Origin of the sequence: Streptomyces sp. NBC_01237, from assembly GCF_035917275.1 — a bacterium.
Taxonomy (GTDB): Bacteria; Actinomycetota; Actinomycetes; order Streptomycetales; family Streptomycetaceae; genus Streptomyces.
The window spans coordinates 5,496,577-5,611,070 of record NZ_CP108508.1 but is presented as its reverse complement, the minus strand read 5'-3'; the positions used below and the strand labels follow the sequence as shown (position 1 = coordinate 5,611,070).

The window sequence follows — 114,494 nt, the reverse complement described above, 5'->3', positions numbered from 1 at the left end:
CCCGTGCCGATGCCGGGACCCGTGACGGCGTTCGGCGGCTGGGTACGGAACGAGATCGACGGGAGCGAACCGCCGCCGCCCTCTCCGTCACCCTTCCCCGGGCCCTCACCGTCACCGTCGTCGTCGCCGTGGCCGTTCCCGTCCGCCTCGTCCAGCAGCCGGTCGCAGAACCGTTTCAGGTTCTTCTCGCCCTTGGCCAGCTGGATGAGCCGACGCCTGCTGTTGTCGTCGAGCTTCCCGTCGCGGTAGGCCCGGCACGCCTTCACGGACTTCTCGTACCACTTCCCGGAGGTGGCGCCGCCGGGGCCGTCGGGCAGGTCCTCGGCGTCGGCGTCCTCCTGCGTGCCGTCCGTGGGCCGGGTCTCGTCCTTGCGGTGCTGGTCCCCGCCGCCCGCGGCGGTGCTGTCCCCGGTGCCCGCACCGTCATCCGTGCGCCGCCGGTCCGTGTCGTCCTCTCCGGCGTCCTTGCCTTCGGGCGGGTCGGAGGGGGCCGGGGCGGTGCCCGGGGCGGACGGGGAGGAGGTGCTGGCGGACGGTCCGTCGCCGTCCGGCAGCCCGGAACCCAGTTCCCGCGGCGACGCGGCCGAGGAGACGGAGGCCGCCGGTGCCGGGGAGCCCAGGCCGCCGAAGGTCCCGGAAATCACTCCGGTCCCGGCAGCGACGGCCACCCCGCCGAGGGCGCAGCCCGCGAGCGAGACGACCAGGCCGAAGCGCACGGGCCGGCTCCAGCGCGGGCGGCGGGCCGTCGCGGTGGACACGGCGCCGATCCGTACCGGCTCCAGCAGTCCGGGCTGTCCGTGGGCCGCCGCCGCACCGGGTCTCTTCGCGGCGCGGCCGTTCGCCGCGGTGCCGTGGGCGGCCCGCCGGAAGGCGGCCAGCACCGTGTCCTCGCCGGGCAGTTCACCACCGCGCGCACGAGCGGCGGTCCGGGCGTCGCCCAACGCCCGGCTGAGCCGCAGGGCTTCGGTACGGTCGTGATCGTCGACGGGTACGACCGGTTCGCCGCGGAGCAGTCTCTCCGCCGCGTCCTGGTCAAGCCACTCGTAGTACTCGTCGGCCATCACATGTCCTTCTGCGTCCACGGACGCGAATGCGTCACACCGGGAGTAACACCGGCGGGCGCCACCGAACCATTACGGCCGGGGCGCTGTGCGGGCAGGGCGCCGAGCTCCACTGCCCCGGCTCCGCCCTGACCTGCACCGTCGTCCGGGGCCTGGCCCGGGTCGGCCACCGCTCCCGGATGGTCGGCGCCGAGCAGCTCCGACAACCGCTTCAGGCCACGGTGCGCGGCGGTGCGTACGGCGCCGGGACGCTTGCCCAGGGTCTGCGCCGCGCTCTTCGCGTCCAGGCCGACGACCACCCGCAGCACGACGGCCTCGGCCTGGTCCTGCGGCAGCTGGGCGATGAGCGACATGGTGCGGTCGGTGGCCAGCGCCTCGATGGCGTCGCCCGCGGTGTCCGAATCGGCGGGCCTGGCGGTCAGTTCGGACTCGTCGCCGCCTATGGCGGGGCGCCTGCTGCGCATCCGCAGATGGTCCAGGGAGCGGTTGCGCGCGATCCGCGCCGCCCACCCGCGGAACCGGTCGGCGTCGCCGCTGAACCGGTCGAGGTCACGGGCTATCTGCAGCCACGCCTCGGACGCCACGTCCTCGGCGTCCGGCTCCCCGACCAGTGTCCGTATGTAGCCCAACAACCGTGGCTGCACCGCGCGGTACACAGCACGGAAGGCGTCCTCGTCCCCGTCCTGCGCCGCGAGCACCGCGGCGGTCAGCTCCGCGTCGTCCCCCAGCACTCCCTCAACCCGCCCTGCTGTCCTGAATCGCAGCTGGTCACCACTGCTGCGCCACTCTGCGCGACTCAGCACGCTACGTGCTCGGCGGGTGTCGCGTCCATGGCTTGTACAACCCGCAACAGTTCACTGACACAGCGCGGTGTGACAGAAATCGCGGTGGCGGCGCTGAGATGAGTACGGGGTCGTGCTGCGACCCCGTGGAAGACGACCGGGGCCTCTCCTGTGGGGGGTGGCGGCCCCGGTCGTCGTCCCTCGGCCGCCGCCCAGGCCCGGCGACGGGCCGTCAGTCCTGGCCCCTGGCCCTGCGGCGTGACCAACGGGCCGACGAATTCGTCTGCGTGAGTTCAGGACAAGCTCCCGGCACCTTGCCCTCGGCTCCGGGAGGCTACCGAGGCGAAGTGCGCGCGCCCCCTGGCGCAACCGAGCCGCCTCCGGCGCCGAGATCATCGCAAACGATCGCCGAACAGCAGCCACTAGAGTGCCCGGCGTGAACACCGCGCCTCAGCAGACGACCGTCTTCCGCCTGATCGTGACGGGTGGTGGCACCGGCGGTCACACGTACCCCGCTCTCACCGCGATCCGCACCTTGCAGGCACGCCTGGCGGCTTCCGGCCGCACCCTCGACGTCCTGTGGATCGGAACGGCCGAGGGCTTGGAGGCCCGGGTCACCAGCGCGGAGGGCATCCCGTTCACCACCGTGGCCACAGGGAAGATCCGGCGCTCCTCGAACCCGCTGAAGATGGTGTCGCCCGCCAACGTCCGGGACATGGCGCGCGTGCCGCTCGGGGTCGTTCAGGCGCGCAGCGCCATCTCGGCCTTCCGGCCGGACGTCGTCCTCGCCACGGGCGGTTACGTCGCCGTGCCGGCCGGGCTCGCCGCCAAGATGTGCCGGGTCCCGCTGGTCCTGCACGAGCAGACCGTCCGCCTCGGCCTCGCCAATCGGAAGCTGGCTGGCTCCGCCGCGCGGATCGCCGTGTCCTCGGAGTCAACCGTGCCGCTCCTGCCGGAGAGCGTGCGGTCGGCGGCGGTGGTCACCGGCAACCCCGTACGACCCGAGATCCTGACCGGCCACCCGGACAAGGCCGTGACCGCGCTGGGCCTCCACGGCTTCGACCGGCGGCTTCCGACCGTGTACGTCACCGGAGGCGCACAGGGCTCACAGCAGATCAACGACGTGGTCGGCGGCGAACTGCCGTGGCTGCTGGAACACGCCAACGTGGTGCACCAGTGCGGCCCCGCCCACCAGGAGGCGCTGTCCGCGCGCGCCGCGGGGCTGCCTGCCCCCCTCGCCGCCCGGTACCACCTCACCTCGTTCGTCGGGCCGGAGCTGCCGGACGTCCTGGCCCTGGCCGATCTGCTGATCTCGCGCAGCGGTGCGGGCACCCTGGCGGAGCTGACCGCCCTGGGCAAGCCCGCGGTGTTCATCCCGCTCGCCACGGCGGCCGGGAACGAGCAGGCGCACAACGCCCGTCACCTGGAGAAGTCGGGAGCAGCGGTCGCGCTCCTCGGTGACGTCACCGGCGGGCATCTGCGTGAGGCGGTCGGCCCGCTCCTCGACGACCCGGCTCGCCGGGCGGCGATGGCTGCTGCGGCCAGGGCGCACGGCCGCCCGGATGCTGCGGAAAGGCTCGTGGACGTCATCCTGTCCGCAGCGTCCCAGTAACAGCTTCGCCCGTAGTGGGCTAAGCGATCCGTCCACCGGTATGAAGTACGGTGCCGACTTCAATGAGCACAGCGCACTCATGGAACGCAGCGCCGTCCTGGCCCATCGGGTCGGGCACGTCCCGGCCAGCAAGGTAGAGGCGCAGTTTGTTCTCGTTCTCCGGACCGCAGACGACCTGGAGGGCGGCAAGAACGGAGACGTCCATGGCGAGTACTGTGTCCGCCCACTCCAGCATGTCGAGGCTGATCTGCTGGGCGCGGTGGGCAGTGAGGTCGTAGCCCAGCCGCCGCGCAGCGTTGATCATGGCGGAATGGGCTGGTTGGTCCTGCCATTTGCCGATCAGTCCGGCCGAGCGGACGGCCATATGTGGTCCGCCCCGTCGAGCGAGAGCAAGCTGAGCGAAGGGGCTACGGCAGTAGTTCCCCAGACACACGACGAGCAGATTCGACATCATGAGCCGCCTGTGGCCTTGAGTGCGTGTCCGAGGGTGGTCACCACTCGGTGGACCTCTGCCTCGGTGAGGTGCTGGTGGAAGGGCAGGCTCAGGATTTCCCGGCTGACCCGTTCGGTGGCGGGCAGGTCACGCGTCCAGCGTGCGAAGGCGGGCTGAAGGTGGTTGGGCGGGTAGTGAACGCCGACGCCGATACTCCTCGCCCGGAGGTGGGCGAATACGTAGTCCCTGTGCGGCACGCGTACCTGACACAGGTGCGGCACCGTGTGGCCGAGGTCGACGTCGACGAGCGTCACCCCCTCCAGCGCGTCCAAGGCATCGCTGTAGGTGCGCCACAGATGCCGCCGGGAGCGCACAGTGGCGTCGAAATGGTCTAACTGCGCCAGCCCGATGGCGGCGTTGATGGACGAGAGCTGATACCGCAAGCCGAAACCTTCCACCTGGTAGCTGGTGGTCTCAGCGCGCTCGCTCTGGGACTGCGTGACGCCCAGCATGCGGAGTCGGCGGACAGCGGCGGCCTCCTCGGGCGTACGGGGGATGACTGCCCCGCCTTGGCCACAAGTCAGATTCTTGACCGGTCCGAAGGAAAAGCACGTCAAGGCCGTGTCGTCGGCACCGACGTGTTTGGATCCGCGGTGAGAGCCGAAGGCATGGGCGGCGTCCTCGATGATCACGATGCCCCGCTCCGCCAGCTCCTCGCGAATGGAACTGAGGTCGACGGCCCGGCCACCGAAGAGCACCGGCAGCACGGCGGCCGTGTCGTCGGTGACTGCGTCCATGACGAGTTGCGGGGTGACGCACGACGTCGCCGGGTCTACGTCGATGAACCGCGGGGCGGCGCCTACAGCCCGGATGGCCTGCACAGTGGCACAGAACGTCATGGACGGCACGATTACCTCGTCGCCGAGGCCGATGCCTGTGGCCAGCAGGGCGCTGTGCAGGGCAGCGGTACCGGAACTGACGGCCACCACGTCGGGTACGCCGAGGTACGCGGCGATCCGCCTCTCGAATTCGGCGGTGAGGTCAGTGTGTCCGTACTGGCCGGCCTCCAGGACTCGGACGACAGACGCTGCCTCACGTCCGTAGAGGTATGGGGAGGCGTTGCGCCGGGCGTCGGGGGTGGTCAGGCTCATGTAGTTACCCCGTTCATAGCGATGCGCTTCAGGTCGGTCGTCTCACCGACGGCCAACGTCTCGACATAGTTGGTCAGGAAGACCCCTGTCCGGTAGGTCAGACGGTCATGGTCGACCGGGAGGCCGAACAGCCCGTTGACCATTTGGCCGACCAGGTCAGCTCCGGCCGCCTCGGTCAGCGGGAAACCACCGGCGATCCGGACGTTCAGTTCGGTGATGGTGACCTGCCCGTCTGCCTGGATGAAGCCTTGTACGCAGCACAGGCCCTCGGCACGTACAGCACGTAGGGCGGCCAGCACGGGATCGAGCACGGCGGAGTCGCGGAAGGTGGTGGAGACTGCTGCGAGCCCGGCCTTCACCAGGTCCCGGCGGCGCAGGATCGCCGACGCTCGGCCCGTGCGGTCCACCAGGCAGTCTGCCGTGAACTCGGTTCCGTACACCCTCTCCTGCACCAAGGCATCAGGAACCACCTCGCTCAGGAGCAGGGCGTGCTCCTTCTTCTCGACGAAGTGGACGTGCTGGGCGCCGTGGCCGCGCCGGGGCTTGACCACCAACTGCGTGTTCTCGGGGACCCGGTCGAGGGTGTCGCCCCACCAAGACCGAGGGGTAGGCACTCCGCTCTCGGTGAGCACGCGATGAAAGGCTGCCTTGTCGATGCATGTGTGTACCGATGCAGGTTCGGGCAGCCACATACGCACGCCGATCTCCTCCAGCCGAGAACTCATGCGCAACAGCGGCGGAAGATCGTTCTCGATGGCGGGTACCACCGCTTGTACCGCCAGCGCCCGGCACAGCCCGGTCATGCGGGCCCGGTAGTCGCGGTCGTCAGCCGTCGGAATGAGCTGCGGCACGACTTGCGGGAGCAGGAAGCCTGGGGCAAGAGGGTTGGCGTCGGCAGCGATGACTCGGTGGCCGAGACGGATAAGACTCCGGGCGAGCCCGAAGCCGGGGTTGGCTCCAGTCCCGGTGACCAGGATTCGGCGCGGCGCGATCGGGTCAGCAGGCACGGTCGCCCTCCAGAAGTGCGAGCGCGGGGCAGAAGGCCGACGGAGCGGAGCGCCGCAGACCACCGCTCGCGAGCGGGGCCCACCAGTCAGGGTTGCGGCGGTACCACTCGGCGGTTTCAGCCAGCCCATCCTCCAGGCCGTGAGTAGGCCGGTATCCGAGGTGGTTGCGAGCCTTGGACCAGTCGATCGAGTAGCGGACATCGTTTGACGGTCGGTCGGGGATGTACGTGACCGCATCCCACGTCGCGCCGCAGATGTTCAGCAAGTGGCCGGTCAGTTCCTTGCTGGACAGGTCAGTGCCTCCACCGAGGTTGTAGATCTCCCCCGGCTCCCCACCACGCAGCACCGCTTCGATCCCGGCACAGTTGTCTTCTACGTGCAGCCAGTTACGTACGTGCTGCCCCCGGTCGTGGAGAGTGACGGGCGCTCCTCGCAAGAGCCGGGTCACGAAGAGCGGGATGATCTTTTCCGGGTACTGGTAGGGCCCGTAGTTGTTGCTACTGCGAGTTACACACAATGGGAGCCCAAGGGTCTGGTGAGCGCCCAGGGCTACCAGGTCGGCGGCCGCCTTCGACACCGCGTATGGGACCGAGGGGCGCATGGGTGAAGCCTCGGTCGCTGCTCCCTTCGGCAGCGGGCCGTAGACCTCGTCGGTCGACACGTGGACAAATTTGGCGATGCCGTGGCGGTGAGCCGCGTCCACTAGCACCCGGGTACCGAGAACATTCGTGGAGAGAAACCCGTCGGCCGCGTCATAGGAGCGATCGACGTGGGACTCGGCCGCGAAATGCACCACTGCTGTGGGACCGGACGCCATCAAGTTGTCAACAGCAGTTGCGTCTCGGATGTCACCATGGACGAACCGGAGCTTGTCCGACAAGAACGCCATGCCCAGGTTCTCGATGTGACCGGCATAGGTGAGGGCGTCGAGCACGGTCACGCGGGCGACGTCCTTGGCCTGGATGATTCGCTTGACGAAGTGCGAGCCGATGAAGCCCGCACCTCCAGTGACGAGTACGTGTTTCATGCACGCCTCCCGGAAGAGTGGCGGCCCGGCACATCACGCAGAGAGGCGATGTCCGTAGACCGTCGAGAGATGCTCGGAGTCTCACCGAGCTGCCTCCACAGTGGGCCGCACACCTCGTTGGAGTCTGTATCCCCGATGTGGGCCCGCTCTGTGAATCGGGCCGCTACGGTGCCGTACAGACACCAGAGTTAGGGGGTGTGTATGACGACGGAAGCGGTACGACATCCCCTGACCTACGTTCGCCAACAGCGCGGGTGGAGCATGGAAAAGCTCGCCCATCACCTGAACCTGGCCGCGCAACGCCGCGGTCTTCGCATCGCTGCCGACCGCAGTCGCATCTACCGGTGGGAACACAGGCGGGTAGGCACTCCCAGCGACCTCTATCAAGAGCTGCTGGCCGACGTTCTGGGCATCGATTCCGCCCGATTGCGGACCGTGGCATGGCCATGGTGGCTCCCCGCCTACGCTCGCCCATTACCCTTCAGCTCAGTCGGCGTCCGCGCCGCCCACACGGAGTTATTGGTGGATCTCGACCAGTCTGACCGCCGCACCTTCCTCGTCCTCGCCGCCGGATCCTTAGTCGGAATGGCAACCGAATGGGCCCGCGTCGAACCCGAACGTCTGGCCGGGGCTCTGGCTGGGCGCCGCGTCGACGAAAGCCTGCTCACCTGGCTGGAGAGCAGCGTCGAACATCTCCCCGGCCTGGCGAACACATCCCCTCAGGAGTGCGCCGACCTTCTCGGCGCGGCCATGCGCGTCGCCATCGGTCTGCTCGGCTCAGCCCGCTACGACGAGCCCACCGGCCGTCGCCTGCATACGGTCCTGGCTCAGGCAGCCCAGAGCGCCGCCTGGCTCCACTTCGACCAAGGCCGCCACGCCTCGGCACAACACCACTGGCGCACTGCCTTGCACTCCGCGCACAGCGCCGACAACCGCGACCTGGGAGCCGGAGTCCTCTCCGACCTCGCCTACTCGGCCACCTGGCTCGGCCATCCCGGTGAGGCGGTCGAGATCCTCTCCCTTGCCCGCACGCGAACCCGCCACGCGACCGCCCGCGCCCTGCTGGACGTACGCCGGGCTCGCGCCCTCGCGGTCCTCCAGGACGATGCAGGCACCGCCCGAGCCCTCAATGACGCCGCACACCAGCTGGAGCGTGGCAGAGCACAATCCGCACCCCCGTGGGTGTCCTGGATGTCATCCGCTGACCTCGCCGTCGACGCCGGGCGCTGCTGGCTGGATCTGGAAGATCCACGGCGAGCCACAGCCGCGTTGGAGGAGGGCCTGGGCTTGCTGGTTCCCGAACGGGAGAGAACCCGCGCCATCATGCTCACCTATCGTGCCCAGGCTGCGCTCGCCGGCCATGACGTCGACGCCGCCGTGGCGGACACACGGACAGCTCTGGACACCGCTCTGGGCACAGGTGCTTCACGTTGCCTCGACCTGGTGCGCGGCACCCTGTGGGAGTCGCTTGAACCACACAAGGGCGAAACCGCCGTTCGAGACCTGCGCTCGTACGCACACCAGCAGTTGACGTCTGTGCGTGCATGAACAGCCTGCCCGGGCACGGACACGCTGGGCGGATCGCGTGACCAACGTGTGACCGACGCATCTGGGCCTTCACCCGATCGCCCCGGGCCAACGCGTCGCACCGTCCCGGATGCGCGTATACGGACACCGCTCTTCGACGCTGCCCGTACCGGGCCATCACACGCTGCGGAACCATGTATGCCGGAACGCGGGGTAGCCAGATAGTGACCAAGCGCAGGAAGAGGCTGCCTACGCATTGGCGGTATGGCGGCCCCTCCTCGCCAGTAGGCTTGTTGGAACCGCTCGACGAACTTCCGGAGGCCGCATGCTGACACGCATCGAAGTCCACGGGTTCAAGAACCTACTGGACCTGTCTATCGACTTCGGCCCCTTCACCTGCATCGCAGGGGAGAACGGCACCGGCAAGTCGAACGTTTTCGACGCCATCCAGTTCCTCTCCCTCCTCGCCGACCAGTCGATGATGGAGGCGGCCCAGGAGGTTCGAGGCGTACATGGCGAGCGTCAAGGTGACCCGCGTGACCTATTCTGGAAGGGCTTCGAGCCCGGCAACCACCGGATGCGGTTCGCTGCCGAGATGATCGTTCCGTTGCACGTGCAGGACGACTTCGGCCGGGCCGCGAAGGCCAGCAGCACCTTCTTGCGGTACGAACTGGAAGTCGGCTATCAGGAGCCGTCCGGACTCGACCGCTTTGGGCGCCTCACGCTCCTCCACGAGACGCTGGCCCACATCACCAAGGGCAAGGCTCCGCAGCACCTTCGCTTCCCTCACAGTGCGAAGCAGTTCCGCGACACCGTCATCCAGGGGCACCGTAGCGGCGCGCCGTTTATCTCGACGACCACCGAAGCCGAAGAGTCGATCGTCAAGATTCACCAGGACGGTGGCAGCCGAGGCCAGCCCAAGCCGGCTGCGGCATCCCGGGCGCCAGCGACAGTCGTCTCCACCATCACCAGCAGCGATGACCCGACCATCCTCTCGGCTCGCCGTGAAATGCAGTCCTGGCGACGGCTTGCCCTGGAACCATCCGCTCTGCGCCGGTCCGACCGATACGTGGACCCGCACGTGATGGGCGCCGACGGCTCTCATCTGCCAGCGACCCTCTTTCGCGTGGCCCACGACACTCCCGGAGCGGATCCCAGCCAGGTATACGCCCGGGTTGCGGGACGCCTTTCGGACCTGACCGGTATCCATGTCCGTGATCTTGATGTCGATCAGGACGAGGTTCGGCAACTCCTCACGGTCAACGTGCACGAGGTGGCTGGCATGACGCTGCCTGCGCGCAGCCTCTCCGAAGGCACCCTGCGCTTTCTGGCACTTTGCGTTCTGCTCGAAGACTCGTCCGTACGTGGACTGGTCTGCATGGAAGAACCCGAGAACGGCATCCACCCAGCGAACCTCAACGCCATGGTCGACTTGGTACAGGACCTTGCCGTGGATCCGTCAGAAGAACCCGGCGCAGACAACCCGTTCCGGCAGGTGCTGATCAATACGCATTCACCCGGTGTCGTACAACTCGTCGGCAACGAGGATCTCCTGTTCGCCGACACTGCAATGCACAGAGGCGAGAATGGCACTCTGAACCGCGCCTTGCGCCTGCGTCCACTCGCCGGTACCTGGCGGGCCAATAGAGTGACGAGCAGCAGCTTCGTGACGAAAGCCGACATCCTTCCCTATCTCACCACGCCCGTCGGAGCGCAACTCACGCTGAGCGGGGACGCCGCGTGACCGCTCGTGTCCTGTTCATCGGCGAAGGCAGCAGCGACAACGGCCTCGTCCCACATATCGAGTCGATTGCCGTTCGTAAGGGACTCGACGTCTCGGTCACAGTCCCCGACTTCGGTCTGCTCCGACTGCCGACCGGGCACTCCGTACCAGACAAGCTCCGGGCCGCCCGCGCACTCGGAGGGAGCTACGACTTGGCAGTGGTACAACGGGATGCTGACCGAGGTCCTGCCCAGGACCGCGAAGACGAGATCGAGAAAGCGGTGGACGTCGAGTGGCCAGGCCTTCAGCACGTCGCCGTTGTGCCCGTCCGCATGCTGGAAGCCTGGCTCCTCCTCGACGAAGCGTGCCTGCGTCAAGTCGCCGAGAACCCTCGTGGGCGCGTCGGCCTTGATCTCCCCAAGGGTATGGCGGCGGAGAATATCGCCGACCCGAAACAGCTCCTCAAAGATTCGCTCGCGCGGGCGAGCGAGTACAAGGGGCGCCGCCTCGCTCAGTTCCAGAAGCGCTTCTCGCAGCACCGGCTGCGCATGTTGGAGCTCCTGGACCCCGAGGGATCCGTCACCTGCCTTCCATCGTGGCGTGCTTTCGTTGAGGACCTCGACGCTGCATTCGAGGTCCTCAACGAATGACCCACACGAGCACGCTCCGCTATTCGGTTGCTTCACGGTGCCTCGACCTGGTGCGCAGCACCCTGCGGGAGTCACTCGAACCCACAAGGGCGAAACCGTCGTTCGAGACCTGCGCTCGTACGCACGTCAGCGGCTGATGCCCGTGCGTGCGTGAACAGTCTGCCCGGGCGCCGGACGAGCTGGGCGCATCGCATGACCAACGCGTGACCAACAGCACCCAGGAACAGACAGAAACACCTGAAAACAGGCCGAGACAGCCGGAAGCCAGAAACCGGAACCTAGACGGCAAACTCGCAGGTCAGAGGGCGGCTGCGCATGAGTGCGGCCAGGGGTGGCGGCCCCGGTCGTCGTCCCTCGGCCGCCGCCCAGGCCCGGCGACGGGCCGTCAGTCCTGGCCCCTGGCCCTGCGCGACATCACCGCACGCAGCACCCGTCGGCCCTCGGTCGACAGGACCAGCGCCCGGTGCAGTCCTGCGCCGCTGCCCGGCGTGCCGGCGGTCTCCGCGAGGATCTCCAGGATCTGTATCTGGCGGCGCAGCTCCCCCGCGACGAGCGGGCCCGCGCCGCTCTCCTCCCCGGCACGGCAGCGCTTCAGCAACTGCTCGTCCCCGTACGCGTCGTACCGCGCGGGCTCCCCCGCCGGGGAGTCGCACCGCAGATGGATCTCCAGGGCGACGAGCGAGCAGGCGTCGGCCCACTGCCGCAGCGGTACGGCGGTGAAGTCCGAGGGGGCCGCGTCGAGCAGGGCGCGTACCGGTGCGCTGGTGGCGTCCGCGTTGCCGTCGGCCGCTGTCGCGGTGCGGGCGGCCGTGAGCCGGGTGGCCCATTCCCGCCCGTCCTGGCAGCTCGCCCAGAGCGGGCGCAGCGGTTCCGGTCCCGCCGCCCCGTCGAGCGGTGGCAGGCAACGGTCCAGGCAGGCGAGCCCTGCGGCGGCGAGCGCCCGCTCGTCGGCATGCGCGATCAGTTCCAGCAGACTCATTCGACGTCTCCCTCGGTCGTACCGCGTACTGCGCCGGGTGGCTGAAAATCGTCAGTTGCGGCGACAGAGTACGGGTGACGTACGGGTGACTTCAGGCCAGGTGCCTGCCACCCCGCGCCATCTGCGCGGATATCGGCGTCGAGCCGAGCGCGGCCCGCTCGCCCTGCATCCAGGTCAGCCGGCGGACGAAGAGGAGGGCGAGCACGGCGGCCACGACGCCCAGGACGTCGGACGCCACGACCAGCGTGGCCGCGTCCGCGATCTCCCGCGGCAGCACGGCCGACGAGTAGCGCCCGGAGGCGAAGCGGCCGAAGAGCGTCCAGCAGACCCAGGACGCCCACCACAGGTTGAGCGGGGCGCGGGAGACGGTGCGCCCGCCGGGGTCGCCGAGGGTCTGGGCGCCTGTGGTCCAGACGCCGGCGGCGACCCGGTACGGCAGCCAGAGGTTGCCGAACGGCACGAACCAGCCGCCCACGGCCCAGCCCGGCCGCATCGTGTGTGCGCTCGCGTCGAAGATCTCGGCGTTCTGCCGCACCCGGCAGAACCAGATGATGAACACGACGGCGGTGGCCAGCAGGGTCAGCACCTGCGCGCTGCCGGCGAAGTAGTACAGCCGGTCCGCCCGGTCGGCCTCGTCCAGGCGGACGGCCAGGAAGCCGTCGTCGAGGCCCCCGGCGAGCAGGGAGCGCATGTTCAGTCCGGCGGCCACGGCGAACAGGTCGGCCGCGATGACGGCGCAGAGCAGCACCACGACGGCTTTCGAGAGACCGACGGGTGATTCCAGCCGCCCGGCGGACTCCCCCGGCGGCACGGCGCCCGCCGCCATCAGCCCGTCCGGCGGCGCCGGACGGGTACCGGAGCAGAAGGTGCAGCGGCCGTCGGCGGTGACGGCCGTTCTGGTGCGGCAACTGGTGCAGAGCATGATGCGGAACCCCCCAGGGCACGGATAAAGGATGCGTGGACCTCGCGTCCCTCCCCAGGGCGCGCGGCAGGCGGAACCTATCTCCGGTGCTCCGGGCTGTCCACGGCGTTCCCGTCGGCACCGCTGCCCGGAATCCTCAGCCCGGCGCGTCGATCTCTTCTGCCAGCTTCTGGAACTGCTCCCAGCTCAGCGCGGGCTTCCGCGGGTCCCAGAGCTTCTGGGACGTCGCCCGCAGCGGCATCCGGATGCCCTGGGCCACCTGCTGCGCGGTCTGCGCCCGCGGCAGATCGCCCCAGACCGCGAACCTGCCGCCGAGGATCTGCTTCGAGTAGCGGGTGGGCACGGGCCGGGTACCGCGCAGGACGAGGGGGGTCCACTGCTCGTAGATCCGCTTGCCGGTCGGATAGACGAAGGTGTTGGGCTGGCCGAGTACGTAGTAGAGGAATTCGTCGTTGAGGTTCACCACCGGCCGTCCCTCGCCCAGGTACTCCTCCGGCGGCCGGGCGCCGATCTCCTTGCCCGTCCAGTACTCGACCTCGATGTCCTTGTCCGCGTGGACGCTGCCGCCGCGGAAGAAGCCGTCGTTCCACGCCTTGGCCGTGCGGCCCTTGGCCCGGACCACCGCCGCGCGGTCGTTGAGCCAGCCGGTGGCCAGGTCCTTGATCGTGGCCTGCGCGCCGTACTTCTGCCGGGCGGCGGTGAGCAGCTGCGGGTACGAGGCGGCGGGGTCCCGCACCGTCAGCGCGCGGTACTCGTCCGCGCCCAGCTGCCAGTACGCGCCGCCGAACAGTTCGGTGTACTCGTCGAGGAGTTCGTCGATGAGTTCCGCCGAAGCCGGCTTCGAGATGTCGATGGACCCGGTGGACACCACCCCCTGCGCGTTGCGCAGCTGGAGGTCGGGGTAGGCGCGCAGCACGGCGCCGAGGTGGCCCGGCGAGTCGATCTCCGGGACGACGTCGATGTGCAGGCTCGTGGCGAGGCCGACGATGCGGCGGACCTCGGCCAGGGTCAGGTGCTCGGGCGAGACGATCTCGGGGTGGGACTCGGACTCGATCCGGAACGCCTGGTCGTCGGAGAAGTGCAGGCCGAGCTGGTTGAGCTTGAGGTCGGCCATGTCACGCAACCGGGCCTCGATCCAGGCCGCGCTGTAGTACTTGCGCGCGATGTCGAGGTTGAGGCCGCGCTGCGGCCGGTCGGGAGCGTCGCTCACGACGCCCTCCGGCACGGTGCCGTCGGCGCGCAGCGACTGCTTGAGGGTGCGCGTGCCGTAGAAGACGCCCGCCTGGTCGGGCCCGCTGATCCTCACCCGCCGGTCGCGGGTGGTGAGGGTGTACGACTCCGGGGTGCCCTTGCCCGGCGTACCGAGGGCCAGTTCGACGTCACCGGCGCGGGCGGCGACGGCGCCCCGGTAGCGGATCTTCAGCTCCCCGGCGAGCAGCCGCGCCTCGTCCGCCAGCACTTCGCTGCCGTCGGCGACGACGACCGTGCTGTCGGGTCCCGGCTTCCAGCCGGGGCCCCGGGCGGCGGTGTGCTCGCGCACGGCGGGGATGGTGCGGGGCGCCTCGGACAGCGGGTAGCTGCGGCTGGGGGACGGTGAGAGCGAGGAGGAGGTCCGCGACGACGCCGCGTCGCCGGTGGACGCCCCGGGGCCGGAGTCGGAGCTGTCCGGCCAGACGACGACAACGGCGAGGGTGACGGCGGCTGCGGCCGTGACGGCCGCACCGGCCACGAGGGCACCGCGTGGGGGCGACATCGGTCAGAATCCTCCGGATCGGGGGCGGTGGGGGACGAGCGGGAGAAGGACGAAGAGGGGGACAGAAGGACTTATTGGGGCATTTACTCTCATCATTCACCTTTCGCCCGCCGCGTGTCGGCCGGGCGACGGACGGTCCCGGACTCCTGTCGTCGCACGCAGCCCCCTCACGGGCGGGCGCTCACCGCACGACACCGGGCGTCGGCGTCCGCGCCGTCAGGTGTCCATCAAACGTTCCGAAACTCTCCCATCCGGGTGATTTTCCCCGCGTCCTGCGGACGGCCGCCGCCCGGTCTCGCTAGCGTTGGAACACAATCGTCCCTCCCTTCACTCTGACCCCACGTGCAACCTCGTTGCTCTCAAGCCCCTCTCCAGGGTCACAGATGTCGTTGATTCGAGGAGTCCACGCTGTCCAGGTCCAGCGAGCCCCACGCCGGCCTGCCGAAGCGATCACCGCAGCCGGCCGGGCGGACGGCCATACCCGTCCAGTGCCGCGGCCAGGCCCCCTCGCCCGCACCCGTCCCGGCGCCGCCCGGCGATCACGCGACCGGTCTCGGCCGTCTCAACGCCGCGCCGCGCGCCGCCGCCGAAGCCGCCCTGCTGGAGTGCTGCGGCAGCCGCCGCTGGGCCCAGCGGATGGCCGCGCATCGCCCGTTCCCGGATCTCGGCGCCCTGCTCGCCGCCTCCGACGAGGCGGGCTACGACCTGTGCCCCACGGACATCGCCGAGGCGCTCGCCTGCGAGCCCGCCCCCTGTCTGCGCCATGACGCGCCGCGCGCCGCCCATCTGGCGCTGCGGGCCGCGCACGCGGCGTACGAGAGCCGCTTCGGCCATGTCTTCGTGATCAGCCTGGACGCGTCCCGCCCCTCGCGGCAGGTGGACCAGGTGCTGGCCGGCATCCGGACCCGGCTGGCCCACGACCCGGACGAGGAGCGGGCCGTGGCGGCGGACGAGATGCGACGACTCGCCCGGGGCCGCATCATCGAGCTGGTGACGGCCGCGGGCCGGGACGACGGCCCGTTCTAGCCACCGGGCCGGGCCGCGGTGCGGCGGCGGCCCGAGCCGCCGCAACGGCCCGAGCCGGGTACGTTCCTTTTCGTCCGCTCTAGCCCGTCCGTGCCTGTTTGATTGCCACTTTGATCACACCAGAGGCCCCGGCGCGAACGAACCGACAAAGCGTCGCTACGATGGCCGGGGCCGGTGGACCGTACCCGGCCGGGTCAGACCGACAGTCAAGCCGGCCGACCCCAATCCCCGCTCCCGGAGGGTTCTTCCGTGCCGGCTGGAACGCTGTACCGCGGCCGGGAAGGCATGTGGTCCTGGGTGGCTCATCGAGTCACCGGTGTCCTCATTTTCTTCTTCCTGTTCGTACACGTCCTGGACACCGCTCTTGTCCGTGTCTCCCCCGAGGCCTACGACGAAGTCGTGGCCACGTACAAGACATGGCCTGTCGCGCTCCTCGAATACGGCCTCGTGGCCGCGATTCTCTTTCATGCGCTGAACGGTCTCCGCATCGTCGCCGTGGACTTCTGGGCCAAGGGCCCGCGCTTCCAGAAGCAGATGCTCTGGACCGTGCTGGGCATCTGGATCGTGCTGATGGTCGGGGCCCTGTACCCCGTTCTCGGCCACGCCGTACGCGAACTCTTCGGGAGCTGAGGCCCATGTCCACCGAGACCTCTTCCGCGATCGGTGACGTCGAAGGCGTGAGCCTGTACGACGTCGACCACCCGGCCCCGGTGATCGAGCCCCCGCGCAAGCGGACGGGCAAGACCCCCAAGGGTTCGCGCACCAATTTCGAGATGTACGCCTGGCTCTTCATGCGCCTGTCGGGCATCGTCCTGGTCGTCCTGGTCATCGGCCACCTGCTGATCCAGCTGGTGCTCGACGGCGGTGTCTCCAAGATCGGCTTCGCCTTCGTGGCGGGCCGCTGGGCCTCGCCGTTCTGGCAGGTCTGGGACCTCACGATGCTGTGGCTCGCCATGCTTCACGGCGCCAACGGCCTCCGTACGGTCATCAACGACTACGCCGAACGGGACAACACCCGCTTCTGGCTGAAGATGCTGCTGTACACCGCCACGGTGTTCACCGTCCTGCTGGGCACGCTGGTGATCTTCACCTTCGACCCGAACATCCGCTAGGCGCCGGGACAGAGGGACCAGAGGAAAACCATGCAGATCCACAAGTACGACACCGTCATCGTCGGCGCCGGCGGCGCCGGCATGCGCGCGGCCATCGAGTCGACCAAGCGCAGCCGTACCGCCGTGCTGACGAAGCTGTACCCGACCCGCTCCCACACGGGCGCCGCGCAGGGCGGCATGGCCGCCGCGCTCGCCAACGTGGAAGAGGACAACTGGGAGTGGCACACCTTCGACACGATCAAGGGCGGCGACTACCTGGTCGACCAGGACGCCGCCGAGATCCTGGCGAAGGAGGCCATCGACTCGGTCCTCGACCTGGAGAAGATGGGCCTGCCGTTCAACCGCACGCCCGAGGGCAGGATCGACCAGCGCCGCTTCGGCGGCCACAGCCGTAACCACGGCGAGGCCCCGGTCCGCCGGTCCTGCTACGCCTCGGACCGCACCGGCCACATGATCCTCCAGACGCTGTACCAGAACTGCGTCAAGGAGGGCGTGGAGTTCTTCAACGAGTTCTACGTCCTGGACCTCCTGCTCCAGGAGGTCGACGGGGTCAAGAAGTCCGCGGGTGTCGTCGCCTACGAGCTGGCCACCGGCGAGATCCACGTCTTCCAGGCGAAGTCGGTCATCTTCGCCTCCGGCGGCACCGGCAAGTTCTTCAAGGTGACGTCGAACGCCCACACCCTGACCGGTGACGGCCAGGCCGCCGCGTACCGCCGCGGTCTGCCGCTGGAGGACATGGAGTTCTTCCAGTTCCACCCGACGGGCATCTGGCGCATGGGCATCCTGCTGACGGAGGGCGCCCGCGGTGAGGGCGGCATCCTCCGCAACAAGGACGGCGAGCGCTTCATGGAGAAGTACGCGCCCGTCATGAAGGACCTCGCGTCCCGTGACGTCGTGTCCCGCTCCATCTACACGGAGATCCGTGAAGGCCGCGGCTGCGGTCCGGCGGGCGACCACGTCTACCTGGACCTCACCCACCTGCCGCCGGAGCAGCTGGACGCGAAGCTCCCGGACATCACCGAGTTCGCGCGTACGTACCTCGGCATCGAGCCCTACACGGACCCGATCCCGATCCAGCCGACCGCGCACTACGCCATGGGCGGCATCCCGACCAACGTCGAGGGCGAGGTGCTGGCCGACAACACCACCGTCGTCCCGGGCCTGTACGCCGCCGGCGAGGTCGCCTGTGTCTCCGTGCACGGCGCCAACCGTCTGGGCACCAACTCGCTGCTCGACATCAACGTCTTCGGGCGCCGGTCGGGCATCGCCGCCGCCGAGTACTCCGCGAAGAACGACTTCGTCGAGCTTCCCGAGAACCCGGCCCAGCAGGTCATCGACCAGGTCGAGCGGCTGCGCGACTCCAACGGCACCGAGCGGGTGGCCGTGCTCCGTCTGGAGCTGCAGGAGTGCATGGACGCCAACGTGATGGTCTTCCGCACCGAGCAGACGATCAAGACGGCGGTCGACAAGATCGCCGAGCTGCGCGAGCGCTACCTGAACGTGTCCATCCAGGACAAGGGCAAGCGGTTCAACACCGACCTGCTGGAGGCCATCGAGCTGGGCAACCTGCTCGACCTGGCCGAGGTCATGGCGACCTCCGCGCTGGCCCGCAAGGAGTCCCGCGGCGGCCACTACCGCGAGGACTACCCGAACCGCGACGACGTCAACTTCATGCGCCACACCATGGCGTACCGCGAGGTCGCGGACGACGGCACCGAGTCGATCCGACTCGACTACAAGCCCGTCGTGACGACCCGCTACCAGCCGATGGAGCGTAAGTACTGATGGCTACCCCGACACTGGACAAGGCCGGCGCCGCCGACAAGCCCGAGGCGGGCTTCGCCGACTCCCCGTACATCACGGCCACGTTCCGGATCCGCCGCTTCAACCCCGAGGTGTCGGACGAGGCGCAGTGGCAGGACTTCCAGATCGAGATCGACCCGAAGGAGCGTGTTCTCGACGCCCTTCACAAGATCAAGTGGGATGTCGACGGCACGCTGACCTTCCGGCGCTCCTGCGCGCACGGCATCTGCGGCTCCGACGCGATGCGGATCAACGGCAAGAACAGGCTCGCCTGCAAGACGCTGATCAAGGACATCAACCCGGAGAAGCCGATCACGGTCGAGGCCATCAAGGGCCTCACGGTCCTCAAGGACCTCGTGGTCGACATGGAGCCGTTCTTCCAGGCGTTCCGCGACGTCATGCCCTTCCTCATCACCAAGGGGAACGAGCCGACCCGCGAGCGTCTGCAGTCCGCCGAGGACCGCGAGCGCTTCGACGACACCACCAAGTGCATCCTGTGCGCCGCGTGCACGTCGTCCTGCCCCGTGTTCTGGAACGACGGGCAGTACTTCGGCCCGGCCGCGATCGTCAACGCGCACCGTTTCATCTTCGACTCGCGCGACGAGGGCGGCGAGCAGCGCCTGGAGATCCTCAACGACCGTGACGGTGTGTGGCGTTGCCGCACGACGTTCAACTGCACGGACGCCTGCCCGCGTGGCATCGAGGTCACCAAGGCGATCCAGGAAGTGAAGCGCGCGCTGATCACGCGTCGCTTCTGACCTTCCCGGTCCGTCCACCGGCCGTACCCCAAGAGGCCCCGTTTCCCGCAGTGTTGCCGCGGGAAGCGGGGCCTCTTGCTGCGCCGTCCGGGTGTGGACGGTACGGTCGTGCGGAGCTGAAGACCGAAGAGAACGGGGATCTCGTGACCGAGCCCAATCCGTACGCGGACGACTCATACAAGTGGGGCCCGCCCCAGCAGCCGGGCCACCCGCCCACCGTGGCGGACGGGCAGGGTTACGGGTATCCGGCACCGGGCGCGGCTCCCGCGTACGGCTATCCGCAGCCCCTGCCGGACTCCGCGACCCAGCCGGGTCCGGGGTACGGCTATCCGGGCCCCGGTCAGCCGGCCCCCGGCCACCACCTCCCGGTGCAGCAGGGCATGCCCGGCGGCGGGGTGCCGATGCTGTCCTTCGGCGACATCACCGTCATGAACGACTCGATCGTGACGCCGTCCGGGACGATGCCCCTCAAGGGCGCCGTGTGGACGGCGACCGACATGTCGCGCACGGAGGAGAAGATCCCGCCGGTCGCGATCGTGCTGGCGATCGTCTTCGCCCTGCTGTGCCTGATCGGCCTGCTCTTCCTCCTGATGAAGGAGAAGAAGACCACCGGCTTCATCCAGGTCACGGTCACCAGCGGGGGCCGGCACCACTCGACGATGATCCCGGCGATGGGGCCCGAGACGTTCCCCATGGTCATGGCACAGCTCAACACCGCCCGTTCGATGAGCGCCTGAGTCCGCCGGGACGCCGGTAGCACCGGCGTCCGGCGCGCTCCCGGCCCACTCCTGTCTCACTCCCGGCCGACGCCGTCCCGGCCCTCCGCGGCGACCATGATGCGCCGCAGCATGTCGTTGAGCCGGGTGCGCTCGCCGGGGTCGAGGACACCGAGCAGCCGGTGCTCCTCGTCGCCGAGGAAGTCCATCGCGCCCCGCCAGGTCGAGCGGCCCGCCTCGGTGAGCTCGACGACGACCCGCCGCCGGTCCGTGGTGGACTGCGTGCGGCGGACGAACCCGCGCTTCTCCAGCGCGTCGAGGCGGCCGGTGACGGAGGCCGGGGCGAGGTCGAGGTCGGCGGAGAGTTCGGAGGGCGCCGCCACGCCGCCGCGTCCGGCGAGCTTGTGGAGCGTGTCGAACTCCTGACGGTCCAGGTCGAGATCGACGAGCGACTGCTCGCGCGCCCGGCGCAGGTGCACGGAGATCTTCTTCATCCGGGTGACCGCGCCCTCGACCTCGGGATCGAGACCGGGCAGGACCGGCCTCCACCGCTCCACATGCCCGTCGGTCCAGTCGCGTTGCTCCATAGCGAAATCGTACGCCCGCCCCCTTGTCCGGTCCCCGGCATCGGCACCCGTCCGCCCCTAGGTATTTCGTTGACGAATTATTCGATTCCGAAATACATTGACGGTCATGCCCCACCCCCTGCGCACGCGCGCCTTCCGCCTCCTGTTCGTCGGACGCACCCTCTCCCTCCTCGGCGACGCAGCGATCCCCGCCGCCCTCACGCTCGCCGTCTACGAGGCCACCGGATCGACCGGGGCACTCGCCCTCGTCCTGGCCTGCGCGATGATCCCCAAGCTGCTCCTGCTGCCGCTCGGCGGCGTCATCGGCGACCGCTTCAACGCCCGTACGGTCGCCCTGCTCACCGACCTCGTCCGGTGCGCGACCCAGATCTTCGTCGGCGCAGAACTGCTCGGCGGATCGCCGGAGCTGTGGCAGATCGCGGTGGCCGAGGTGTTCGGCGGCGCGGCGGGGGCCTTCGCCATGCCGACCGTGTCGCCGCTGATCCGCTCCACCGTCGCCCCCTCGGGACTGCTGCGCGCCAACTCCCTGATGGCGGTGGCCGTCAGCGCGACCCGGTTCGGCGGCCCGGCACTGGCCGGGACGCTGGTCCTCACCGTGGGGCCCGGCTGGGCGTTCCTGCTGGACGGTGCGACCTTCGCCGTCAGCGCCGCGCTGCTCGGCGCCATCGACGTCGAGAAGGCGCCGATTCCCCGGAGGTCCTTCACGGCGGACCTCAAGGAGGGCTGGGGCGAGGTCCGCTCCCGCGACTGGTACTGGACCAGCCTCGTCGCCCACGCCGCCTGGAACGGCGCGGCGGCCGTCCTGGCGACGCTCGGACCGGCCCTCGTCGTCGGCGGGCAGGGCGGCAGGGGCACCTGGATCGCCCTGCTCCAGGCCGGGTCGGCCGGCCTGTTGCTCGGCTCCCTGCTCGCGGGCCGGGTCCGGCCGCGCCGACCGGTCCTGGTCGCCAACCTGGCCCTCGCCACGTACGCCTTCCCGCTCGTCCTGCTCGCCGCCGACGCCCCCCACTGGCTGACCATCGCGTCGTACGGCGTCGCGCTGGCGGGCCTGGGCTTCCTCGGCCCCGTGTGGGACACCGCGGTGCAGTCCGCGATACCCGCCCACGCGCTGGCCCGGGTGACCTCGTACGACTGGCTGCTCTCGCTGGGCGCGATGCCGCTGGGCTACGTACTGGCACCGCTCGCCGCGTCCGCCTGGGGCCCGGAGGCCCCGCTGCTCGTCGCCGCGGTCGCGGTCGGGGCCGCGTGCCTGGCGACTGCCGCGGTGCCGGGCGTACGGAAGTTCGGGCCGCCGGCCCCGGAGCCGAAGGCGGCGGAAGGGCCGGAGGGTTCGGAGGGGGTCAAGGGGCCGGAGGGTTCGGAGGGTTCGCAGCAGTCCAAGGGGTCGGAGCCTTCGGGGAGTTCGGTGGCGGAGCGCACAGGGACCCCGTCTTGAACATGTTCAAAGTCAGGTCTACAGTCCATGACAACAGCTTTTGAACACGTTCAAGGGAGCCGGGGCATGGACCTCACCGTTGTCGCGTACGTCATCTATCTGCTGATCAGCGTCGCTCTCACCATCTGGGTCGCCCGCACCCTCAGCCGCAACGGCAAGGTGTTCCTCGCGGACGTGCTGCACGGGAACGAGAAACTCGCCGACGCCGTCAACCACCTGCTGGTGGTCGGCTTCTACCTCGTCAACCTGGGCTTCGTGACCCTCTACCTGAAGAACGCCGACAGCGTGGCCGACGCCCGCAGTCTCTTCGACGCCCTCTCCACGAAGGTCGGCGTCGTGCTGCTCGTGCTCGGCGGAATGCACCTCGCCAACGTCTACGTACTGAACAAGATCCGCCGCCGCGGCATGATGGAGCGCGAGCAGACCCCGCCGGTGCCGCCGCAGGGCTGGACCGGGCCCACCCCGCAGGGCCCGTGGGCCGCCCCCGCCACCGGACGGTGAGCCGGATGACCGCAGCCGGAGCCCGCACCCCGGTCACACGCCTCACCGTGCTCTACGACGCGCAGTGCGCCCTCTGCGTCCATGTACGCCACTGGCTGCTGAAGCAGCGCCGGCTCATACCGCTGGACCTCGTGCCGGCCGCCTCCGAGGAGGCGCGCCGGCGCTTCCCCGGCCTCGACCACGCGGGGACGCTCGACGAGATCACGGTCATCGGCGACCGGGGACAGATCTACCGCGGGACCGCCGCCTGGATCGTCTGTCTCTGGGCGCTCGCCGAGCACCGGCCCAAGGCCCACTGGCTGACCACCCCGGCGGGCCGGCCGTTCGCCCGTGCGACCGTGCTCGCCGCGGCGAAGTACCGCTCGGTGACCGCCCCCTCGTGCGGCGACGGCGGCGGGGCCTGCGAAGTCCCGGTCATGGGTGCCGAAACGGGCGGATAGCCTGGGGACCGTGGCGAGCGAGAAGAAGGACGAGCAAGGTGTGAAGAGCGATCCGGGCGCGAAGGACGGCAAGCCCGCCAAGGTCCTCAAGAGCGAGCAGACCCGCACGCTCATCCTCGAAACCGCGCTCCGGCTCTTCCAGGAGCGCGGTTTCGACAAGACGACCATGCGGGCCATCGCCCAGGAGGCCGGGGTCTCCGTCGGCAACGCCTATTACTACTTCGCCAGCAAGGAGCACCTCGTCCAGGGCTTCTACGACCGGATCGGCGCCGAACACGCGGCGGCGGTCCGGGAGGTGCTGGACAACGAGACGGATCTGGAGACCCGGCTCGCCGGAGTGCTGACGTGCTGGGTGGACGTCGCGGCGCCGTACCACGAGTTCGCGGCCCAGTTCTTCAAGAACGCCGCCGACCCCGAGAGCCCGCTCAGCCCCTTCTCCGTCGAGTCCGAGCCGGCCCGCGAGGTGTCCATCGCCATCCACCGCGAGGTACTGGCGGGCTCCAAGGCCAAGATCCCCGCCGAACTCGCGGACGTCCTCCCCGAGCTGATGTGGCTCTCCCAGATGGGACTCGTCCTGTACTGGGTGTTCGACCGCTCACCGGAGCGCGAGCGCAGCCGCCGGCTCGCGGGGCGCGGTGCGCGGCTCACCACCCGGGGTGTCGCGCTCGCCCGGTTCCGGGTGCTGCGGCCGCTCGTCCACGAAGTGCACGAGCTGTTCACGGACTTCCTGCCGGGGATGGCCGAGACGGCCACCGCCCGCAAGCGCTCCTGAGGGCTGTCCCCCGTCGCCGTCAGGACCCGGGAGGCCCTGACGGCGGCTGCCGTCAGATCCAGCCCAGTTCCCACAGCCGCCAGATGCCGGTGCCGTCGGAGAGGTACTGCGACCCGGAGACGTCCGTCTTGGCGACGACGTAGTCCTTCTTCTGCCACAGCGGGACCAGCGGGACGTCCTCGCCGACCAGCTGCTGGAGCTCCTTGAAGTCGGCCGAGGTCCTGCCGCGGTCGCTGTACTGGAGCGTGGCCGTGATCAGCTCGTCCATCTGCTTGCTGGCGTAGCCGTTGTGGAGGCTGTTGTCACGGCCGACGAGCGGCTGGCTGAAGGTGTCGGGGTCCGGGTAGTCGGGAAGCCAGCCGATGGTGTACGCGTCGTAGGCGCCGTCCGCGTAACCCTTCTGGAAGTCCGTCCACTTCACGGCCTTCACCGAGACCTTGAACAGCCCGTCCTTCTCCAGCTGGCGCCGCAGCTCGGCGGTCTCCTGCGTGTACGCCTCGTCGGCCTTGTAGGCGAAGTTGATGTGCAGCGGAGTCTGCACACCGGCCTCCGCCATCAGCTTCTTGGCACGCGCGGGGTCGGGCGACGGGTACTTGTCGAAGAACGGGGTGCTGTGGCCGATGTACCCCTGCGGGATCAGCGAGTAGAGCGGTTCGACGGTGCTCTTGTAGACATCGCCCACCAGCGGACCGCGGTCGATGATCGACGCGATGGCCTGACGGACCTTCTTGTTGGCGAGCGGGGAGCCCTCACGGACGTTGAAGACGAGGTTGCGGATCTCCGCGCTGTCCGCCTCGGTGACGCGCAGGTCCGGGTCGCCGGGGTTCAGCTCGGCGAGCCGGGCGGGCGGCAGCTGGCGGTGCGTGACGTCGAGGTCGCCGCTCTTCCAGCCGGCCATCAGCTCGTCGGAGGTCTTGTAGTAGCGGATTTCGACCGGGTCGCCGGTCTTCTTGAGAGCGCCCTTGTACTTGATGTTGGGCACCAGTTCGGCCCGTACGCCCGGCTCGTAGGACTTGAGGACGTACGGCCCCGACCCGTCGACCTGCTTTCCGCTGCGGAGCTTGTTGTCCGGGTACTGGGTGGGATCGACGATCGACCCGGCTCCGGTGGCGAGCTTCTGCGGGAAGGTCGCGTCGCGCGAGGAGAGGTTGAAGGTGATGGTGCGGCCTTCGGTCACGACGTTCTTGAGGCTGGGGAACAGCGCCGAGGGCCCGACATCGGTCTTGATCCTGAGCATCCGCTCGAAGGAGTACTCGACGTCGGCGGCCGTGATCTTCCGGCCGTTGGAGAAGGTCAGATCGTTCCGCAGCTTGCACTGGTACGTCTGGAGCTTCTGCCCGACGAAGCCGCAGCTCTCGGCGGCGTCCGGTTCCGGCACGATCGCGCCGGACTTGAACGTCATCAGCGACTGGTAGAGATTGCTGTAGATCGCCCACGAGCCCGCGTCGTACGCACCGGCCGGGTCCAGCGAGGTCACCGCGTCCGTCGTGCCCACCGTGACGGGATCGTTCTTCTCCTCGCCCGAGGGAAGAAGTTGCCAGGCGCCGACGCCTGCGATGACCAGTACCGCGAAAATCGCGAGAATCCGTATCCGGATCGACCGCATTGCCGTGCTCTCCCTTACCAGCCCCACCTCGGCATTGCGCTCAGACACGCACATTGCCGCATGCTCGCGCTTACCCAATCACACGATTTTCACAACTGGAAGAGTAAATGGGGCACTCACAGGGATTTGTTCGCCACCTGGAACATAGGGTGTCCGAAAAGACAGCTTACGGCCTCCCACCTGCAGTTTTTCGTAGCAGACCGTGACGCTTCGGTGCGGATTCCCGGAGAACGCCGAACGCCCTCATCGATCGTGCTAGAGGCTGTCCCGATCATGGAGCGGCCTCTAGGCCTGCCGGGAGGCGAGTTCCACGACGGTGATGTCGGAGGCCGCCCCGACCCGCACGGGCGGCCCCCAGGCCCCGGCGCCGCGGGAGACGTAGAGCTGGGTGTCGCCGTAGCGTTCGAGCCCGGCGACGGTGGGGTTGGCCAGCCCGGCGATGAGACTGCCGGGCCAGAGCTGACCACCGTGGGTGTGACCGGAGAGCTGGAGGTCGACTCCGTGCTCCACGGCGTCATGGATGACGACCGGCTGGTGCGCGAGGAGGACGGCGGCGCGGGCCCGGTCCCGGTCACCGAGCGCCCGTACGAAGTCGGGGCCCTGGCCCTCGCTCTCGCCCGCGATGTCGTTGACCCCGGCGAGGTCGAAGCCGTCGAACTCGACCCGGGCGTTCTCCAGCGGGTGCAGACCCAGCTCGCGCACATGGTCGACCCACTGGGCGGCACCGGAGAAGTACTCGTGGTTGCCGGTGACGAAGTAGCTGCCGTGCCGCGCTTCGAGCCGGGCCAGCGGCTCCGCGGCGGTGCCCAGGTCCGCGACGGACCCGTCGACCAGGTCACCGACGACGGCGATCAGATCGGGCCGGGTCGCGTTGACCGCGTCGACGATGCGCGTCGTGTGGGCGCGGCCGAGGATCGGGCCGAGGTGGACATCGCTGACGACGGCGATCCGGTAGCCGTGCGCCGAGCGGGGCAGCTTGGCGAGCGGCACGGTGATCCGCTTGGTGCGGGGGCCGCGCAGCACCCCGTACGTGCCGTATCCGACGGTGCCAAGCCCGGCGACGGCGGCCGCGCCGCCGACGGCCCTGGCGACGAACAGCCGCCGCGAGGGGCCGGTGGCGGGCGGGGCCGCGGCTGGGGCTGCGGCTGGGGCTGCGGCTGCGGCGGACTCGGCGCCTTCCGGGGGCGCGGTGGCCTGCGGGGGCGCGGTGGCTTGCGCGGGCGCGATGGCTTGCGCGGGCGCGATGGCTTGCGCGGGCTCGTGCCCGGCCCTCCCGTCGGCCGGGGGCGCGGGCGAGTCGGCCGGGGCGCCTGCCAGGGCAGGGGCCCCGGTACGCGGGCGGGCGCTCCTCTTCTCCCCGCTCTCCTCCGCTGCCTCCTCCGCGCTCCTCTCCTCGGCCGCCCCGCGGTCCCGGCGGGCGAGCACCCGGCTCAGGACCGGGCGTACGGCCTCGCCGACGAGCAGAGCCAGCGTCAGATACAGCAGGGCGGCCAGCCACAGATAGCCCGGCCAGGCCAGTACCTGCTGGAGCCAGAAGGGGGCGCCCGCACGGCCGGAGACCAGTGCGCCGACGCTCAGCAGCGGCAGGACGAACGCGGCGACCGTGCCCGCCCCGCGCATCGCGCTGCCCCGAGCCGTCGTGTCACCGACGAAGCGACGCCACACGTAGCGGTGCACGGCGACGAGCAGCGCCAGCACCGCGAGCGCCACCAGGACGAAGACCACTGCCACGTGTGTTCCCCCACATACATCTCCTCGGACCGGCCCGTGCGCCGGTCCGCGTACGGATGATCAGGCGCGCTCCCGGCGCAAAGCCCTGACACCACGGAACCCGATCACCCCAACCGCCGTCCCCAGAAGAAAGGACGTGATGGCGAGCAGCAGGTGCACCCAGAAGTACGTGGTCGGGTCGCCCGCGTCGTCGAACGCGAGCCCGCTGCCGTCCTTCCACAGGTTCTTGACGAAAGTGATCCAGATGAACCAGCTCCACACCCCGAACGCGAGCAGGAACCAGGAGACGGGGCGGCTGAGCTTCATGGATTCAGTATCGCCGCCGCCCTCCGGCCGGGTCGCCCGGGGTGGGGACCGAGGTGGGCTGTACCGGCGGAACCTGCGGCGGGTCCGGCGGTCCGGGTCCCCATCCACATCTTCGCCCTGTACGTTTCCGACCGTGCCTGCTCTGAAAAAGACCGTGTTGACGGTCATCTCTGCCGCATTGCTGTCCGGTTTTGTCCTTAGTCCCGCGTCGGCGGCGGACAAGGACAAGACCGACGACAAACAGCCGAAGCCGACGCACCCGATGTCGAGCGTCGGCGGGGAGCAGCTCGCCAAGGTCGGTACGCAGGTCAATCTCGGGACGGGCGCCCCGGTGCTGCCCAAGGACCTCACGGGCCGGTCGTGGATCGTCGCGGACGCGGAGAACGGCCAGGTGCTGGCGGCGCACAACTCGCACTGGCGGCTGCCGCCCGCCTCCACCCTGAAGATGCTCTTCGCGGACACGGTCCTCCCCGCGCTCCAGCCGAAGTCCCTCAGCCACACGGTGACGGAGGAGGAGCTGGCCGGTGTCGGCGCGGGCAGCAGCCTGGTGGGCGTCAAGGAGGACCAGACGTACACGGTCCATGACCTGTGGCTGGGGGTGTTCCTGCGCTCGGGCAACGACGCGGTGCATGTGCTGGCCTCGATGTTCGGCGGTGTCCCCAAGACCGTCGCGGCGATGCAGAGCCACGCCGAGGAATTGCAGGCGCTCGACACCACGGTGGTCTCGCCGGACGGGTACGACGCGCCGAACCAGGTCTCCAGCGCGTACGACCTCACCCTGTTCGCCCGCAGCGGGCTGCAGAAGAAGGACTTCCGCGAGTACTGCGCGACGGCCACCGCCGACTTCCCCGGCGAGGAGAAGGGCAAGAAGCGCGAGAGCTTCGAGATCCAGAACACCAACCGGCTGATCACCGGGGACATCGGCGTGGACCCGTACAAGGGCATCGCGGGCGTCAAGAACGGCTACACGACCCACGCGGGCAACACCTTCACCGGGGTCGCCGAGCGTGATGGCAGGGTGCTGCTGGTCACCGTCATGAACCCGTCGTCGGACGAGAGCCACGCCGTGTACAAGGAGGCCGCGAGCCTGCTCGACTGGGGCTTCGCCGCGAGCGGCAAGGTGACGCCGGTCGGCGAGCTGGTACCGCCGAAGTCCGCGGAGACCGGGAGCGGGAAGGGCGCACAGCCGGCCGCCGGGGCGCACAAGTCGGGGCAGGACGGGGCGAAGGACGCGAAGAACGCGAAGGCCGCCGCCGCCACCGAGGGGTCCAGCGGGGTCGGGATCGCCCTGGCGATCGTCGGCGGGCTGCTGGTAGTGCTGGCAGCCGGGGTGTTCCTGGTCAACCGGCGCTGGCCGCTGCCCGACCTGGTCCGTCGCTTCCCCCGTCGCTGACGGCTTCTGCGGCTTCTGTGGTCCCTCCGGCTTCTCCTGCCTGCTCGCTCCTGCTCCGCGTCGCCGTCCAGGCGGCGCAGAACAGCAGCAGTTTCGCGGTGAAGTTGATCCACAGGAGCAGGGCGACGGGCACGCCGAACGCCCCGTACATGCTCTTCGAGGCCACGCCCTTCATATAGCTGCCGAGCAGCAGCTTGAGCAGTTCGAAGCCGATCGCGCCGAGCAGTCCGGCGACCATCAGCCGGCGCCTCGGCGGCTCCACACCGGGGAGCAGCGTCAGCAGATAGAGCAGCAGCAGGAAGTCGGCGACCACCGCCACCACCAGGGCGGCCACCTGCAGCAGCACACCGCCCGCGCCGTGGTCGGGGATGCCCAGCTGATCGGCGGTCCAGCCGACGGCCGTCGAACCGACCGCGGAGGCCGCCAGCGTCGCGAGTGCCGCGCCGCCGAGCCCCAGCAGCAGCCCCGCGTCCTTGAGCTTGCGGACGACCGGGTTGCCCTCCTCCGCGTCGTCCACCTCCCAGACCGCGCGCAGACAGTCCCGCAGGGAGCCGACCCAGCCGATGCCGGTGAAGAGCAGCAGCGCACCGGCCACCACGCCGACCGTGCCCGCGTGGGCCACCAGATTGTCGATACCCAGCTGGTCGGAGATGCCCGGCACCTGCTCGGTGATCTTGTCCTCGATCTTGTCCAGCTGCTTGTCGGAGAGCAGCGCGGCACCGATCGCCGCACCGACCGCGATCAGCGGGAAGAGCGCGAGGAAGCTGATGAAGGTGATGGCGGCGGCGAGCCTGGCCCAGTGGACCCGCTCCAGCGTCTCGTAGGAGCGCCAGGCGTGTGTCTCCATCAGCCGCGAGACGAGCGGCCCGATGACGGGGAGTTTTTTCAGCCAGTCCATGACGTACGCGTACCCTCCAGGCCCCGAAGAACCGGTGTCGGCTGCCCCCTGACACCCAATCAATCACCCATTCCGGTGAGTACCGTAACAAATACCCAAAAGGGGTTTTCTCTGGCGATACGGTCACGATCATGTCCGTCGACACGGTGTCCTTGACCGGCTGGGGCCGCACCGCCCCGACGACCGCGCTGCGGTTCCGCCCTCGCAGCCACGAGGAGGCTGCCGCCGTGGTACGCGGCCGCGGGCCCCGTGGCGCCCTCGCCCGCGGGCTCGGCCGCTCCCACGGCGACGCGGCCCAGAACGCGGGCGGCTCCGTCCTCGACATGACCGCGCTGGACCGGATCCACAGCATCGACACCCGCACCGGCACCGTGGTCTGCGACGCGGGGGTGAGCCTGCGCCGGCTGATGGAGGTGCTGCTGCCGCTCGGCCGGTTCGTACCCGTCACCCCCTCGACCGGCCGGATCACCGTCGGCGGCGCGATCGGCGCCGATGTCCACGGCCGCGACCACCGCCTCTCCGGTTCCTTCTCCCGGCATGTGAGCGCGCTGGAACTGCTCACCGCGGACGGCGAGGTGCGTACGGTGCTGCCCGGCACCGACCTCTTCGACGCGACCACCGGCGGCCTGGGGCTGACCGGTGTCGTCCTCACCGCCACGCTCCGGTTCGAGCCGGTCACCACATCACTGATGTCGGTCGACACGCAACGGGCGGGGGATCTGGACGATCTGCTGGCACGGTTCACGGCGGCCGGTGACCGGCACCGCTACGCGTCCGCCCGGATCGATCTGCTGGCGCGGGGCAGGGCGACGGGACGCGGCGTGCTCACCCAGGGGTCGCACGCGCCCCTCCAGGCGCTCCCGGCGCACGCCCGGCGCACACCGCTCGCGTTCCGTCCGGGGCTGCTGCCCGCCGTCCCCGCGTTCGTCCCGGAAAGGCTGCTCGGCCGGACCTCCGCCGCCCTGTTCAACGAGCTGCGCCACCGCGGCGCCCCCAGGTCCCGCACCGGTGAGCTCCAGCGGATCACCACCTTCTTCCACGCCCTGGACGGCGTACCGCACGGGAACCGGCTGCACGGGCGCTGCGGCTTCGTGCGCTACGAGTTCGTCGTCGGGTACGGGCAGGAGGAGGCACTGCGCCGGGTGGTGGAGCGGATCTCACGGCACCGCCACCCCTCGTTCCTCGCCGTGCTCAAACGGTTCGGCGACGCCGATCCGGGCTGGCTGTCCTTCCCGGTGCCCGGCTGGTCCCTCGCGTTCGACCTGCCGGCCGGTCCGCCCGGTCAGGGGCGGTTCCTGGACGGGCTCGACGAGGAGGTGGCGGCGGCCGGCGGCCGGGTCTGTCTGGCGAAGGACTCCCGGCTGCGGCCCGGGGCGCTGGCCGCGATGTATCCGCGGCTGGCCGGGTTCCGGGCGCTGCGGGCGGAGCTGGACCCGGGCGGAGCGTTCCGGTCCGACCTGTCCCGCCGGCTCTCGCTCTGAAGCCCGCCCGTCCGGCACTCCCGCGGCCTCCACCGGGTCCACCTCGCCTCGTCAGGCCCCCTGACCCTCGCCCGGCATCCCTGTCCCTCGCCCGGCATCCCTGCCCCTCGCCCGGCATCCCTGTCCCCGCCCGTTCCCCGCCCGTTCCCCGCCCGTTCCCCGCTAGGAGTGTTTTCGTGAAGGACGCCTTCGGTGCCCCGCAGTCCCTGCTCGTCCTCGGCGGCACCTCGGAGATCGCCCTGGCCACCGCCCGCAGGCTGATCGCGCTGCGCACCCGCACGGTGTGGCTGGCCGGCCGCCCCTCCCCCGCCCTGGAGGCGGCCGCCGCCGGGCTGCGCGCACGGGGCGCCGAGGTCCGTACCGTCACCTTCGACGCCCTCGACTCCGCGTCCCACGAGGCGGTGCTCGGCAAGGTCTTCGCGGAGGGCGACATCGATGTGGTGCTGATGGCGTTCGGCATCCCCGGTGACCAGGCGCGCGACGAGGAGGAGCCGCTCTCCGCGGTCCGGGTCGCCCAGACCAACTACACGGGGGCGGTCTCCGCCGGGCTGGTGTGCGCGGGCGCACTCCAGGCGCAGGGGCATGGATCGCTGGTCGTGCTCTCCTCCGTGTCCGGTGAGCGCGCCCGGCGCGCGGACTTCATCTACGGGTCGAGCAAGGCGGGCCTGGACGCGTTCGCCCAGGGGCTGGGCGACGCGCTGCACGGCACCGGGGTGCAGGTGATGGTCGTACGCCCCGGAGTGGTGCGCCCCGCAGCCGTCCGCCCCTCGGCCGGCCGCGCCGGAGCCGCCGGTGACAGCCGGACGGCGCAGACGGCGGAACAGGCGTTCACGACGACGCCGGAAGCGGTCGCGGACGCGATCGTGACGGGGCTGCGGCGGCGTACGGAGACGGTGTGGGTACCGGGGGCGCTACGGGTGGTGATGTCGGCGCTGCGCCATGTGCCGCGCCCGCTGTTCCGACGCCTGCCGGTGTAGCGCGGGGCCGGGGCAGCGGGGCCGGGGCAGCGGGCCGGGAGAGCGCGGGGTCCCGGGTCAGGAGCGCAGCGACGGCTCGTCGACGGAGGAGCCGCCCTGTGCGGGGACGGCGGGCGCGCCGCCCCCGCCCCCGAACGGGAACTCGTTGATCTTGCGCCAGACCGCGTCCGCGCCCTGTTCGTAGAGCGCGAAGGAACCGCAGGTCCAGGCCGCCTCGTACGAGGAGAGCTCCGCGTACGCCCGGTCCATCGCCTCCTCGGAGATGCCGTGCGCCACGGTGACATGCGGGTGGTACGGGAACTGGAGCTCGCGCACCAGCGGCCCCGAGGCGTCCCGGACCCGCTTCTGCAGCCAGGAGCAGGCCGAGGCGCCCTCGACCACCTGGACGAAGACGACCGGCGAGAGCGGCCGGAAGGTCCCGGTGCCGTACAGCCTCATCGGGAAGGGGCGGCCGGCCGTGGCGATCCGGGCGAGATGCGCCTCGACCGCGGGGAGGTCGGCCGCCCGCGCCTCGGTCGGCGGGAGCAGGGTGACGTGGGTGGGAATGCCGTACGCGGCAGGGTCCCCGAAGCTCGCGCGCCGCTCCTGGAGCAGGCTGCCGTAGGGCTCCGGGACCGCGATCGAAACGCCAAGCGTTACGGTCCCCACGTCGTTCTCCTCAATCGTCGGTGGTCGTTTTCCTGATCTGCCGCCGCAAGTGTGCCGTCTGCGGCCCCGATCTCGCCAGGGCCGTTGGCCTCAGTGCTTGGCGGGCAGAAGGCCCATGCGGTCGTAGCTCTGCGCCAGGGTCTCCGCGGCGACGGTCCTGGCCTTCTCCGCGCCCTTGGCCAGGACGGAGTCCAGCGTCTCCGGGTCGTCCAGGTATTCCTGCGTACGGCTCCGGAACGGGGTGACGAACTCCACCATGACCTCGGCGAGGTCGGTCTTGAGCGCACCGTAGCCCTTGCCCTCGTACTTCTGCTCCAGATCCGCGATTCCGGTTCCGGTGAGGGTGGAGTAGACGCTCAGGAGGTTGCTGACGCCCGGCTTGTTCTCCGCGTCGAAACGGATGACCGTGTCGGTGTCGGTGACGGCGCTCTTGACCTTCTTCATCGTGATCTTCGGATCGTCCAGGAGGTTGATGAGGCCCTTCGGCGTGGATGCCGACTTGCTCATCTTGACCGACGGGTCCTGGAAGTCGTAGATCTTGCCCGTCTCCTTGAGGATGTACGGGGCCGGGACGGTGAACGTCTGCCCGAACCGGCCGTTGAACCGCTCGGCGAGGTCCCGGGTGAGCTCGATGTGCTGGCGCTGGTCCTCACCGACCGGAACCTGGTCGGCCTGGTAGAGCAGGATGTCCGCGACCTGGAGAACCGGGTAGGTGAAAAGGCCCACGGTCGCCCGGTCGGCACCCTGCCTGGCGGACTTGTCCTTGAACTGCGTCATCCGCGACGCCTCGCCGAAGCCGGTGAGGCAGTTCATGATCCAGGCGAGCTGGGCGTGCTCGGGGACGTGGCTCTGCACGAAGAGCGTGCACCGCTCGGGGTCCAGACCGGCCGCCAGCAGCTGGGCGGCCGCGAGCCGGGTGTTCGCGCGCAGCTCCGCGGGGTCCTGCGGAACGGTGATCGCATGCAGGTCGACGATCATGTAAAAGGCGTCGTGGGACTCCTGCAGCGCCACCCACTGGCGAACGGCACCGAGGTAGTTGCCGAGGTGGAACGAGCCTGCGGTGGGCTGGATTCCGGAGAGCACGCGAGGAAGATCAGAGGCCATGGAATCCATTGTCTCAGGTACACAACCGTTCTCCGGCAGCCGGTGTACGGCGCAATTCGGCGTGCCCCGCGCACGCTGCACCTGGGTCACGGCACGGTCTGCGCCGGGGCGCGCCGCGCGGTGAAGGTTTCCTCGCGCCGGATCGAACCGACGATACAAAGTGGGCACCACCCCCGCCCACGCCATACGACGAACGGAGATCCCGTGTCGATCACGGAAACTGCCATCGCCTCCGCCGAGGCGCACAGCGCGCACAACTACCACCCGTTGCCGGTCGTCGTCGCCTCGGCGGACGGTGCCTGGATGACCGATGTCGAGGGGCGCCGCTATCTCGACATGCTCGCCGGGTACTCGGCGCTGAACTTCGGCCACGGCAACCGCCGCCTGATCGAGGCGGCCAAGACGCAGCTGGAGCGGGTGACCCTGACCTCCAGGGCGTTCCACCACGACCGGTTCGCCGACTTCTGTACGGAGCTCGCCGAGTTGTGCGGCATGGAGATGGTCCTGCCGATGAACACGGGCGCCGAGGCGGTGGAGACCGCGGTGAAGACGGCCCGCAAGTGGGGCTACCGGGTCAAGGGCGTCCCGGACGGCATGGCGAAGATCATCGTCGCCGCGGAGAACTTCCACGGCAGGACGACCACGATCGTCAGCTTCTCCACGGACCACGAGGCACGGGACGACTACGGCCCGTACACCCCGGGGTTCGAGATCGTGCCGTACGGGGACCTGACCGCGCTCCGTGCCGCGATGACGGAGAACACGGTGGCGGTGCTGCTGGAGCCCATCCAGGGCGAGGCCGGGGTGCTGGTGCCGCCGCCCGGCTACCTCCCCGGGGTGCGGGAGCTGACGCGCGAGCGGAATGTGCTGTTCATCGCGGATGAGATCCAGTCGGGCCTGGGCCGGACCGGGAGGACGTTCGCCTGTGAGCACGAGGGCGTGGTGCCCGACATGTATCTGCTCGGCAAGGCCCTGGGCGGCGGGGTCGTGCCGGTGTCGGCGGTGGTCTCGTCGGAGGCGGTGCTGGGTGTGTTCCGGCCCGGTGAGCACGGCTCGACGTTCGGCGGGAATCCGCTGGCGTGCGCGGTCGCGCTGGAGGTGATCGCGATGCTGCGGACGGGCGAGTTCCAGCAGCGGGCGGCGGAGCTGGGCGACCACCTCCACCGGGAGCTGGGGCTGCTGGTGGGCGGTGGCGCGGTGGAGGCCGTCCGGGGGCGCGGCCTGTGGGCCGGCGTCGACATCGCCCCTGCCCTGGGCACCGGCCGGGAGATCTCCGAGCGGCTGATGGAGCGCGGGGTGCTGGTCAAGGACACCCATGGCTCGACGATCCGGATCGCACCGCCGCTGGTGATCAGCAAGGAGGACCTGGACTGGGGCCTGGAACAGCTCCGGGCGGTCCTGAGCGCGTGAGCGACTCGGTGTGAGCGCCGGCGCGTGAGCGGCTCGGCGCGAGCCCCCGGGCGTGAGGATCCCGGGCGTGAGGATCCCGGGCGTGAGGGTCCCGGGCCGCGATCCTTCGGCGGCGGGTGCGCGGCGCGGTCGTCGCGCGCCCGCCGGGGATCACGGGACAGTCCTCAGAGGATGACGTGGGGCAGGAAGCGGGCGTACTCGTCCGTGACCGGTCCCGCCGATTCCCGGATGCCGAGCCCGGCGGCCTCGTCCTCGACGACCCAGGCACCCAGCACGACCCGGTTGCCGTCGAAGTCGGGCAGCGGGGCGAGCTCCTGGTAGCAGCAGGGCTCGTCCCGTACCGCCGCCGCGCTTCCCGGCCCGTGGAGGGCGACCCCGGCACCCTCGCGGCCGAGCAGGGGCTTGGAGACGTATCCCGCCCCGCCGGGCCCGGCCAGCTCGCGGGGACCGTCGAGGTAGGACGGCAGGAGGTTGGGGTGCCCCGGGTACAGCTCCCACAGGACGGCCAGCAGCGCCTTGTTGGAGAGGAGCATCTTCCAGGCGGGCTCGATCCAGCAGGTGGTTCCGGTGCCGCCGCCGTTGTCGAGGGTGTCCAGCACATGCGGTCCGAAGCGGTCCGTCGCCAGCCACTCCCAGGGGTAGAGCTTGAAGCAGCTCCGGATGAAGCGGAGCCGCTCGTCGACGAAACGCCCGGCCAGCCGGTCCCAGCCGATCTGTTCGACGGAGAGTGCCTCGGTGTCGATCCCGGCCTGCTGGGCGGTCTCGCGCAGATACGCGACCGTCATCAGGTCCTCGCCGAGCTCGTCGCCGTCCGAGTGCGCGAAGTACAGCGGTCCCGGGGGCAGCAGGGGAGCCTGCCGCTTCCAGGCGTCGACAAGGCGTTCATGGAGGGAGTTCCACTGGTCCGCGCCGGGGAAGCGGTCCTCCATCCAGAACCACTGCGGACTGGCCGCCTCCACCAGCGAGGTCGGGGTGTCGGCGTTGTACTCCAGCATCTTCGCCGGGCCCGTACCGTCGTAGCACAGGTCGAACCGGCCGTACAGGGAGGGCAGTTCGGCGCGGCGCTGCCAGGACTCGGCGATCAGCGCGGTCAGCCCGCGGTCGGTGATGCCGAGATCGGCGAACCGGTCCCGCTCCACGATGTGCGCGGCGGCGGCCAGGCACATGGTGTGCAGTTCCTCGACGACCTCTTCGAGCGCCTCGACCTCGGGGAGCGAGAAGGTGTAGTAGGCGCTCTCGTCCCAGTAGGGGCGCAGCGATCCGTCCGGGTAACGGGTGAGCGGGTAGACCAGGCCCTGTCGCTCGACGGTCTCCTGCCAGCCGGGGCGCGGCTCGATGGTGCGGCGCTGCACGGCGTTCAGCCGCCGCCCGTCCCGGAGCAGCCGAAGCCGCCCCGGTCGACCGCCGACTTGTCGAAGCTGCCGCCGGTCACCTTGCCGTTCGCGGTGCGGCCGCCGTAGTAGTACGAGCCGCTGCCGCCGCCACCGCTCCCCCCGCCACTTCCACTGCCCCTGCACTCGTAGCTGGGCAGTGTGTCCTGGGTCAGCGGGTCGACGCACCGCCGGTCCGGATCCGAACCGCAGGAGGTGATCGTCGCCGCGAGCACTCCCATGCCGCCGAGCACCACGGTGCTCGACCTCAGCCTGCGCTTGGCCATATTTCGCTCCCCCGTTGCCCTGCCATGTCCTGTTCGGCCCACTGTCAGACCGCTCGTCAGATTAGATGGCCGATCCACCTGACCGGAACCCGGTGCGTCAACCACGCGCCAGTAGAGTCCCTATGTGCTCTTTGGAATGATCTGCGCGCTCGCTTCCGCGGTCTGCTTCGGTACGGCTTCCGTCCTCCAGGCCGTCGCGGCCCGCGCCGCGGCACGGCCCGGCTCCGACGCGGGGGTCGATCCGGCGCTGCTGCTGCGGGCGCTGCGGCAGTGGCGTTACGTCGCCGGACTCGGCCTGGACGGTCTCGGTTTCGTCTTCCAGGTCATCGCGTTGCGCTCGCTGCCGATCTACGCCGTGGGTGCGGCACTCGCCGCGAGCCTCGCCGTCACCGCCGTGGTCGCCGCCCGTCTCCTCGACGTCCGGCTGACCGGCACCGAATGGGGCGCGGTCGGTGTGGTGGTCGCCGGGCTGGGCATGCTGGGTCTCGCCTCCGGCTCGGAGGGGCATCTGACGGGTTCGGACGCGCTGCGCTGGTCGATGCTGGGAATCGCGTGCGGCGTGCTGCTCGTCGGCGCTGCGGCCGGAAGGCTCCCCGAGCGGCCCCGGGCGCTCGTGCTGGGGCTCGGGGCGGGGTGCGGTTTCGGGGTGGTCGAGGTCGCGGTCCGGCTGATCGACGACGTGGCTCCGGCCGCGTTGCTCGCCAACCCCGCGACGTACGCCCTGCTGCTGGGCGGCGGCTCGGCGTTCCTGCTGCTCACGTCGGCCCTGCAACGCGGTTCGGTGACCACCGCGACGGCCGGGATGGTGCTCGGCGAGACGATCGGGCCGGCGCTCGTGGGCGTCGTCTGGCTCGGCGACGAGACCCGGGACGGCCTGGGCTGGCTGGCTGTCACCGGCTTCGCGGTGGCCGTCGCGGGGGCGCTCGCCCTGGCCCGGTTCGGCGAGGCGCCGGTGGACCGGGCGGCGGACCCGGCGTAACCGGCGCGCGTACAGGGCGCGTTCGGTGCGCGGGCCGGTGTGACCGGCTCGCGGCAGGGGGGCGGTGCGCGACGCCGATGTGTCACCCCGCGAGCGCGGGCGCGCACAGGAGCGGGCGCGGCAGGCGGGCCACAGACTGGACGGGGTGGCGCTCCGTCGGCGCCCCGAGCACGGGCGCGGCAGGCGGTTCTACGGCAGCACCCGGCACAGGGCGTCCAGCGTGCCCGCCCAGGCGCTGTCGGGCGGGGAGCCGTAACCGATCACCAGCGCGTCGCGGCCCGCCGGGGCGTCGCGGTGCCGGAAGCGGGCGAGGCCCTCCAGGGCCAGCCCCTGCCGGGCCGCCGCCTGGATCACCGCGCGCTCGCTGCCCTCGGGGAGTTCGAGGACCGCGTGCAGCCCCGCCGCGATGCCGCCGACCCGGATGTCCGGCGCGCGTTCGGCGAGCGCCGCGACGAGCTGGTCGCGGCGGCGCCGGTAGCGCAGCCGCATGGACCGCACATGCCGGTCGTACGCCCCCGAGACGATGAACTCCGCGAGCGTCAGCTGGTCCGGCGCACTCGTCATCCAGTCGGACTCCCCCTTGGCGTGGGCCACCTCCGTCACCATCCCCCGGGGCAGCACCATCCAGCCCAGCCTGAGGCCGGGCGCGAGGGACTTGCTCGCCGTCCCGAGGTAGACGACCCGCTCCGGATCCAGCCCCTGGAGCGCCCCCACCGCCTGCCGGTCGTAGCGGAACTCCCCGTCGTAGTCGTCCTCCAGGATCAGCCCCGCGGTGGACCGGGCCCAGTCCACCGCGGCGGCCCGCCGGTCCGGGTGCAGCGGGACGCCCGTCGGGAACTGGTGCGCGGGCGTGAGCAGGACCGCCCCGGCACCGTGCGTCCCGGCCAGCTCCCCGGTACGGGAGCCGAGCGCGTCCATCGGCAGGCACGGGGTGCGCAGCCCGGCCTGCGTCAGAAGGTTCCAGTGGACATCGAGCCCGTACGCCTCGACGGCGACCTCCCGCACCCGGCGCTGCCCGAGCACCCGGCCCAGCAGCGCCAGCCCGTGGACGAACCCGGAACAGATCACGATCCGCTCCGGAGCCGCGTACACGCCCCGGGCCCGCGCCAGATAGTCGGCCAGCACGGTGCGCAGCTCGACACGTCCGCGCGGATCGCCGTACCCGAACGCCTCGTTGGGGGCGTCGGTCAGCGCGCGGCGGGCCGCCTTGAGCCACTCGGCGCGCGGGAAGGCGGAGAGGTCCGGCGACCCGGGTTTCAGGCTGTGGGCGGGCCCGGACCGCGGCGGACGGGACAGGGGCGCGGCCCGGTCCGCCTCGCGCGGCGCGGACCGCCGGGCGACCCGGGTCCCCGAGCCCTGACGGGCGGTGAGCCAGCCCTCGGCGACCAGTTCGGCGTACGCGTCGGCGACGGTGTTGCGGGCGATGCCCAGGTCCGCGGCGAGCGAGCGGGAGGACGGCAGGCGGGTACCGGGCGCCAGCCGTCCGGTGCGTACGGCCTTCCGCAACGCCTCCATCAGCCCACTGCGCAGGCCGCCCCCGACCCGGTCGAGGTGCAGGTCGGCGCCGAAAGTGGCCCAGGAATCCGTCATGGAAATGGACCATACAGCTGCGCCACCGTGCCCGTAATGTCGCAGGCATGACGACACACGCGCACGACCGCACCGCCCCCGGCCACACCCACTCCGCGTACGCCCCGGAACACCCGGCCCGCCTGCCCTGGGCCGAGCTCGCCCCGGATGTCTACAAGGCGATGGTCCGGCTGGACATCGCCTCCCGGAAGGGACTGGACCCGCTCCTGGTCGAGCTGGTGAAGGTCCGGGCCTCACAGCTCAACCGCTGCGCCCTCTGCCTGGACATGCACTCCAAGGACGCGCTCGCCGCGGGCGAGTCGGTCGAGCGGATCATCCAGCTCAGCGCCTGGGAGGAGTCGAAGCACTTCTACACGGAGAAGGAGCTGGCGGCGATCGAGCTGACCGAGGCCGTCACGGTCCTGACCGACGGCTTCGTCCCGGACGAGGTGTACGCGAAGGCCGCCGAGCACTTCGAGCAGGCGGAGCTGGCGCAGCTGCTCGCCGCGATCACGGTGATCAACGCCTGGAACCGCTTCGGGGTGGCCACCCGCCAGGTCCCCGGCCACTACACCCCCGGCGACATCAAGCACTGAGCGGGGCGCGGGTGCGCCCCGCTCGGTCAGAAGGGGTTGCCGTACGGATCGAAGTGCCTCACGGCCACGTCCAGGATCTCCTCCTGACGTGGCCACGCCGTGTCGGGTGCGGCGACCAGCACCGCGTACAGCCGTCCGTCCGAGGCGGTGAACACGCGCTCGACGACCTGGCGCCGGCCACCGGTCTCCTCGCTGTCGTAGGCGTAGACCAGCTCGGCCGCCTCACCGCCGCCGGTGTTCTCCACCGCGCCGATCCGGACCTCCTCGAAACCCGGGTTGACGCTGCGCTCGTCGGAGGCCGCGCGTACCGCTTTCAGCGCGGTCATGGACGGCTCGGAGACCCGGAAGACCTGGAGCAGCTCAGCACCGCCGGCCGGCTTGTAGAACACCCCGTCGCCTTCCTCGGTACGGACGTCCCACTCCTCCGGAACGGCGATGGTGAAGCCCTTCTCGTCGTCGGCCTCCGTATAGCCCGCCTCCAGGGCGCCGGACGGCGACACGGAATCCGACGCCGAGGCGTCGGGGGGCGGCGGGCTGTCCGTGCGGGTGGTCTCCTGCCCGCCGCCACCGGTGGCCGCGGCCTCGGTGGACGTGGCGCCGGCCCCCTGCGCACCGTGGCGGCCGTCCCGGTCCCCGCCGCCGAGCGTGAACCACAGCGTCGCCGCACCCACCGCGAGCACGGCCACGGCGAGACCGGCGGTCAGCGGGGTGACCCGCTCCCGGAAGGACGTCGCGCCGCCCGCGACGAAGGTCCCGGTGATGTTGTTGTACGCACCCGGCGGACCGGGAGGCGTGGGCCCCGGCGGACCGGGAGGCGTGGGCGGACCGGGAGGACCGGGGACCACGGGCACCGCCGGTACCCCGGGCACCACGGGCGGTACGGAGGGCAGCGGCGGAGGCGGCGGGGTGTAGCCGCGCCGCTCCTCGGTCTCCCAGCTCTGTGTCTCGTCGTTCCAGCGCGGTCCGCCGCCCCCGGTCATCGTTCAGCCTCCCAGCAGGGCGGCGAGCGCCTGTCCCACGGCGACGCCGGATGCCAGCGTCCCGGTGAGGGCACCGGCCGCCGTCAGCGCTTCCTGGAGCCGGGCGAGCCGGCCGGGTGCGGCTGCGCCACCGGTCTCGATCTCCTCCTCGACCGAGACCAGTTCGGCGTCGAGGATCTGCGTGGTGTCCGAGGGGACGAACCGTTCCAGGTCGGCGCGGAGCAGCCGCACGGCACGCAGCAGTTCGGCCTGGGTCTCGTCGGCCGGGGCCGCGTGCTGGTGCTGCGTGACGGTGTTGTGGTCGCCGATGGCGAACGCGCTGCCGGTCACCGACCCCACGTGGACGGTCCGCCGGTCCGGCTCCTGCCCGTCGGGCGTCTGCATGATCACTTACCTCCGGTGTTCGGGTGCTGGTCGGTGCGCGGCCCGGCGCCCGGGCCGGGACCTGGGCCGGACGCCTTCGGCGGGGATGTCGGCGCGCCCGGCCCCGGCTTGCTGCCCGGCTTCGGTGTGCCCGGACCCGGCTTCGTGCCCGGCTTCGCCCCTGCGGCCGTGTTCGGGTCCGCCGCGGTCCGCCTGTCGGTGTGCGTGAGGGTGTTGTGGTCCCCGATGCCGATCGCGCTGTCCTTCGCGGACTCGATGAAGACCCCGCCCGCACCGATGTTCACGACCTTCTGCTCGAACTCGTCGGTCTGCCAGCCCGCTTCCCGCAGGGCCAGTCGTACACCACCGGTCACCCGGTCCTGAATGCTTTTCAGATACCGGTTGATGTCCATGTCCTGGAACAGCGACGCCTCGTCGTCCGCGCCCAGCTGCCGGATCGACAACGCGGGCCCGTCCGGCAGCGCACCTCTGTTGCCCGCCGTGAGCAGCGTCCAGCCGCTGACCCCGCCGCGCCCCAGGGTGATGACCGAGCGCACCAGCGAGCCGGGGGTGCGGGCCACCGCCCAGGCGGCCTTCCCCAGCCAGTTGTTGTTGCGGTGCCGGTGCGCGATCCGGTCGGCCTCCTGGAACAGCGGGTGCACCGGCATCAGGACGTGCGGCGCGAGTTCCAGCATCAGCATCCCGCCCTGGGTGTGGACCCGGACGAAGACGGTGACGACGACCTCCTCGTTCCACCCGCCGACCCGGATGCGCAGGAAGTGCCTGCGGCTCTCCCCGCCCTCCTCGACGGCGCCCAGCCGGTGGGTCTCGAAGCCCTGGGCACCGTACGGGGCGTCCTCGCGCCGCGGCATGCCCACGACCGGCAGGAACACGCACTCGTCGATCCGCAGCTCGCGGAGCCGGTCCCGTACGGCGGCGGCGGCCTCCGGCGAACCGTGCGGGGACGGCACCCGCAGCGCCTCCAGCAGCGGCACGATCCGGCGGAGGATCCGCGCGTTGTCGATCGGCTCGGTCGGGCCGTCCTCGCTCGGCCGGAGCTCGACGGCCAGATTCCACGGGTGGTACGGGACCCCGGCGCCGCAGAACGGGTCGTTGGCGTTGTACATGATCAACGGAGCGTGCTGCTCCAGTCTGATCCGCTGCTGGAGCCGCTGGAAGCGCCCGCCCACGGCCCGTTCGGCCGGGTCGGCTGCGAGGTCGGCGAAGTTCTTCCTGGCCAGCTCACCGGCCATGACCCGGGCGAACTGGCCGCGCCGGAGCCCCACCAGCGCGGCGATCAGGGCGAAGAAGGCCAGCGCTCCCCAGGCGGTGCCCGAGCCGGACCCACCGGAGGTGAAACCGCCGGTCAGTACGGAGAAGTCGAGATCCGACCCGTCCGGCACGGAGTCGGAGAAGCCGTCGGAGCCGTATCCGCCGGAGGAGCCGTAGTCCTCGGAATCGTCGTCACCGAAGAGACCGGAGAGGGCACCGCCGGCCATCAGGACCACGAGGGCGAGCATCAGGAGCCGCCCGTACCAGCGCATCAGGAACGCCGGGATACGCCGGTGGACCGGTGGGTTGCGCGACGTCCCCCGGATCAGGGGGGCGACGGCGAGGAGGACGCTCGGCAGCACCAGGGCGGCGATGGCACCCCTGGTGAGCACGACGCCCAGCAGCCAGGCGCACAGGATGCCCGCGGCCCACCAGAGTTCGGCGCGGCGCGCCCGCAGGGCGTGGGCCAGCACCCGCGCCGCGTCGAAGCCCGTCGACGGGGCGGCGATCCGCTCTTCCTGCACATAGAGGTGGTCGATCACGGCATCGCGGTAGCCGTCGTGCAGATAGACCCCGGCGCAGAGCAGTCTGCACGCCTCGCTCGCGGCCGGAGGCACGGGCGGTTTCCCGAGCAGATCATCCTGGCCCTGCGACGGCCGCGGCACGGCACTCCGGGTCACCGGTTCCCCCTTGCTGTCCCCAACCCGCCCGGCAGCGCGGCGAGTCGGTGATGGAAAGGGGACAACATACCTGGATCGAGCCGCCCGTTGGCGGCGAATTTCCGACCGTCGCGCCGGCACGTGCGACGGTTCGTTCAGTTGTGCGTCAACCCGGTGCGGACCGGGACGGAACGTCGAAGCGCCCCGGCAGCGGAGGCTGCGGGGCGCTTCGACGTACGGCGGGCGGATCCGGCCGGGGCCGGAATCCGATCAGATCAGGCCGAGCTCGCGGACCGCGTCGCGCTCCTCGGTGAGCTCCTTCACCGACGCGTCGATGCGCGCGCGGGAGAACTCGTTGATGTCCAGGCCCTGGACGATCTCGTACGTGCCGTTCTCCGTGGTGACCGGGAACGACGAGATGATGCCCTCGGGCACGCCGTAGGAGCCGTCCGACGGGATACCCATCGAGGTCCAGTCGCCCGCGGCGGTGCCGTTGACCCAGGTGTGCACGTGGTCGATGGCGGCGTTGGCGGCCGAGGCGGCCGAGGACGCGCCACGGGCCTCGATGATCGCGGCGCCGCGCTTGGCCACGGTCGGGATGAAGGTGTCGGCCAGCCACGCCTCGTCGGCGACGAGCTCGGCGGCGTTCTTGCCGGCCACCTCCGCGTGGAAGATGTCCGGGTACTGGGTGGCCGAGTGGTTGCCCCAGATCGTCAGCTTCTTGATGTCGGAGACGGCGGCACCGGTCTTGGCGGCCAGCTGCGAGATCGCGCGGTTGTGGTCCAGACGGGTCATCGCGGTGAAGCGCTCGGCCGGTACGTCCGGGGCGGCGGCCTGCGCGATGAGCGCGTTGGTGTTGGCCGGGTTGCCGACGACGAGGACCTTGATGTCGTCCGCGGCGTTGTCGTTGATGGCCTTGCCCTGCGGCTTGAAGATGCCACCGTTGGCGGAGAGCAGGTCGCCGCGCTCCATGCCCTTGGTGCGCGGGCGTGCGCCGACCAGCAGGGCGACGTTCGCACCGGCGAAGCCGACGTTGGCGTTGTCCGTGATCTCGATGTTGCGCAGCAGCGGGAAGGCGCAGTCGTCGAGCTCCATCGCGGTGCCCTCGGCGGCCTTGAGGCCCTGCGGGATCTCCAGGAGACGCAGGTTGACCGGCACGTCCGGGCCGAGCAGGTGGCCGGAGGCGATGCGGAAGAGCAGCGCGTAGCCGATCTGGCCGGCTGCGCCGGTCACGGTGACATTCACGGGAGTGCGGGTCATGGCGATCTCCGTTAGACAGCTGGCGGTGGGGGTCCCGACCCCTCGTGCCGGTCCCCTGGTGCTGGACACCTCTGAATCTTGATGTGAAGAGATATCCAGCGGTCAGGCTATCCGACCCGCGCGCGCCCGGCCGCCCGCCCCCCTGTGGCACGGCACACAACCGGTCACGCACCGCACGCACGGCCCGCACGCACGGCCCGCGAGTGCACAGCCCGCGAGGCACGCGCCGCGCACGCCGGCAGACGGCACGGCTCAGGGCGACGCACCCGCACACCGCACCGCGCCGCGCACGCCCCCGTCGAGTACGCCGCGCACGCCGCACGCCTCGCGCGCCCTCACGCCTGGGGGACGGTGCACCCCTTCGTGCCGGAGGCGAGCGTGGCGCACGCCTTCGCGTCGTCGGCCTTCTTCACGGAGACCATCGGGGTGTACGCGTCCTTGTCCGCGTCCACCGTGCCGTCCTGCTCGGCCTTCCCCGCGCTGATCCGCACGGTGTCGCCCGTGGCGGCCTCGGTGATCCGGGCCCAGACCGCCGAACAGGGCTCGCTGAAGCGCACCTCGATCCGGCTGCCGCCGACCACGGCGCTGGCCACCGTACGGGCGTACTGGCCGCCGCAGCCCATGGCCTCGGGGTCCTGTCCCGTGCAGTCGGCGCCGCTGCACTCGACGCCGTCCGGCAGCTCCGCCGCCCTTGTCGTCGGTGCGGCCGACGGGGGCGTGGCGGTCTTCTTCTCGCCGTCGTCGCCCCCCAGCCCGGTGAGGAGCACCGCAGCGGTCACGACCAGCAGTACGCCGACGACCCCCGCGACGACCACGGCCGGCTTGCGGCGGCCCGCGGGCCTGCCCCGACGGCCGCTGTGGTTCGGCGGCTGGGGGCCGGACTGCGGTGGAGAGTGGTGCGGCGACCGCGGCTGATGCGGAATGTGCGAAACCGTGCCGCGCTGGACGGGTACGGACGGCGAGCGCGCCGCGTCGTGCGCGCCGGGTCCCGCGCCCGGCGCGGCGGAGGCTCCCCTGTCGGCGCCGGCGGACCGCCCGGAGCCGTGTCTGCCGCCTCCGGAGCGGCGGTCCCGGCCGCCCGCCCCCGCCGCCGGGACCGTACCGAACTCACCGAGCGCCGCGCGCGCTTCCGTGATCCGGATGGTCTCCATCGTTCTGTCGTGGCGCATCTCGGAGCGGCTCCAGGCGCGTTCGGCCAGCTCCCACATGACGCTCAGGTGGTTCTGATCGGTGCCCGTCACCTCGGCGAGGGCGAGAACGGCACGCTTGGGCGCGAGCAGCCGCCCGTTGAGATACCGCTCCCATGACGTCTTGCTGTAACCCGTGCGGTCGGCCACCGCGGCGATGCTCAGACCGCCGCGGTCGACGAGCCTGCGCAACTGGCTGGCGAACTCCCGTATTTGCGGGTCGAGTTCCTCCGGTAACGCCTTCCAGCGAGGCATGGCCCCTCTCCCCCCTCTGTATTCCCCCGGACGTGTCCGCTGTGCCAGCTGCCGACCGGCTCCGTGCCTCCACGCCCGGTTCGGCGGTCTTCCGTTTCCGGGTCTGCCCAAGAGGATGTGCGAAGCCAGGGTGTCAGTTCCTGACGAGGGAGCGCACAGAAGCGTGCGAACTGCGGCACGCCTTGTCGTGCGCCGCGCTCCGTACCGTGCGCCGTGCCAGTCTGCCACCGTTGCGCGACGATCACACCGTGCCGGAATGGTCACTTCCGTGCCACAGGCCCCGGCGATCACTTGTACCGGCTCTTCATGTCCATGACTCTGAATGCGGGACGTGGCAAGGCCACGCACGTCACCGCACACCGGAGCTTCCCGCTTCGGTCGAGCCCCGGCCGCGGGTGTCCGTCCTCCTCGGGGGAGGGGACGGACACTCCGTCGGAACAGGCTCAGCGGATGGTGAAGTGGACCGCGTCCTCCAGCACCGGAATGTCCAGCCACGGCTTGGGCTGGGCCATCAGCGCGAGCATCACGATCAGGGTCCCCATCAGCCCGTACGTGACCAGGTCGGTGAACCGGGACCGCACGGCGAGCATGCCGACCGAGGGGACCACCCAGCGCAGCACGGCCCCGGCGACGAGCGCGAACCCGATCAGCATCGTGCCGATCCGGAACGCCTGGTCGAACGGGTCCGTGGCGACGATCAGCAGCCCCGCGCCGGCCGTGCAGAGCACGGTGAGCAGCGGCCACTGCCGCGCCGGGGCGGGCGCGTCGCCCGGAGCCGCCCTGCCGCCGCCCTCGGGACGGGCCGTGTCGCGCGTCAGCGACGGGAAGCGGCGCGACTTACGGGGAGCGGCACTCCCGGAGTCGGAAGCAGAGACGGAATCGGCCTCGGAGCTACCGGAAACGGCTTCGGCCCCGGCGGCCTCACCCGCGTCCGGAGCAGCTTCGCCACCGGCGTCCCCACCGGCTTCGGCACCCGTGTCCGGAGAAGCGTCCGCACCGGCGTCCGCACCGGCTTCGGCGCCCGAACCGGGTGCCGCACCGCTGGAGCCCCCGCCCTTCACCGCGTCAGCTCCGTCGCCCACCGCGCCGCCCGCTCCGTCGTCCGTCGCCACGCCCGGCTCCGCAGGCTTCCCCTGCTCCCCCGACGCACCCGACTCCCGGCGGGCGGGAGTGGGTTCGGCCTGACTCGTACCAGCACCCATGGGGTTCCTTCCGGTCCGGGTCAGCCCGCGGTCGCGGCGGCGTCGGCGGCCTCGGCGGCCATCCGCTCGGCGGCCTCGACCACGTTGACCAGCAGCTGGGCGCGGGTCATCGGGCCGACACCGCCGGGGTTCGGGGCGACCCAGGCGGCCACCTCGGCGACGCCGGGGTGCACATCTCCGACGATCTTGCCGTTCTCGTCGCGGCTGACGCCCACGTCGAGCACGGCGGCGCCCGGCTTCACGTCCTCGGGCTTGATCAGGTGCGGCACACCGGCGGCGGCCACGATGATGTCGGCCTGCCTGAGGTGCGAGGAGAGGTCACGCGTACCGGTGTGGCACTGGGTGACAGTGGCGTTCTCGGTCTTACGGGTCAGCAGCAGCGGGATCGAGCGGCCGATGGTGACGCCGCGTCCGACGACCACGACATGCGCCCCGTTGATCTCCACACCGTGGGCACGGAGCAGCTGGACGACGCCCTGGGGGGTGCAGGGCAGCGGGCCGGTCTCGTTGAGGACCAGCCGGCCGAGGCTCATCGGGTGCAGGCCGTCGGCGTCCTTGGCCGGGTCCATCAGTTCCAGGACCCGGTTGGTGTCGATGCCCTTGGGGAGGGGGAGCTGAACGATGTAACCCGTGCACTCGGGGTTGCCGTTGAGCTCGCGCACGACCTCCTCGATCTCCTCCTGGGTCGCGGTGTCGGGCAGTTCGCGCTGGATGGAGGCGATGCCGACCTGCGCGCAGTCACGGTGCTTGCCGTTCACGTACCAGCGGCTGCCCGGGTCGTCCCCGACGAGCAGGGTTCCCAGGCCGGGGACGATGCCCTGGGCCTTGAGGGCCGCCACACGGACGGTCAGATCGGATTTGATCGCGGCAGCGGTGGCCTTGCCATCGAGAATCTGGGCAGTCATGTTCCCATCCTCGCGGATGACCCCGCCCGCATACCAATTGCGGGTCACCGCGTGGACACAAGGTTGCACTTGCACAACACCTGGTGACCCGGACTGGACAAACTTACGTGCGACTTATAACGATGATGGTCGCAGTGCCGCGGTAGTACGGGGGGCGGACCGCTGACCTGTTCCTTCCTCCGTGCGGCCGTAACCGTCCCCGCACGTCTGCTGTAAGGAACACCCATGAGCTTCGGCGACCCGAACAACCCGTACGGGCAGCAGCCCGGCCAGCCGCCCCAGGGCCAGCAGCCCGGTTACGGCTACCCGCAGCAGGCTCCGCAGGGTGTCCCGCAGCAGGGTTACGGCTACCCCCAGCAGCAGCCCGGCCAGCCCTACGGCGGCGGCTACCCGCAGCAGCAGCCGGGCTACGGCAGCGGCATGCCCGAGCTGGCCCACTGGGGCCTGCGCCTCGGCGGGTTCATCATCGACGGCCTGATCCTCATGGTTCCGTACATGGTGGCCATCATCGGCGGTGGCGTCGGTGACGCCGTGGGAGCCGTGCTCGCCGTCATCGGTTTCGTCGCGATGATCGCCGTCGCCCTCTGGCAGTGCTACCAGGAAGGCACCACGGGCCAGACGGTCGGCAAGAAGGCCGTGGGCATCCGGCTGCTGCGCGAGGCCGACGGCCGTCCGCTCGGCTTCGGCATGGCCTTCGTGCGCCGCCTGGCCCACTTCCTGGACAGCGTCGCCTGCTACATCGGCTGGCTGTGGCCGCTGTGGGACTCGAAGAAGCAGACGTTCGCGGACAAGGTCTGCTCGTCGGTGGTCGTCAAGGCCGGCTGAACCGCCCCGCTCGCACCGGAGGCCGCACCCGTTCACCGGGGGCGGCCTCCGCGCGTTTTCCGGGCCCCGTACAGGCGTTCGCCCCGCCCCCCCGACCCTCCGTACGCGCCCCGGACCCGTACGGGCGTCCGTCCCGCCCCGAACCTCCGTACCGGCTGTCAGCGTCCGGGGATCTCCGCCGGGGCCGGGGTGGTGCGCTCCATGACCACGAAGCTCCCGGACCGGTGCTTGAGCCGGTAGCGCGCCTCGGGGTGGAGCTGCTGGGCGTACGCCACCGGGTCGGTGATCGGCTGCGCCCAGCCGAAGTCCAGGTTGATGGCGACGATGTCGGGGGCGGTACCGGGGGCTCCGCCGACCCAGTAGACGGTGCGGTCGCCCGTGAGGTGCGCCATCAGCGTGATGTCCGTCTCGACGCGCGCCCCCGCGGGGATGGCCTCCAGCGCCTGCCGGGCCGCGTGGGTGCGCGCGTCGGTGCGGTAGGCCTCGGGACGCAGCAGGTCGCGCAGCGGCAGATGCTGGGTGAGGGCCAGGGCGATCGCGGTCGCGACGGGGACGGCGACCTTCGCGTACGAGGCGAGCCAGGGGCGCGCGGAGGCGCGGCTGCGGCGGATGCCGTCGGCCATGGCCAGGAAGAGCACCGGCATCAGGATCGCGCTGTAGTGCCAGACCATGCCCCAGTGGTGGGAGTCCTGGGACAGCAGGCGCCAGCCCAGCGTGGGCAGGATCAGCAGGATCAGGGGCGAGCGCAGCGCCATGAAGGCGGTGATGCCGACCAGGAAGACCAGCATCTCGATCTTGACCGAGGAGTTGAGGGCGCCGAGGACGGAGTCGAAGAGGGAGACGTCCTGCTCGCCGTTCTTGTCGATCTTCGTCCAGTAGTCGTACGTCCCCGCGCTGCTGGCCGCCGGTATGAGGACGAAGACGGTGACGACGAAGGCCAGCAGGCCGAAGGCGGCCAGCAGGGCGCCCTGGAGCCGGCGGCCGTACAGGAAGAGCAGGAAGCCGACGACGGCGACGGTGGCGCCCAGGTCCTCCTTGACCAGGACCAGCGGCAGGGCCCAGAGGGCGGCGGCGGTCCATCGGCGGGTGAGCAGGGCGCGGCAGACGAGGGCGAGCAGCGGTACGGCGAAGGCGATTTCGTGGAAGTCGGACTTCACCGCCTCCTGAAGGCCCCAGGAGAGCCCGTACGCGACGGTGACGCACAGGCCCGAGCGGCCGCCCAGGATCTGCTGGGCGGTGCGCCCGACGACCGCTGCGGAGACGGCGAACAGGGCCGCCTGCGCGAACAGCAGGGCTTCGGCGGAGGGCCAGATCCAGTAGAGCGGGGCGAGCAGCGCCACGACGGGGCTGAAGTGATCGCCGAGGATCAGATAGCCGGGGCCCTTGATGTCGACGACGGGGGCGTTCAGGCCAGCGTACGCCCGTACCTCCTGCTCGAATATCCCCAGGTCCCAGGAGGGTGAGCCGAACCGGCTGTACTGGAGGTGGGAGTAGAGGAAGTAGAGCGCGCACAGGACGGCCGCGGCGATCAGGTACGGGCGCAGCGGAACACGGCTGACATCCGCGTCGTCCGCGGTGCCGACGCCCCCGGCAGCGTCCGCGGTGTCCGCGGTCGCGTCGAGCACCGGTCCGCCGGGGGCCGGCACACGGGAAGGCGGATCGCCGCCGTCCGCCCCGGACCGGCCCGATTTCCCTTTGTTCAGATCAAGCACGACGCCCCCGCTACGGATTTCCCACGGCCGTTTATTAGAACAGAGGGACGACGAAGTCCAGAATTCCGGGAGACTCCGGGCCCCCCGGACGCGGCACGGGCCGCACCCCCGGAGAGGGTGCGGCCCGTGCCGCGCCGGAACGCGACGAATCGGCGGCGCCGGAACGGGCCGGCTCAGTGGAAGAAGTGGCGCGTGCCGGTGAAGTACATGGTCACGCCCGCCTTCTGCGCGGCCTCGACGACCAGCTCGTCGCGGACCGATCCACCGGGCTGGGCCACGGCCCGGATACCGGCCGCGGTGAGGATCTCCAGGCCGTCGGGGAACGGGAAGAACGCGTCGGAGGCGGCGTACGCCCCGCGCGCCCGCTCCTCGCCCGCCCGCTCGACCGCGAGCTTGGCGGAGTCGACACGGTTGACCTGACCCATGCCGACACCGACCGAGGCGCCGCCCTTGGCGAGCAGGATCGCGTTGGACTTGACCGCGCGACACGCCTTCCACGCGAAGGCGAGCTCCTTGAGCTCGTCCTCGGAGAGGGCCTCACCGGTGGCGAGGGTCCAGTTCGCCGGGTTGTCGCCGTCGGCCTGGAGCCGGTCGGTGACCTGGAGCAGCGCACCGCCGTCGATCGGCTTGACCTCGACCTCGGCGGCCGGGGCCTCGGGGCAGCGCAGCACGCGGATGTTCTTCTTGCGGGCCAGCACCTCGACGGCGCCGTCCTCGTACGCCGGGGCGACGATGACCTCGGTGAAGATCTCCGCGACCTGCTCGGCCATGGCGACGGTCACCGGACGGTTGACGGCGATGACACCGCCGAAGGCGGACATCGGGTCACAGGCGTGCGCGTTGCGGTGCGCCTCGGCGACATCGTCGGCGATCGCGATGCCGCACGGGTTGGCGTGCTTGATGATCGCGACACAGGGCTCGGCGTGGTCGTACGCGGCCCGGCGCGCGGCGTCGGTGTCCGTGTAGTTGTTGTACGACATCTCCTTGCCGTGCAGCTGCTCCGCCTCGGCCAGACCACCGGCGCCCGAGGTGTAGAGGGCGGCGGGCTGGTGCGGGTTCTCGCCGTAGCGCAGGACGTTGCCGCGCTCGTACGTCGTACCGAAGAAGTCGGGGAAGCCCGAGTCGTCGGCGGCGGCGTAATCGGCGGCGAACCAGGAGGCCACGGCCACGTCGTACGCGGCGGTGTGCTGGAAGGCCTCGGCGGCCAGGCGCTTGCGGGCGCTCAGGTCGAAGCCGCCCGCCTCGACGGCGGCGAGGACGTCGGCGTACCGCTCGGGGCTCGTCACGACGGCCACGGACGGGTGGTTCTTGGCGGCGGCGCGGACCATCGACGGGCCGCCGATGTCGATCTGCTCCACGCACTCGTCGTCGGAGGCGCCGGAGGCGACGGTCTCCTTGAACGGGTACAGGTTGACGACGACGAGGTCGAAGGGCTCCACACCGAGTTCGGCGAGCTGCTCGCGGTGGGCGTCCAGGCGCAGGTCGGCGAGGATTCCGGCGTGCACGCGGGGGTGCAGCGTCTTCACGCGGCCGTCGAGGCACTCGGGGAAACCGGTGAGCTCCTCGACCTTGGTGACCGGCACTCCGGCGGCGGCGATCCTCGCGGCGGTGGAGCCGGTGGAGACGAGCTCGACGCCCGCCCCGTGCAGACCGCGGGCGAGGTCTTCGAGCCCCGTCTTGTCGTAGACACTGACCAGGGCGCGGCGGATGGGCTTATTCACCGACATGACCGAGATGAACCTTTCGTCCCTCAATGCGATGGCCGTCACGGGCGAGTCGCCCCACGGCCTCGACGAGCAGCTTGCGCTCGACTTCCTTGATGCGTTCATGGAGAGCGGCTTCGCCCTCCGGCGTGTCCTCTTCGGTCACCTCGACCACGCCCTGCGCGATGATCGGACCGGTGTCGACGCCGTCGTCGACGAAGTGGACGGTGCAGCCGGTGACCTTGACGCCGTACGCGAGCGCGTCACGCACCCCATGGGCACCGGGAAAGCTGGGGAGCAGGGCGGGGTGGGTGTTGATGAACCGGCCGCCGAACGCGGCGAGGAACGCGCTGCCCACGATCTTCATGAATCCCGCGGAGACGACGAGGTCCGGGCGGTGCGCGGCCGTGGCGGCCGCGAGCGCCTCGTCCCACTCCTCGCGGGTGGCATGGTCCTTGACCTTGCACACGAAAGTGGGCAACCCGGCGCGCTCGGCACGCTCCAGACCGACGATGCCGTCGCGGTCCGCGCCGACCGCGACGACCTCGGCGCCGTACCCCAGGGGGTCGTCACCGATGGCGTCGAGCAGTGCCTGGAGATTCGTACCGGATCCGGAGACCAGCACGACCAGGCGGGCCGGAGCGGCGGAGGGGGGCGGGGAGGCCACAGCTGGGCCCTTTCTCGCGTGGTAACTCAGGTGCGATGTGCTTGCGGTGCTCTTTGTACGGTCGTACGAAAGAATCTCGCCCCTCGATACGGGGAACTCTACGAACGAGCCGACCGTCAGCAACGATACCGGCACACCCAGCGGCCCCCACGGGACGGGGGCGTGACCGGGAGGTAGCGTCAGGGGACAGCGAGCCGTCCACCGGGCGGACGAACCGTCCTCGGGACGGACATGACGAGATGGGGAAGACGTTCACCACATGCCGGACCGACGCCGCCGCACCGCCTTCCGCCTTGCTCGTTCCTCTGGTGCACCTGGTTCCTCCGGTGCCCCTGGTTCCTCTGGCCCCTCAGATTCCGCCGGCCCTTCAGGTTCCGCCGGTCCTTCCGGTTCCCCCGGTCCTTCAGGTTCCGCCGGTTCCTCCGACGACAATCCGTTCGCGGCGCCGCCCGTGGACCGGCCCGACCAGCCGTGGCAGCCGCGTCACCCGTCCTCCTCTTCCTCGTCCCCGGACGGTGACAGGAACGGCAAGGGCGACGGCTCGGGCAGCGGTTCCTCCGGCGACCGCCCGGCGTGGGGCAGCCAGTGGAGCGACCAGCAGCCCGGCCGGGGCAACGGTGGGTTCGGCAGCCGCCCCGGCGGCAACGGCACCGGCGGGCAGGGCGGACCGGAGCGCAATCCGGGCGGACTGCGCTGGGACCCGACCGACCCCGCCCAGCGGCGCGCCCGGTACGCGGTGCTCGGCGGCATGTGGGCGTTCTTCTTCGCGCTCTTCGACTTCCCGGAGGTCGCCCTGCTCCTGGGTGCGCTCTCCGTCTACTGGGCACTGAGCTCCCTGCGCGCCAAGCCCGGGAGCGCGTCCGCGAAGGACGGCAGCGCGTCCGCGAAGCCGGGCAGCGCGTCCGCGAAGCCGGGCAGCGCGTCCGCGAAGGACGGGGCGGCAGGAGCCGCGGGGGCGGGCGCCGGTGCGGGCGCCACCGCGGTGACCGGTACGGAAGGGACGGAGGGCCGCACGACGCCGCCCGCGCCGGGAACCCCTCCCGCCACCGCGCAGGGCGGCAGCACCAGGCCGCAGACCACGGCGGCGGTCAGCGGGCTGGTGACCGCCCTGCTCGCGCTGTCGATCGTCGCGACGACGTTCACGGTCCAGCTGGTCTACCGCGACTACTACACCTGCGTGAACGATGCCCTGACCAAGTCCGGGGCGCTGGCCTGCAACGATCTGCTGCCGAAGCCGCTGGAACCCTTCTTCGGCGTCAAGGAGTAGCCTCCTGGCCGGGCTCGGGGGGCCGCGAGGCTTCCGGAGCCCGGTCGGACGGCGCATCCGGCGGAAAGTCGGCCATGAGCCCGCCGGAACCCTGCTTGAGCGAGGCCCACCGGGCCTCCCTGACCTCCGTGTCGTGCCAGGGGTCGGCCGGAAGGAAGTCGTAGGGCTCGAAGCCCGCGTCCGCCCCACCCGTCCCTGTCGCCGCGTCCGCCCCGCGGGACGTGCCTCCCGGACGCGCAGCGGACGCCGACGCGGGTACGCCGGACACGGAACCGGGCACGGAGCCGGAGCCGGGCACGGGGGCCTCGCCCGCTCCCTCCCCAGCGTCGCCCTTCCCCTTCCCTTTCCCCTTCCACCAGCGCCGCCGCCCGGCGCTCACCTGCACGGACTTCTGCGCGGACTTCTGCGCGGACTCCCGCTCGGACTCGTCGCTGCCGCCGCCCACGTCGCTCCCGGGGCGCGTCTCCACCCGGGGCCCCCGGGGCTCCTCCGTCGCGGCCCGCCGCCACGCCCATCCGGGCTCCCGCATCCGCCACACCCGAAGCAGCAGCGCCAGTGGTACGCCGATGACCGCCGTCCACGCGAGTGCGGCCGGTCCCGTCAGCCACCACACGGGCCCGAAGTCCGCCAGCGCCCCCGTCCCGAGCGGCCCCCCGGCCATCGCCATGAGCACCGCCGTACCGGCCCCGCAGCCCACCGCGGCCAGCAGCGTCACCAGCGCGGTCTCCCACGGGCTCCAGGACCCCTCGCGTACCGCGGGGACCGGAACCGCCCTCCGTACGGTGAACCAGGCGACCGCCAGACCGGCCGCGACCGGGACCGCCGCGGCCGCCCAGTTCGCGAGCGACCCGGGCCCCTGGTCCGGCACCGCCGCCAGCAGCGGGAAGTGGGGCAGAGCGGGTTGCCCGAGGACGGCGGCCGGGGTGACCGTGGCCCCCGTACCGAGCACGAATCCGGGGCCGAGGCCGTACGCGGCACCCCACAGCGCGGCGTTCGGCACCAGCGCCAGGGCCAGCAGCAGCACGGCGAACCGCCCCGCCCAGTCCCCGGAGAGCGCCAGGAAGGACTGCTGGGTCTCCTGCGCGTGCCACACCAGCCCCGCCGCCACCACCAGCGCACCGCCGCCGAGCAGCACCATCACCCCGGCCGCGGCGGACCGGCACAGCGTCTCGACGCGGGTCCGGAAGAGGGTGCGCGCGACGGCCTCCTGGAGCCACAGCGGCGCCCAGGACGGCACGGACCCCAGCGGGCGCCCGGTCGCCGTCCACACCCCGGCCGCCGCCGCACCCGCCACCACGAAGGCCGCCGGGAACACCAGCGAGTCCGGGTCCGCACTCAGCGACCCGCCCCGCGCATAGGCCGCCGCGCCCGCCGCGACCAGCAGATATCCGGCCGTGACCGCGCAGAAGGCACCGGCCGGCGAGGGCCGGGCACGCCCCTCGTCGGGATCCGCCGCATCACGGGCGGCCCGGTGCGCCAGCCAGACCGGCAGCAGTACGAGCAGCAGCGGGACGGTCGCCACAGGGGCCGGGACACCGCTGAGGGTGTCGGTTCTGACGAGTTCGGCGCCGTGCGCCAGCAGCCAGATCCCGGCCGCGACGTGCAGGGCTCCGCCGGGCCCGCTGTCCGGGTACGGAGAGCTGATCCACAGCACCATGACCAGCACGGCGAGCGAGCCGAGCCCGAGCCCCGCCGCGATCACTCCCCGCAGAAAGGCGGAGGCCAGAGCGGTGGACCTGCCCCGCTCGGCCGACAACATCGGGCTGCGCTCGGTCACTTGGGTCACGCCGCCATGCTGCCAACGACACGCGCTTATTCCGTGTAACGGGCGAACGGCCGCTGTGTCGCTCAATATACGTTTATGTACTTTTTCACCCAGTGCAGCGCTTCCGGGGGCCACTCATGACGCGGAGCACGACCGATACGGCCGCCGCCACCCCGCTGCCCTCCCCCAAGGAGTGCCGCAGACTGCGTGAGGCGAAGTCACTGACCGAGGAGCAGGTCGCGGCGGCCATCGGCGTCACGCGCGCCACCGTGCGCTCCTGGGAGACGGGGCGCACGAGCCCCCGCGGGCGCAAGCGCGCGGCGTACGCCAGGCTCATCGGCGCCTGCGCCGAGGACGAGTCGCAACCCGCTCCGGCCACTCGCGCCGCGCCGAGCCACTCGACCACCCGGCCGAGGCCCGCCGCGAAAGGGGCGGCACGGCCTCCGACGCCCCCGGCGGTCCCGAAGCTGTCCGAACCGGACAGACGGCCCACCCCCGCAACCACCCCCGCCACCGCACCCGCACCGAAGGCACCTCCCGCGCCCTCGGTGTCCCCCGCGCCCTTCGTCGCGGCCACCGGGAGCACCGCCGTGTCCCCGCCCGAGCCCGGCGTCGGGTCCGGCCCCGAGCCCTGCCACGCGGTGAGATCCGCGGCGAGTCCGCCGCCGGGCGCCGCACCGGACGCCGACGCCCATCCCGGCGACGGGGCGGGGGGCGTCGCGGCGCTCTCTCCCCATGAGGCGTTCGACGCCCTGTACAGCCATCACGGGCAGAGCCTGGTCCACCAGGCGTATCTCCTGACCGGGCGCCGGAGCCTCTCCCGCGAGTCCGTCGAGCGCGCGTTCCAGCTGGCCTGGCAGCGCTGGCCGGAGGTCGCCGTGGACCGTGACCCGGCGGGCTGGGTACGGGCCGCCGCGTACGAGTACGCGATGTCGCCCTGGCACCGGCTGCGCCGCGCCCACCGGCACCCCGACGCGCCGCCCGCCGAGCCCGGCCGGCGGGCGCTGCGCGACGCGCTGCTCGATCTGCCCCCCTCGTACCGGCGCACGCTGCTGCTCTACGACGGTGTGGGCCTGGATCTGCCGGAGACGGCGGCCGAGACGGAGGCGAGCACCCCGGCGGCGGCGGGCCGGCTGATGAACGCACGGGCCGCCGTCGCCGAACGGCTGCCCGAACTGGCGGGCCCCGCGTCACCGGCCGATCAGTCGGCGCTGCTGCGCGAGAGGCTGGGCGCGCTCGCCCTCGCCGGAAAGGTGCCCGCGCTGCCGCCGCCCCGTGCGGTGCGCAGCGGCAGTGAGCGCAAGGCCCAGCTCTGGACCCGGGCGGCGATCGCCCTGGCCGCGCTGCTGATCGGGGTGACGGGGTTCACCCTGCACACGGCCCCCACCCGGTACGAGCAGCCGCTCGCGCCCGCCGAGCGGGTCGGCGGTGTGCCGCCGCGCGGTGGCCCGCAGAAGCTCACCTCCCAGGATCTGCAGCTCCAGCGGGTCCTGCGCGAGGAGTTCGCGAACGGCCCGGAACGGCTGGTGCCCCGGATCCCCTGACGGCGGAGGATCCCGGAACGGGAGAACGCGAGACGGGAGAACGCGAGACGGCGCGGGCCCGTACCCCTGTCCGGGGTACGGGCCCGCGCCGTCCGTGCGGTGACGCTGTGCCGAGGCGGTGGAACGGCCTCGGCGCGGCGATCAGGCGCCGAGGATCTCGCGCGCCAGCTTGGCGGTCTCGGTCGGCGTCTTGCCGACCTTCACGCCGGCGGCCTCAAGGGCCTCCTTCTTCGCCTGGGCGGTGCCGGAGGAGCCGGAGACGATGGCGCCCGCGTGGCCCATGGTCTTGCCCTCGGGGGCGGTGAAGCCCGCGACGTAACCGACGACCGGCTTCGTGACGTTCTTCGCGATGAAGTCGGCGGCACGCTCCTCGGCGTCGCCGCCGATCTCGCCGATCATCACGATGAGGTCGGTCTCGGGGTCGGCCTCGAACGCCGCGAGGGCGTCGATGTGCGTCGTACCGATGACCGGGTCGCCACCGATGCCGACGGCGGACGAGAAGCCGATGTCACGGAGCTCGTACATCATCTGGTAGGTCAGCGTGCCGGACTTGGACACGAGACCGATGCGGCCGGGCTTGGTGATGTCGCCCGGGATGATGCCGGCGTTGGACTGGCCGGGGGTGATGAGACCCGGGCAGTTCGGACCGATGATCCGGGTCTTGTTGCCCTTCGAGCCCGCGTACGCCCAGAAGGCTGCGGAGTCGTGGACGGCGATGCCCTCGGTGATGACGACCGCGAGCGGGATCTCGGCGTCGATCGCCTCGACGACGGCGGCCTTGGCGAAGGCCGGCGGCACGAAGAGGACGGAGACGTCCGCGCCCGTCTTCTCCATCGCTTCCTTGACGGAACCGAAGACCGGGACCTCGGTGCCGTCGAAGTCGACGGTCGTGCCGGCCTTGCGCGGGTTCACGCCGCCGACGATGTTGGTGCCGTCAGCCAGCATGAGCTTGGTGTGCTTCATGCCCGTGGCGCCGGTCATCCCCTGGACGATGACCTTGCTGTCCTTGGTGAGGAAGATAGCCATGGTGTTGGAGTCCCTCGTCCCTTACTTCGCAGCCGCGGCGAGCTCGGCGGCCTTGTCGGCCGCGCCGTCCATGGTGTCCACACGCTGCACGAGCGGGTGGTTGGCGTCGGAAAGGATCTTGCGACCCAGCTCCGCGTTGTTGCCGTCGAGGCGCACGACCAGCGGCTTCTCGACCTTCTCGCCCTTGGACTCGAGCAGCGCCAGAGCCTGGACGATGCCGTTGGCGACCTCGTCACAAGCGGTGATGCCACCGAAGACGTTGACGAAGACGGACTTGACGTCCGGGTCGCCGAGGATGATCTCCAGGCCGTTCGCCATGACCTCTGCGGAGGCGCCGCCACCGATGTCGAGGAAGTTGGCGGGCTTCACGTTGCCGTGGTTCTCACCGGCGTACGCGACGACGTCCAGGGTCGACATGACCAGACCGGCACCGTTACCGATGATGCCGACCTCGCCGTCGAGCTTGACGTAGTTGAGGTTCTTGGCCTTGGCGGCAGCCTCGAGCGGGTTGGCTGCGGCCTTGTCCTCAAGAGCCTCGTGGCCGGGCTGGCGGAAGTCGGCGTTCTCGTCGAGCGAGACCTTGCCGTCCAGCGCGATGATGTCGCCGGAGGCCACCTTGGCCAGCGGGTTCACCTCGACGAGGAGCGCGTCCTCGGCGACGAAGGTGTCCCACAGCGTCACCAGGACCTCGGCGACCTTCTCGGCCACCTCGGCCGGGAACTTCGCCAGGGCCACGATCTCGCGGGCCTTCTCGATGGTGACGCCGGAGTTGGAGTCGACCGGGACCTTCGCGAGGGCCTCGGGGGTCTTCTCCGCGACCTCCTCGATGTCCATGCCGCCCTGCACCGAGGCCATGGCCAGGAAGGTGCGGTTGGTGCGGTCGAGGAGGTACGAAACGTAGTACTCCTCCAGGATCTCCGGTGCGGTCTCGGCGATCATCACGTTGTGGACCGTGTGGCCCTTGATGTCCATGCCGAGAATGTCGGTCGCACGGGCGACCGCCTCGTCCGGGGTGGCGGCGAGCTTGACGCCGCCCGCCTTGCCCCGGCCGCCGACCTTCACCTGGGCCTTGACGACAGACTTGCCGCCCAGCCGCTCGGTCGCCTCGCGGGCTGCCTCAGGCGTGTCAATGACTTCACCGGCCAGCACCGGTACACCGTGCTTGGCGAAGAGGTCCCTCGCCTGGTACTCGAACAGGTCCACGCGCGTCCGTCCCTTTTAGTGGTCTCGCGGTTGGTTTTCTGCGTGGGCGTGCCGCGAAGGGCAACGTGACTGCGCTGTCACTAGGGAGGCGTACACGGTGTCCGAGTACGCGGCATGTCCATCCGGCAGGTTATCCCCGCGCTCGACAGGACCCTAAATCGCAGATCACACCTGAGCGGTGATTACGGTCACAGATCGCGCCGGTGGCCGAGCCGCGAGGGACATAACGCCACGTCGGCGCGGGTGCGGGGACCCGCCGGGGCGGGCCCGCCGAGCGCGGTCGGCGGGCGGGGTGTCGCCGAACTCACCGCGCGGGCTCCGTGTCCGGTACGGGCAGCGGCCTCCTCTCGATCGCCGCGGCCATGATGTCGGGGAAGAGATCCGGCGTGCAGGCGAACGCGGGCGTGCCGAGCGCACCGAGCGCCGCCGCGTGCTCACGGTCGTACGCGGGCGCGCCCTCGTCGGAGAGTGCGAGCAGCGTCACGAACTGCACCCCGGACGCCTTCATCGCGGCGACCCGCTTGAGCATCTCGTCGCGTATGCCGCCCTCGTAGAGGTCGCTGATGAGGACGACGACGGTGTCGGCGGGGCGGGTGATGCGGGACTGGCAGTAGGCGAGCGCCCGGTTGATGTCCGTGCCGCCGCCGAGCTGGACGCCGAAGAGGACGTCGACCGGGTCGTCGAGCTGATCGGTGAGGTCGGCCACCGCCGTGTCGAAGACGACGAGCCGGGTCGCCAGGGTGCGCATGGAGGCGAGGACCGCGCCGAAGACGGCGGCGTGGACGACGGACGCGGCCATCGAACCCGACTGGTCGATGCAGAGGATGACGTCCTTCTTCACGGACCGGGCCGCGCGCCCGTACCCGATGAGACGTTCGGGTACGACCGTTCCTGCCCCGTCCTCCCCGGGAAGGGGCAGGTAGTTCTTGAGGTTGGCCCGGATGGTGCGGTCCCAGTCGATGTCCCGGTGGCGGGGCCGGCCGATCCTCGCCGAACGGTCCAGTGCTCCGGTGAGGGTGGCCCGGGTACGGCCCGCGAGGCGTTTCTCCAGGTCCTCGACGACTTTGCGGACGACGGCCCGCGCGGTCTCCTTCGTCGTCTCCGGCATGGCCTTGTTGAGCGAGAGCAGGGTGCCGACGAGATGGACGTCGGCCTCGACGGCCTCCAGCATCTCCGGTTCCAGCAGCAGCGACGACAGGCCGAGGCGGTCGATCGCGTCGCGCTGCATGATCTGGACGACGGAGCTGGGGAAATATGTACGGATGTCACCGAGCCAGCGGGCGACGGCGGGCGCGGAGGCCCCGAGCCCCGCCGAGCGCTCGCTTCCGCCCCGCCCGCCGGGCTTCTTCCCGCCGCCGTAGAGCGCGTTCAGCGCGCCGTCCATCGCGGTGTCCCGGCCGGTGAGCGTGCGTCCGATGCTCTCGGCGCTGTCCGCGCCCAGCACCATCCGCCAGCGCCGCAGCCGTTCGTCGTCGGCCGCTGCCCCGGCCGTCCCCACGGCTGTCGTGCCCGTCGCTGTCACCCCCACTCCGGTCGTGCCCGTCGCTGCCGCCCCCTCCCCAGTCGTCGCCACCTGCTCCCGCTCCCTCCCGCTGGTGTCCCTCGCCGTGTGCGTCGTCATCCGGCTGCCTCCCGCTCCTGGAGCGCCGCGGCTCCGTCCCCGTCCCGCGTGCCGTTCCGTGCGGCCGGCCCGGGGGTGAGGCCGAGCAGCAGGCGCAGCACCGGCGTCACGGCGTCCGCCCTGGCTCCGTCGAGGCCGGGTCCGAAGCCGGGCGCGGCCGGGTCCGTGGCGCCGTGGTGCGGCCCTTCGGGGGCCGGTCCGCGGCGGACCAGCTCGCCGAGGGTGCGCCGTACACCCGGTTCGTACGCGGAGAACGTACGGCGCAGCAGCGGCAGCACATCGGTGAAGGTGTCCGCGGGGACACCGGTGAGCCAGGTGTCGACCAGGCCGAGCAGCCGCTCGTCGTGGACGAGCAGCATGCCGCCGCCCGACGCTCCGCCGACGAAGCCCTCGATCCAGGCCGCGGCGTCGGGCGGCGGGGTGCCGGGCGAGAGCGCGAGGCCCATGAGGCGCGCCGCGTCGTCCTCGGCCAGCCGCCCCTCGTCGAGCAGCAGGCGGGCGGCGCGGCCGCGGATGACCCCGGCGACGGTGTCCCTGTCGGCCAGCCTGCGCAGGACGGCGGCCCAGCGCTCCCGCAGGCCCTCGGCGGGTACGGTCCCGGCGAGCAGGCCGATCGCGGTGTGCACACCGTCCACCTGGCGGCGCAGCGCGTCGGCGCCGTCCGCGTCGAGTCCGGTACAGGCGGAGGGCAGGCCGACGCAGATCCGCTCGGCGAGCCCGGCGGCGACCTCGCCGAGCGCGGCCGTGTCCGTGGAACGTACGTCCCCGTACCGCAGGGAGCGGGCGAGAGCGGGCAGCGCCTCGGCGAGGTGGCCGACGTCCGCGTCGAGTGCGGCACGGTCGGCGAGCGCCTTCATCACGAGGGGCAGCGCCTCGGTCAGTCCGGCCAGCAGGCAGTGCTCGGCGAGGGCGGTCACCTCGGACAGGACGGTGGCCGACACGGCTTCCGACTCGGCCTTCGCCGTGGCCGCGGAGAGCACGGTGGTGCCCCACACTCCGGCTTCGGCGATCCGTACATGCAGCTCGGGCTCCCAGCTCAGCCGCCAGCTCTCCCGGAACGTGCCCGTGCTCCCCCGGCCGGTGGCGGGCTCGCCCCATCCGACGGCGAGGAGCCGGAGCCGGTGCAGCAGCCTGCTGCGTGCGGCGTCCGTGTCCTTGCGGAGGTCGAGCTCCAACTCCCGCGCCTGCGCCTCCGGTTTGAGCCGCAGCGTGCGCTGCTGCCGGGCCAGGTCGCGTTGCAGCGGGACGGCGGGGGCGCTGTCCGGGACCTCGCCGAGGGTCTCGCCGACGACGAGCCGGTCCCGGACGAGGGCGAGCGGCACGTCGGAGCCCTCGCACATCACGGCCCGTACGGCGTCGGTGGTCTCGGCGAGCCCGGCGAGCGGCCGGCCCCGCATGGCCGCGAGCGTCTCGGCGAGCCGGACGGCCTCGATGACGTGGGCGGTCGAGACGAACCTGTCCTCGTCGCGCAGCAGCCCGGCGACCTTCGTCATCCACCGCTCGATCGGCCGGTCGGCGGCGCCGAAGAGGTGGCCGTACCAGCCGGGTGAGTCGATCCCGGCACCGTATCCGCTGTGCCGGGCGAGCCTGCGGTGGGTCCACGGCACCCAGGTCAGTTCGGTCCTGACCTTCGGGAGCCCCTTGAGCAGGGCCTTGTCGGCGGCGAGGGTGGTCCTGGCGGCGAGCGCGGGGACGTGCCAGGCGCCGCAGACGACGGCGATGTCGTCCCCGAACTCCTTGCGCGCGGTGCGCAGCCGGATTCTCATGTACGCCTCCCGGACGGCGTCGCGGGGATGCCCGCCGTCCCCGTACACCTCGCGCAGCGCGGTCATGGCCTCGGCGAGTGCGGCGAACGGGGCGCACGGGTCGCCCGCCGTGCCGTCGGGAGCGCGGTGCTCGACGACGTCCTCCCACCAGCGCTCGGGGTCCTCGTAACCGGCGGTCCCGGCGAGGACGCCGATCGGGTCGACGGCGGGCGGGAACGGCATCCGGCTGTACGCCGCGCCGTTGCCGTCCCCGGTGTCCTCGCCGTTCCGGTCGTCCGCCGCACCGCCGCCCTCGCCTCCGCCGTCCCGGGCGTCCGGGTCTCCTGCCGCAGCGGGGTCGCGGGGGCCGTCCGGGGTCTCCTTCAGCGCCAGTGAGTGCGCCGCGGGCAGGTCGAGGAAGCGCACCGGGACGTCGTTGGCCAGCGCCCAGCGGATCGCCACCCACTCGGGCGAGAACTCCGCCAGCGGCCAGAAGGCCGCTCGGCCCGGGTCGTCCACGGCGTGCGCCAGCAGCGCGACGGGCGGCCGCATCCGTGGATCGGCGGCGAGCGGAAGCAGGGCGTCCCCCTCCGGCGGCCCCTCGACGAGCACCGCACCCGGCCGGACGGCCTCCAGCGCGGCGAGGACCGCACGGGCCGATCCCGGACCGTGGTGACGCACCCCCAGCAGCAGCGGCCCGGTGGCCGCGGTGCGCCCGGTCATCCGGAGACCTCGCGGCAGGCGCGGTAGAAGTCCTTCCAGCCGTCCCGCTCGCGGACCACGGTCTCCAGATACTCCTGCCAGACCACCCGGTCCGCCGCCGGGTCCCGGACCACGGCACCGAGGATTCCGGCCGCGACGTCGGCGGGCCGCAGGATGCCGTCGCCGAAGTGGGCGGCGAGGGCCAGTCCGTTGGTGACGACGGAGATCGCCTCGGCCGTGGAGAGCGTCCCGGACGGGGACTTGACCTTGGTGCGCCCGTCGGTGGTGACGCCGTCGCGCAGCTCCCGGAAGACGGTCACCACCCGCCGGATCTCGGCCATGCCCTCGGGGGCGGCCGGCAGGTCGAGCGAACGGCCGATCTGGTCGACACGCCGGGACACGATGTCCACCTCGGCCTCGGCCGTCCCGGGCAGCGGCAGGACGACGGTGTTGAACCGGCGGCGCAGTGCGCTGGAGAGTTCGTTGACCCCGCGGTCCCGGTCGTTCGCCGTGGCGATGAGGTTGAACCCGCGGACGGCCTGGACCTCCTGGCCCAGTTCGGGCACGGGGAGGGTCTTCTCCGACAGGATCGTGATGAGCGCGTCCTGCACATCGGCCGGAATGCGGGTCAGTTCCTCGACCCTGGCGGTCATGCCTTCGGACATGGCGCGCATGAGCGGGCTGGGCACCAGCGCTTCCCGGCTGGGTCCGTGGGCGAGCAGCTGCGCGTAGTTCCACCCGTAGCGGACGGCTTCCTCCGGGGTCCCGGCGGTGCCCTGGACGAGCAGGGTCGAGTCGCCGCTGACGGCGGCGGCGAGGTGTTCGGACACCCAGGTCTTGGCGGTGCCGGGGACACCGAGGAGCAACAGGGCCCGGTCGGTGGCGAGTGTGGTCACGGCGACTTCGACGAGGCGTCGCGGGCCGACGTACTTGGGTGTGATCACCGTCCCGTCGGGGAGCGTCCCGCCCAGCAGATAGGTGGCGACGGCCCACGGCGAGAGGCGCCAGCGGACAGGTCTCGGCCGGTCGTCGGCGGCGGCGAGCGCCTTGAGTTCACCGGCGAACGCGTCCTCGGCGTGCGGCCGCAGGACCTCGGGGCGGGCCCCTGTCCCGGCCGCCTCGGCGGCGGCGGCCGCGGCCGCGGCTGTTCCGGCTCCGGCGGTCGCGGTGGCTGCGGTGGTTTCGGGCACGGTCATGGATCCCCCTCCAGATCGTTCGACCTGATGTGGTTCCACCGTGCACCATGCCACTGACAATCGGCCCCGCCCGCTGGTCGGGGCCGATGTGGCGGCAGTTGGGGAGGGGTCAGCCGACGATCGGCGAGACGGCGACGCACCCGCCGGCCGCGACCATGCCCTCGCCCTTGCTCTCCTTGATGACCTTGCCCTCGTACGTGATGGTGCAGGCGATGTCGGCGCCGCCCGCGTCCAGCGCCATCGGCATGACGGCGGGCGGCATGATGCCGGTCAGCGTCACGGTCTTCTTCCACGGCAGCGTGGGCGACTTGACCGTTTCGAGCTTCGGGTCCATGGCGTCGCCGGAGCCGCCGTGGAACTGGATCTCGTCGACGCCCGTGCCGGTGACCTCGTACGTGACCTCGTACTTCTCGTTCACCGTCTTGTCGACAGCCTTGTCGACGGCCTTGTCGACCGACTCGGAGGAGCAGGCGCCGAGGCCGAACACGAGACCGGTCACCGCGACGGCGCAGAACGCCGTGCGGACGGAACGGGACGTGCGGGTGGTGCGGGTGGTGCGGTTCATCTGGGATCCCCCCTGGATCGAACTCCGAATACCGGAGCTCGCAGAGAAACGCAAAGGAAAGGCAAAGTCAAATCCTGGCCGTACCGGCTGGATCGCAGGTCACAGCCGATTGTCAGTGGGACGTCCTACCGTCGTTCCCATGCTGCTATCTCACGGGGGAGAACCCTCGCGCGCCGCGGGTCCGGCGGCGCGCTGGACGGTGGAGCAGGTACTGGCCCTGGCTCCTGACGATGCGTCACGCAAGGCCGGGAGCAGACTCGGTTCGGCGGACCGGTGGTCCGACGCGGGGCTCGACGGCTCGGGCGCGGTGTGGGGGCTGTGCAGGGGAAGCGGAAGCACGCCGTACCGGACGGTGGTGGACACCACAGGACCGGCGTACACGTGCAGTTGCCCGAGCCGGAAGTTCCCGTGCAAGCACGCGCTGGGGCTGCTTCTGCTCTGGGCGGGCGGCACCCCGCCGCTCCGGAGCGGCGAAGTCGCGGGCTGGGCCCGGGAATGGCTCGAAGGCCGTCGCAGCCGAGCCGCCGGGCAGGAGTCGCCGCCGGAGGAGACGGGGGCGGCGGGCCCGGCCGACCGGGAGGCCGCCAGGAGGCGCGCGGAGCGGCGGGCCGAGCGGATCACCGGGGGCGCACAGGAGCTGGAGCAGCGTCTCACCGACCTGCTGCGGGGCGGCCTCGCGGCGGCCGATCAGTCGGGATACGGGCTGTGGGAGGAGACCGCGGCCCGCATGGTCGACGCCCAGGCGCCGGGACTGGCGGGCCGGGTGCGGGAGTTGGGGGCGATACCCGCCTCCGGTCCGGGCTGGCCGGTACGGCTGCTGGAGGAGTGCGCGCTGCTCCACCTGCTGGACACGGCCTGGCTGGGCCTGGACCGGCTGCCGGAGCCCCTGGCCGCGACCGTGCGTACGAGAGTGGGGCTGACCTCGTCCGCCGAAGGGCCCCCGGTCCGCGACCACTGGCTGGTCCTCGCGCAGTACGACACCCCGGACGGCAAGATCGTCGCCCGCCGGATCTGGCTGTACGGAAGGGAGTCGGGCCGCACCGCGCTGCTGCTCTCCTTCGGAGCCGCGGGGCGCTCGCCCGGACAGGCGCTGCCGGTGGGCGTCACGCTGGACGCGGAGCTCACGCCGTATCCGGGTGCCGGGCAGCTGAGGGCCGAGCTGGGCCGGCAGTTCGGTACGCCCGTACCCGGGGGGACGCCTCCACCGGGGGCCGGTACGGCCGCCGCGCTCGCCGCGTACGGGGACGCCCTTCGGGACGATCCATGGCTCGACGCCCGGCCGGTCACCCTGCGCGAGGTCATACCCGTGCCCTCCGGGGACGGGTGGCAACTGGCCGACGCCCACGCCGAGTCCGCCGTTCCGGTGGCCCCGGCGGCGCTGTCCCGGCCGGGCCTGTGGAAGCTCGTCGCGCTCTCCGGCGGCGGCCCCGTCAACGTCTTCGGCGAGATCGGCCATCGCGGCTTCGACCCGTTCGCGGCCTGGAGCGCGGACCCCGTCAGCGAGGGGGCGGGGTCCGGCGAGGCCGTGCCGCTCATCTGACCCCCATGGCCGCACGCTCCGGCGCGCGTTCTCGACCTCTGCGACTCCCGACCACCCTGGAGGGGGACCGATGCCCCGTACGAATACGACCTCGTCCGCAACCTCATCCACGCCGCCGCACGAGACCGCATCCCCGATGTCGCCCGAGACCGCATCCACGACGCCGCGCGAGACCCCACCCGTGGTGTCGTCCGAGACCGGTGCCGGGACGCCGGCCTCGCCCGGTGCCGTGCCCGCGTCCCCGGCGTGGGAGGAGCTCGTCACATCGGCGCTGCTGGGAACCGACCGACGCCCCCCGGCCGCCGGGACGGCGGGCCCCTCTCCGGCGAACGCTCCGGTGGCGCTGCTGGACGCCGCGGCGCTGCACACCGTGCGGCGGCGGGCCGGTCTGCTGCCCGCACCGCCGGGCGCCCGGCCGGAGTCCGCCCCCGCCGATCCGCGCCCGCCGCTCCCCGAGGCCGCCCGGCGCAGGCTCGCCCAGCTGCTCGCCGACCGTGCCGCACCGTCCGGCGGCGGGCGGCGCGGTACGGCACCCGACCTCACCGAACTCATCCCCCAGTGGCTGGCCACCGCCAATCTGCGGGGCTTCCGGGCCCCGGCCGCGCTGCTCCCGCCGCTGCTGGACGCGGCACGGGCGCGTACGGATCTGCGCCCGCAGGCGCTCACCTTCGCCGGACCGCTCGGCCTGTGGCTGGCCGCGCTCAATCCCGAGTGGAAGTTCGCCCTGCGCGGTTCCTCCGGCGGCTCGGTCCGGCCCGACGTCTCGGACCCGGACGCGGTGCGCCGACTGTGGGAGGAGGGTCTGTTCGCGGAGCGGGTCGCGCTGCTGGACTCCGTACGGACGCGGGATCCGGGTGCCGCGCTCGCCCTGCTGGCCACCACCTGGTCCACCGAGCGGGCCGAGGACCGGCTGATGTTCCTCGACTCGCTGCGGACCGGCCTGTCCGGGGCCGACGAGCCGTTCCTGGAGCAGGCGCTGTCCGACCGGAGCCGCAATGTCCGGTCGACCGCGGCCGAGCTGCTGTCCGCGCTGCCCGGCTCGGCGCTGGCCGGACGGATGGCGGCCCGCGCCGCGTCCTGCGTGAATCCCGACCGTACGGGCGGCGGTGCCCGCATAGCCGTGGAGGCACCGCACGAGTGCGACACCGGAATGCAGCGCGACGGTGTGGTGCCGGTCCCCCCGACCGGGCGCGGGGAACGGTCCTGGTGGCTCGGCCAACTGGTGGAGGCCGCCCCGCTCACCATCTGGCCCAAGCGGTTCGGGGGACGTACGGCTCAGGAGATCGTGGCCCTGCCCGTCGCCGACGACTGGGCCGGGGAGCTGCACGCCGCGTGGTGCAGGGCAGCGGTGCGGCAGCGCGACCCGAAGTGGGCCCGTGCGCTGCTCGGCTCCCCCGCGACGCCCCCGTCCAACGGTCCCGGTACGGCTTCTCTCGCCGAACGGTCCAAGCTCCTGGCCACCCTGCCCGGCGACGAACGCGCGGGCTGGGTGGCGGACTTCATAGCGGCGCACGGACTGTCCGAGGCGTTCCAGCTGCTCGGCGTCTGCGGGGTGCCGTGGGCCGGTCCGCTCGGCCGCTCGGTGGTCGACGCGCTCGACATCGCCCGGGACGCGGGGAGTTACCCATGGAGCTTCAGCGGGGTGATGGGCCTCGCCGAACGCTGCCTGGACCCGGCGGAGGCGGATCACCTGGAGGTCCTGACGACCGCTCAGGACGAGCCGGAAGGGGCGTCACCGGGAGCGGGCGGCTACTGGTCGGAGGCGTTCCAGCGGCTGGTGTCCACCCTGCGTCTGCGCGCGGCGATGGACGCCGAACTGGCTTGAGGGGCCAGTCCGGCCGGCCGGTTCAGGCTTCCGCGGGCTGACGGACGTTGGCGTTCACCCAGTTGACGATCGAGGCCGTCGTCGCTCCGGGGGTGAAGATCTCCGCGACGCCCTGCTCCTTGAGCGGTGCGATGTCCGCCTCCGGGATGATGCCGCCGCCGAACACCTTGATGTCCTCCGCCTCGCGCTCCTTCAGCAGTTCGATCACCTTCGCGAAGAGCGTGTTGTGCGCCCCGGAGAGGATCGAGAGACCGATGGCGTCGGCGTCCTCCTGGATCGCCGTGTCCACGATCTGCTCGGGCGTCTGGTGGAGCCCGGTATAGATGACCTCCATACCGGCGTCCCGCAGCGCCCGCGCGATCACCTTGGCTCCACGGTCGTGGCCGTCGAGCCCCGGCTTGGCGACCACCACACGAATCGGACCGGTCACACCCATCACTGCCTCCACATGGTCTCCCGTGCCTGAAGGGCCGGGGATGTGAACGAACGTTATCCACAGCATCCCGCAAGCCGCCGTTTCGCGGTGGACGGGGAGGGGGAAATCACATGTGGGACATGTTCGCTACGCGTCGTTCCCCGCACCACTCGGCACACCCGCCGCGCGGGGACGGACGCGAGGGGAGCCGCTACGAGGTCGCCGCACCACCGTGCCGCCAGCCGCACGGCACGGTGGTGCGGCTCACCGGCATCCGTTCCGTCGGACACCGGTGCCTCCGACACCCCATGAGGGCATACGGAGAGTCGCAGCCGCCTCCCCACGTGCCGGTACAGGAGGTCGGCCATGAAGGTCCTCCCTCTCTCCCTCCCACTGTCGCGCCTTTCCCTCCCCTCGGCACGCCGCCCGGTCCCCCGCCGCCCCCGGCCCTCGTCCGCGCTGCTCGGCGCCACCGCGCTGGAGCTCGCGGTCCTCGCCGGGCATCTGCTCATCTACCCGCTCGGCCTCACCCAGGAGCGCCACGGCCCTGCTCCGACGCCCGGCGCCGCACCACCGCGAGGGATCGGCCCGGACGCCCCGCCTGCCGGCACCACCGCCCTGCCCGCCGGTCCGGCCCCGCCACCCGTCGTCCTGCTGCACGGGCTCATCGACAACCGCTCCGTCTTCGTCCTGCTGCGCCGCTCCCTCTCCCGGCACGGCCGGCGCCACCTGGAATCCCTCAACTATTCGCCGCTGACCCGCGACATCCGCACGGCGGCCGAGCTGCTCGGACGCCACATCGAGGAGATCTGCGCCCGCACCGGGCACCGTGAGGTCGACATCGTCGGGCACAGCCTCGGCGGACTGATCGCCCGGTACTACGTGCAGCGGCTGGGCGGTGACCACCGGGTGCGCACGCTGATCACGCTCGGCACACCGCACAGCGGCACCGCCGTCGCCCCGGCGGCGAGCGCTCACCCCCTCGTGCGTCAGATGCGGGGCGGCTCCTCCGTGATCGAGGAGCTGCGCAGACCGGCCCCCGGTTGCCGGACGCGGTTCGTGAGCTTCTGGAGCGAGCTGGACCGGATGATGGTCCCGGTCGGGACGGCGCGCATCGACCATCCCGACCTCGACGCGCAAAACGTGCGCGTCAGCGGCATCGGCCACCTCGCCCTCACCGTGCATCCCGCGGTCGCCGCCGCCATCCGTGCCGCCCTCGATGCGCAGGCACCCCCGGCCCCCTCCTCCGGAACGGCGTCGGTGGCCTGAGCGGCCCGAGTGGCTTGACGGGGCTATGCCCCGCCCACAAATAGAACGCGTTTCGAACAAATCGCCAAGGCTGCGTCAGCACTCCACCGAAAGGCGGCCGATTGCCCGTTTCCTGAGGGCCCAAAACCTGCCGAAGATTGTCGTCGTCGCGTACTGCCGGGTACAGTCGCGGCCACTGCTTTCCCCCTGGAATCCCTCCACCGGAGTCCTGAGCAGGTCCTGCCGCCGAGGCGAGAGAGAAGTTGGTGAACGACCAGCACCCCCACGCCGGACACGTCGGATACGACAGTCAGTCCACCGGCAACTTCGACGCCGATCCGCTCTTCGGTGCTCTTCCGGGCGACCAGGACAGCGGATACGACGCGGGCTACGCCCCCGGGTACAGCGGCTCCTACGGCGGCTACGACACCACGTACGCCACCGGGCAGCCCGATCACAGCGGTCAGTACGACTCCTCCCAGTGGGACACGGGCGCACACCCGACCGCCCCGTACGACACCTACACCGCCCAGGCGCAGGTCCAGCAGCCGTACGACACCGCGGCCACCTGGACTCCCGAACCCGGCATCCCGGGCCCGGCGGGCGCTGCGGACACCTCCGGCCAGTGGGACACCACCACGTGGCAGCAGACCGGTGAGCAGCAGACCGGCCAGTGGGCGGCGACCGACACGGGCGCGTTCCCCACCACCACCTTCAGCAGCGCCCCGTACGACACCGGCACCTACGCGACCGGCACGTACGACACCGGCAGCTACGCGACCGGCTCCTACGACAGCGCGACGGCGTACGGCACCGGCAGCTTCGCCACCACCGCCTACGGCTCCGGTACGACGAGTACGTACGGGGACGCCGCCTTCGACACCGGTGCCTACGACGCCACCGCCTGGAACTCCGGCGCCACGCCCGAGAACGCGCCGTACGACCCCGAACAGACGTCGTACTCACCGTACGAACAGGGCGCGGCCTCCATCGAATCGCCCGGGACGTCCGACACGCCCGACACGACCGAGGCGCCGGACGTTCTTCCCGAGGCACCCGAGACCGCCGAGTTCGCGGTCCTGGAGCCCGAGACGCCGGAGAGCGGCACGAGCGGGAGCGGCGCCGACGAGCGCGATCCCGTCACCGCCGCGTACGCCGTCGGCTCCCCCCGGCCCGTGGGCCGTTCCGCGAACCGCGGCCGGGCCCGGCGCCGTACGCCCGCCAAGCGTTCCGCGCTGCTCACCGTCGCCGTCCCCTCGGCCTGCGTCATGAGCGTCGCGGGCATCGCCGCCGCCTCCGTCGGCGGACTCGGCAGCGGCGAGGAGAAGCAGGACGACACCGTCTCGATGGCGGCCGCCGACCCCAGCACCGTCAAGCCCGTCGCCTCCAACAACAAGCTGGACACCCAGCTCGCCCGGCTCAGCGCCGATGCCGACGACTTCCGGGACCGCGCCAGCCGCACCCAGGAGCGCATCGACCTGAAGGAGCGCCAGGCCGCCGACAAGAAGAAGCGCGCGGAGGAGGCGGCACGCCGTGAGGCGCTGCGCCCCAAGTTCGTCCTGCCGGTCAAGCAGCACGGTCTCAGCGCCTACTACGGCCAGGCGGGCGTCAACTGGATGTCCGTCCACACGGGCATCGACTTCCCCGTCTCGTACGGCACTCCGGTGATGGCCGCGACCGACGGCACCGTGCGCACCCAGTGGAACAGCGCCTACGGCAACATGGCGATCGTGACCATGGCCGACGGCACGGAGACCTGGTACTGCCACCTCAGCAGCACCAGGATCCGCTCGGGCCCGGTGAAGGCCGGTGACGTCATCGGGTACGCCGGGGATTCGGGCAACTCCACCGGCGCGCACCTGCACTTCGAGGTCCGGCCCGGCGGCGGCTCGTCGGTCGACCCGCTGGCGTGGCTCCGCAGCCACGGCGTCAACCCGACCTGATGTGATGCGGTGACGGGCCCGCAGGCCCGTCACCGCCCACGGGCCCCTAGAGCTTCTCGACCGGCGCGTACCGCAGGAGCAGCTTCTTGGGCCGCTCGTCGCCGAAGTCCACCGTCGCCTTCGCCTGGTCGCCGAACCCCTCGACCGCCGTCACCGTGCCCAGCCCGAACTGGTCGTGCGTGACCCGGTCGCCCACCACCAGCGTGACCACCGGCTTGTCCGTGGTGCGACGGGTGGCGAAGCCCGACGGACCGGAGCGCGCGCGGGACGAGGACAGCGAGGACGTGATCCCGGAGGTCGGCCCGGCCGGAGCCGCCATCGGCCCCTTCCGCTTCCATTCCAGGTGCTGGTCCGGGATCTCCTCCAGGAACCGCGACGGCGGGTTGTACGAGGGCTGGCCCCAGGCGCTGCGCATCGCGGCCCGGGTCAGATAGAGCCGCTCACGGGCGCGGGTGATGCCGACATAGGCGAGCCTCCGCTCCTCCTCCAGCTCCTTCGCCTGGCCGAGCGCCCGCATGTGGGGGAAGACGCCGTCCTCCATGCCGGTCAGGAACACCACGGGGAATTCGAGGCCCTTGGCCGTGTGCAGGGTCATCAGCGTGATGACGCCGGAGCCGTCCTCGTCCTCGTCCGGGATCTGGTCCGAGTCGGCGACCAGCGCGACCTTCTCCAGGAACTCCGCGAGGGTGCCCGCGCCCTCCTCGTCGCCGCGCTCCTGCTCGAATTCGAGCGCGACGGCGGCCAGTTCCTGGAGGTTCTCGATGCGGGTCTCGTCCTGGGGATCCGTGGACGCCTGGAGCTCGGCGAGATAACCGGTACGCTCCATGACCGCCTCCAGGACCACCGCGGGCCCGGCGCCGGACTCGACGATCGTGCGCAGCTCCTCCATGAGCGTGTTGAACCGCTTCACGGCGTTCGCCGAGCGGGCCGCCATGCCGTACGCCTCGTCGACACGGCGCAGCGCCTGCGGGAAGGAGATCTTCTCGCGCAGCGACAGCGCGTCGATCATCGCTTCGGCGCGGTCGCCGATGCCGCGCTTGGGCACGTTCAGGATGCGGCGCAGGGGGACGGTGTCCTCGGGGTTGGCGAGGACCCGGAGGTAGGCCAGGACGTCCCGGACCTCCTTGCGCTCGTAGAAGCGCACCCCGCCGACGACCTTGTAGGGCAGGCCGACCCGGATGAAGATCTCCTCGAAGACACGGGACTGGGCGTTCGTCCGGTAGAAGACGGCGACGTCACCCGCCTTCGCGTCGCCCGCGTCCGTCAGCCGGTCGATCTCGTCGGCGATGAACTGCGCCTCGTCGTGCTCGGTGTCGGCGACGTAGCCGGTGATCCGGGCGCCCGTGCCGGCGTTCGTCCAGAGGTTCTTGGGGCGGCGGCTCTCGTTCCGCTCGATCACCGCGTTGGCGGCGGAGAGGATCGTCTGCGTGGAGCGGTAGTTCTGCTCCAGCAGGATCGTGGTCGCGTTCGGGTAGTCCTCCTCGAACTGGAGGATGTTGCGGATGGTCGCGCCGCGGAAGGCGTAGATCGACTGGTCCGCGTCACCGACGACGCACAGCTCGGCGGGTGCGTCGGCCTCCCCGGACGGGCCCACCAGTTCGCGTACGAGCGTGTACTGCGCGTGGTTGGTGTCCTGGTACTCGTCGACCAGGACGTGCCGGAAGCGGCGGCGGTAGTGCTCGGCGACGTCCGGGAACGCCTGGAGCAGGTGGACCGTCGTCATGATGATGTCGTCGAAGTCCAGGGCGTTGGCCTCGCGCAGCCGCGCCTGGTAGAGCGCGTACGCCTGGGCCAGCGTCTTCTCGAAGCCGTCGGCGGCCTGACCGGCGAAGGTCTCCTCGTCGATCAGCTCGTTCTTCAGGTTGGAGACCTTGGCCGTGAACGACTTCGGCGGGTAGCGCTTCGGATCGAGGTCCAGATCGCGGCAGACCAGGGCCATCAGCCGCTTGGAGTCGGCGGCGTCGTAGATCGAGAACGAGGAGGTGAAGCCGAGCCTCTTCGACTCGCGGCGCAGGATGCGTACGCACGCGCTGTGGAAGGTCATGACCCACATGGCGTTGGCGCGCGGTCCGACGAGCTGCTCGACGCGCTCCTTCATCTCGCCCGCGGCCTTGTTGGTGAAGGTGATCGCGAGGATCTGGCCGGGGTGCACACCCCGCTCGGCGAGCAGATGGGCGATCCGGTGGGTCAGCACCCGGGTCTTGCCGGAGCCGGCACCGGCGACGATGAGCAGCGGCGATCCGGCGTGCACCACGGCGGCGCGCTGCTCGGTGTTCAGTCCGTCGAGCAGCGCCGCGGCATCGATGACCGGTCGCGGGGCACCGTCGCGGTAGTAGCCGTCGCGGGGCGGCGGGGGCGCGTCGAAGACGCCCTCGAAGAGACCCTCCGGCACCGCTTCGGGTGCGTGGTCCTCGGGAGGCGGCGGGGGCCCTTCCTCCGAGTTCTGGAGGCCGGTCAGGAAGCTGTCGTCAAAGAGGCTGCTCATCGCTTGACGAGTCTAGGCCGCCCCACTGACAGCCCGTGGCCGCTTCCGGTACGAGACCTCCCGGGCAGGCACGTAAGGGAACCGCGCGGCCACGCCGTGTGAGGGAAACGGGGCGGTGGCCGCCACCGGCGGACCCGATCCATCGAGGTCACGAAAATGTATCGGGCATATCGAACATCAACCTTCACAGCGGCACCACGGGTTGGCTAGCGTGCTCCGTCGGGCGCCCCGTACCCCCTTGAGGCGAACCACGCCGAACGGACGCCCCCGCCGAATCCGTACCGCCCCCACGGGTGTCCGGAACCGGGGACCCACCAGCAGCACCGGGGTGAATCGGTCCTCCTCCACGGGACCGTAGGGCAGCCTTCCGTTCCGCCCGAACCCGACAGCTAACCCGGTAGGCGGTCCACGGAAGGAGATGCCGGCCTTGGCCTCGCATCGCAAACCGCGCACGAGCGTGCGCACCACCACCCCTGCCGTCGGGCTGACGACGGTGGCGCTGGCCTCGGTCACCCTGCTCTCCACACAGAGCGCGACGGCCGCGCCCGCGGAGCCCCGGCCCGGGATCGAGGAGGTCCGGACGAAGGTCGACGACCTCTACCGGCAGGCGGGGACCGCGACCCAGCAGTACAACCGGGCCAAGGCCGCCTCCGTGACCCAGCGTGCCAAGGTCGACGCCCTCCTGGAGGACGCGGCCAGGCGCACCGACAAGCTCAACGAGGCCCGCCGCGCCCTCGGGAACTACGCGGCGGCGCAGTACCGCACCGGCGGAATCGCTCCGACCGCGACCTTCTTCCTCGCGGACGACCCGCAGGCGTACTTCGACCAGGACCAGCTGATGGACCGGATGACGGGCCAGCAGCAGAAGGCCGTCGCCGACTTCCGTACGCAGCAGTCCGAGGCGGCGACGAAGCGCACCGAGGCCGTGAAGAGCCTGGAGACGCTCACCGAGTCGCAGGCCACCCTGCGGTCCAGCAAGCAGAACGTGCAGACCAAACTGACCGAGGCGCGCTCCCTGCTGTCGAAGCTGACCGCCGAGGAGAAGGCCCGGCTGGCGGAGCTGGAACGCGAGAAGAAGGCCGAGGCCAGGGTCAAGGCGGAGAAGCTGGCCCGCCAGCAGGCCGCGGAGGCGGAGGCCGAGCGGAAGGCCGGGGAAGAGGCCGCGAAGAAGAACGGCGGCGAGGCCGGCGGCGGCACGGGAACCGGTTCGGGGCCGGACAGCGGCTATGCCGCCAAGGCGGAGAAGGTCCTCGCGTTCGCGCGGGCCCAGATCGGGAGGCCGTACGTGTGGGGCGCGACGGGCCCGTCCTCGTACGACTGCTCCGGGCTGACCCAGGCGGCATGGAAGGCGGCGGGGGTCGACCTCCCCCGGACCACCTGGGACCAGGTGGAGGTGGGCACCCGGGTGGCCACCGCGGATCTGCGTCCGGGGGACCTGGTCTTCTTCTACGACGACATCAGCCATGTCGGCATCTACAAGGGCGACGGCATGATGATCCACGCGCCGAAACCGGGCGCGAACGTGCGCGAGGAGTCGATCTACTACATGCCGATCTACGGCAGCGTGCGCCCCGTCTGATCACACCCCGGCCGGCCCGGCGAGGCCCGACGGGCCGGCGACACCGCCGGGCCCTGCCTCGCCGGGCCGGATCGCGCCGGTCGGGCCCCGTCGCTCAGGCCGGTCGGGCCGCAGCGGTCAGGAGACGCCGCTCAGGTCCAGAGCGTGGCGATGAAGATGTTGGCCACCGTCAGCCCGCCCACCGCGGCGAACGCACCCTTGTCGACCTTCTCCTCGTCCCGCTTGATGTAGACGAGCGCGAGGATGACGACCAGGATCAGCATCTTCACGCCGATCTTGATGTTGTTCACGGTCTGGTCGTCGGCCTGGTTGAGCCCGACCAGGGCTATGCCGGTGACCAGCATCGTCAGCGCGCCGTGCAGCATGGCCGGCACGAAACGGGCCGTGCCCGCGCCCATCGCCTTCATCTGGGTCAGGAAGCCGCCCAGCAGCGAGGCGATACCGATGATGTGCAGGGCGACGAAGGCATTGATGAGTACGTCCATGGCTCCGCAGCCTAGCCCCGGCCATAGCACCACCTCACAGCCAGGTGCGGCATCCTTGCCGCTTCCTTGCGAACTTCGCCCGAACCAGTACGAATTGCCTGCCTCTGTGGCAGTATTTCCGGTCGCTTCGCCATAACGAAACGCCACATGTGGGCAATAACTGTCATGACGAACCTTTTCCGTGCCCCGGGCTTAGCGTCCCTTCCAGGTGACCGGCGCTCCAGCGCCGCTTCGCGTCAGGAGCGGCATCCGGTCACCGCGCCGCGGGATCCGGCGGCGGGCCACTTCCCTGTGGTGTTCCGCCGCCGGACCTCGCGGGCCCGTCGGTAGCCCCCGGCGGGCAGCCGACAGGAAGGATGCAGCCCTCGTGGCCGCGCACCGGAAATCCGCTCACCGGAAACCCAAGCAGCGCCCGTTCAGCGGCCCTGCTGCCCGCACCGCAGCCACCCTGGCACTCGCCGGGGCGGCGACCGCCACCACCGCCACCGGCGCCGCCCACGCCGAGCCCCTGGCCACTCCCGCCCAGGTCAACGCCAAGGTGGACCGGCTGTACCACGACGCGGAGGTCGCCACCGAGAAGTACAACGGAGCGAAGGAGCGGGCGACCGCGAACGCGAAGTCCGTCGACGCCCTGCGCGACGAGGCCGCCCGCCGGACCGCACGTCTCAACACCTCGCGCCACGCCCTCGGTGCGCTGGCCACCGCGCAGTACCGCAGCGGCGGCCTCTCCCCCGCCGTCCAGCTGGCCCTGTCCTCCGACCCCGACCAGTACCTGCAACGCGCCGCCTTCCTGGACCGGGCCGGTGACCGGCAGGCGGGGGCGGTCAACGGGATCCGCCGGCAGATCACCGCGGTCGCCCACATCCGGGCGAGGGCCGAGAAGGAGCTCGGCAGCCTTGCCGCCCGCCAGGCGGAGCTGAAGAAGCACAGGGCGGCGATCCGCACCAAACTGGCCGACGCCCGGCGGCTCCTGGACACCCTGACCGACGCCCAGCGCGCCGACCACGAGCGCTCGGCCGACGCCCGCCACGGCGGCACCGCCCCCACCGGCCGCGGCATCCCGCGCGGCTCGGCCACCGCCCCCGACGCCCGTGCCGCGCAGGCCGTCGACTTCGCGTACGGGGCGATCGGCAAGCCGTACGTCTGGGGCGCCACCGGCCCCTCCTCGTTCGACTGCTCCGGCCTCACCCAGGCCGCCTGGCGCTCGGCCGGTGTCTCGCTGCCCCGCACCACCTACACCCAGATCAACGCCGGACAGCGGGTCTCCCGCTCCGAACTTGCCCCCGGTGACCTGGTGTTCTTCTACTCCGGGATCAGCCATGTTGGGCTCTACGTCGGCGGCGGCCGGATGATCCACGCCCCGCGCCCCGGCGCCCCGGTCCGCATCGCGCCCATCGATCAAATGCCTTTCGCCGGAGCCACCCGGGTGGCATAGTCCCCGGCGCCGACACCGGAACCGCCGAAGGACACCCGTATGCCGATGGACTCCCGTACGCCGATGGACATCGACGTCCAGGACTACGCCCGCACGCTCGCCCTGCGCTCCCCCGACCACTACCGCGTGGGGCCTTTCACGGTCCGGCACAACCCGCTCTGGGAGCTGAAGTACGCCAACTACGCCATCCCCGACCGGGGTGCCGAGCCGACCGCGGCGGAGGTGACGGCCCTGATCGGCGCGTTCCGCGAGCGGGAGCGGCTGCCCCGGCTCGAATTCCTGCCGGACTGGGCACCGGCGGTCGAACCCGCTCTGCTGGCCGCCGGTTTCACCGTGGAGAACCGGGCCCCGATCCTGGCCTGCGCGCCCGGTGCGCTGCTTGCGCCCAAGCCGGTGGACGGGCTCCGGATCGCGGTGCCGGCCACCGAGGCGGAGTTCACCGACGCCGCCCGCGTCCAGCACCAGGGCTTCGGCGGCGAGGGCGAACCCGAGGAGGGGATGGCCGGCTGGCTGCGGACGTCGGCGTCGGACGGCGGCGTCGTGGCCCTGGCCACGCTCGGCCCGGACCCCGCCGGTGCGGGCGGCTGCTCCCTCGTGGTCGACGGTCTCAGCGAACTGACCGGTCTGGCCGTCGCCGCCGCCTTCCGGCGTCGCGGCATCGGCGCGGCGCTCTCCGCCTGGCTGACGGCGACGGCCTTCGACCGGGGCTGCCGCACCGTCTGGCTGGAGCCGGGCGACGACGACGTGGAGCGGATCTACGCGGGCGTCGGCTACCGCCGGATCGGCGAGAAGCTGAACATCTCGCTCACCCCCGCAGCCGGCTGACCCGGCGGACGGCACCCCCCGGGACGCGTGACGGGCACCCCCCGGGACGCGTGACGGGCCCCGGGACGCGTGGCGGCCCCCGGATGCGTGACGTACACCCCCCGGGGCCCGGCTCAGACCAGCCGTCGCGCCGTCGCCCACCGGGTCAGCTCGTGCCGGTTGGAGAGCTGGAGCTTCCTCAGCACCGCGGAGACGTGCGACTCGACCGTCTTCACCGAGATGAAGAGCTGCTTGGCGATCTCCTTGTACGCGTAGCCGCGGGCGATCAGCCGCAGGACCTCGCGCTCCCGCTGGGTCAGCCGGTCCAGGTCCTCGTCGACCGGCGGCGCGTCCGTCGAGGCGAAGGCGTCGAGCACGAAGCCGGCCAGTCGCGGGGAGAACACCGCGTCGCCGTCCTGGACCCGGAAGATCGAGTCGATCAGGTCGGTGCCGGTGATCGTCTTGGTGACATAGCCCCGGGCACCGCCGCGGATGACCCCGATGACGTCCTCCGCGGCGTCGGAGACCGACAGCGCGAGGAAGCGCACCGGATTCTCGGCGGTCCCCATCATCGAGGCGCACCGGCGCAGCACCTCGACGCCGCCGCCGCCCGGCAGATGGACGTCGAGGAGGACGACCTCGGGGCGGGTCGCCGTGATGACGGTGACCGCCTGGTCGACGTCGGCGGCCTCACCGATGACCTCGACCCCGGTCTCCTCGGTGCGGCCGATCTCCGCCTGGACTCCGGTGCGGAACATCCGGTGGTCGTCGACGAGCACGACCCGTACCCGTCGCTCCGGGCCCCCGGTGGCTTCGGTGTTCTCGGTCATTCGCTCGCCCTTTCCATCTCCAGCTCGACTTCCGTGCCCCCACCGGGCACCGAACGCAGCCGGGCCGTACCGCCGTTGCGCTGCATCCGGCCGATGATTGATTCTCGTACGCCCATTCTGTCGCCCGGTACGGAGTCCAGGTCGAATCCCGGACCCCGGTCCCGTACGGAGACGAAGACCGTGCGGCCCTCGACCTCCGCGTAGACCTGGACGGCGCCCCCCTCGCCACCGTACTTGGCGGCGTTGACCATCGCCTCGCGTGCGGCCTGCATCTGGGCGCCGAGCCGGTCGTCGAGGGGGCAGTCGCCGACGACGACGACCTCCAGCGGTACGCCGTGCTTGTCCTCGACCTCGGCGGCGGCCCGCTTGACCGCTTCGGCGAGGCTCGACGGCTCGTTGTCCTCGTCCTTGCCGGTGCCCTCGGGGTTGTACAGCCAGTTGCGCAGCTCGCGTTCCTGGGCGCGGGCCAGCCTGCGGACCTCGTTGCCGTCGTCCGCGTTGCGCTGGATCAGGGTGAGGGTGTGCAGGACGGAGTCGTGGACGTGCGCGGCGACCTCGGCGCGCTCCTGGGCCCGGATGCGCATCAGCCGTTCCTCGGAGAGGTCCTGCGTCATCCGGACCAGGTAGGGGCCCGCGAGGAGGGCGATTCCGGTCAGTACGGCGATGGCGGCGGTCAGGACGTTGCCGAGCTGGGCGGCCGAGCCGCGGACCACGATGAAGACGGCGAGACCGAGGCCGACGAGGGCGACACCGGCGAGGCCGCGGGCCAGTTGCAGCACGCGGCGGCTGCGGCCGACCTCCATCCAGCGGGCGCGCCGGGCGTTGTCGGCCTGCCGCCACACCAGGACGGAGCCCGCGCCGATCAGCAGCGTGGGCCAGATGTAGCGGTCGGCCTTGCTGCCCATGTCGACGTTGCCGACGAAGATGAGGGCGCCGAAGAGCAGCGCGACCAGGGCGAACACCTGGCCCTTGTCGGGCTTGCGGAGTCTGCGCCGGCCGTCCGGCGCCGTCTCGAAGACGGAGCGCGGTGCGTCGACTCCGCCGACACCGAGCGGGACGACGATCCAGAACACGGCGTACAGCAGGGCGCCGAGGCCGTCCGCGAAGAACAGTCCGAGGAAGACGAACCGCACCCAGGCGACGGGCAGCCCGAGATGCCCGGCGAGACCGCGCGCGACACCGCCGAGCAGCCGTCCGTCGGCGCTGCGGTAGAGCTTGCGCGGCGGCGGCTCCTCCGGGTCGGAGGCGAGGGAGCTGGCGGCTCGGGTGGTGGCGGCTGGCATGCGTCGATCGTCACACGGACGCACCGCGCGGGGCATCAGGGTCGCCCCCCAATCGACCCTGAGGCCGCTCTTGCGCCCCGGACACCGCCCGGGCTGTTCCTCGTCACCGCCTGGGCCGTCCCCGGACGCCCGCGGGGCCGCCCCTCAGGGGCCGCACGGGCCAAAATCAGGGATCGGCCAGGGTCGGCGCGGGTGCCGCCGGGGCATCCGGGCCGTCACCATGGAGCCATGACCGCTCCTCAGGACGCCGCCCCCGGCGTCGCACCCCCAGGCGAACCGAAACCGCAGCTGCGCCGCAGCCCGCGGCAGAAAGTGGTGGCCGGGGTGTGCGGCGGCCTCGGGCGGTACTGCGACGTGGACCCGGTGATCTTCCGGATCGTGATCGGTGTGCTCGCGGTGACCGGCGGTATCGGCCTGATCTTCTACGGCTTCGCCTGGCTGCTGCTCCCCGTGGAGGGCGAGGAGGAGAACGAGGCGCGCAGGCTTCTGTCGGGCCGGGTCGAGGGCGCGTCGCTGGTCGCGCTGCTGCTGGCGCTGATCGGCTGCGGGCTGTTCCTGTCGATGCTGGGCAACGGCGGAGTGCTGGCGTTCGCCTCGATGCTGTCGCTGGCCGTCGTCGGCTTCTCGGTGTGGACGCAGCACCGCAGGACCGCGGCGCCGGAGGACCCGCTGGACACGGCGGGTGCCCAGAGCCCGGCCGCCGGTGCCCCGCACGCCGGTGGCCTCGGTACGGCGCCGCCCGAGGTGAAGGCGCCGCCGACGCCGGGCAGCCCGTCCTGGTGGCGGGACCCGATCGTCAAGGACGGGACCTCGGGGCCGGTGGGGGCCGGCTATCTGTGGGGTCCGGCGGACACCGCGCTCGACTCGCGGGCCGCGCGACCGCGCCGGGCGACGGCGGACGCGCCGTTCCGGCCGCCGGGGCAGGCCCCCGGTAACCGCGGCCCGCGCTCGATCGGCGGTCTCGTCCTCCTCCTGGCCCTGATCGCCGGGGGCCTGGGTACGGGACTGAGCTGGGATTCGCAGCCGCTGGGGACGGCCCTGGAGATCGGGCTCGCCGCCGCGCTCGCGGTGTTCGGTCTCGGCCTGGTGGTCGCTTCGTTCCTGGGCCGGACCGGTTTCGGCACGATCCTGATGGCGATGATCACCGCCGGGCTGCTGGCGGGCGCCTCGGCGGTGCCGAAGGACATCGGCACGGACTGGATCCGCAAGGAGTGGACCCCCGCCTCCGTCGCCGCGGTCCAGCCGCGCTACGAGCTGGGCACGGGGGACGCCCGGCTCGATCTGTCCGGGGTCACGGTCGCCCGGGGCGACACCCTCAGCACCCGGCTGGAGGTCGGGGCGGGCCGGGCCGCCGTCGTCGTCCCCGAGGGCGTGACGGTGAAGGTGCACGCCGAGGCGGGCCTCGGGGACATCCGGCTGATGTCGGCCCCACCGCGCGAGGGCGTGCGCATCGAGTCGGACCTGAAGACCGAGCGCACCTTCGCCCCGCCCAAGGGCGCCGAGCCGGCCGGCACGGTCGAGCTGAGACTGGAGATGGGCATCGGACAGGTGGAGGTAACCCGTGCTGATTCATGAGTTCCGGCCCGGCCGCGCGGTGGCGGGCCTGGCGATGCTCGGCCTGGCCGGCGGTTACGCGGCCGACGCGACAGGAGCCTGGAACGTCCCCTGGACCTTCTTCTTCCCGCTGTTCTTCGGTGGCCTGTGGCTGGCCGCCACCGTGACGTGGGTGGCCTACAGGTTCCGGCGGCGCAAGGACGCGCGGAAGCTGTCCGCGGAGAACACGGCGGCGCCCGCGAGCACCAGCGGCAGCCAGGCCATGAGGTAGACCAGGTCGTTGCCGTAGTAGTACGGAGTGGTCTGCCAGCTCACGGTCAGCCAGAGGCTCAGCGAGATCAGCGCGCCGCCGACCGCGGCCAGCCGCGCCCAGAGCCCGACGAGGGTGCCGAGGCCGACGAGCAGTTCACCGATCGCGATGGCGTAGCCGAAGCCCTCGGGGCTCTTCAGCGCCAGATCGACGAGGCCCGGAACGGCGGCGGAGTCGCGCACCGCGTTCATCGTCTCGCCGATGGATCCGGCGCCGCTCGCGGACATGAACGCGCTGTCGGTCAGTTTGTCGAGCCCCGCGTAGACGAAGGTGACGCCGAGGAAGACCCGCAGCGGCAGCAGGGCGTACTCCCGTGCCCGCTCGCGAAGGGTCCTCGGCTCGCTCAGACCGTACGTATTGCCGCCGTAGCCATGCATCACTGCCCCACTCTCCGATTGCCCGTCACCAGACCATACGTACGCCGGAAACGCGATGCTCACCAGGGAGGCGGTTCAACCGGACGCACCCGAGGCCGGGCGGCACCGGCCCGGAGACACAGGCCCGGAGACACAGGGCCGGAGCGCCGGGCCGGAGTGTCAGCCCGTGACGTGACGTGATCCGTGAGGTCAGTGCGTGCGGTGATCCATGACGTGATCCGTGGGGTCAGTCCGTGACGTCGATCGGGAAGCGGTTGGTCTCCACCCCGGCGGCGGTCACGACCTGCACGTCCACCACCCCCGGCTCGACCTCCACCGGCACCGGCACGGTGAGCACCGTATCGGTCGGATTGTCGAAGCCCCCGGCGACCGGGATCAGCGGGACATGGACATGGACGCGGCCGATCCTGACGACCATCCGGGCCAGCCGGTCCGGGCTGCCCGCACCGGGCGGTACGAAACCCGCGCCGCGGATCTCGATGTCGTCCCCGGTACGGATCGGGGCGTCCAGATCCCCGGCCTCCCGGGTCCGGACGACGGACAGGACGACCGGACGGCCGCCTTCCGCGTACTTCCCGGCGAAGTAGGTCGCCGCGGACACCGCGACCAGGAGCGCCAGGCCCCACGGCAGGTCGGGCAGTTGCTCGGGGCGGCGGGCCAGACGGACTCCGGAGAACAGTACGGCGACGGCGCTGACCAGCACGTACTGCACATCGGTGAAGCTGCCGCGCCCCGAGTCGTCGGTCAGCAGATCGGCGGCGCGCGGCCGGTCGGCCCGCAGTTTCTGCAACCGCTGCCCCAGCACCCGTACGGTCACGACCTGGCGGACGACGACGGCCACGGCGCAGACCAGCGCGAGCACCGTGAGCACTCCGGCGGACCGCACCAGGTCCAGCCCCTCGATCAGGGCGTCCCGGTCCCCGTGGTCGGAGGCGCCCGCCAGCTGGAGGGCGAGGACGAGCACGGAGAACACGGCGAGCAGCACCCAGGAGGCGGCGACCGTCCGTGACGTGGAGAGCCGGTTGTCCTCCCCGATCAGCGGGGCGAGCAGGCCGCCGCGGGCCCGGTGGAGGCGGGCGGCGCCGGTCAGCAGCGCCGCGGTGGCCAGTCCGGCGACCAGGCCCGCGGTGCGGGCGGTGGACCAGCCCGCACCGATCGCGGTGACGCTCTCGCCGATGACCAGCACGGCGATGCCTCCCCAGACGATGAGCAGGGTGCGCTGCCAGACCTGGTGGAGCCAGGCGTCCCCCGCGTCGCGGCTGCGTTCGGCGACGGCGCGGGCCGACTCGGTCAGCTCGTCGGAGACCCACTGCCGGGACGCGGAGGCGGACTGGGCGACGCCCGCGGGCAGGCCCTTGCCCGCCGCCAGTTCGTCGCGCTTGGCGAGGAAGGCGGCCACCGCGCGCCGGTGCCCTTCGCGTGCTCCGTGCGGGCAGTCGCCGCACGTACAGCCTCCGCCGTGCGTGCTGCTCGCCCTCGCCTCGTCCAACGCCACGGAGATTTCCGCCCTTTCCCGCCCCGGTACAACCAACTCACCTGTGATTTCTGCGAATTGTGCCGTACCGGAGGGCAACGGGCCGCATCGGGGCGGACCGGGGGCGCGTGTCGTCAGAATGTGCGACTGATCCGCTGCCACAGGGGCTGGTAGTTGATCCACGCCACCAGGTCGCTGCCGAGCTGCTCACGGGTGGTCACGGCGTCCCGGTGCTGGATCAGGACGGGCTTTCCGGCGGCCCGCGCCATCAGCTGCACCTGGCAGGAGCGCTCCATCGTGAGGAACCACCAGGCCGCCGCGTCCACCGAGTCCCCGACGGTCAGCAGCCCGTGGTTGCGCAGGATGATCGCCTTGCGGGGGCCGAGCGCGGCGGCGATGCGGCGCCCCTCGTCCTCGTCCACGACGACCCCGGTGTAGGCGTCGTAGAGGGCATGGTCCTCGTAGAAGGCGCAGGATTCCTGGGTGATCGGTTCGATCAGCTCGCCGAGCGCGGACAGGGCCCGCCCGTGCAGGGAGTGCGTGTGCGCCACGGCCACGGCGTCCGGGCGGGCCCGGTGCACCTGGGCGTGTACGGCGAACGCCGCCTGGTTGACGTGGAACCTCCCCTGGAGCACCTGTCCTTCGCCGTTGACCAGGATCAGGTCCTGCGGCGCGATGTCCTCGAAGGGCGCCCCGAACGGGTTGACCCAGAAGCAGTCGGCGAGCTCCGGGTCCCGCACGGTGATGTGCCCGGAGACGCCCTCCTCGTACCCGTACTGCCCGAAGAGCCGCAACGCCCCCGCCAGCCGCTCCCGGCGGTGGGCGCGTTCCTCGCCGGGCGTCGCGTGCACGGGCGGCATCGCGAACCGCAGCTGCTCGACGGGTATCGGCGCGGGGACGGGGGCGGGCGGCACGGCGGTGGGCTCGGACATGGCGGCTCCTCGGACTCCCGGGCGGCGTACGGGATCGGAAGTTACCGCCGGTTGCCCCAGGTGGCCAGTGCCATCGCCGACGTAATCAGGCGCTGAGTACGAGGTAGGCGAGGCTGAACAGGGAGCGGTAGCCGCCGTAGTAACCGGTGCGGCGGGCGTCGACCTCGGCGATCACCTCGTCGTACAGCGGGTGGCCGGGGTTCTCCAGCGCCCAGCGCTGGCCGCGCCCGATCGGCCCGTTGGACTCGAAGACATCCCATTCGCGCTCGTCGGCGACGCTGACGTGGAGGGCGCGCAGTCCGACGGACTCCGCCAGCCGGATCAGTTCGAGCAGCGAGCCGAAGTCGCCCGGCTCGGCCCCGATCCCGTCGAGCGCCGCCGGGGTCGGCTCCCGCAGCCAGATCCCGTCACCGAACAGCACCCGCCCGCCGGGCTTCACCGCGGCCCGCAGGGCCCGCAGCGCCTCCGCCGTCGAACCGGGCCAGGCGTGGGAGGAACCGATGGAGACGGCCAGGTCGTAGCCGTCCCCGGTCCACTCGGCCGCGGGCACCTCGTGGAACCGCACACGTTCCGCGAGCCCCCGCCCGGCGGCCAGCTCGCGACCGCGCGCCACGGCGTCCGGGTCGGTCTCGACCCCGTCCCCGGTGGATCCGGGCGCCGACTCCACCAGGCGCATCAGCAACTCGCCCCAGCCGGAGCCGAAGTCGGCGATCCGCGCCTCGGGCGCGGTCCCGCAGGCGGCGATCAGCAGGGCCGCGTGTTCCTCGGAGAGCGGGGTGTTCCAGGTCAGACGGTGGTTGTGGGGTGCGGACATGAGCGGGCGGATCTCTTCGGCGGACATGGTCGCGGAGCTTCCCACGGACGGGCGGGCCCCGCCACCGAATTACGGCCGTCGGCCGGGGGTACGCCGAAGCCGCCGGGCGCGGGTACGCCGAAGCCGTGGGCCGCGGTACGCCGAAGCCACCGACGAGTACGCCGCAGCCGCCCGCCCCGGGTACGCCGATGCCGCCGCCCGGAACGCGTGGGCGGCGGCATCGGCATGGTCCCGACGGCGGGGAGCACCCGCTACGGGGTCACTCCCACTCGATGGTGCCCGGCGGCTTGCTCGTGACGTCGAGGACGACACGGTTGACGTCGGCGACCTCGTTGGTGATGCGGGTGGAGATCTTCGCCAGCGTCTCGTACGGCAGGCGCGACCAGTCGGCCGTCATGGCGTCCTCGGAGGAGACCGGGCGCAGCACGATCGGGTGGCCGTAGGTGCGGCCGTCGCCCTGGACGCCGACCGAGCGGACATCGGCGAGGAGGACCACCGGGCACTGCCAGATGTCGCGGTCCAGGCCGGCCGCGGTCAGCTCCTCGCGGGCGATGGCGTCGGCCTCGCGCAGCAGGTCGAGCCGTTCCTTGGTGACCTCGCCGACGATACGGATGCCGAGTCCCGGGCCGGGGAACGGCTGGCGCTGGACGATCTCCTCGGGCAGGCCGAGCTCCTGGCCGACCATCCGGACCTCGTCCTTGAACAGCTGGCGCAGCGGCTCGACGAGCTGGAACTCGATGTCGTCGGGCAGGCCGCCCACGTTGTGGTGGGACTTGATGTTGGCGGTTCCGGTGCCGCCGCCGGACTCGACCACGTCCGGGTAGAGCGTGCCCTGGACCAGGAAGGCGACGTCCTCGCCCTCCGCGCCCGCCTCGGCGACGAGCTCGGCCTGGGCCTGCTCGAAGACGCGGATGAACTCGCGGCCGATGATCTTCCGCTTCTGCTCGGGGTCGGAGACCCCGGCGAGTGCGTCGAGGAAGCGCTTCTCGGCGTCGACGACCTTGAGCTTGACGCCCGTGGCGGCCACGAAGTCCTTCTCGACCTGCTCGGTCTCGCCCTTGCGCATCAGCCCGTGGTCGACGTACACACAGGTCAGCTGGGAGCCGATGGCCTTCTGCACGAGGGCCGCGGCGACCGCGGAGTCCACGCCGCCGGAGAGGCCGCAGATGGCGCGCTTGGTGCCGACCTGCTCGCGGATCAGGGCGATCTGCTCCTCGACGACATTGGTCGTCGTCCAGTTCGGCTCGATGCCCGCGCCGCGGTAGAGGAAGTGCTCCAGGACCTGCTGGCCGTGGGTGGAGTGCAGGACCTCCGGGTGGTACTGGACGCCGTAGAGCTTCTTCTCGTCGTTCTCGAAGGCGGCGACCGGTACGACGTCGGTGGACGCGGTGACGGTGAAGCCCTCGGGGGCGGCGGAGCAGGCGTCCCCGTGCGACATCCACACCGGCTGCTCGGCGGGGGTGCCCTCGAAGAGCGTGGATCCGGTCTTGGAGACGGTGAGCGCGGTACGGCCGTACTCACGGGCGCCGTTGTCGTCGACGGTGCCGCCGAGCGTGGTGGCCATCAGCTGGAAGCCGTAGCACATGCCGAACACCGGGACCCCGGCCTCGAACAGCGCACGGTCGAGGGTGGGCGCGCCCGGCGCGTACACCGAGGACGGGCCGCCGGACAGGATGATCGCGCGCGGGTTCTTGGCCAGCATCTCGGCCACCGGCATCGTGGACGGCACGATCTCGCTGTAGACCCGGGCCTCACGGACGCGGCGGGCGATGAGCTGGGCGTACTGCGCGCCGAAGTCGACAACGAGGACCACGTCGGCCGTGGTGTCGGGGGCGGCGGGGGGTGCTGCTGGCACGGGGGCGGCCTTCCGGCGGTGAAAAGGGGGCTGTTCTCTCGATTCTACCGGCCGTGCGGCACCGTCCCCCGCCCGGTGAGACCGCCACCCGCGTCTCAGCATCCGGGCCCGGCGTCGGTGGACCGCGGGGCGGGGGCCATACTGTCCCCCATGCGTCAGCACACGACCTTCGTCTTTACCTATGGCACCCGGCCCGCCGGCTGCCATGGTCGTGCTGCTTGAGCTACTGACAAGCAACGTTCCAGGCGCCCCGGGCCGACAGGCCCGGGGCGCTCTGCGTTGCGGGGTCTGCCGCTCCGGGGGGCCGTACCCCACCGGGAGTCACCTCATGAGCAACAGCACCGCCACCAGGAAGACCGCCGCCGAGCGGACCGGCGCGCACACCGACGAGGCCGCCTCGCTGATCGGCGACGCCCGTGCGCGCATCGACGCCCTCGACGACCGGATCATCGGCCTCGTCCAGGAACGGATGGCCGTCTCGGCGGTCATCCAGGAGGCCAGGATCACCTCGGGGGGCCGCCGGGTGAACCTCTCCCGCGAGATGGACGTGCTCGCTCACTACAGGGACGCGCTGGGCAAGCCGGGCACCTCGCTCGCGATGACGCTGCTGGAGCTGTGCCGCGGCCGGGTGTGAGGGGTGCGTCCCGGCGGGGCTGTACGGCCGTATCTCCGTTCGGTCCCGGTCTCACCCGTACGGCGCGTGACCGGGGCCGCCGCGGCTTCGTTGGTCCGGGTGTCCGTGCCAACCAGGGGCGGCATCGGTAGGAAACCACGCGTGGCTCCGCCGGGACGTGTGACGTACTGCAGGTACGTCGTGGGACCGCGTCCCGGCGCACGTGACCGGACGGCAGGGGACAGCAGCCCGGTCACCCCATGTGCGGTCGGTCTCGGGGACGCCCGAGCCGGCCGCATCCGGTCGAAACGGTTGTGCGGGAGCGGTCCGTCCAGCACGATGCGAAGGGCAGCCCACCGTTCGTCCCGGCCCGTCCCCAGTTGTCCCGTCCCGCATTCTTCCGCCACCGGCCTCCATCCGGGCCGACGGCGATCTCGCGCCCCCTGGTACGCCGGGGAGCCGACCGACAGACCTTCCTCCCGCGGCGCACCCCCCGGCGCCGCTCACCGGCACCGACGCGCTGCCCCGGACGTCGGTGCCGACAGCCGAGGGCCCCGCGGACCGTTCCTGGTCCGCGGGGCCCTCGGTGCTCTCCGGACGCGGGGGTCAGTGCTGCCGGACGCGGCGGCGGGTGGTCGCGTACAGCACGCCGCCCGCGGCCAGGGCGACGGCGGCGGCGCCGGAGGCCGCCAGGGCGACGGAGCCGGTGGAGGCGAGGCTGCCGCCCTGGGACGAGCCGGTGGTCCCGGACGTGGAACCCGAGGTGCCGGTGGTGCCCGACGTGCCGGAGGCGGACGCGTCACCGGAGGAGCCGGACGTACCCGCGGTGCCGGACGTCGCGCCCTCGGTGCTTCCCGTGGTGGAGCCCTCCGACGTACCGCCGGAGTCCTCGGAGCCGGAGTCGTCGCCGTTCAGCACCAGCTGCGCGGTGTTGTTGGCCGGCTTCGGGTCGAAGGGCAGTGCCGGGTCCGAGAGCGAGGTGCCCCGGGCGGTGACCTTGCCGGAGGAGCCGATCAGCTGCTCGTCGATCTTCAGCTCGAAGGGCAGCGCGACATCCGCGTCCTCGCGCACGGTCATCGAGGTGTCGCAGAAGTAGCGCGGGGCGCCGAGCTGCTCGTCGCGGTGGTTGCCCCCGGCCGACACGCCCCGGCAGGAGGCGGGCTTGGCGGTGACGGTCGCACCCTGGGGGACGGTGAAGTCGAGGGTGGCGACGTCCTCCCCGGAACGGATGTAGCCGATCCAGGCGGGTCCCTCGTTGCGGAAGCCGATGTCGGCCTTCACGGTGTCGCCCTCGGCCCCGGACGCCTTGTCCCCGTATGCCGCGAAGTCGGCGGTGTTCTTCGTACGGAAGTCGACTTCCCGCTGGTTGTCGTGGGGGTTGAGGTCCACACCACGGGTGGACGCCACCTTCTTCAGGGCGAGGGCGGGGCCCTTCCCCTGGTCGAAGCGGGCGCCCGCGCGCTGGGCGGTGCGCTGCGCGGCGCCGCCCTCGTGGATGCGGTAGATGAAGGTGTCGTAGTACGCGCGCTCGGTGGACTCCACGGTGAGCGGCGTCTCCAGCGTGTACGTCGCGCCCGCCTCGAAGGAGCCGTCGATGGAGCACAGGGCGGTGGACCAGGCGTAGTCGCCCGCCTCCGGGACGCTGTTCTCCAGGTACTCGCAGTTGGAGTAGCGCTGGGGAAGGTCCAGGCCGCGCGAGTACATCAGGGTGAGCAGCACCCCGTCGGCGGCCCGGGTGCCGTTGTTGGTGAAGGTGATCGGGGCCTTCTGCTTCTCGCCCGGCGCGGGCTCCTGCTCGAACGGGAGCTGCTGCATCACGAGGTCGGGCCCGCCGACGGTGACCTTCGTGGTGAACGGTGTGAAGGTCGCGCCCTCGGCCGCACCGGTCACCTTGATGGTGCCCGAGTCGCCGTCCTCGCTGCCCTTGGCCGCGCTGATCTCCAGGTCGACGACGCTGTTGAGGCCGGGCCACACTCCGGAGTCGTGGCAGACGGCGGTGGCTCCGGTGACCTTGCAGTCCCCGCCCGCCTCGCCGTCGAAGCCGATGTCGGCGACACCCGCGACGCCGGACAGGTCGAAGGTGTAGGTGACCCTGCCCTGGAATCCGCCGTTCTCCTCGTCCTCGGCCGGGTTGGCGACGGTGATCCCGGCGGTGGACTTCTTCGGCGAGCCGCTCGCGGGGTACGGGTACAGCCCCGTCCCGGCCGGACCTCCCAGCGTGAATACGGGGTCGGCCGCTGGTGCGGGCGCGGCCGAGGCGAAGGAGCCTGCGGCGAGCGAACCGGCGGCCAGCAGACCGGCGGCGGCGAGACCGCCCGCCGTACGGCGCAGCGCGGTTCTCGGGGAAAGGCGTGTCATCGCGGACCTCTGGGACTCGACAGGAGCTGTGTGACTGCTGTGAGGCAGTACCGGTTCGACCACGCAACTGTCCGAAGAGTTGCCCTGAGCAAGATCACGGATTGGGTACGGCGTCGCCTTCCGCCCGGACCGCACCGTCGCCCTTGGGCGGGAGCGCGGGCATGCCCAGGAAGGGCAGCCGCAGCGCGCCGAACGCCTCCTTCGGCACCGTCGGCGCGTGCGGCTCCACCGCGGTCAGCCGCTCGTAGGCCGCGCCCGGCTCCGGACGCGGGTCCCGAGCACCCTTGTTGGGCCAGAAGGACATGGCCCGTTCCGCCTGCGCGGTGATCGTCAGCGACGGATTGACGCCGAGGTTCGCGGAGACGGCCGAGCCGTCGACGACGGAGATTCCCGGGTGCCCGTACAGCCGGTGGTACGGGTCGATGACCCCGTCCTCGGCGCTCGCCCCGATCGGGCAGCCGCCGAGGAAGTGGGCGGTGAGCGGCGTCCCCATCAGCTCCCCGACGTTGGACCCGGCGAAGCCGTTGATCTCGTCGGCGAGCAGCGAGGCGCTGCGGGTCGCCTCGGCGATCTGCGTCGGGTTGGGCGCGCCGTGCCCCTGCCGGGCGGTGAGGAGGCCCTTTCCGAGACCGCCGGGCTTGCGGTACGTCGTCAGGGAGTTGTCCAGCGACTGCATGACCAGGCCGATGATGGTCCGCTCGGACCAGTGGTGGTTGGAGAGCGAACGCACCGCGAGTGCGGGGTGTTTGGCCATGTTGCCCAGCCAGCCCAGCACCCGGCGGCCACCGTAGGGCACCTGGAGGATGGACATGGCGCCCATGGCGTTGGAGCCCTTGCCGTAGCGGACGGGCTCGATGTGCGTGTTGGCGTCCGGGTGGATCGAGGACGTGATGGCGACGCCCTGGGTGAAGTCGGCCTTCGGGGTGCCGTGCTTCCTGCGGTAGCGGCGGTCGCTGGTCTGCGAGCCGACGAGCGCCTCGGAGTTGGTCCGGGTCAGTTCGCCGAGCCGCGCCGAGAGCCGGGGCAGCAGCCCCCGGTCCTTCATGGTGTGCAGCAGGGTCTGGGTGCCGTACGTGCCCGCCGCGACGACCACCTTGCGGGCGCGCAGCAGGGTGGGCCTGCCCTTCCTGCGGCGGTCGGTCGGGACGGTCGTGACGTGGTAGCCGCCCTCCGGGTCGTCCGTGATCGCGACGACGGACGTCATCGGACGGATGACCGCTCCGGCCTTCTCCGCGAGGTGCAGGTAGTTCTCGTTGAGGGTGTTCTTCGCGCCGTGGCGGCAGCCCGTCATGCACTCGCCGCACTCGGTGCACGCCTTGCGGGCGGGGCCCGCGCCCCCGAAGTACGGGTCGGGGACCGTACCGCCGGGCTTCGCCCTCGCCGTGCCGTCGGCGTCCCTGCCGTCGCCGAAGAAGACCCCGACGGGGGCGAGGTGGAAGGTGTCTCCGACGCCCATCGCCTGTGCGGCGGCCTTGAGGTGGACGTCGGAAGGGGTCATGGTCGGGTTGAGCCGGACCCCCAGCATCCGCTTGGCCTGGTCGTAGTACGGCTTCAGCTCGTCCTGCCAGTCGGTGATCCCGGCCCACTGACGGTCCTCGAAGAACGGCGCGGGCGGCACGTACAGCGTGTTGGCGTAGTTGAGCGAGCCGCCGCCGACGCCCGCCCCGGCCAGCACCATGACGTTGCCGAGCAGATGCACGCGCTGGATGCCGAAGAGACCGAGGGCGGGGGCCCAGAGGTAGTTCCGGATGTCCCAGGAGGTCTTGGGGAGCGTGCCGGGGGTGAAGCGGCGGCCCGCCTCCAGGACCCCGACGCGGTAGCCCTTCTCGGTCAGCCGCAGCGCCGACACCGCTCCGCCGAAGCCCGAGCCCACGACGATGACGTCGTAGTCGTACGCGGCGTCGTCCTCGGCCGGTACGGGGTTCTCGGGCCGATTCTGGGCAGGGCTGTCCTGGGGCATGGCTCTCCTCGGTGCGAAAAGGGCAGAGGTGCTGCGGAATCGCGTACGCCGTGGCCGGGTCAGCGCAGGCGGAACGCCTTCATCGCCTTCAGGCTGCGGCTCATGAACGCCGCGTACTTCTCGTCGTCCATCCCGAAGGACGGGGCGAGCGGAATCAGCCGCTGCTGGGCGACGGTCTGGGCCTCGGTGTACTTGAGGATGCCCTCGGAGCCGTGCCGCCGGCCGAGACCGGACTCCTTCATGCCGCCCATCGGGGACTGCACGCTGCCGTACGCGGGGGCGTACCCCTCGTTGATGTTGACCGTGCCGGTCCGCAGCCGGGCGGCGACCCGGTGGCCGCGCCTGCCGTCCTTGGTCCAGACGCTCGAATTCAGGCCGTACGGCGTGGCGTTGGCGAGGTCGATGACCGCGTCCTCGTCGCTGAAGCGGTAGATGGAGACGACCGGTCCGAAGGTCTCCTGGGTGCAGACGGCCATCGGCGCCTCGACGCCGTCCAGGATGGTCGGCTCGTAGAACAGCGGGCCGATGTCGGGCCGGGCGACGCCGCCCGCGACGAGCGTGGCGCCCTTCTCGACGGCTTCGGCGACGTGCTGGGTGACGGTCTCCAGCTGGCGCTCGCCCACGAGGGAGCCCATGTCGGCGCCGTACGCGAGGGAGCTGCCGAGCCGCATCGCCTTCGTACGGGCGGCGAACCGGGCGACGAAGTCGTCGGCGATCGACTCGTGGACGTACAGCCGCTCGATGGAGATGCAGAGCTGTCCGGCGGACGAGAAGCAGGCACGCACGGCGCCCGCGGCGGCCTTCTCCACATCGGCGTCCGCGAGGACCAGCATGGCGTTCTTGCCGCCGAGCTCCAGGGAGACGCCGACGAGGCGGGCGGCGGCGCCCTGGGCGACCTCACGGCCGGTGCGGGTGGAGCCGGTGAAGGAGACGTAGTCGGCGTGGCTGACGACCTCGGGGCCGACGACGGGGCCCTCGCCGAGGACGACCTGGAACACCTCGGCGGGCAGTCCGGCCTCGATGAGCAGGTCACGGGCCCAGAGCGCGGTCAGCGCGGTCTCCGTGTCGGGCTTCATCACCACGGCGTTGCCGGAGACGAACGCGGGCAGTGCGTCGCCCACGGACAGTTCGAGCGGGTAGTTCCACGGAGCGATCTGGCCGACGACCCCGCGCGGCTGGCGCAGCTCGGTGACCTTGGTGAGGGTCGGTACGACCCCGGTGTGCCGCTTCGCCCGCAGGTACGAGGACGCCTTGCGGCCGTAGTGCCGGGCGGCGACGGCGACGGCCTGCACCTCTTCGTGGGCGTGCAGCCGGGCCTTGCCGGTCTCCAGCTGGATGAGATCGAGGACCTCGGACTGGCGGCTGAGCACGAGGTCGTGGAAGCGGAGCAGGATCGCCGCCCTGGTCCGTACGGGGGTCGCGGCCCAGGCGGGCTGGGCGGCGCGGGCCCGCTCGAAGGCGGTCGCCACGTCCTCGGGGGTGGACTCGGGCAGGTCCGCCAGCTTCTCCCCGGTGAAGGGGGTGTGGTTCGCCGTACGGCCGGAGCCGACGACGCCGCGGGTCAGCTGGGCGATCACCTCGGGGGTGACCACATCGGCGGCCGTGCGCACGCCTGCGGGGGCGGCCGCGACGGGGTTCGTACCGAGGGGGGCAACAGGGGCCTGCGAGTCCGTCATGAGGGCGAGAGTATGTCCACCCGCGAACTTTGGGTACCCGTCGGTAATAGGTTTTCACTCTCCCCACAACCCACCCTGCGAACTCGCCAGTGATCGCTGGCCACATAACCGCTGATCAGTGGCTATCTCCCCGGCGACAGCCCGCCGACATCCGAACAGGCATCCGGACGGACATCTGTACAGAGATCCGGACCGGCATCTGGACAGAGATCCGGAACGGCATCCGGACGGGCATCAGGACCGGCATCAGGGCAGGGCTCCGTCGGCGTCCCGGCAGGCGTCCCTGAGGGCGTCCCTGAGGGCGTCTCCGAAGCCGGTCTCCGAGGCCGGTCTCCGAGGCCGTCCCTGAGGCCGTTCCTGAAGCCCCGCCCCGTCGGCATCCGGACGGGGCGGGCATCCTCAGTTCGCCGCCTCCGGGGCCTTCCAGCTGCGCAGCATGGTGTCGAACTGCTCCCGGCTGGTCGCCCAGTCCTCGTCCGGCGCCGTCATGTACAACGCGTACTCGGGCCCGCCCGCCTCGCCGTAGTACATCTGGTCGATGCCGCGACGCGGGCCCGGATGCTCCTTGGACTCGACCCACGTGAACTCCCAGAGGGAGCCCGGCCGGTCGCGGTAGATGTTCGACTGGAGGCTGACGCGCTCGTAGCCGGGCAGCCGCTTGGCGAGGTCCTTCTCCAGATTCAGCATGTGCGTGTACGAACTCTCGAAGTCCGGTTCCGGATCGATGCTGATCCGGAGGCGGTGGGCGCCGTTGTCCGGTGTGTAGTCGATCTGATTGCCCTCCGTCCGGCGCTCCCACCCGTCCGGTACGACGAGGCTGAAGCCCTTGGGGTCCTCGACCCTCTGCCAGCCGTCGGGTATCGCCTTGGCGGGCGGCTTCGGGTCCTGGCCCGCTTCCGATCCCGTGTCCCGTCCGCCCGAGGAGACGGACGGCGCGGGCGCCGCGGTGGCGGGCGCCTCCGGTGACCTCCCCCCGTCACCGGAGGCGCCGCCGTCCGCGTACTTCATCGCGGCCAGACCCGCCGCGCCGCCGAGCACCGCGGCCACGGCGATGACCACGAGCCGCGTGCGCCACCGGGCTCCGGCGCGCCGCGTCACCGGCGTGGAGGCGGGAGCGGGGACAGCGACCGGGGCGGCCGGCGTGTGCGAGGTGCCGGCCGACGTGCCGCCGGTCAGCCGGTCCGTGACGTCGTCCGGGGCCGCGAGCCCGTTCAGGGCCTCTTCGGTGACCCGTTGGGTCGGTACGAACGCCTGGGCGGCCCGGGGCTCCCGGCCCTCCATGGCGTCCAGCAGCATCCGCTCGGTCTCGGCGGCCGACGGCCGGTCCTCGGGGTCCTTGCGGAGCAGCGCGGTGATCACGGGGGTCAGTGGACCGGCGTTGGCGGGAGCGGGCGGCTCATCGGTGACCACCGCCTGCATGGTGGAGATCGGTGACGTACGCCGGAACGGGGAGCGTCCCTCCACCGCGGTGTACAGCGTGGCGCCGAGCGACCAGAGGTCGGAGGACGGGCCCGGGTCGCCGCCACGTACCCGTTCGGGCGCCAGATAGTCGATGGAGCCGACCAGTTCACCGGTCCTGGTGATGGTGGAGTCGCCCTCGATCGCGGCGATCCCGAAGTCGGTCAGGAGCACCTGCCCGTCGCGGGCCAGCAGGACGTTGCCGGGTTTGACGTCCCGGTGGAGCACCCCGGCACTGTGCGCGGCACGCAGGGCGCTGAGCACATGGAGACCGATCCTGGCCGCCTCGCGCGGGGCCATCTCGCCGTTCTCCTTGGCGGCGTCGGCGAGCGAGGGCCCGTCGACGTACTGCATCACGATCCAGGGGCGGTTGTCGTACTCGATGACGTCATGGACGGTGACGACTCCGGGGTGCGTGATGCGGGCCGCCGCGCGCGCCTCCTTCTGGGTGCGCGCGTGCAGGACGAGCCGGTCGGCCTCGGCGACGTACAGCCCTGCGGTCAACTCCTTGACGGCGACGGTGCGGTGCAGCACCTCGTCGTGGGCGCGCCAGACCTTGCCCATGCCGCCGCGGCCGAGGACCTCGCCCAGCCGGTACCGCCCGGCCAGCACCAGTCCCGCGCCCGTGCCCGCGCCCCTGCCCGTGCCCTGTGATTGATCCACGTGTAGTCCCGCCCCGTTCCTCGGCTGCCAGATTACGGAGGGGACGCACGAGCATGGAACCTCGGATCGCCCCACGAGACCGCACTGTGATGCTTGTCGCTCCGAAGCGCCGCGGGTTCGCGGGCCCACGTCACCCGACCCGCCCCGGCAGTGACATGGGGTCAGGGGACGGCGCGGTGGTGACCGCGGGTCAGGGGCCGACGCGGTAGGAGGCGATGGCCTGTTCGTAGATGGCGGTGACCTTGTCCTGGTCGTCCTGAGGGCCGAGCACCTGAATGATGTGGTACTTGCCGTCCACGATCATCACCAGATTGCGCACGTACACCTCGCGGCCTTTGCCGTCCTGCCAGGTGAACTGGCCCTCCGCCATGGCCTGTCGGCCGACGTCGACCCGGCGCAGACCGACCGAGGAGGACCAGCTTGAGTCCCGGAACGGCTGGAGCTCCGGCTCCTTGTCCCGCTGGTACGCGAGCGGGTCGGCGCCGTTGGCCTTGACGGTGTCGCGTCCGGGCACGATCAGCAGGCTGAATCCGTCGCTGCCGTAACGGATCTGACGGTCCGCGTTGGCGGGGCTGCGCTGCCAGCCCTTGAGCACGCCGACCTCGAAGCCCTCCGCGTCCTTGCGCAGCACATAGCCCGGGGCGAGCGCGACGGCGGAACGGCTGGTCTGCGGCTGCTGGGAACCGGGTGTACCGGAGGCGCCGCCGGAGGGCCGGGGCACGCCGGGCCCCGTGGGGGTCACCGAACCGGACGGCGCCGCTCCGGTGCCGGGATCGTCCTCGGCCATGAAGATCAGGGCGTACGCCACCGCTGCGGCCATGCCCAGCAGGATGAGGACCAGCAGCATCCGGCCCAGGCTGCGCGGCGCCTTCCCCTCGCGCTGTCGCGCGGGTTCCCGCAGCACCTTGGGGCCCTTGGGCTCACGCGGCGCGCGCGGCGGGCGGGAGGGCGGGGTCTCCCAGGACTCGGCGCTCTCGCGCGGCTCCTCGGGCAGCCGGGCGGGCTCCCGCCGCGGCTTCTCCACGCGCTGCTTCTGCTTGCCCTGGCGGTGCCGGCCGTGCGCCGATCCGCCGCCCAGCCGGCCCCGGCGCCTGCGGACGAGCTCGCCCTTGCGGCGTACGACGGGCAGCCGGGTCTCATCGGCCGAGGGCAGTGGGACGACGTCCGTGCCCGCTTCCGGCTCCGGGGCGGACCGCACCAGTGAGCGCAGCCAGCCGCTCAGCTCCTCGACGTCGGGGCGCTCCGTGGGGTCCTGGCGCAGCAGCGACTCGACCACGGGGCGCAGGGCACCGCACTCCTCCGCGAAGGCGGGCGGCTCGCCGCAGACCATCTGGACCAGTTCGGCGGCGTTCTCCTCGGGGTAGGGGGCGTGGCCCTGGACCGCGCGGTAGAGCAGGGCGCCGAGCGCCCACAGGTCGGTGGCGGGGCCGATGGGCGGTGCGAGCTGCCAGTTCTCGTGGACCGGTCCGGCCTGCTCGGGTGCCCAGCGTTCGGTGACCGCGCCGACGACGGCGATCCGTGCCTGCCGGGCGCGTTCGGCGGCGAGCGGGGTGGCGGGGCCGCGGTAGGCGGGGGTCCCCCGGCCGCCCGCGACGACCTCGTCCCAGCCGCCCGACGCGGTCACGGCGGCGGGCTGCGCGGCCCGCCCGGCCGGTACGGGGGTGTTGCCGGGGCGACGGGAGTCGGCGCGCAGCGCGTCCTCGCCCGAGCCGCCCGCGGGGACGGGGCGGCCGGAGCCCGGTCCGTCGTCCCAGCTGCCGGCCAGATGGACCCGACGGCCGGGCGGCCGGCCGCCGTCGTCCTCGCCGCGTCCGTCCTCGTCGTCGTGCTCGTCGTCCCCGGCGTACGGGTCGCGCTTGGTGTACGGGTCGTCCGCGCCGTACGGGTCGCGCTTGGTGTACGGGTCGTCCGCGCCGTACGGGTCGTCTTCCGCGTACGGGTCGTCCGCCTCGTCGCTCCAGGCGCCGGGGAGCAGGGAGTCGCCGCCGGGGGCCGGGCGCTGGGCCGGGAGGAGAGCCGTGTCCTCGATGTCATGGGCGCCGCCGGGAGCGCCGTCGGTGTCGTGCCCGGTGGTGGGGTGCTGGTCCTCGACGTTGCCCCGGGCGGCGGCGCGTGCGCCCGCGCGGTAGGCGGCGATCGCCCCGGCGCGCGCGGCGCGCAGTTGTGCGGCGCTCGCGGCATCGGGCTGCACGGCGCCCGGCTCGGCGGTGGGTCGCGCACCGGCGTACGGAACGGCGGGTGCGGCAGGTCGCGGGACGAGTTCCTGGCTGTCCGAAGGCGCGGGTGGCGGGTCCGCGTACGCGTCGGGAGCCACCGCGGGAACCACATCCGTGCCGTACGTGGAGTACGTGCCTTCCGCCTCGGACGTGTCCTGCGTGTCCGACGTGTCCGACGTGTCCTGCGGACCGTAGGGGCCGGCCGTTCCGTAGGTGCCGTACGGGCTCTCCGAACCGCGCCCGTCGTCCTCGTCCTCGGCCCCGTCCTCGTAGCCGTCGTCGTGCCCGTCGTACCCGTCCGCGCCGTCGTACCCGTCCGCGCTGTCGTGCGCGGCGACGTCGTCGTCATCGTCGTCGTCGGGCAGCGGCGCCGTGACGTATCCGCACAGCGCTTCCTCGGCGGCCCCGGCCGCCAGTCCGGTCAGCACCACGCGGCCGTCGTCACAGATCAGGACCGTACGGACGGTGATGTTCCGGTGGGTCCAGTCGTGCGCGTGCAGCACCCGCAGCGCCGCCAGCACATCGGAGCCGATCTCGGCGGCCCGGTACGGGTTGAGGGGGCGCTCGGCGAGCAGGGCGGCCAGCGGACGCGCCGCGACCAGTTCACTCACTATCCAGAGCGATCCCGCCTCGGCGAACACATCGAAGACCTGGTCGAGCCGTGGGTGATCGGGCACCTGGGCAGCGGCCTGGGCGGCCTCGATCGCACGCCGGACCGCAGGGTCCGTGGAACGGCGTACCGCACGTCCCGTGGTGCGTCCGTGGACACGTCCGACGGATGCGGGCAGACCGTCGGCGTCGAGGACCTCGGCTTCCACGATCTCGGGCAACGGGACCTGACGTATCAGGACTTCCTGCCCGCTGTATGTGTCGAACGCCCGGGTCTCGACCAGTTCGTAACCGTCGAACGGAGGCAGGGGAAGGCGGTAGCGGTCGGCAAGCACCCGACCCGCGTAGTCGTCCACGACGCCTCCCCAGAGCGCGCTGCCCCCGGTCACCAGGGCCGCATGAATCAGTCAATTACGGTCAGTTGCCGCACAATTGACCCATCATTCCGGCTGCGTACGGTCCCTTCGGCTCTTACGATACGTGGCAAGCCGGGGCCACGCGGCCGGGTCGCGGCAACCCGGCCGTCCGACCGTCAGTCCGTGGGCTTGAACGTGGCGAACGCCGTCTCGCGCAGCGTCCGGCACTCCGCTTCGTCCCACTCGCTCGCCTTGCAGCTGACCATGATCGAGTAGCCGCGCTTGGCGTCGACCTTGAAGCCGCGGTTCAGCACCCGTACCCGGATGCCCTTCTGGTCACGCTCGAAACTCCAGTCGGCCACGGTCGGGTAGCCGTTGAAGTCGACCTTCTTGATGCCGAGGTGCTTGTAGCCGTTACTGAGGGCCTTGGTACCCGCCACGGCCCCCGCCCATGCCGCGGCCGCGTCGTCCCTGGGCGAGCCGTTGAAGTCGACCTGGACGCGCGGGAAACCGCCGTCGGCGTTGTAGATCCCGCCGGAATTCCGCCCCGCTATGGCATCGCGCTCGAAGTCCTCGGGCATCGCCATGTCGAAGCGGAACCGCTTGTCGGTGACCTTCTCGTACCCGGCGGGCAGGGCGTCGGCCGGGGGCGGCGCGTCCGTCTTCGGGTCCTTGGTCGCCGGGTCCCCCGACGGCTGCTCGGAAGGCTTGCCGTCGCTCCGGCCCTGGCCCTCCCTCTGGCCGTCCCCCTGGCCCTCACCGGAACCGCCCGCCGAGACGGACGTGTCGCCCTTGCCCGAACCGCCGCTCCGGCCGTCCTTGTCGTCGCCCCCGGAGAGGGCGATCGCGAGCACCGTGCCCAGGATGGCGAGCGCCACGACGGCCGCGATGATCACGAGCGTACGGCGGGGCACCACATCCGTGAGGGACGCGCGGACGGCGGGGGCGGCCGACGGGGCCGGAGGGCGCTGTGGCGGTACCGCCGCAGCGGTGACCGGCGCCCTCGGGGGCTTCGCGGGGGTCCCGGGGGCGGGCGTGGGGGCCGCGGCGGGCGATGCCGCGGAAGCCGTCGCGGGGCTCCGGGGGCGGGTCCCGGGCTTCGTGGGCGGTTCGGCCGGGGTGGCCGCACCGGCCGGCCCGGACGCCGAGGCGGTGGCAGCAGCGGCTCCCGCTCCCGCCGCGACCCCCGGCGTCGGCTTGGCGTTCCGCACGGAGCGCAGGGCTCCGCGCAGCCGGTCGCGGGCGCCCTCGCCGGACTCACCGGACCTGGCGGCCGGCTTGGGCACCTTCGGCGGCTTCCTGGTGGCGCTCCCGGCGTCGACGTCCACCGGCAGCGCCATGACCTGGGTGGAGTCGGCCGGCGGGGGCACCGGGAGGTCCGGAGCGTTGATCACGGCGTTGAGCAGGGCCCGTGCCCCGGCGTCGTCCAGCCGCTGGTCGGGGTCCCTGGCGAGCAGGCCGTAGATGACCTTCTCCAGCGGGCCCGCGTTCTTGGGCGGGTCGACCGGCTCGGTCATCACGGCCGTGAGGGTCGCGATCGCCGACCCCTTGTCGTACGGCGGGCAGCCCTCGACGCTCGCGTACAGCAGTCCACCGAGCGACCACAGGTCGGCGGGCGGCCCCGGCTTGTGGCCGCGGGCCCGCTCCGGCGAGATGTACGAGGGGGCGCCGACGAGCATGCCGGTGGAGGTGACCGACGGGTCCCCCTCGACCTGGGCGATGCCGAAGTCGGTCAGTACGACGCGGCCGTCCTCGGAGATCAGCACGTTGGACGGCTTCACATCGCGGTGCAGGATGCCCTCGCGGTGCGCCGAGCGTAGCACGTCGAGGATGGCGAGCCCGACCTCCGCGGCGCGCCTGGGTGTCAGCGTCCCGTCCTCGCGGATCGCCTCGGCGAGCGACTTGCCCTCGATCAGTTCCATGACGATCCACGGCCGGTCGTCCTCGTCGACCACGTCGTAGACGGTCACCGCGCCGTTGTTGCGGATCCGTGCGATCGCCTTCGCCTCACGCAGGGTGCGCGTGATCAGACGACGCTTCTCCTCGTCGTCGATGGCCGACGGGAAGCGCAGTTCCTTGACCGCGACCGTGCGGCCCAGCGTCTCGTCGGCAGCGCGGTGGACCGTGCCCATACCGCCCCGGCCGAGCACCTCCCCGAGCCGGTAACGCCCCGCGAGAAGACGACCTTCCTTGTCCCCTTGGGGCTCCCGTGCCTGCTCCGCCTCCGACATGCGTCCCCTCTGCGATCAACCCGCCCTGGCAGAGCGTTCATTGTCCCTCACCCCGGGACCGGTCCTGGTGCCGGGTCCGTGGTCCGCCATGATGTGGCCGGAGGAAAGGGATCCCCCGTCATGCCGGTACGCAGGGCGTTGTTCGCCGCCCTGCCGGTGTTTCCTCCGCTCGTCCTGGGAACGGCGAGCCTGCCCAGCGAACCACACCTCACGCCCGCAGCCTCCTACCCGCCCCGCCTCGTGGTCCGGGGCCGGGCCCCGAAGGCACCGCCGCCAGCCCGGAATTCCTCCTCCCCGCGCACCCTGCCCGCCCACACCGGCGGACTCCGGAACCGGCCCTGCGGGAAGCGGAGTTCTGCCGCAGGGCGACCCCGCTTCCCGCACCGGCCCTTCCTCGGCGGAGGCCGTGCCGCCCCTCGCTGATTCAGGTCACTGGATCGACACGATGTCCGGAGCGCCGAGCCGTGCCGCGTCCGCCGTCAGGTCGTCCGGCTGCCGCTGCGACTCCCGCTCCGCCTCCACCCGCTTCTCGTAGTGCTCGACCTCCCGGTCGATCCGCCCCTCGTCCCAGCCCAGCACCGGCGCCATCAGCTCCGCGCACTCCCGTGCGGAGCGGGTGCCCCGGTCGAAGGTCTCGATGGAGATCCGGGTGCGCCGGGTCAGTACGTCGTCGAGATGTCCGGCCCCCTCGTGCGAGGCGGCATAGACGATCTCGGCCCGCAGGTAGTCGTCCGCGGCCGCCAGCGGTTCACCCAGTGAGGGGTCTGCCGCGATCAGCTCCAGAAGCTCCTCGACCATTGAGCCGTACCGGTTCAGCAGATGCTCCACCCGGGCGACATGGATGCCGGTCCGGGCCGCGATCCTGGCGCGGGCGTTCCACAGGGCCCGGTAGCCCTCGGCACCCAGCAGCGGGATGTCCTCGGTGACACAGGCCGCGACCCGCTGGTCGAGGCCGTGCACCGCCTCGTCCACGGCGTCCTTCGCCATCACCCGGTACGTCGTGTACTTGCCGCCCGCGACGACCACGAGTCCGGGGACCGGGTGCGCCACGGTGTGCTCGCGCGAGAGCTTGCTGGTCGCGTCGGACTCACCGGCCAGCAACGGCCGCAGCCCGGCGTAGACACCCTGGACGTCGTCCCTGGTCAGCGGGGTGGAGAGCACCGAGTTGACGTGTTCGAGCAGATAGTCGATGTCGGCGCTGGACGCCGCCGGGTGGGCCTTGTCGAGGTCCCAGTCGGTGTCCGTCGTCCCGATGATCCAGTGGCGGCCCCACGGGATCACGAACAGCACGGACTTCTCGGTACGCAGGATCAGCCCGGTCGAGGAGTGGATGCGGTCCTTGGGGACGACCAGGTGGATGCCCTTCGACGCCCGGACGTGGAACTGCCCGCGCTCACCGATCAGCGCCTGGGTGTCGTCCGTCCACACCCCGGTCGCGTTGACCACCTGTTTGGCCCGGACCTCGTACTCCCCGCCCCCTTCGACGTCCTGCACCCGTGCCCCGACGACCCGCTCGCCCTCCCGCAGGAAGCCGATCACCCGGGCCCGGTTCGCCACATGGGCGCCGTATCCGGCGGCGGTGCGCACCAGGGCCGCCACATAGCGGGCGTCGTCCATCTGCGCGTCGTAGTACTGCAGGGCTCCGACCAGGGCGTCCCGCTTCAGCGCGGGCGCGACCCGCAGGGCGTGCCGGCGGGAGAGGTGGCGGTGCACCGGCAGCCCCCGGCCATGGCCCGACGAGATCGACATCGCGTCGTACAGCGCGACGCCGGAGCCCGCGTAGAGCCGCTCCCAGCCCTTGTGCTGCAACGGGTAGAGGAAGGGCACCGGCTTCACCAGGTGCGGGGCGAGCCGCTCCAGAAGCAGTCCGCGCTCCTTCAGTGCCTCGCGTACGAGCGCGAAGTCGAGCATCTCCAGATAGCGCAGACCGCCGTGGATCAGTTTGCTCGACCGGCTCGATGTGCCGGATGCCCAGTCACGGGCCTCGACCAGCCCCGTCGAGAGCCCTCTGGTCACGGCGTCCAGCGCCGTCCCGGCGCCGACCACGCCCGCCCCCACGACCAGCACGTCCAGTTCGCGCTCGGCCATCGCGGCGAGCGCCGTGGCACGCTCCGCGGGTCCCAGTGTCGCTGTCCTCACTGCTGCCTCCCGGTAGATCGGGGTGGTCCGGCGCGGAGGTGCCGCCCGGCCGGGGAGGCCGGGGCGTCCGCGCCCACCTCTCGATTCTGTCCGCGGTCGGCGACTTCAGCCACCGCCTGTGGACAACACCCCGGCGACTGGGGCCACACAATGCGACATATAGGTCATATTTACGCCTAGTCTGACATTGCACTGTCCCCAGCAGTTGCGCTTTCTGTCTTCTTGGTCTTAGGGAAGGACGGCCTCGACATGCCCGCAGACCTCGCCGTCATCGGACTCGGTCACCTCGGCCTGCCCCTCGCCCAGGCCGCCGTCGCCGCCGGCATCGACACCGTCGGTTACGACACCGACCCACGCCCCTGCACGGAACTCGCCGCGGGCCGCACCCCCGTCGAGGGCTCCCTCACCGCCTCCGACATCCGCCGGATGCTTTCCGGGGGCTTCCGTCCCACCACCAGCGCGGCCGAACTGGGCCGGGTCCGTACCGCCGTGATCTGCTCCCCGACCCCGCTCGGCGCCGACCGCACCCTCGACCTCACCGCCCTCGGTGACGCGGCCCGCGCACTGGCCGCCCGGCTGCGCCCGCACACCACCGTCCTGCTGGAATCGGCCGTCCCCCCGGGCACCACCGAGAACTTCCTGCTCCCGCTCCTCGAAGAGGGCTCGGGCCTGCGCGCCGGACGCGACTTCCACCTCGCCTGCTCGCCCAGCCGGCTCGACCCCGGCAACCGCACCCACGTCTACGCCAACACCCCCAAGGTCATCGGCGGCCTCACCCCCGCGTGCACCGAGTCGGCCGCCGCCTTCTACGGCCGGCTCACCGACAAGGTCGTCCGGGCCCGCGGCCCGCGCGAGGCCGAGATGACGAAGGTCCTGGAGACCAACTTCCGGCACGTCAACATCGCCCTCGTCAACGAGATGGCGGTGCTCTGCCACGACCTCGGCGTCGATCTGTGGGACGTCATCCGGTGCGCCGAGACCAAGCCCTTCGGCTTCCAGCCCTTCCGCCCCGGCCCCGGCGTCGGCGGCCACGGCTCCCCGGTCGACCCCGGCTACCTCCCGTACAGCACGCGCACCCCCGGCCACCCGTTGCGCATGGTCTCGCTGGCCCAGGAGATCAACGACCGGATGCCGAGCTATGTGATCCAGCGCTGCGCGACCCTGCTGAACGAGCACGGGAAGTCCGTACGCGGCGCCCGGGTCCTGCTCCTCGGCGTCACCTACAAGCCGGACAGCGCCGATCAGGAGGCATCCCCCGCCCGTGAGATCGCGACACGGCTGATGGACATGGGCGCGCAGATCGGCTACCACGACCCGCATGTCCTGGACTGGCGGGTACGCGAACTCCCCGTCCCGCGCGCCGACTCGCTGTACGAGGCCGCCGCCAGCGCCGACCTGACCCTGCTGCTCCAGCAGCACCGGACGTACGACCTCCAGGGCCTCGCGGTGAAGGCCCAACTCCTCCTGGACACCCGGGGCGCCACTCCGGCCGGAGCCGCGCACCGGCTCTGAAGCGGTCCCCCGACGGACACCGAACCCCTTCCAGGCCAGCCGCCCCAACGATTTCGGTGGGCGTTGTCGGAACCTGCTGCTAGCCTGCGGCGTCACATCTCGCACAGTCGTGCGGATACGTCCCCAGGGGGAGAACCACCGTGAGCCAGCCCGTGCCACCGCCCAACCAGCCCCAGCAGCCTTACGGCGGCCAGCCCGCCGACGGGAACCCGTACGCGAGCCAGCCGCAGCCCGGTGCCCCGGCCGGCAACCCGTACGGCCAGCAGCCGGCCGCCCCCACCGGCAACCCCTTCGCGGCCCAGCAGCCCGGCCAGTTCGGCGGCGGCGCCCCCTTCGCCCCGGCACCCCCGGCGCGCAACAACATCGGGCTCGGTGTGCTCGCCGCGCTGGGCGCCGCGATCCTCGCGGGCATCCTGTACGGCGTGATCGCGGGCTCCATCGAGCGCGAGGTCGGCTACGCCGCGGTCGGCGTCGGCTTCCTCGTCGGCTTCGCGGCGAGCAAGGTCGGCGGGAGCAACCCGGCCGTCATCGGCGCGGCGGCCCTCTTCTCCCTCGGCGGCGTCTACCTCGGCCAGCTCGTCGGCATGTCGATGATCATGGCGGACGTGGCGGGCATGTCGTTCTCCGAGGTCTTCTTCGACCACTTCGACGTGGTGACGAAGCTCTGGAAGGAAGAGTCCGACTTCATGACCTACCTCTTCCTCGCGCTCGGCCCGATCGCCGCGATCGGTGGCGCCAAGAAGGCCGGCTGACACCCGCCGCCCACCCGGACGGACCGGCGGCGCCGCACCGCGCCCCGGACGACGGCATTCGGCACACGGAAGGGCCCGGACCACGACGAGTGGTCCGGGCCCTTCCTCGCGTACGCCCGAGGGCGTCCGGCGTCAGCGGCGGTGCTGCGAGTCCGCCACCGTCACCTCGACGCGCTGGAACTCCTTGAGGTCGCTGTAGCCCGTGGTGGCCATCGCACGGCGCAGCGCGCCGAAGATGTTCATCGAGCCGTCGGGGGTGTGCGAAGGCCCGGTGAGGACCTCCTCCGTCGTCCCGACCGAGCCCAGGTCCACCAGCTTGCCGCGCGGCACGTCCTCGTGGACCGCCTCCATGCCCCAGTGCCGGCCACGCCCCGGGGCGTCCGTCGCACGGGCCAGCGGGGAGCCCATCATCACGGCGTCCGCACCGCAGGCGATGGCCTTCGGCAGGTCGCCGGACCAGCCGACGCCGCCGTCCGCGATGACGTGCACGTAGCGGCCACCGGACTCGTCCATGTAGTCACGGCGGGCCCCGGCCACATCGGCGACCGCGGTCGCCATCGGGACCTGGATGCCGAAGACGTTGCGCGTGGTGTGCGCGGCGCCGCCACCGAAGCCGACGAGGACACCGGCCGCGCCGGTGCGCATCAGGTGCAGGGCCGCGGTGTACGTGGCGCAGCCGCCGACGATCACCGGGACGTCCAGCTCGTAGATGAACTGCTTCAGGTTGAGCGGCTCGGCCGCACCCGAGACATGCTCGGCGGAGACCGTCGTACCGCGGATGACGAAGATGTCCACACCCGCGTCGACGACGGCCTTGGAGAACTGCGCGGTGCGCTGCGGCGAGAGCGCGGCGGCGGTGACGACCCCGGAGTCGCGCACCTCCTTGATGCGCTGCCCGATCAGCTCCTCCTGGATGGGGGCGGCGTAGATCTCCTGGAGCCTGCGGGTCGCGGACTCGACGGGCATCTCGGCGATCTCGTCGAGCAGCGGCTGCGGGTCGGCGTGCCGGGTCCACAGCCCTTCCAGGTTGAGAACGCCCAGGCCGCCGAGCTCGCCGATCCGGATGGCGTGCTGCGGGGAGACCACGGAGTCCATGGGAGCGGCCAGGAACGGCAGCTCGAAGCGGTAGGCGTCGATCTGCCAGGCGATCGAGACCTCCTTCGGGTCGCGCGTGCGGCGGCTCGGTACGACGGCGATGTCGTCGAATGCGTACGCCCGGCGGCCGCGCTTGCCGCGCCCGATCTCGATCTCAGTCACGATGATGTGGCCTTTCCCTCTACGTCTGCGCTGACCAGTATCCCCGACACACACGTGAGGGGCGGTCCCGGGAACACCGGTCCGCCCCTCACCTGCGGTGATGCGTTACTTCCTGCTGTAGTTCGGCGCTTCGACCGTCATCTGGATGTCGTGCGGGTGGCTCTCCTTGAGACCCGCCGAGGTGATCCGTACGAACCGGCCGTTGGCCTGGAGCTCCGGGACGGTGCGGCCGCCGACGTAGAACATCGACTGGCGCAGACCGCCGGTGAGCTGGTGGACGACCGCGGAGAGCGGACCCCGGTAGGGCACCTGGCCCTCGATGCCTTCGGGGACCAGCTTCTCGTCGGAGGCGACACCCTCCTGGAAGTACCGGTCCTTGGAGAAGGACTTGCGGTCGCCACGGGTCTGCATCGCGGCCAGCGACCCCATGCCGCGGTACGACTTGAACTGCTTGCCGTTGATGAACAGCAGCTCGCCCGGGGACTCCTCGCAGCCCGCGAGCAGCGAGCCGAGCATCACGGTGTCCGCTCCGGCCACCAGGGCCTTGGCGATGTCACCGGAATACTGGAGGCCGCCGTCGCCGATGACCGGGACACCGGCCGCCTTGGCGGCGAGGGACGCCTCGTAGATCGCGGTGACCTGCGGGACGCCGATACCGGCGACCACGCGGGTGGTGCAGATGGAGCCGGGGCCGACGCCGACCTTGATGCCGTCCACACCGGCGTCGATCAGCGCCTGGGCCCCGTCACGGGTGGCGATGTTGCCGCCGATGACATCGACCGTCCCGTTCGACTTGATCTTGGCGACCATGTCGCCGACCAGCCGGGAGTGACCGTGGGCGGTGTCGACGACGATGAAGTCGACGCCCGCCTCGATGAGCGCCTGGGCGCGCTCGTAGGCGTCGCCCGCGACACCGACGGCCGCGCCGACGAGCAGCCGGCCTTCCTTGTCCTTGGCCGCGTTCGGGTACTTCTCGGCCTTGACGAAGTCCTTGACGGTGATGAGGCCCTTGAGGACACCCGACTCGTCGACCAGCGGCAGCTTCTCGATCTTGTGGCGGCGCAGCAGCTCCATGGCGTCCACGCCGGAGATGCCGACCTTGCCCGTGACCAGCGGCATCGGCGTCATGACCTCGCGCACCTGGCGCGTACGGTCGGGCTCGAAGGCCATGTCACGGTTGGTGACGATGCCGAGGAGCTTGCCCGCCGGGTCGGTGACCGGGACACCGCTGATGCGGAACTTGGCGCACAGGTCGTTGGCCTCGCTGAGCGTGGCATCGGGGTGCACCGTGATCGGGTCGGTGACCATGCCGGACTCGGAGCGCTTGACCAGGTCGACCTGGTTGGCCTGGTCGGCGATGGAGAGGTTGCGGTGCAGTACGCCCGCGCCACCCTGCCGGGCCATGGCGATCGCCATGCGTGCTTCGGTGACCTTGTCCATCGCCGCGGAGAGCAGCGGGATGTTCACCCGCACGTTCTTCGAGATGTACGAGGAGGTATCGATCTGATCGGGCGCCATGTCGGACGCGCCGGGCAGCAGCAGCACGTCGTCGTATGTCAGCCCGAGCGTCGCGAATTTCTCGGGCACTCCGTCGACGTTTGCAGTCATGACACCTTCCCCAAATGGCCTTGATCGGTGCGGATGTCCATGCTAACGGGCTCCACGGGTGTCTCATTCCACGATCAAGATCAGTTAGAACTTTTGTCAGTTCCTACGACACATTCTCCGGCCTCGCCGACACGCTTTTCCGGCCCCGTGACACGTCTCCCGATCCCGATCCTGATCTCGATCCCGGTCGCGGTCCGGTCGCGGTCCTGCGGCCCTACTGCTCGGCGAGAGCCCGCAGTCTGCTCAGCGCGCGGTGCTGGGCGACCCGGACCGCGCCCGGCGACATCCCGAGCATCTGTCCGGTCTCCTCGGCGGTCAGCCCGACCGCGACCCGCAGGACCAGCAGTTCGCGCTGATTCTCCGGGAGGTTGGCGAGGAGCTTCTTCGCCCAGGCGGCATCGCTGCTGAGCAGCGCACGCTCCTCGGGGCCGAGCGAATCGTCGGGCCGCTCCGGCATCTCGTCGGAGGGGACGGCCGTCGATCCCGGGTGCCGCATGGCGGCACGCTGGAGGTCGGCGACCTTGTGGCCCGCGATGGCGAAGACGAAGGCCTCGAAGGGTCTGCCGGTGTCCTTGTAGCGCGGCAGCGCCATCAGCACCGCGACGCAGACCTCCTGCGCGAGGTCCTCCACGAAGTGGCGAGCATCACCGGGCAGCCGGTTCAGCCGGGACCTGCAATAGCGCAGGGCGAGGGGGTGGACATGGGCCAGCAGATCGTGGGTGGCCTGCGCGTCGCCGTCGACGGCACGGTGCACCAGAGCACCGATCACCGTTGTCTCGTCGTCGCGCATCGGACCATGGTGCCTTGGTGCCGCCTGGTCCGCTCCACCGCGTCCTGAGTTGTGCACCGAAGCGTTATGAGCGGGTGCGCCGGATGTCATGTCCTGCGCCCTCCCCTTCCGCTCGTCCGAATCGTTCCTGAGGAACTCCACGACTCAAGGATGCGTCATCGGCCGGGAAGCGTCACACAGCGCTGGTACGGAGGGTCCGGCGACGGGCTTCATGGCCCTCGCCGGTCCCGTCACCCCGTCCGCCGGTGTGCGGACGGGGACGGCCTCGGCCACCGGGGACGGCCCGCCCTCAGCGGACCAGACCCCAACGGAAGCCGAGCGCCACGGCATGGGCACGGTCCGAGGCGCCGAGCTTCTTGAACAGCCGCCTGGCGTGCGTCTTCACCGTGTCCTCGGAGAGGAAGAGCTCGCGCCCGATCTCCGCGTTGGAACGGCCGTGACTCATGCCTTCGAGCACCTGGATCTCCCGCGCGGTGAGCGTCGGGGCCGCACCCATCTCGGCGGACCGCAGCCGGCGCGGGGCGAGCCGCCACGTCGGATCGGCCAGCGCCTGGGTCACGGTGGCCCGCAGCTCCGCGCGCGAGGCGTCCTTGTGCAGATAGCCGCGGGCACCGGCGGCGACCGCGAGCGCGACCCCGTCCAGGTCCTCGGCGACGGTCAGCATGATGATCCGGGCCCCGGGATCCGCGGAGAGCAGCCGCCGGACCGTCTCCACACCCCCCAGACCGGGCATGCGTACGTCCATCAGAATCAGATCCGAACGATCGGCTCCCCAGCGGCGGAGGACTTCCTCGCCGTTGGCCGCCGTCGTCACGCGCTCGACGCCGGGCACAGTGGCCACCGCGCGACGGAGCGCTTCTCGGGCAAGCGGGGAGTCGTCGCAGACGAGGACGGATGTCATGACCGTCCTCCGCAGCTGATGCGCGTCACCTTGAGCCTCCAGGCTGATACAAGTCGTCACCTGTGCGGTTGACCCCCTCGGACATGTGCCCGAGCTCGATCTCCGTCAACCGCCTCCGCACTCTCAACGATGGTCACTCGAAAGAGTTACGGGTCGGACCGTCGGGTTCGGCACTCTACGTGAAGGGCCGGACACGGAGGAGAGCGGCGCGGTTGATCCAGCCGTCAACCTCATCTTCACCTGAAGGCATGCCCTATTTGGCGGGTTTTCTTCCCTTTTGCTGGTGTCTGTGGCTAGATTCGCAATCAGTCATATTTACATCTACTAAGACCGTAGATGTACGGTCGGAACTCCGGCCACCGAAGATCCGGACGGTCGAGGATGCCGTTTCCGACACAGCACGGTTTCGAGGGGACAAGCAATGGCAGATTTCTCCCGCCTTCCCGGACCCAACGCAGACCTGTGGGACTGGCAGCTGCTGGCCGCGTGCCGGGGGGTCGACAGCTCACTGTTCTTCCACCCGGAAGGTGAGCGCGGGGCGGCCCGGAGCGCTCGCGAGACCTCGGCGAAAGAGGTGTGCATGCGCTGCCCGGTACGGGCCGAGTGCGCGGCGCACGCGCTGGCGGTACGGGAGCCCTACGGAGTGTGGGGCGGCCTGACCGAGGACGAGCGCGAAGAGCTGATGGGCCGGGCACGCAACCGGCTGATCGCGGCGACCCCGTCGGGCGTCGCCTCCGGACCGGGACACGCCTGACACCCGAGCCCGCCCCACTGAAGCAGAAACGTTTCTCCGTACGCCGCCCGCCCGGAGCGGTCGCTCGGCGCGCGGCGGTTCGGCGCGCGCCGCTCCGCGTACGGCGGTTCAGCGCGCGGCCGCCAGGGACAGCTGGTCCAGGGTGGCCGCCACCGCCGGCACCCGGGCCAGGTCCGGCAGGGTCAGCGCCACGATCTCGCGCTCGATGGCCGGTTCCACCGTGATGGTGCGGGCCCCCTTGGGGCGTACCGACTCGATCGCCAGCTCCGGCAGGACCGCCACGCCCAGACCCGCGCCCACCAGGCCCATCACCGCCGGGTAGTCGTCGGTGGCGAAGTCGATCCGCGGGGTGAAGCCGGACTCCTCGCAGACCTCCACCAGCTGACGGCGGCAGCGCGGACAGCCGGCGATCCACGGCTCCTCGGCCAGTTCGCCGATGCCCACGGTCTCCGCGCCGGCCAGCCGGTGCCCGTCCGGAACCAGGCCGATCAGCCGGTCGGTGAGCAGGGGGCGCACGACCAGGTCGTCCCACTCGCCGCCGGAGGTCCCGTACCGGAACGCGAGGGCGATGTCGCAGTCGCCGTCGCGCAGCATCTCCACCGAACGGGGCGGTTCGGCCTCCACCAGGGAGACCCGGGTGCCGGGGTGCTCGGCGCGCATCGCGGCGAGGGCGCCGGGGACCAGGGTGGAACTGCCGCTGGGGAACGAGACGAGCCGCACCCGGCCCGCCCGCAGCCCGGCGATCGCGGCGACCTCCTCCTCGGCCGCGGTCAGCCCGGCCAGGATTCCGGAGGCGTGCCGCACCAGTGCCTCACCCGCCTGGGTGAGGCGCATCTCGCGGCCCGTACGGATCAGCAGCGTGGTGCCGGCGGAGGACTCCAGGGCCTTCATCTGCTGGCTGACGGCGGGCTGTGTGCAGCCCAGCTCGCGGGCGGCGGCGGAGAACGAGCCGGTGGTGGCCACGGCGCGCAGGACACGGAGATGACGGGCTTCGATCACTCCCCCACCATAAGCGATTCTTGTAGCGTCGGCGAATTAATGGCTGGTTACTTTGGGGGCTGATTGGCCACGGGCTGTCCCACCAGGGATGACGGGACAGCCCTTAGCGTGTACGGCATGAAGCTGCTGACCGTAAATGTGGGCCGCCCCCGCGCCTCCGCGCACTCCGAAGGCGTCACCGGGATCGACAAACGGCCTGTCGAGGGGCCGGTACAGGTCACCGATCCCGGCCCCAAGCACATCGGCGGCAGCGGGGTCGCCGGGGACGCGGTGTGCGATCTGCGGCACCACGGCGGCAGCGACCAGGCGGTGTACGCCTTCGCCCGCGAGGAACTGGATGCCTGGGAGCGGGCACTGGGCGGCCGGACGCTGGCCAACGGGGCGTTCGGCGAGAACCTGACGACCCTGGGCGTCGACGTGAGCGGCGCGAGGATCGGGGAGCGCTGGCGGATCGGCTCCGGCCTGCTCCTGGAGGTGACCTCGGGCCGCATCCCGTGCCGGACGTTCGCGGGTCACCTCGGTGAGAAGGGGTGGGTCAAGCGGTTCACCGAGGCGGCCGCCCCGGGCGCGTACCTGCGGGTGATCGAACCGGGCACCATCCGGGCGGGTGATCCGGTCGAGATCGTGCACCGCCCGGACCACGAGGTCACGGTGGCTCTGCAGTTCAGGGCGGTGACGACCGAACGGGATCTGCTGCC

The 114,494-nt window shown here is 71.5% G+C and carries 95 protein-coding genes and 1 riboswitch (2 of these 96 only partly in view); of the genes, 37 read left to right on the top strand and 58 right to left on the bottom strand.

The window, feature by feature from the left end; genetic code table 11:
- Together OG251_RS25185 and OG251_RS25180 are read right to left on the bottom strand one after the other, a co-directional pair.
- Positions 1-1,061, bottom strand: the 5' portion of a protein-coding gene (locus tag OG251_RS25185; protein WP_326679260.1) for a hypothetical protein. 79 nt of this gene lie to the left of the window's left edge; the window shows 1,061 of its 1,140 coding nt (coding positions 1-1,061); its start codon is at positions 1,059-1,061; its stop codon lies off the left edge, out of view.
- A complete protein-coding gene (locus OG251_RS25180; protein ID WP_326681409.1) occupies positions 1,061-1,792 on the bottom strand; it encodes an RNA polymerase sigma factor in 732 nt (243 codons plus the stop codon). The genes OG251_RS25185 and OG251_RS25180 overlap by 1 nt, the downstream gene beginning before the upstream one ends.
- 487 nt (positions 1,793-2,279) lie before the next feature.
- On the opposite strand from OG251_RS25180, the gene OG251_RS25175 reads away from it, so the two are divergent.
- Positions 2,280-3,455 carry a UDP-N-acetylglucosamine--N-acetylmuramyl-(pentapeptide) pyrophosphoryl-undecaprenol N-acetylglucosamine transferase gene (locus tag OG251_RS25175; protein ID WP_326679259.1) on the top strand — a complete coding sequence of 392 codons (1,176 nt, stop codon included), beginning with the start codon at positions 2,280-2,282 and terminating at the stop codon, positions 3,453-3,455.
- Between the two features lie 19 nt (positions 3,456-3,474).
- Here the strand turns inward: OG251_RS25175 and OG251_RS25170 are convergent, their stop codons facing one another.
- Genes OG251_RS25170 through OG251_RS25155 form a run of 4 tightly spaced genes read right to left on the bottom strand, consistent with a single transcriptional unit; the run spans position 3,475 to position 7,073 of the window.
- Positions 3,475-3,906 carry an arsenate reductase/protein-tyrosine-phosphatase family protein gene (locus OG251_RS25170; protein WP_326681408.1) on the bottom strand — a complete coding sequence of 144 codons (432 nt, stop codon included), beginning with the start codon at positions 3,904-3,906 and terminating at the stop codon, positions 3,475-3,477.
- Positions 3,906-5,039: a DegT/DnrJ/EryC1/StrS family aminotransferase gene (locus OG251_RS25165; protein WP_326679258.1), complete on the bottom strand. Its 1,134-nt coding sequence runs from the start codon at positions 5,037-5,039 to the stop codon at positions 3,906-3,908. Before OG251_RS25165 ends, OG251_RS25170 begins: the two co-directional genes overlap by 1 nt.
- A complete protein-coding gene (locus tag OG251_RS25160) occupies positions 5,036-6,046 on the bottom strand; it encodes an ATP-grasp domain-containing protein (RefSeq protein WP_326679257.1) in 1,011 nt (336 codons plus the stop codon). Before OG251_RS25160 ends, OG251_RS25165 begins: the two co-directional genes overlap by 4 nt.
- Complete coding sequence (locus OG251_RS25155; RefSeq protein WP_326679256.1) at positions 6,036-7,073, bottom strand: dTDP-glucose 4,6-dehydratase; 1,038 nt, start codon at positions 7,071-7,073, stop codon at positions 6,036-6,038. Before OG251_RS25155 ends, OG251_RS25160 begins: the two co-directional genes overlap by 11 nt.
- A gap of 201 nt (positions 7,074-7,274) precedes the next feature.
- On the opposite strand from OG251_RS25155, the gene OG251_RS25150 reads away from it, so the two are divergent.
- The 3 genes from OG251_RS25150 to OG251_RS25140 all read left to right on the top strand — a co-directional run bounded on the left by OG251_RS25150 (position 7,275) and on the right by OG251_RS25140 (position 10,973).
- Positions 7,275-8,621, top strand: a complete 1,347-nt coding sequence (locus tag OG251_RS25150; protein ID WP_326679255.1) for a helix-turn-helix domain-containing protein — start codon at positions 7,275-7,277, stop codon at positions 8,619-8,621.
- A gap of 304 nt (positions 8,622-8,925) precedes the next feature.
- Positions 8,926-10,344, top strand: coding sequence for an AAA family ATPase (locus OG251_RS25145; RefSeq protein WP_326679254.1), 1,419 nt, complete (start codon positions 8,926-8,928; stop codon positions 10,342-10,344).
- Entirely contained in the window at positions 10,341-10,973 is a 633-nt protein-coding gene (locus tag OG251_RS25140) for a hypothetical protein (RefSeq protein ID WP_326679253.1), read from the top strand. Before OG251_RS25145 ends, OG251_RS25140 begins: the two co-directional genes overlap by 4 nt.
- A 385-nt stretch (positions 10,974-11,358) precedes the next feature.
- On the opposite strand, the gene OG251_RS25135 is transcribed toward OG251_RS25140, so the two are convergent.
- The 3 genes from OG251_RS25135 to OG251_RS25125 form a co-directional block, all read right to left on the bottom strand.
- Complete coding sequence (locus tag OG251_RS25135) at positions 11,359-11,952, bottom strand: hypothetical protein (protein WP_326679252.1); 594 nt, start codon at positions 11,950-11,952, stop codon at positions 11,359-11,361.
- 91 nt (positions 11,953-12,043) lie between these two features.
- A complete protein-coding gene (locus tag OG251_RS25130; RefSeq protein ID WP_326679251.1) occupies positions 12,044-12,874 on the bottom strand; it encodes a DUF4328 domain-containing protein in 831 nt (276 codons plus the stop codon).
- Positions 12,875-13,010: 136 nt separating this feature from the next.
- Complete coding sequence (locus OG251_RS25125) at positions 13,011-14,627, bottom strand: beta-N-acetylhexosaminidase (protein WP_326679250.1); 1,617 nt, start codon at positions 14,625-14,627, stop codon at positions 13,011-13,013.
- A gap of 477 nt (positions 14,628-15,104) precedes the next feature.
- Here OG251_RS25125 and OG251_RS25120 point away from each other — a divergent pair, with 477 nt between their 5' ends.
- The 6 genes from OG251_RS25120 to OG251_RS25095 all read left to right on the top strand — a co-directional run bounded on the left by OG251_RS25120 (position 15,105) and on the right by OG251_RS25095 (position 20,063).
- Complete coding sequence (locus OG251_RS25120) at positions 15,105-15,653, top strand: 2-oxo-4-hydroxy-4-carboxy-5-ureidoimidazoline decarboxylase (RefSeq protein WP_326681407.1); 549 nt, start codon at positions 15,105-15,107, stop codon at positions 15,651-15,653.
- Between the two features lie 249 nt (positions 15,654-15,902).
- Positions 15,903-16,283: a succinate dehydrogenase, cytochrome b556 subunit gene (gene sdhC / locus OG251_RS25115; RefSeq protein WP_266803265.1), complete on the top strand. Its 381-nt coding sequence runs from the start codon at positions 15,903-15,905 to the stop codon at positions 16,281-16,283.
- Between the two features lie 5 nt (positions 16,284-16,288).
- On the top strand, positions 16,289-16,765 hold the full coding sequence (locus tag OG251_RS25110; protein WP_073718236.1) for a succinate dehydrogenase hydrophobic membrane anchor subunit: 477 nt from the start codon (positions 16,289-16,291) through the stop codon (positions 16,763-16,765).
- Positions 16,766-16,795: 30 nt separating this feature from the next.
- Positions 16,796-18,550 carry a succinate dehydrogenase flavoprotein subunit gene (sdhA, locus tag OG251_RS25105; RefSeq protein ID WP_326679249.1) on the top strand — a complete coding sequence of 585 codons (1,755 nt, stop codon included), beginning with the start codon at positions 16,796-16,798 and terminating at the stop codon, positions 18,548-18,550.
- Positions 18,550-19,326, top strand: coding sequence for a succinate dehydrogenase iron-sulfur subunit (locus OG251_RS25100; protein WP_326679248.1), 777 nt, complete (start codon positions 18,550-18,552; stop codon positions 19,324-19,326). The genes sdhA and OG251_RS25100 overlap by 1 nt, the downstream gene beginning before the upstream one ends.
- Before the next feature lie 143 nt (positions 19,327-19,469).
- Positions 19,470-20,063: a hypothetical protein gene (locus OG251_RS25095; RefSeq protein ID WP_073718239.1), complete on the top strand. Its 594-nt coding sequence runs from the start codon at positions 19,470-19,472 to the stop codon at positions 20,061-20,063.
- Between the two features lie 56 nt (positions 20,064-20,119).
- Here OG251_RS25095 and OG251_RS25090 read toward each other — a convergent pair whose 3' ends face one another.
- Positions 20,120-20,629: a MarR family winged helix-turn-helix transcriptional regulator gene (locus OG251_RS25090; RefSeq protein WP_326679247.1), complete on the bottom strand. Its 510-nt coding sequence runs from the start codon at positions 20,627-20,629 to the stop codon at positions 20,120-20,122.
- Between the two features lie 106 nt (positions 20,630-20,735).
- Between OG251_RS25090 and OG251_RS25085 the strand changes: the two genes are divergently transcribed.
- The 4 genes from OG251_RS25085 to OG251_RS25070 all read left to right on the top strand — a co-directional run bounded on the left by OG251_RS25085 (position 20,736) and on the right by OG251_RS25070 (position 23,777).
- On the top strand, positions 20,736-22,064 hold the full coding sequence (locus OG251_RS25085; RefSeq protein ID WP_326679246.1) for an MFS transporter: 1,329 nt from the start codon (positions 20,736-20,738) through the stop codon (positions 22,062-22,064).
- Positions 22,065-22,130: 66 nt separating this feature from the next.
- Positions 22,131-22,565: a hypothetical protein gene (locus OG251_RS25080; RefSeq protein ID WP_326679245.1), complete on the top strand. Its 435-nt coding sequence runs from the start codon at positions 22,131-22,133 to the stop codon at positions 22,563-22,565.
- A gap of 5 nt (positions 22,566-22,570) precedes the next feature.
- Positions 22,571-23,005, top strand: coding sequence for a thiol-disulfide oxidoreductase DCC family protein (locus OG251_RS25075; protein ID WP_326679244.1), 435 nt, complete (start codon positions 22,571-22,573; stop codon positions 23,003-23,005).
- A gap of 40 nt (positions 23,006-23,045) precedes the next feature.
- On the top strand, positions 23,046-23,777 hold the full coding sequence (locus OG251_RS25070; RefSeq protein WP_241838343.1) for a TetR/AcrR family transcriptional regulator: 732 nt from the start codon (positions 23,046-23,048) through the stop codon (positions 23,775-23,777).
- A 52-nt stretch (positions 23,778-23,829) separates the two neighbouring features.
- On the opposite strand, the gene OG251_RS25065 is transcribed toward OG251_RS25070, so the two are convergent.
- The 3 genes from OG251_RS25065 to OG251_RS25055 all read right to left on the bottom strand — a co-directional run bounded on the left by OG251_RS25065 (position 23,830) and on the right by OG251_RS25055 (position 27,420).
- A complete protein-coding gene (locus OG251_RS25065; RefSeq protein WP_326681406.1) occupies positions 23,830-25,383 on the bottom strand; it encodes an ABC transporter substrate-binding protein in 1,554 nt (517 codons plus the stop codon).
- Positions 25,384-25,668: 285 nt separating this feature from the next.
- The gene (locus OG251_RS25060; RefSeq protein ID WP_326681405.1) at positions 25,669-27,108 is read right to left on the bottom strand and encodes a metallophosphoesterase; all 1,440 of its coding nucleotides are present in this window, start codon (positions 27,106-27,108) and stop codon (positions 25,669-25,671) included.
- Positions 27,109-27,174: 66 nt separating this feature from the next.
- The gene (locus OG251_RS25055) at positions 27,175-27,420 is read right to left on the bottom strand and encodes an SCO4848 family membrane protein (RefSeq protein ID WP_079182603.1); all 246 of its coding nucleotides are present in this window, start codon (positions 27,418-27,420) and stop codon (positions 27,175-27,177) included.
- 133 nt (positions 27,421-27,553) lie between these two features.
- On the opposite strand from OG251_RS25055, the gene OG251_RS25050 reads away from it, so the two are divergent.
- Positions 27,554-28,813 carry a D-alanyl-D-alanine carboxypeptidase family protein gene (locus OG251_RS25050; RefSeq protein WP_326679243.1) on the top strand — a complete coding sequence of 420 codons (1,260 nt, stop codon included), beginning with the start codon at positions 27,554-27,556 and terminating at the stop codon, positions 28,811-28,813.
- Here the strand turns inward: OG251_RS25050 and OG251_RS25045 are convergent.
- Complete coding sequence (locus OG251_RS25045) at positions 28,761-29,711, bottom strand: YihY/virulence factor BrkB family protein (protein WP_326679242.1); 951 nt, start codon at positions 29,709-29,711, stop codon at positions 28,761-28,763. The genes OG251_RS25050 and OG251_RS25045 overlap by 53 nt on opposite strands.
- A 131-nt stretch (positions 29,712-29,842) precedes the next feature.
- Here OG251_RS25045 and OG251_RS25040 point away from each other — a divergent pair, with 131 nt between their 5' ends.
- On the top strand, positions 29,843-31,192 hold the full coding sequence (locus OG251_RS25040) for an FAD-binding oxidoreductase (protein ID WP_326679241.1): 1,350 nt from the start codon (positions 29,843-29,845) through the stop codon (positions 31,190-31,192).
- A gap of 176 nt (positions 31,193-31,368) precedes the next feature.
- Entirely contained in the window at positions 31,369-32,169 is an 801-nt protein-coding gene (locus tag OG251_RS25035) for a decaprenylphospho-beta-D-erythro-pentofuranosid-2-ulose 2-reductase (RefSeq protein WP_326679240.1), read from the top strand.
- A gap of 57 nt (positions 32,170-32,226) precedes the next feature.
- Here OG251_RS25035 and OG251_RS25030 read toward each other — a convergent pair whose 3' ends face one another.
- Positions 32,227-32,817, bottom strand: a complete 591-nt coding sequence (locus OG251_RS25030) for a 2'-5' RNA ligase family protein (RefSeq protein ID WP_326679239.1) — start codon at positions 32,815-32,817, stop codon at positions 32,227-32,229.
- Between the two features lie 90 nt (positions 32,818-32,907).
- On the bottom strand, positions 32,908-33,921 hold the full coding sequence (trpS, locus tag OG251_RS25025; protein WP_326679238.1) for a tryptophan--tRNA ligase: 1,014 nt from the start codon (positions 33,919-33,921) through the stop codon (positions 32,908-32,910).
- A 204-nt stretch (positions 33,922-34,125) separates the two neighbouring features.
- Between trpS and rocD the strand changes: the two genes are divergently transcribed.
- A complete protein-coding gene (gene rocD, locus OG251_RS25020; RefSeq protein ID WP_326679237.1) occupies positions 34,126-35,331 on the top strand; it encodes an ornithine--oxo-acid transaminase in 1,206 nt (401 codons plus the stop codon).
- A 164-nt stretch (positions 35,332-35,495) separates the two neighbouring features.
- Here rocD and OG251_RS25015 read toward each other — a convergent pair whose 3' ends face one another.
- Positions 35,496-36,683 (bottom strand): glutathionylspermidine synthase family protein, encoded by a 1,188-nt coding sequence (locus tag OG251_RS25015; protein WP_326679236.1) that lies wholly within the window; start codon positions 36,681-36,683, stop codon positions 35,496-35,498.
- A gap of 5 nt (positions 36,684-36,688) precedes the next feature.
- Positions 36,689-36,988, bottom strand: a complete 300-nt coding sequence (locus OG251_RS25010; protein ID WP_326679235.1) for a hypothetical protein — start codon at positions 36,986-36,988, stop codon at positions 36,689-36,691.
- Positions 36,989-37,124: 136 nt separating this feature from the next.
- Between OG251_RS25010 and OG251_RS25005 the strand changes: the two genes are divergently transcribed.
- A complete protein-coding gene (locus tag OG251_RS25005) occupies positions 37,125-37,967 on the top strand; it encodes a hypothetical protein (RefSeq protein WP_326681404.1) in 843 nt (280 codons plus the stop codon).
- 189 nt (positions 37,968-38,156) lie between these two features.
- On the opposite strand, the gene pdxR is transcribed toward OG251_RS25005, so the two are convergent.
- Entirely contained in the window at positions 38,157-39,557 is a 1,401-nt protein-coding gene (gene pdxR, locus OG251_RS25000; RefSeq protein WP_326679234.1) for a MocR-like pyridoxine biosynthesis transcription factor PdxR, read from the bottom strand.
- Positions 39,558-39,604: 47 nt separating this feature from the next.
- On the opposite strand from pdxR, the gene OG251_RS24995 reads away from it, so the two are divergent.
- Positions 39,605-40,132 (top strand): carboxymuconolactone decarboxylase family protein, encoded by a 528-nt coding sequence (locus OG251_RS24995; RefSeq protein ID WP_326679233.1) that lies wholly within the window; start codon positions 39,605-39,607, stop codon positions 40,130-40,132.
- A gap of 26 nt (positions 40,133-40,158) precedes the next feature.
- On the opposite strand, the gene OG251_RS24990 is transcribed toward OG251_RS24995, so the two are convergent.
- The 7 genes from OG251_RS24990 to OG251_RS24960 all read right to left on the bottom strand — a co-directional run bounded on the left by OG251_RS24990 (position 40,159) and on the right by OG251_RS24960 (position 48,215).
- Positions 40,159-41,112, bottom strand: coding sequence for a serine/arginine repetitive matrix protein 2 (locus tag OG251_RS24990; protein ID WP_326679232.1), 954 nt, complete (start codon positions 41,110-41,112; stop codon positions 40,159-40,161).
- Between the two features lie 3 nt (positions 41,113-41,115).
- Complete coding sequence (locus OG251_RS24985; RefSeq protein ID WP_326679231.1) at positions 41,116-41,496, bottom strand: hypothetical protein; 381 nt, start codon at positions 41,494-41,496, stop codon at positions 41,116-41,118.
- Between the two features lie 2 nt (positions 41,497-41,498).
- Positions 41,499-43,427: a hypothetical protein gene (locus tag OG251_RS24980; RefSeq protein ID WP_326679230.1), complete on the bottom strand. Its 1,929-nt coding sequence runs from the start codon at positions 43,425-43,427 to the stop codon at positions 41,499-41,501.
- 249 nt (positions 43,428-43,676) lie between these two features.
- Complete coding sequence (locus OG251_RS24975; RefSeq protein WP_326679229.1) at positions 43,677-44,666, bottom strand: malate dehydrogenase; 990 nt, start codon at positions 44,664-44,666, stop codon at positions 43,677-43,679.
- 335 nt (positions 44,667-45,001) lie between these two features.
- A complete protein-coding gene (locus OG251_RS24970; protein WP_326679228.1) occupies positions 45,002-46,108 on the bottom strand; it encodes a helix-turn-helix domain-containing protein in 1,107 nt (368 codons plus the stop codon).
- Positions 46,109-46,551: 443 nt separating this feature from the next.
- On the bottom strand, positions 46,552-47,310 hold the full coding sequence (locus OG251_RS24965; protein WP_326679227.1) for a DUF3017 domain-containing protein: 759 nt from the start codon (positions 47,308-47,310) through the stop codon (positions 46,552-46,554).
- Positions 47,311-47,330: 20 nt separating this feature from the next.
- Complete coding sequence (locus OG251_RS24960; RefSeq protein WP_326679226.1) at positions 47,331-48,215, bottom strand: bifunctional methylenetetrahydrofolate dehydrogenase/methenyltetrahydrofolate cyclohydrolase; 885 nt, start codon at positions 48,213-48,215, stop codon at positions 47,331-47,333.
- A gap of 225 nt (positions 48,216-48,440) precedes the next feature.
- Here OG251_RS24960 and OG251_RS24955 point away from each other — a divergent pair, with 225 nt between their 5' ends.
- A complete protein-coding gene (locus OG251_RS24955; RefSeq protein ID WP_326679225.1) occupies positions 48,441-49,040 on the top strand; it encodes an RDD family protein in 600 nt (199 codons plus the stop codon).
- 158 nt (positions 49,041-49,198) lie between these two features.
- Here the strand turns inward: OG251_RS24955 and OG251_RS24950 are convergent, their stop codons facing one another.
- The 3 genes from OG251_RS24950 to purN all read right to left on the bottom strand — a co-directional run bounded on the left by OG251_RS24950 (position 49,199) and on the right by purN (position 53,122).
- On the bottom strand, positions 49,199-50,752 hold the full coding sequence (locus tag OG251_RS24950; protein ID WP_326679224.1) for a DUF2079 domain-containing protein: 1,554 nt from the start codon (positions 50,750-50,752) through the stop codon (positions 49,199-49,201).
- Positions 50,753-50,925: 173 nt separating this feature from the next.
- Positions 50,926-52,479 (bottom strand): bifunctional phosphoribosylaminoimidazolecarboxamide formyltransferase/IMP cyclohydrolase, encoded by a 1,554-nt coding sequence (gene purH, locus OG251_RS24945; protein ID WP_326679223.1) that lies wholly within the window; start codon positions 52,477-52,479, stop codon positions 50,926-50,928.
- Positions 52,466-53,122 (bottom strand): phosphoribosylglycinamide formyltransferase, encoded by a 657-nt coding sequence (gene purN, locus OG251_RS24940; RefSeq protein WP_073718265.1) that lies wholly within the window; start codon positions 53,120-53,122, stop codon positions 52,466-52,468. Before purN ends, purH begins: the two co-directional genes overlap by 14 nt.
- Before the next feature lie 259 nt (positions 53,123-53,381).
- Here purN and OG251_RS24935 point away from each other — a divergent pair, with 259 nt between their 5' ends.
- On the top strand, positions 53,382-54,389 hold the full coding sequence (locus tag OG251_RS24935; protein WP_326679222.1) for a hypothetical protein: 1,008 nt from the start codon (positions 53,382-53,384) through the stop codon (positions 54,387-54,389).
- Here OG251_RS24935 and OG251_RS24930 read toward each other — a convergent pair.
- Complete coding sequence (locus OG251_RS24930) at positions 54,379-56,166, bottom strand: cell division protein PerM (RefSeq protein WP_442818432.1); 1,788 nt, start codon at positions 56,164-56,166, stop codon at positions 54,379-54,381. The genes OG251_RS24935 and OG251_RS24930 overlap by 11 nt on opposite strands.
- A 125-nt stretch (positions 56,167-56,291) precedes the next feature.
- Between OG251_RS24930 and OG251_RS24925 the strand changes: the two genes are divergently transcribed.
- Positions 56,292-57,698: a helix-turn-helix domain-containing protein gene (locus tag OG251_RS24925; protein WP_326679220.1), complete on the top strand. Its 1,407-nt coding sequence runs from the start codon at positions 56,292-56,294 to the stop codon at positions 57,696-57,698.
- A gap of 141 nt (positions 57,699-57,839) precedes the next feature.
- On the opposite strand, the gene sucD is transcribed toward OG251_RS24925, so the two are convergent.
- From sucD to OG251_RS24895, 6 genes are all read right to left on the bottom strand, one after another.
- Entirely contained in the window at positions 57,840-58,724 is an 885-nt protein-coding gene (gene sucD, locus OG251_RS24920; protein ID WP_326679219.1) for a succinate--CoA ligase subunit alpha, read from the bottom strand.
- 21 nt (positions 58,725-58,745) lie between these two features.
- Positions 58,746-59,927 (bottom strand): ADP-forming succinate--CoA ligase subunit beta, encoded by a 1,182-nt coding sequence (sucC, locus tag OG251_RS24915; RefSeq protein WP_073718268.1) that lies wholly within the window; start codon positions 59,925-59,927, stop codon positions 58,746-58,748.
- A 304-nt stretch (positions 59,928-60,231) separates the two neighbouring features.
- Positions 60,232-61,449, bottom strand: coding sequence for a VWA domain-containing protein (locus tag OG251_RS24910; protein WP_442818431.1), 1,218 nt, complete (start codon positions 61,447-61,449; stop codon positions 60,232-60,234).
- A 95-nt stretch (positions 61,450-61,544) separates the two neighbouring features.
- Entirely contained in the window at positions 61,545-64,016 is a 2,472-nt protein-coding gene (locus OG251_RS24905) for a DUF5682 family protein (RefSeq protein ID WP_326679217.1), read from the bottom strand.
- On the bottom strand, positions 64,013-65,191 hold the full coding sequence (locus OG251_RS24900; protein ID WP_326679216.1) for an ATP-binding protein: 1,179 nt from the start codon (positions 65,189-65,191) through the stop codon (positions 64,013-64,015). Before OG251_RS24900 ends, OG251_RS24905 begins: the two co-directional genes overlap by 4 nt.
- A 109-nt stretch (positions 65,192-65,300) precedes the next feature.
- Positions 65,301-65,756 carry an MmpS family transport accessory protein gene (locus tag OG251_RS24895; protein WP_073718270.1) on the bottom strand — a complete coding sequence of 152 codons (456 nt, stop codon included), beginning with the start codon at positions 65,754-65,756 and terminating at the stop codon, positions 65,301-65,303.
- Between the two features lie 139 nt (positions 65,757-65,895).
- Between OG251_RS24895 and OG251_RS24890 the strand changes: the two genes are divergently transcribed.
- Positions 65,896-67,296, top strand: a complete 1,401-nt coding sequence (locus OG251_RS24890; RefSeq protein ID WP_326679215.1) for an SWIM zinc finger family protein — start codon at positions 65,896-65,898, stop codon at positions 67,294-67,296.
- Between the two features lie 136 nt (positions 67,297-67,432).
- Entirely contained in the window at positions 67,433-69,121 is a 1,689-nt protein-coding gene (locus OG251_RS24885) for a DUF5691 domain-containing protein (RefSeq protein ID WP_442818371.1), read from the top strand.
- Positions 69,122-69,143: 22 nt separating this feature from the next.
- Here the strand turns inward: OG251_RS24885 and OG251_RS24880 are convergent, their stop codons facing one another.
- Entirely contained in the window at positions 69,144-69,557 is a 414-nt protein-coding gene (locus OG251_RS24880; RefSeq protein WP_266803302.1) for a cobalamin B12-binding domain-containing protein, read from the bottom strand.
- 345 nt (positions 69,558-69,902) lie between these two features.
- On the opposite strand from OG251_RS24880, the gene OG251_RS24875 reads away from it, so the two are divergent.
- Both OG251_RS24875 and OG251_RS24870 read left to right on the top strand, forming a co-directional pair.
- Entirely contained in the window at positions 69,903-70,805 is a 903-nt protein-coding gene (locus tag OG251_RS24875; protein WP_326679213.1) for an esterase/lipase family protein, read from the top strand.
- 245 nt (positions 70,806-71,050) lie between these two features.
- Positions 71,051-72,727, top strand: a complete 1,677-nt coding sequence (locus tag OG251_RS24870) for a peptidoglycan DD-metalloendopeptidase family protein (RefSeq protein ID WP_326679212.1) — start codon at positions 71,051-71,053, stop codon at positions 72,725-72,727.
- A gap of 46 nt (positions 72,728-72,773) precedes the next feature.
- Here the strand turns inward: OG251_RS24870 and pcrA are convergent, their stop codons facing one another.
- Positions 72,774-75,212 (bottom strand): DNA helicase PcrA, encoded by a 2,439-nt coding sequence (gene pcrA, locus OG251_RS24865; RefSeq protein WP_326679211.1) that lies wholly within the window; start codon positions 75,210-75,212, stop codon positions 72,774-72,776.
- Between the two features lie 258 nt (positions 75,213-75,470).
- Positions 75,471-75,632, top strand: a riboswitch (cyclic di-AMP (ydaO/yuaA leader).
- Here pcrA and OG251_RS24860 point away from each other — a divergent pair.
- Entirely contained in the window at positions 75,631-76,791 is a 1,161-nt protein-coding gene (locus OG251_RS24860) for a C40 family peptidase (protein WP_326679210.1), read from the top strand. (Overlaps the previous riboswitch by 2 nt.)
- A gap of 131 nt (positions 76,792-76,922) precedes the next feature.
- Here the strand turns inward: OG251_RS24860 and OG251_RS24855 are convergent, their stop codons facing one another.
- Positions 76,923-77,276, bottom strand: a complete 354-nt coding sequence (locus tag OG251_RS24855) for a hypothetical protein (RefSeq protein WP_073718278.1) — start codon at positions 77,274-77,276, stop codon at positions 76,923-76,925.
- 367 nt (positions 77,277-77,643) lie between these two features.
- Here OG251_RS24855 and OG251_RS24850 point away from each other — a divergent pair, with 367 nt between their 5' ends.
- The gene (locus OG251_RS24850) at positions 77,644-78,711 is read left to right on the top strand and encodes a C40 family peptidase (RefSeq protein WP_326679209.1); all 1,068 of its coding nucleotides are present in this window, start codon (positions 77,644-77,646) and stop codon (positions 78,709-78,711) included.
- A gap of 39 nt (positions 78,712-78,750) precedes the next feature.
- Positions 78,751-79,536 carry a GNAT family N-acetyltransferase gene (locus tag OG251_RS24845; RefSeq protein ID WP_442818370.1) on the top strand — a complete coding sequence of 262 codons (786 nt, stop codon included), beginning with the start codon at positions 78,751-78,753 and terminating at the stop codon, positions 79,534-79,536.
- Positions 79,537-79,649: 113 nt separating this feature from the next.
- Here the strand turns inward: OG251_RS24845 and OG251_RS24840 are convergent, their stop codons facing one another.
- Positions 79,650-80,345, bottom strand: coding sequence for a LuxR C-terminal-related transcriptional regulator (locus OG251_RS24840; protein ID WP_073718280.1), 696 nt, complete (start codon positions 80,343-80,345; stop codon positions 79,650-79,652).
- On the bottom strand, positions 80,342-81,628 hold the full coding sequence (locus tag OG251_RS24835; RefSeq protein WP_326679208.1) for a PspC domain-containing protein: 1,287 nt from the start codon (positions 81,626-81,628) through the stop codon (positions 80,342-80,344). The genes OG251_RS24840 and OG251_RS24835 overlap by 4 nt, the downstream gene beginning before the upstream one ends.
- Positions 81,629-81,856: 228 nt before the next feature.
- On the opposite strand from OG251_RS24835, the gene OG251_RS24830 reads away from it, so the two are divergent.
- On the top strand, positions 81,857-83,203 hold the full coding sequence (locus OG251_RS24830; RefSeq protein ID WP_326679207.1) for a PspC domain-containing protein: 1,347 nt from the start codon (positions 81,857-81,859) through the stop codon (positions 83,201-83,203).
- The gene (locus OG251_RS24825; RefSeq protein ID WP_326679206.1) at positions 83,190-83,453 is read left to right on the top strand and encodes a hypothetical protein; all 264 of its coding nucleotides are present in this window, start codon (positions 83,190-83,192) and stop codon (positions 83,451-83,453) included. Before OG251_RS24830 ends, OG251_RS24825 begins: the two co-directional genes overlap by 14 nt.
- Here the strand turns inward: OG251_RS24825 and OG251_RS24820 are convergent.
- The 5 genes from OG251_RS24820 to guaA form a co-directional block, all read right to left on the bottom strand.
- Positions 83,360-83,869 (bottom strand): DoxX family protein, encoded by a 510-nt coding sequence (locus OG251_RS24820; protein ID WP_326681401.1) that lies wholly within the window; start codon positions 83,867-83,869, stop codon positions 83,360-83,362. The two genes, OG251_RS24825 and OG251_RS24820, sit on opposite strands and share 94 nt — an antisense overlap.
- Positions 83,870-84,095: 226 nt before the next feature.
- Complete coding sequence (locus OG251_RS24815; protein WP_326679205.1) at positions 84,096-85,364, bottom strand: hypothetical protein; 1,269 nt, start codon at positions 85,362-85,364, stop codon at positions 84,096-84,098.
- Between the two features lie 113 nt (positions 85,365-85,477).
- Positions 85,478-86,275: a class II aldolase/adducin family protein gene (locus OG251_RS24810; RefSeq protein WP_326679204.1), complete on the bottom strand. Its 798-nt coding sequence runs from the start codon at positions 86,273-86,275 to the stop codon at positions 85,478-85,480.
- A gap of 85 nt (positions 86,276-86,360) precedes the next feature.
- Positions 86,361-87,116 carry an SAM-dependent methyltransferase gene (locus OG251_RS24805; RefSeq protein WP_326679203.1) on the bottom strand — a complete coding sequence of 252 codons (756 nt, stop codon included), beginning with the start codon at positions 87,114-87,116 and terminating at the stop codon, positions 86,361-86,363.
- A gap of 232 nt (positions 87,117-87,348) precedes the next feature.
- Positions 87,349-88,944, bottom strand: a complete 1,596-nt coding sequence (gene guaA / locus OG251_RS24800) for a glutamine-hydrolyzing GMP synthase (RefSeq protein WP_266803315.1) — start codon at positions 88,942-88,944, stop codon at positions 87,349-87,351.
- Between the two features lie 328 nt (positions 88,945-89,272).
- Here guaA and OG251_RS24795 point away from each other — a divergent pair, with 328 nt between their 5' ends.
- Entirely contained in the window at positions 89,273-89,578 is a 306-nt protein-coding gene (locus OG251_RS24795) for a chorismate mutase (protein ID WP_326679202.1), read from the top strand.
- Between the two features lie 585 nt (positions 89,579-90,163).
- On the opposite strand, the gene OG251_RS24790 is transcribed toward OG251_RS24795, so the two are convergent.
- The 7 genes from OG251_RS24790 to OG251_RS24760 all read right to left on the bottom strand — a co-directional run bounded on the left by OG251_RS24790 (position 90,164) and on the right by OG251_RS24760 (position 105,223).
- The gene (locus OG251_RS24790) at positions 90,164-91,915 is read right to left on the bottom strand and encodes a peptidase (RefSeq protein WP_326679201.1); all 1,752 of its coding nucleotides are present in this window, start codon (positions 91,913-91,915) and stop codon (positions 90,164-90,166) included.
- Positions 91,916-92,009: 94 nt separating this feature from the next.
- Positions 92,010-93,875, bottom strand: a complete 1,866-nt coding sequence (locus tag OG251_RS24785; protein WP_326679200.1) for a GMC family oxidoreductase — start codon at positions 93,873-93,875, stop codon at positions 92,010-92,012.
- Between the two features lie 59 nt (positions 93,876-93,934).
- The gene (locus tag OG251_RS24780) at positions 93,935-95,551 is read right to left on the bottom strand and encodes a succinic semialdehyde dehydrogenase (protein WP_326679199.1); all 1,617 of its coding nucleotides are present in this window, start codon (positions 95,549-95,551) and stop codon (positions 93,935-93,937) included.
- 399 nt (positions 95,552-95,950) lie between these two features.
- Positions 95,951-97,621 carry a serine/threonine-protein kinase gene (locus OG251_RS24775; protein WP_326681400.1) on the bottom strand — a complete coding sequence of 557 codons (1,671 nt, stop codon included), beginning with the start codon at positions 97,619-97,621 and terminating at the stop codon, positions 95,951-95,953.
- A 241-nt stretch (positions 97,622-97,862) separates the two neighbouring features.
- Positions 97,863-100,853 carry a protein kinase gene (locus tag OG251_RS24770; protein WP_326681399.1) on the bottom strand — a complete coding sequence of 997 codons (2,991 nt, stop codon included), beginning with the start codon at positions 100,851-100,853 and terminating at the stop codon, positions 97,863-97,865.
- 176 nt (positions 100,854-101,029) lie between these two features.
- Entirely contained in the window at positions 101,030-103,084 is a 2,055-nt protein-coding gene (locus OG251_RS24765; RefSeq protein ID WP_326679198.1) for a serine/threonine-protein kinase, read from the bottom strand.
- Between the two features lie 429 nt (positions 103,085-103,513).
- On the bottom strand, positions 103,514-105,223 hold the full coding sequence (locus OG251_RS24760) for a glycerol-3-phosphate dehydrogenase/oxidase (protein ID WP_326679197.1): 1,710 nt from the start codon (positions 105,221-105,223) through the stop codon (positions 103,514-103,516).
- Positions 105,224-105,472: 249 nt separating this feature from the next.
- Here OG251_RS24760 and OG251_RS24755 point away from each other — a divergent pair, with 249 nt between their 5' ends.
- Both OG251_RS24755 and OG251_RS24750 read left to right on the top strand, forming a co-directional pair.
- Entirely contained in the window at positions 105,473-106,735 is a 1,263-nt protein-coding gene (locus OG251_RS24755; protein ID WP_073718298.1) for a nucleotide sugar dehydrogenase, read from the top strand.
- A 140-nt stretch (positions 106,736-106,875) separates the two neighbouring features.
- Positions 106,876-107,487 carry a hypothetical protein gene (locus tag OG251_RS24750; protein WP_326679196.1) on the top strand — a complete coding sequence of 204 codons (612 nt, stop codon included), beginning with the start codon at positions 106,876-106,878 and terminating at the stop codon, positions 107,485-107,487.
- A gap of 132 nt (positions 107,488-107,619) precedes the next feature.
- Here the strand turns inward: OG251_RS24750 and OG251_RS24745 are convergent, their stop codons facing one another.
- The 4 genes from OG251_RS24745 to OG251_RS24730 all read right to left on the bottom strand — a co-directional run bounded on the left by OG251_RS24745 (position 107,620) and on the right by OG251_RS24730 (position 112,043).
- A complete protein-coding gene (locus OG251_RS24745) occupies positions 107,620-108,744 on the bottom strand; it encodes a GuaB3 family IMP dehydrogenase-related protein (RefSeq protein ID WP_003966886.1) in 1,125 nt (374 codons plus the stop codon).
- Positions 108,745-108,849: 105 nt separating this feature from the next.
- Positions 108,850-110,352, bottom strand: a complete 1,503-nt coding sequence (gene guaB / locus OG251_RS24740; protein ID WP_266803325.1) for an IMP dehydrogenase — start codon at positions 110,350-110,352, stop codon at positions 108,850-108,852.
- A 214-nt stretch (positions 110,353-110,566) separates the two neighbouring features.
- The gene (locus tag OG251_RS24735; protein ID WP_030084428.1) at positions 110,567-111,142 is read right to left on the bottom strand and encodes a sigma-70 family RNA polymerase sigma factor; all 576 of its coding nucleotides are present in this window, start codon (positions 111,140-111,142) and stop codon (positions 110,567-110,569) included.
- A gap of 289 nt (positions 111,143-111,431) precedes the next feature.
- A complete protein-coding gene (locus OG251_RS24730; RefSeq protein WP_003948568.1) occupies positions 111,432-112,043 on the bottom strand; it encodes a response regulator transcription factor in 612 nt (203 codons plus the stop codon).
- A gap of 421 nt (positions 112,044-112,464) precedes the next feature.
- Here OG251_RS24730 and OG251_RS24725 point away from each other — a divergent pair, with 421 nt between their 5' ends.
- A complete protein-coding gene (locus OG251_RS24725; RefSeq protein ID WP_073718302.1) occupies positions 112,465-112,797 on the top strand; it encodes a WhiB family transcriptional regulator in 333 nt (110 codons plus the stop codon).
- 108 nt (positions 112,798-112,905) lie between these two features.
- Here OG251_RS24725 and OG251_RS24720 read toward each other — a convergent pair whose 3' ends face one another.
- Positions 112,906-113,796, bottom strand: a complete 891-nt coding sequence (locus OG251_RS24720; protein ID WP_326679195.1) for a LysR family transcriptional regulator — start codon at positions 113,794-113,796, stop codon at positions 112,906-112,908.
- A gap of 117 nt (positions 113,797-113,913) precedes the next feature.
- Here OG251_RS24720 and OG251_RS24715 point away from each other — a divergent pair, with 117 nt between their 5' ends.
- A protein-coding gene (locus tag OG251_RS24715) for an MOSC domain-containing protein (RefSeq protein ID WP_326679194.1) crosses the window boundary here: on the top strand, positions 113,914-114,494 show its 5' portion. It continues 112 nt past the right edge of the window; the window shows 581 of its 693 coding nt (coding positions 1-581); it begins with the start codon at positions 113,914-113,916; its stop codon lies beyond the right edge, outside the window.

What these genes read in the sequence shown, in the direction of transcription:
- OG251_RS24845 (WP_442818370.1), top strand. Translation starts at nt 78,751, where the DNA reads ATGCCGATGGACTCCCGTACGCCGATGGACATCGACGTCCAGGACTAC.
- OG251_RS24890 (WP_326679215.1), top strand. Translation starts at nt 65,896, where the DNA reads ATGCTGCTATCTCACGGGGGAGAACCCTCGCGCGCCGCGGGTCCGGCG.
- OG251_RS24765 (WP_326679198.1), bottom strand. Translation starts at nt 103,084, where the DNA reads ATGTCGGAGGCGGAGCAGGCACGGGAGCCCCAAGGGGACAAGGAAGGT.
- OG251_RS24835 (WP_326679208.1), bottom strand. Translation starts at nt 81,628, where the DNA reads ATGCCAGCCGCCACCACCCGAGCCGCCAGCTCCCTCGCCTCCGACCCG.
- pcrA (WP_326679211.1), bottom strand. Translation starts at nt 75,212, where the DNA reads ATGAGCAGCCTCTTTGACGACAGCTTCCTGACCGGCCTCCAGAACTCG.
- OG251_RS24975 (WP_326679229.1), bottom strand. Translation starts at nt 44,666, where the DNA reads ATGACCCGCACTCCCGTGAATGTCACCGTGACCGGCGCAGCCGGCCAG.
- OG251_RS24995 (WP_326679233.1), top strand. Translation starts at nt 39,605, where the DNA reads ATGACGACACACGCGCACGACCGCACCGCCCCCGGCCACACCCACTCC.
- pdxR (WP_326679234.1), bottom strand. Translation starts at nt 39,557, where the DNA reads ATGACGGATTCCTGGGCCACTTTCGGCGCCGACCTGCACCTCGACCGG.
- OG251_RS24990 (WP_326679232.1), bottom strand. Translation starts at nt 41,112, where the DNA reads ATGACCGGGGGCGGCGGACCGCGCTGGAACGACGAGACACAGAGCTGG.
- OG251_RS25040 (WP_326679241.1), top strand. Translation starts at nt 29,843, where the DNA reads ATGTCCGTCGACACGGTGTCCTTGACCGGCTGGGGCCGCACCGCCCCG.
- OG251_RS25085 (WP_326679246.1), top strand. Translation starts at nt 20,736, where the DNA reads ATGCCCCACCCCCTGCGCACGCGCGCCTTCCGCCTCCTGTTCGTCGGA.
- OG251_RS25100 (WP_326679248.1), top strand. Translation starts at nt 18,550, where the DNA reads ATGGCTACCCCGACACTGGACAAGGCCGGCGCCGCCGACAAGCCCGAG.
- sdhA (WP_326679249.1), top strand. Translation starts at nt 16,796, where the DNA reads ATGCAGATCCACAAGTACGACACCGTCATCGTCGGCGCCGGCGGCGCC.
- OG251_RS25005 (WP_326681404.1), top strand. Translation starts at nt 37,125, where the DNA reads ATGATCTGCGCGCTCGCTTCCGCGGTCTGCTTCGGTACGGCTTCCGTC.
- OG251_RS24955 (WP_326679225.1), top strand. Translation starts at nt 48,441, where the DNA reads ATGAGCTTCGGCGACCCGAACAACCCGTACGGGCAGCAGCCCGGCCAG.
- OG251_RS24755 (WP_073718298.1), top strand. Translation starts at nt 105,473, where the DNA reads ATGCCCGCAGACCTCGCCGTCATCGGACTCGGTCACCTCGGCCTGCCC.
- OG251_RS24900 (WP_326679216.1), bottom strand. Translation starts at nt 65,191, where the DNA reads ATGACCGTGCCCGAAACCACCGCAGCCACCGCGACCGCCGGAGCCGGA.
- OG251_RS24830 (WP_326679207.1), top strand. Translation starts at nt 81,857, where the DNA reads ATGACCGCTCCTCAGGACGCCGCCCCCGGCGTCGCACCCCCAGGCGAA.
- OG251_RS24785 (WP_326679200.1), bottom strand. Translation starts at nt 93,875, where the DNA reads ATGCCCCAGGACAGCCCTGCCCAGAATCGGCCCGAGAACCCCGTACCG.
- guaB (WP_266803325.1), bottom strand. Translation starts at nt 110,352, where the DNA reads ATGACTGCAAACGTCGACGGAGTGCCCGAGAAATTCGCGACGCTCGGG.
- OG251_RS24885 (WP_442818371.1), top strand. Translation starts at nt 67,433, where the DNA reads ATGTCGCCCGAGACCGCATCCACGACGCCGCGCGAGACCCCACCCGTG.
- OG251_RS24855 (WP_073718278.1), bottom strand. Translation starts at nt 77,276, where the DNA reads ATGGACGTACTCATCAATGCCTTCGTCGCCCTGCACATCATCGGTATC.
- OG251_RS24880 (WP_266803302.1), bottom strand. Translation starts at nt 69,557, where the DNA reads ATGGGTGTGACCGGTCCGATTCGTGTGGTGGTCGCCAAGCCGGGGCTC.
- OG251_RS24925 (WP_326679220.1), top strand. Translation starts at nt 56,292, where the DNA reads ATGACGCGGAGCACGACCGATACGGCCGCCGCCACCCCGCTGCCCTCC.
- sucD (WP_326679219.1), bottom strand. Translation starts at nt 58,724, where the DNA reads ATGGCTATCTTCCTCACCAAGGACAGCAAGGTCATCGTCCAGGGGATG.
- OG251_RS25080 (WP_326679245.1), top strand. Translation starts at nt 22,131, where the DNA reads ATGGACCTCACCGTTGTCGCGTACGTCATCTATCTGCTGATCAGCGTC.
- OG251_RS25125 (WP_326679250.1), bottom strand. Translation starts at nt 14,627, where the DNA reads ATGTCGCCCCCACGCGGTGCCCTCGTGGCCGGTGCGGCCGTCACGGCC.
- OG251_RS24780 (WP_326679199.1), bottom strand. Translation starts at nt 95,551, where the DNA reads ATGACGGACTCGCAGGCCCCTGTTGCCCCCCTCGGTACGAACCCCGTC.
- OG251_RS24735 (WP_030084428.1), bottom strand. Translation starts at nt 111,142, where the DNA reads ATGCGCGACGACGAGACAACGGTGATCGGTGCTCTGGTGCACCGTGCC.
- OG251_RS24965 (WP_326679227.1), bottom strand. Translation starts at nt 47,310, where the DNA reads ATGGGTGCTGGTACGAGTCAGGCCGAACCCACTCCCGCCCGCCGGGAG.
- OG251_RS24895 (WP_073718270.1), bottom strand. Translation starts at nt 65,756, where the DNA reads ATGAACCGCACCACCCGCACCACCCGCACGTCCCGTTCCGTCCGCACG.
- OG251_RS25055 (WP_079182603.1), bottom strand. Translation starts at nt 27,420, where the DNA reads ATGAAGCTCAGCCGCCCCGTCTCCTGGTTCCTGCTCGCGTTCGGGGTG.
- OG251_RS24730 (WP_003948568.1), bottom strand. Translation starts at nt 112,043, where the DNA reads ATGACATCCGTCCTCGTCTGCGACGACTCCCCGCTTGCCCGAGAAGCG.
- OG251_RS25045 (WP_326679242.1), bottom strand. Translation starts at nt 29,711, where the DNA reads ATGGACTGGCTGAAAAAACTCCCCGTCATCGGGCCGCTCGTCTCGCGG.
- OG251_RS25130 (WP_326679251.1), bottom strand. Translation starts at nt 12,874, where the DNA reads ATGCTCTGCACCAGTTGCCGCACCAGAACGGCCGTCACCGCCGACGGC.
- OG251_RS25170 (WP_326681408.1), bottom strand. Translation starts at nt 3,906, where the DNA reads ATGTCGAATCTGCTCGTCGTGTGTCTGGGGAACTACTGCCGTAGCCCC.
- OG251_RS24970 (WP_326679228.1), bottom strand. Translation starts at nt 46,108, where the DNA reads ATGCCTCGCTGGAAGGCGTTACCGGAGGAACTCGACCCGCAAATACGG.
- OG251_RS24905 (WP_326679217.1), bottom strand. Translation starts at nt 64,016, where the DNA reads ATGACCGGGCGCACCGCGGCCACCGGGCCGCTGCTGCTGGGGGTGCGT.
- OG251_RS25150 (WP_326679255.1), top strand. Translation starts at nt 7,275, where the DNA reads ATGACGACGGAAGCGGTACGACATCCCCTGACCTACGTTCGCCAACAG.
- OG251_RS25145 (WP_326679254.1), top strand. Translation starts at nt 8,926, where the DNA reads ATGCTGACACGCATCGAAGTCCACGGGTTCAAGAACCTACTGGACCTG.
- OG251_RS25075 (WP_326679244.1), top strand. Translation starts at nt 22,571, where the DNA reads ATGACCGCAGCCGGAGCCCGCACCCCGGTCACACGCCTCACCGTGCTC.
- OG251_RS24790 (WP_326679201.1), bottom strand. Translation starts at nt 91,915, where the DNA reads ATGACACGCCTTTCCCCGAGAACCGCGCTGCGCCGTACGGCGGGCGGT.
- OG251_RS25010 (WP_326679235.1), bottom strand. Translation starts at nt 36,988, where the DNA reads ATGGCCAAGCGCAGGCTGAGGTCGAGCACCGTGGTGCTCGGCGGCATG.
- OG251_RS24860 (WP_326679210.1), top strand. Translation starts at nt 75,631, where the DNA reads ATGCCGGCCTTGGCCTCGCATCGCAAACCGCGCACGAGCGTGCGCACC.
- trpS (WP_326679238.1), bottom strand. Translation starts at nt 33,921, where the DNA reads ATGGCCTCTGATCTTCCTCGCGTGCTCTCCGGAATCCAGCCCACCGCA.
- OG251_RS24820 (WP_326681401.1), bottom strand. Translation starts at nt 83,869, where the DNA reads ATGCATGGCTACGGCGGCAATACGTACGGTCTGAGCGAGCCGAGGACC.
- OG251_RS25065 (WP_326681406.1), bottom strand. Translation starts at nt 25,383, where the DNA reads ATGCGGTCGATCCGGATACGGATTCTCGCGATTTTCGCGGTACTGGTC.
- OG251_RS24795 (WP_326679202.1), top strand. Translation starts at nt 89,273, where the DNA reads ATGAGCAACAGCACCGCCACCAGGAAGACCGCCGCCGAGCGGACCGGC.
- purH (WP_326679223.1), bottom strand. Translation starts at nt 52,479, where the DNA reads ATGTCGGTGAATAAGCCCATCCGCCGCGCCCTGGTCAGTGTCTACGAC.
- OG251_RS25155 (WP_326679256.1), bottom strand. Translation starts at nt 7,073, where the DNA reads ATGAAACACGTACTCGTCACTGGAGGTGCGGGCTTCATCGGCTCGCAC.
- OG251_RS25090 (WP_326679247.1), bottom strand. Translation starts at nt 20,629, where the DNA reads ATGGAGCAACGCGACTGGACCGACGGGCATGTGGAGCGGTGGAGGCCG.
- OG251_RS24805 (WP_326679203.1), bottom strand. Translation starts at nt 87,116, where the DNA reads ATGTCCGCCGAAGAGATCCGCCCGCTCATGTCCGCACCCCACAACCAC.
- OG251_RS24725 (WP_073718302.1), top strand. Translation starts at nt 112,465, where the DNA reads ATGGCAGATTTCTCCCGCCTTCCCGGACCCAACGCAGACCTGTGGGAC.
- OG251_RS25110 (WP_073718236.1), top strand. Translation starts at nt 16,289, where the DNA reads ATGTCCACCGAGACCTCTTCCGCGATCGGTGACGTCGAAGGCGTGAGC.
- OG251_RS24985 (WP_326679231.1), bottom strand. Translation starts at nt 41,496, where the DNA reads ATGCAGACGCCCGACGGGCAGGAGCCGGACCGGCGGACCGTCCACGTG.
- OG251_RS24810 (WP_326679204.1), bottom strand. Translation starts at nt 86,275, where the DNA reads ATGTCCGAGCCCACCGCCGTGCCGCCCGCCCCCGTCCCCGCGCCGATA.
- OG251_RS25165 (WP_326679258.1), bottom strand. Translation starts at nt 5,039, where the DNA reads ATGAGCCTGACCACCCCCGACGCCCGGCGCAACGCCTCCCCATACCTC.
- OG251_RS25135 (WP_326679252.1), bottom strand. Translation starts at nt 11,952, where the DNA reads ATGAGTCTGCTGGAACTGATCGCGCATGCCGACGAGCGGGCGCTCGCC.
- OG251_RS24840 (WP_073718280.1), bottom strand. Translation starts at nt 80,345, where the DNA reads ATGACCGAGAACACCGAAGCCACCGGGGGCCCGGAGCGACGGGTACGG.
- OG251_RS24960 (WP_326679226.1), bottom strand. Translation starts at nt 48,215, where the DNA reads ATGACTGCCCAGATTCTCGATGGCAAGGCCACCGCTGCCGCGATCAAA.
- OG251_RS24875 (WP_326679213.1), top strand. Translation starts at nt 69,903, where the DNA reads ATGAAGGTCCTCCCTCTCTCCCTCCCACTGTCGCGCCTTTCCCTCCCC.
- OG251_RS24935 (WP_326679222.1), top strand. Translation starts at nt 53,382, where the DNA reads ATGCCGGACCGACGCCGCCGCACCGCCTTCCGCCTTGCTCGTTCCTCT.